The organism is Pseudomonas sp. C32, assembly GCF_030417915.1.
Classification (GTDB): Bacteria; Pseudomonadota; Gammaproteobacteria; order Pseudomonadales; family Pseudomonadaceae; genus Aquipseudomonas.
Window position 1 is genome coordinate 1 of record NZ_JAUHUK010000011.1, and the last position, 112,563, is coordinate 112,563.

The 112,563-nt window shown below is 59.1% G+C and carries 105 protein-coding genes, 2 tRNA genes, 1 other RNA gene, 1 pseudogene and 1 riboswitch (1 of these 110 only partly in view); of the genes and pseudogenes, 62 read left to right on the forward strand and 47 right to left on the reverse strand.

The genetic code is table 11. The features are described 5' to 3' along the window. The first annotated feature begins 102 nt into the window (after positions 1 to 102). Genes QYH43_RS14045 through QYH43_RS14055 form a run of 3 tightly spaced genes read left to right on the forward strand, consistent with a single transcriptional unit; the run spans position 103 to position 3,665 of the window. Entirely contained in the window at positions 103 to 762 is a 660-nt protein-coding gene (locus tag QYH43_RS14045) for a paraquat-inducible protein A (protein ID WP_095060055.1), read from the forward strand. After that, the gene (locus QYH43_RS14050; RefSeq protein ID WP_095060053.1) at positions 749 to 1,372 is read left to right on the forward strand and encodes a paraquat-inducible protein A; all 624 of its coding nucleotides are present in this window, start codon (positions 749 to 751) and stop codon (positions 1,370 to 1,372) included. The genes QYH43_RS14045 and QYH43_RS14050 overlap by 14 nt, the downstream gene beginning before the upstream one ends. Then, positions 1,365 to 3,665, forward strand: coding sequence for an MlaD family protein (locus QYH43_RS14055; RefSeq protein ID WP_301157239.1), 2,301 nt, complete (start codon positions 1,365 to 1,367; stop codon positions 3,663 to 3,665). The genes QYH43_RS14050 and QYH43_RS14055 overlap by 8 nt, the downstream gene beginning before the upstream one ends. Before the next feature lie 209 nt (positions 3,666 to 3,874). Here the strand turns inward: QYH43_RS14055 and mksF are convergent, their stop codons facing one another. The 3 genes from mksF to mksB are packed head-to-tail and all read right to left on the reverse strand — an operon-like array spanning position 3,875 to position 8,680. Beyond that, complete coding sequence (mksF, locus tag QYH43_RS14060; protein ID WP_095060049.1) at positions 3,875 to 6,715, reverse strand: Mks condensin complex protein MksF; 2,841 nt, start codon at positions 6,713 to 6,715, stop codon at positions 3,875 to 3,877. Continuing rightward, entirely contained in the window at positions 6,712 to 7,413 is a 702-nt protein-coding gene (mksE, locus tag QYH43_RS14065; RefSeq protein WP_095060047.1) for an Mks condensin complex protein MksE, read from the reverse strand. The genes mksF and mksE overlap by 4 nt, the downstream gene beginning before the upstream one ends. Next, the gene (mksB, locus tag QYH43_RS14070) at positions 7,403 to 8,680 is read right to left on the reverse strand and encodes an Mks condensin complex protein MksB (RefSeq protein WP_177408844.1); all 1,278 of its coding nucleotides are present in this window, start codon (positions 8,678 to 8,680) and stop codon (positions 7,403 to 7,405) included. The genes mksE and mksB overlap by 11 nt, the downstream gene beginning before the upstream one ends. Positions 8,681 to 8,901: 221 nt before the next feature. Between mksB and QYH43_RS14075 the strand changes: the two genes are divergently transcribed. Together QYH43_RS14075 and rimI are read left to right on the forward strand one after the other, a co-directional pair. Further along, positions 8,902 to 9,648 carry an energy transducer TonB gene (locus tag QYH43_RS14075; RefSeq protein WP_301157291.1) on the forward strand — a complete coding sequence of 249 codons (747 nt, stop codon included), beginning with the start codon at positions 8,902 to 8,904 and terminating at the stop codon, positions 9,646 to 9,648. Continuing rightward, positions 9,641 to 10,093 (forward strand): ribosomal protein S18-alanine N-acetyltransferase, encoded by a 453-nt coding sequence (gene rimI / locus QYH43_RS14080; RefSeq protein WP_095060041.1) that lies wholly within the window; start codon positions 9,641 to 9,643, stop codon positions 10,091 to 10,093. Before QYH43_RS14075 ends, rimI begins: the two co-directional genes overlap by 8 nt. Positions 10,094 to 10,217: 124 nt before the next feature. On the opposite strand, the gene QYH43_RS14085 is transcribed toward rimI, so the two are convergent. Continuing rightward, positions 10,218 to 10,622, reverse strand: coding sequence for a serine kinase/phosphatase (locus tag QYH43_RS14085; RefSeq protein ID WP_095060039.1), 405 nt, complete (start codon positions 10,620 to 10,622; stop codon positions 10,218 to 10,220). A 163-nt stretch (positions 10,623 to 10,785) separates the two neighbouring features. Between QYH43_RS14085 and can the strand changes: the two genes are divergently transcribed. Further along, the gene (gene can / locus QYH43_RS14090) at positions 10,786 to 11,430 is read left to right on the forward strand and encodes a carbonate dehydratase (protein WP_095060037.1); all 645 of its coding nucleotides are present in this window, start codon (positions 10,786 to 10,788) and stop codon (positions 11,428 to 11,430) included. Between the two features lie 81 nt (positions 11,431 to 11,511). On the opposite strand, the gene QYH43_RS14095 is transcribed toward can, so the two are convergent. Beyond that, a complete protein-coding gene (locus QYH43_RS14095) occupies positions 11,512 to 12,930 on the reverse strand; it encodes a short-chain fatty acid transporter (protein WP_095060035.1) in 1,419 nt (472 codons plus the stop codon). A 200-nt stretch (positions 12,931 to 13,130) separates the two neighbouring features. On the opposite strand from QYH43_RS14095, the gene QYH43_RS14100 reads away from it, so the two are divergent. Both QYH43_RS14100 and QYH43_RS14105 read left to right on the forward strand, forming a co-directional pair. Next, the gene (locus QYH43_RS14100; protein ID WP_301157240.1) at positions 13,131 to 14,444 is read left to right on the forward strand and encodes an MFS transporter; all 1,314 of its coding nucleotides are present in this window, start codon (positions 13,131 to 13,133) and stop codon (positions 14,442 to 14,444) included. A 129-nt stretch (positions 14,445 to 14,573) separates the two neighbouring features. Next, positions 14,574 to 15,893 (forward strand): PAS domain-containing methyl-accepting chemotaxis protein, encoded by a 1,320-nt coding sequence (locus QYH43_RS14105; protein WP_095060031.1) that lies wholly within the window; start codon positions 14,574 to 14,576, stop codon positions 15,891 to 15,893. Here QYH43_RS14105 and QYH43_RS14110 read toward each other — a convergent pair. Continuing rightward, positions 15,871 to 16,134, reverse strand: a pseudogene (locus QYH43_RS14110) (type II toxin-antitoxin system HigA family antitoxin); the annotation flags it as partial. The gene QYH43_RS14105 and the pseudogene QYH43_RS14110 sit on opposite strands and share 23 nt — an antisense overlap. Positions 16,135 to 16,215: 81 nt before the next feature. Then, positions 16,216 to 18,048 carry a gamma-glutamyltransferase gene (ggt, locus tag QYH43_RS14115; protein WP_301157241.1) on the reverse strand — a complete coding sequence of 611 codons (1,833 nt, stop codon included), beginning with the start codon at positions 18,046 to 18,048 and terminating at the stop codon, positions 16,216 to 16,218. A gap of 165 nt (positions 18,049 to 18,213) precedes the next feature. On the opposite strand from ggt, the gene QYH43_RS14120 reads away from it, so the two are divergent. After that, positions 18,214 to 19,323 carry a M14 family metallopeptidase gene (locus tag QYH43_RS14120; RefSeq protein ID WP_301157242.1) on the forward strand — a complete coding sequence of 370 codons (1,110 nt, stop codon included), beginning with the start codon at positions 18,214 to 18,216 and terminating at the stop codon, positions 19,321 to 19,323. 6 nt (positions 19,324 to 19,329) lie between these two features. Here the strand turns inward: QYH43_RS14120 and QYH43_RS14125 are convergent, their stop codons facing one another. The 3 genes from QYH43_RS14125 to QYH43_RS14135 all read right to left on the reverse strand — a co-directional run bounded on the left by QYH43_RS14125 (position 19,330) and on the right by QYH43_RS14135 (position 21,860). Next, entirely contained in the window at positions 19,330 to 19,494 is a 165-nt protein-coding gene (locus QYH43_RS14125; RefSeq protein ID WP_301157243.1) for a hypothetical protein, read from the reverse strand. 115 nt (positions 19,495 to 19,609) lie between these two features. Beyond that, positions 19,610 to 19,686 (reverse strand) — tRNA-Met (locus QYH43_RS14130). Between the two features lie 116 nt (positions 19,687 to 19,802). Then, positions 19,803 to 21,860, reverse strand: a complete 2,058-nt coding sequence (locus tag QYH43_RS14135) for a methyl-accepting chemotaxis protein (protein ID WP_301157244.1) — start codon at positions 21,858 to 21,860, stop codon at positions 19,803 to 19,805. 332 nt (positions 21,861 to 22,192) lie between these two features. Here QYH43_RS14135 and QYH43_RS14140 point away from each other — a divergent pair, with 332 nt between their 5' ends. Then, positions 22,193 to 23,410 (forward strand): MFS transporter, encoded by a 1,218-nt coding sequence (locus QYH43_RS14140; RefSeq protein ID WP_095060023.1) that lies wholly within the window; start codon positions 22,193 to 22,195, stop codon positions 23,408 to 23,410. Positions 23,411 to 23,561: 151 nt separating this feature from the next. Here the strand turns inward: QYH43_RS14140 and ychF are convergent, their stop codons facing one another. The 8 genes from ychF to QYH43_RS14180 form a co-directional block, all read right to left on the reverse strand. Further along, a complete protein-coding gene (gene ychF / locus QYH43_RS14145; protein ID WP_095060021.1) occupies positions 23,562 to 24,662 on the reverse strand; it encodes a redox-regulated ATPase YchF in 1,101 nt (366 codons plus the stop codon). A 22-nt stretch (positions 24,663 to 24,684) separates the two neighbouring features. After that, positions 24,685 to 25,269: an aminoacyl-tRNA hydrolase gene (pth, locus tag QYH43_RS14150; RefSeq protein WP_008037207.1), complete on the reverse strand. Its 585-nt coding sequence runs from the start codon at positions 25,267 to 25,269 to the stop codon at positions 24,685 to 24,687. 169 nt (positions 25,270 to 25,438) lie between these two features. After that, on the reverse strand, positions 25,439 to 26,038 hold the full coding sequence (locus QYH43_RS14155; protein ID WP_056726277.1) for a 50S ribosomal protein L25/general stress protein Ctc: 600 nt from the start codon (positions 26,036 to 26,038) through the stop codon (positions 25,439 to 25,441). 142 nt (positions 26,039 to 26,180) lie between these two features. Then, positions 26,181 to 27,122, reverse strand: a complete 942-nt coding sequence (locus tag QYH43_RS14160) for a ribose-phosphate pyrophosphokinase (protein WP_003171603.1) — start codon at positions 27,120 to 27,122, stop codon at positions 26,181 to 26,183. A gap of 45 nt (positions 27,123 to 27,167) precedes the next feature. Then, positions 27,168 to 27,242: transfer RNA gene (locus tag QYH43_RS14165), tRNA-Gln, on the reverse strand. A 36-nt stretch (positions 27,243 to 27,278) separates the two neighbouring features. After that, on the reverse strand, positions 27,279 to 28,130 hold the full coding sequence (gene ispE / locus QYH43_RS14170) for a 4-(cytidine 5'-diphospho)-2-C-methyl-D-erythritol kinase (RefSeq protein WP_301157245.1): 852 nt from the start codon (positions 28,128 to 28,130) through the stop codon (positions 27,279 to 27,281). 1 nt (position 28,131) lies between these two features. Continuing rightward, a complete protein-coding gene (gene lolB, locus QYH43_RS14175) occupies positions 28,132 to 28,749 on the reverse strand; it encodes a lipoprotein insertase outer membrane protein LolB (protein WP_301157246.1) in 618 nt (205 codons plus the stop codon). Positions 28,750 to 28,753: 4 nt separating this feature from the next. Then, positions 28,754 to 30,478, reverse strand: coding sequence for a tetratricopeptide repeat protein (locus tag QYH43_RS14180; protein ID WP_095060015.1), 1,725 nt, complete (start codon positions 30,476 to 30,478; stop codon positions 28,754 to 28,756). A gap of 323 nt (positions 30,479 to 30,801) precedes the next feature. On the opposite strand from QYH43_RS14180, the gene hemA reads away from it, so the two are divergent. The 6 genes from hemA to QYH43_RS14210 all read left to right on the forward strand — a co-directional run bounded on the left by hemA (position 30,802) and on the right by QYH43_RS14210 (position 36,176). After that, positions 30,802 to 32,091, forward strand: coding sequence for a glutamyl-tRNA reductase (hemA, locus tag QYH43_RS14185; protein WP_095060013.1), 1,290 nt, complete (start codon positions 30,802 to 30,804; stop codon positions 32,089 to 32,091). Continuing rightward, complete coding sequence (gene prfA / locus QYH43_RS14190; protein WP_095060011.1) at positions 32,088 to 33,170, forward strand: peptide chain release factor 1; 1,083 nt, start codon at positions 32,088 to 32,090, stop codon at positions 33,168 to 33,170. The genes hemA and prfA overlap by 4 nt, the downstream gene beginning before the upstream one ends. After that, on the forward strand, positions 33,171 to 34,001 hold the full coding sequence (gene prmC / locus QYH43_RS14195; RefSeq protein ID WP_095060009.1) for a peptide chain release factor N(5)-glutamine methyltransferase: 831 nt from the start codon (positions 33,171 to 33,173) through the stop codon (positions 33,999 to 34,001). Then, positions 33,995 to 34,750 (forward strand): molybdopterin-synthase adenylyltransferase MoeB, encoded by a 756-nt coding sequence (locus QYH43_RS14200; protein ID WP_095060007.1) that lies wholly within the window; start codon positions 33,995 to 33,997, stop codon positions 34,748 to 34,750. Before prmC ends, QYH43_RS14200 begins: the two co-directional genes overlap by 7 nt. Beyond that, positions 34,743 to 35,534, forward strand: coding sequence for a glutamate racemase (gene murI / locus QYH43_RS14205; RefSeq protein WP_301157247.1), 792 nt, complete (start codon positions 34,743 to 34,745; stop codon positions 35,532 to 35,534). Before QYH43_RS14200 ends, murI begins: the two co-directional genes overlap by 8 nt. A gap of 123 nt (positions 35,535 to 35,657) precedes the next feature. Then, complete coding sequence (locus tag QYH43_RS14210) at positions 35,658 to 36,176, forward strand: acyloxyacyl hydrolase (protein ID WP_095152952.1); 519 nt, start codon at positions 35,658 to 35,660, stop codon at positions 36,174 to 36,176. A 142-nt stretch (positions 36,177 to 36,318) separates the two neighbouring features. Here the strand turns inward: QYH43_RS14210 and QYH43_RS14215 are convergent, their stop codons facing one another. From QYH43_RS14215 to QYH43_RS14240, 6 genes are all read right to left on the reverse strand, one after another. Continuing rightward, positions 36,319 to 36,624 (reverse strand): YkgJ family cysteine cluster protein, encoded by a 306-nt coding sequence (locus QYH43_RS14215; RefSeq protein ID WP_056726267.1) that lies wholly within the window; start codon positions 36,622 to 36,624, stop codon positions 36,319 to 36,321. 79 nt (positions 36,625 to 36,703) lie between these two features. Continuing rightward, entirely contained in the window at positions 36,704 to 37,480 is a 777-nt protein-coding gene (locus tag QYH43_RS14220) for an SDR family oxidoreductase (RefSeq protein WP_301157248.1), read from the reverse strand. A gap of 79 nt (positions 37,481 to 37,559) precedes the next feature. After that, positions 37,560 to 39,014, reverse strand: a complete 1,455-nt coding sequence (gene phrB / locus QYH43_RS14225) for a deoxyribodipyrimidine photo-lyase (RefSeq protein ID WP_095152876.1) — start codon at positions 39,012 to 39,014, stop codon at positions 37,560 to 37,562. Positions 39,015 to 39,035: 21 nt separating this feature from the next. Then, the gene (locus QYH43_RS14230; RefSeq protein ID WP_095152874.1) at positions 39,036 to 39,977 is read right to left on the reverse strand and encodes a MerR family transcriptional regulator; all 942 of its coding nucleotides are present in this window, start codon (positions 39,975 to 39,977) and stop codon (positions 39,036 to 39,038) included. Next, positions 39,977 to 40,936: a DUF523 and DUF1722 domain-containing protein gene (locus QYH43_RS14235; protein ID WP_301157249.1), complete on the reverse strand. Its 960-nt coding sequence runs from the start codon at positions 40,934 to 40,936 to the stop codon at positions 39,977 to 39,979. Before QYH43_RS14235 ends, QYH43_RS14230 begins: the two co-directional genes overlap by 1 nt. A gap of 117 nt (positions 40,937 to 41,053) precedes the next feature. Beyond that, positions 41,054 to 42,040: an NAD(P)/FAD-dependent oxidoreductase gene (locus QYH43_RS14240; RefSeq protein WP_301157250.1), complete on the reverse strand. Its 987-nt coding sequence runs from the start codon at positions 42,038 to 42,040 to the stop codon at positions 41,054 to 41,056. Between the two features lie 196 nt (positions 42,041 to 42,236). Here QYH43_RS14240 and QYH43_RS14245 point away from each other — a divergent pair, with 196 nt between their 5' ends. Further along, a complete protein-coding gene (locus QYH43_RS14245; RefSeq protein WP_301157251.1) occupies positions 42,237 to 43,139 on the forward strand; it encodes a TIGR01777 family oxidoreductase in 903 nt (300 codons plus the stop codon). A gap of 13 nt (positions 43,140 to 43,152) precedes the next feature. Next, positions 43,153 to 44,175, forward strand: a complete 1,023-nt coding sequence (hemH, locus tag QYH43_RS14250; RefSeq protein WP_301157252.1) for a ferrochelatase — start codon at positions 43,153 to 43,155, stop codon at positions 44,173 to 44,175. A 140-nt stretch (positions 44,176 to 44,315) separates the two neighbouring features. On the opposite strand, the gene QYH43_RS14255 is transcribed toward hemH, so the two are convergent. Both QYH43_RS14255 and upp read right to left on the reverse strand, forming a co-directional pair. Beyond that, on the reverse strand, positions 44,316 to 45,590 hold the full coding sequence (locus QYH43_RS14255) for a uracil-xanthine permease family protein (RefSeq protein WP_301157253.1): 1,275 nt from the start codon (positions 45,588 to 45,590) through the stop codon (positions 44,316 to 44,318). Between the two features lie 2 nt (positions 45,591 to 45,592). Next, positions 45,593 to 46,231, reverse strand: coding sequence for a uracil phosphoribosyltransferase (gene upp, locus QYH43_RS14260; protein WP_095059988.1), 639 nt, complete (start codon positions 46,229 to 46,231; stop codon positions 45,593 to 45,595). Between the two features lie 165 nt (positions 46,232 to 46,396). On the opposite strand from upp, the gene QYH43_RS14265 reads away from it, so the two are divergent. From QYH43_RS14265 to QYH43_RS14275, 3 genes are all read left to right on the forward strand, one after another. Continuing rightward, positions 46,397 to 46,954, forward strand: coding sequence for a hypoxanthine-guanine phosphoribosyltransferase (locus QYH43_RS14265; protein ID WP_046041880.1), 558 nt, complete (start codon positions 46,397 to 46,399; stop codon positions 46,952 to 46,954). Positions 46,955 to 47,075: 121 nt separating this feature from the next. Further along, the gene (locus QYH43_RS14270; RefSeq protein WP_301157254.1) at positions 47,076 to 47,561 is read left to right on the forward strand and encodes a hypothetical protein; all 486 of its coding nucleotides are present in this window, start codon (positions 47,076 to 47,078) and stop codon (positions 47,559 to 47,561) included. A 63-nt stretch (positions 47,562 to 47,624) separates the two neighbouring features. After that, positions 47,625 to 47,912, forward strand: a complete 288-nt coding sequence (locus QYH43_RS14275) for a PA4642 family protein (RefSeq protein ID WP_095059984.1) — start codon at positions 47,625 to 47,627, stop codon at positions 47,910 to 47,912. A gap of 149 nt (positions 47,913 to 48,061) precedes the next feature. Here the strand turns inward: QYH43_RS14275 and mqo are convergent, their stop codons facing one another. Then, entirely contained in the window at positions 48,062 to 49,570 is a 1,509-nt protein-coding gene (mqo, locus tag QYH43_RS14280; protein ID WP_095059982.1) for a malate dehydrogenase (quinone), read from the reverse strand. Between the two features lie 741 nt (positions 49,571 to 50,311). Next, positions 50,312 to 50,545, reverse strand: coding sequence for a hypothetical protein (locus QYH43_RS14285; RefSeq protein WP_095059980.1), 234 nt, complete (start codon positions 50,543 to 50,545; stop codon positions 50,312 to 50,314). A 204-nt stretch (positions 50,546 to 50,749) separates the two neighbouring features. On the opposite strand from QYH43_RS14285, the gene QYH43_RS14290 reads away from it, so the two are divergent. Together QYH43_RS14290 and QYH43_RS14295 are read left to right on the forward strand one after the other, a co-directional pair. Further along, a complete protein-coding gene (locus QYH43_RS14290) occupies positions 50,750 to 51,334 on the forward strand; it encodes a YajG family lipoprotein (protein ID WP_095059978.1) in 585 nt (194 codons plus the stop codon). Positions 51,335 to 51,567: 233 nt separating this feature from the next. Further along, positions 51,568 to 51,846 carry a hypothetical protein gene (locus QYH43_RS14295; RefSeq protein WP_095059977.1) on the forward strand — a complete coding sequence of 93 codons (279 nt, stop codon included), beginning with the start codon at positions 51,568 to 51,570 and terminating at the stop codon, positions 51,844 to 51,846. A 71-nt stretch (positions 51,847 to 51,917) separates the two neighbouring features. Here the strand turns inward: QYH43_RS14295 and QYH43_RS14300 are convergent, their stop codons facing one another. Next, positions 51,918 to 53,084, reverse strand: coding sequence for a 1-acyl-sn-glycerol-3-phosphate acyltransferase (locus tag QYH43_RS14300; RefSeq protein ID WP_095059975.1), 1,167 nt, complete (start codon positions 53,082 to 53,084; stop codon positions 51,918 to 51,920). Positions 53,085 to 53,223: 139 nt separating this feature from the next. Between QYH43_RS14300 and QYH43_RS14305 the strand changes: the two genes are divergently transcribed. The 4 genes from QYH43_RS14305 (at position 53,224) to QYH43_RS14320 (ending at position 55,328) form a co-directional block, all read left to right on the forward strand. Then, complete coding sequence (locus QYH43_RS14305; protein WP_223536451.1) at positions 53,224 to 53,406, forward strand: CPXCG motif-containing cysteine-rich protein; 183 nt, start codon at positions 53,224 to 53,226, stop codon at positions 53,404 to 53,406. 9 nt (positions 53,407 to 53,415) lie between these two features. After that, on the forward strand, positions 53,416 to 53,676 hold the full coding sequence (locus tag QYH43_RS14310; protein ID WP_095059971.1) for a DUF2007 domain-containing protein: 261 nt from the start codon (positions 53,416 to 53,418) through the stop codon (positions 53,674 to 53,676). A 35-nt stretch (positions 53,677 to 53,711) separates the two neighbouring features. Further along, on the forward strand, positions 53,712 to 54,335 hold the full coding sequence (locus QYH43_RS14315) for an SOS response-associated peptidase (RefSeq protein ID WP_095059969.1): 624 nt from the start codon (positions 53,712 to 53,714) through the stop codon (positions 54,333 to 54,335). Between the two features lie 174 nt (positions 54,336 to 54,509). Continuing rightward, complete coding sequence (locus tag QYH43_RS14320) at positions 54,510 to 55,328, forward strand: M48 family metallopeptidase (RefSeq protein WP_095059967.1); 819 nt, start codon at positions 54,510 to 54,512, stop codon at positions 55,326 to 55,328. Positions 55,329 to 55,394: 66 nt separating this feature from the next. Here QYH43_RS14320 and QYH43_RS14325 read toward each other — a convergent pair whose 3' ends face one another. The 3 genes from QYH43_RS14325 to QYH43_RS14335 form a co-directional block, all read right to left on the reverse strand. Beyond that, positions 55,395 to 55,979, reverse strand: coding sequence for a TMEM165/GDT1 family protein (locus QYH43_RS14325; protein WP_095059964.1), 585 nt, complete (start codon positions 55,977 to 55,979; stop codon positions 55,395 to 55,397). A gap of 90 nt (positions 55,980 to 56,069) precedes the next feature. Beyond that, a riboswitch (yybP-ykoY riboswitch) is annotated at positions 56,070 to 56,192 on the reverse strand. Positions 56,193 to 56,232: 40 nt separating this feature from the next. Beyond that, on the reverse strand, positions 56,233 to 57,231 hold the full coding sequence (locus tag QYH43_RS14330; RefSeq protein ID WP_095059962.1) for a class I SAM-dependent methyltransferase: 999 nt from the start codon (positions 57,229 to 57,231) through the stop codon (positions 56,233 to 56,235). Positions 57,232 to 57,264: 33 nt separating this feature from the next. Next, positions 57,265 to 58,230, reverse strand: coding sequence for a 2-hydroxyacid dehydrogenase (locus tag QYH43_RS14335; RefSeq protein ID WP_301157255.1), 966 nt, complete (start codon positions 58,228 to 58,230; stop codon positions 57,265 to 57,267). A gap of 92 nt (positions 58,231 to 58,322) precedes the next feature. On the opposite strand from QYH43_RS14335, the gene QYH43_RS14340 reads away from it, so the two are divergent. The 7 genes from QYH43_RS14340 (at position 58,323) to QYH43_RS14370 (ending at position 68,931) form a co-directional block, all read left to right on the forward strand. Continuing rightward, the gene (locus tag QYH43_RS14340) at positions 58,323 to 58,952 is read left to right on the forward strand and encodes a LysE family translocator (protein ID WP_095059958.1); all 630 of its coding nucleotides are present in this window, start codon (positions 58,323 to 58,325) and stop codon (positions 58,950 to 58,952) included. Between the two features lie 160 nt (positions 58,953 to 59,112). Beyond that, positions 59,113 to 60,795 (forward strand): fatty acid--CoA ligase, encoded by a 1,683-nt coding sequence (locus QYH43_RS14345; protein WP_095059957.1) that lies wholly within the window; start codon positions 59,113 to 59,115, stop codon positions 60,793 to 60,795. A 336-nt stretch (positions 60,796 to 61,131) separates the two neighbouring features. After that, complete coding sequence (locus QYH43_RS14350; RefSeq protein ID WP_095059956.1) at positions 61,132 to 63,069, forward strand: DUF1302 domain-containing protein; 1,938 nt, start codon at positions 61,132 to 61,134, stop codon at positions 63,067 to 63,069. 28 nt (positions 63,070 to 63,097) lie between these two features. After that, complete coding sequence (locus tag QYH43_RS14355) at positions 63,098 to 64,462, forward strand: DUF1329 domain-containing protein (RefSeq protein ID WP_095059955.1); 1,365 nt, start codon at positions 63,098 to 63,100, stop codon at positions 64,460 to 64,462. A gap of 179 nt (positions 64,463 to 64,641) precedes the next feature. Further along, positions 64,642 to 67,380, forward strand: a complete 2,739-nt coding sequence (locus QYH43_RS14360) for a LuxR C-terminal-related transcriptional regulator (RefSeq protein WP_095059954.1) — start codon at positions 64,642 to 64,644, stop codon at positions 67,378 to 67,380. A gap of 86 nt (positions 67,381 to 67,466) precedes the next feature. Then, positions 67,467 to 68,108, forward strand: coding sequence for an MBL fold metallo-hydrolase (locus tag QYH43_RS14365; protein ID WP_095059953.1), 642 nt, complete (start codon positions 67,467 to 67,469; stop codon positions 68,106 to 68,108). A 112-nt stretch (positions 68,109 to 68,220) separates the two neighbouring features. Next, positions 68,221 to 68,931, forward strand: coding sequence for an OmpA family protein (locus QYH43_RS14370; protein WP_095059952.1), 711 nt, complete (start codon positions 68,221 to 68,223; stop codon positions 68,929 to 68,931). A 123-nt stretch (positions 68,932 to 69,054) separates the two neighbouring features. Here QYH43_RS14370 and ehuA read toward each other — a convergent pair whose 3' ends face one another. The 4 genes from ehuA to ehuB form a co-directional block, all read right to left on the reverse strand. Further along, a complete protein-coding gene (gene ehuA / locus QYH43_RS14375; RefSeq protein ID WP_095059951.1) occupies positions 69,055 to 69,849 on the reverse strand; it encodes an ectoine/hydroxyectoine ABC transporter ATP-binding protein EhuA in 795 nt (264 codons plus the stop codon). Between the two features lie 80 nt (positions 69,850 to 69,929). Further along, the gene (gene ehuD, locus QYH43_RS14380) at positions 69,930 to 70,586 is read right to left on the reverse strand and encodes an ectoine/hydroxyectoine ABC transporter permease subunit EhuD (RefSeq protein ID WP_095059950.1); all 657 of its coding nucleotides are present in this window, start codon (positions 70,584 to 70,586) and stop codon (positions 69,930 to 69,932) included. Next, positions 70,583 to 71,242 carry an ectoine/hydroxyectoine ABC transporter permease subunit EhuC gene (gene ehuC, locus QYH43_RS14385; RefSeq protein WP_095059949.1) on the reverse strand — a complete coding sequence of 220 codons (660 nt, stop codon included), beginning with the start codon at positions 71,240 to 71,242 and terminating at the stop codon, positions 70,583 to 70,585. Before ehuC ends, ehuD begins: the two co-directional genes overlap by 4 nt. A gap of 77 nt (positions 71,243 to 71,319) precedes the next feature. Then, positions 71,320 to 72,174: an ectoine/hydroxyectoine ABC transporter substrate-binding protein EhuB gene (ehuB, locus tag QYH43_RS14390; RefSeq protein ID WP_095059948.1), complete on the reverse strand. Its 855-nt coding sequence runs from the start codon at positions 72,172 to 72,174 to the stop codon at positions 71,320 to 71,322. A gap of 292 nt (positions 72,175 to 72,466) precedes the next feature. On the opposite strand from ehuB, the gene QYH43_RS14395 reads away from it, so the two are divergent. From QYH43_RS14395 to QYH43_RS14430, 8 genes are all read left to right on the forward strand, one after another. Then, positions 72,467 to 73,861: a PLP-dependent aminotransferase family protein gene (locus QYH43_RS14395; protein WP_095059947.1), complete on the forward strand. Its 1,395-nt coding sequence runs from the start codon at positions 72,467 to 72,469 to the stop codon at positions 73,859 to 73,861. 107 nt (positions 73,862 to 73,968) lie between these two features. Beyond that, positions 73,969 to 74,937: a hydroxyectoine utilization dehydratase EutB gene (eutB, locus tag QYH43_RS14400; protein WP_095152866.1), complete on the forward strand. Its 969-nt coding sequence runs from the start codon at positions 73,969 to 73,971 to the stop codon at positions 74,935 to 74,937. 34 nt (positions 74,938 to 74,971) lie between these two features. Continuing rightward, entirely contained in the window at positions 74,972 to 75,964 is a 993-nt protein-coding gene (eutC, locus tag QYH43_RS14405) for an ectoine utilization protein EutC (protein WP_095059945.1), read from the forward strand. Between the two features lie 42 nt (positions 75,965 to 76,006). Then, positions 76,007 to 77,197, forward strand: coding sequence for an ectoine hydrolase DoeA (gene doeA, locus QYH43_RS14410; protein ID WP_095059944.1), 1,191 nt, complete (start codon positions 76,007 to 76,009; stop codon positions 77,195 to 77,197). 3 nt (positions 77,198 to 77,200) lie between these two features. Continuing rightward, entirely contained in the window at positions 77,201 to 78,202 is a 1,002-nt protein-coding gene (gene doeB / locus QYH43_RS14415; protein ID WP_095059943.1) for a N(2)-acetyl-L-2,4-diaminobutanoate deacetylase DoeB, read from the forward strand. 134 nt (positions 78,203 to 78,336) lie between these two features. Continuing rightward, positions 78,337 to 78,816 (forward strand): Lrp/AsnC family transcriptional regulator, encoded by a 480-nt coding sequence (locus QYH43_RS14420; RefSeq protein WP_095059942.1) that lies wholly within the window; start codon positions 78,337 to 78,339, stop codon positions 78,814 to 78,816. Between the two features lie 227 nt (positions 78,817 to 79,043). Next, positions 79,044 to 80,516 carry an NAD-dependent succinate-semialdehyde dehydrogenase gene (locus tag QYH43_RS14425; protein WP_095059941.1) on the forward strand — a complete coding sequence of 491 codons (1,473 nt, stop codon included), beginning with the start codon at positions 79,044 to 79,046 and terminating at the stop codon, positions 80,514 to 80,516. Between the two features lie 11 nt (positions 80,517 to 80,527). Next, positions 80,528 to 81,913, forward strand: coding sequence for an aspartate aminotransferase family protein (locus QYH43_RS14430; protein ID WP_095059940.1), 1,386 nt, complete (start codon positions 80,528 to 80,530; stop codon positions 81,911 to 81,913). A 218-nt stretch (positions 81,914 to 82,131) separates the two neighbouring features. Here QYH43_RS14430 and QYH43_RS14435 read toward each other — a convergent pair whose 3' ends face one another. Then, positions 82,132 to 82,569, reverse strand: a complete 438-nt coding sequence (locus QYH43_RS14435) for a YhcB family protein (protein WP_095056944.1) — start codon at positions 82,567 to 82,569, stop codon at positions 82,132 to 82,134. 144 nt (positions 82,570 to 82,713) lie between these two features. Here QYH43_RS14435 and QYH43_RS14440 point away from each other — a divergent pair, with 144 nt between their 5' ends. The 3 genes from QYH43_RS14440 to zapE all read left to right on the forward strand — a co-directional run bounded on the left by QYH43_RS14440 (position 82,714) and on the right by zapE (position 85,908). Beyond that, positions 82,714 to 83,343 carry an alpha/beta hydrolase gene (locus QYH43_RS14440; protein WP_095056945.1) on the forward strand — a complete coding sequence of 210 codons (630 nt, stop codon included), beginning with the start codon at positions 82,714 to 82,716 and terminating at the stop codon, positions 83,341 to 83,343. A gap of 24 nt (positions 83,344 to 83,367) precedes the next feature. After that, entirely contained in the window at positions 83,368 to 84,723 is a 1,356-nt protein-coding gene (locus QYH43_RS14445; RefSeq protein ID WP_095056946.1) for a tryptophan--tRNA ligase, read from the forward strand. A gap of 90 nt (positions 84,724 to 84,813) precedes the next feature. Next, positions 84,814 to 85,908, forward strand: coding sequence for a cell division protein ZapE (gene zapE / locus QYH43_RS14450; protein WP_095056947.1), 1,095 nt, complete (start codon positions 84,814 to 84,816; stop codon positions 85,906 to 85,908). 68 nt (positions 85,909 to 85,976) lie between these two features. Here zapE and QYH43_RS14455 read toward each other — a convergent pair whose 3' ends face one another. From QYH43_RS14455 to QYH43_RS14475, 5 genes are all read right to left on the reverse strand, one after another. Next, complete coding sequence (locus tag QYH43_RS14455) at positions 85,977 to 86,951, reverse strand: asparaginase (RefSeq protein ID WP_095056948.1); 975 nt, start codon at positions 86,949 to 86,951, stop codon at positions 85,977 to 85,979. A gap of 76 nt (positions 86,952 to 87,027) precedes the next feature. Then, the gene (locus tag QYH43_RS14460; RefSeq protein ID WP_301157256.1) at positions 87,028 to 88,224 is read right to left on the reverse strand and encodes a hypothetical protein; all 1,197 of its coding nucleotides are present in this window, start codon (positions 88,222 to 88,224) and stop codon (positions 87,028 to 87,030) included. A 15-nt stretch (positions 88,225 to 88,239) separates the two neighbouring features. Beyond that, entirely contained in the window at positions 88,240 to 89,127 is an 888-nt protein-coding gene (locus tag QYH43_RS14465; RefSeq protein WP_301157257.1) for a nitrilase family protein, read from the reverse strand. 207 nt (positions 89,128 to 89,334) lie between these two features. Then, positions 89,335 to 91,281, reverse strand: a complete 1,947-nt coding sequence (locus QYH43_RS14470) for an FAD-dependent oxidoreductase (RefSeq protein WP_301157258.1) — start codon at positions 91,279 to 91,281, stop codon at positions 89,335 to 89,337. Positions 91,282 to 91,526: 245 nt separating this feature from the next. Continuing rightward, a complete protein-coding gene (locus tag QYH43_RS14475) occupies positions 91,527 to 92,447 on the reverse strand; it encodes a GlxA family transcriptional regulator (protein ID WP_177408778.1) in 921 nt (306 codons plus the stop codon). A 219-nt stretch (positions 92,448 to 92,666) separates the two neighbouring features. On the opposite strand from QYH43_RS14475, the gene QYH43_RS14480 reads away from it, so the two are divergent. Continuing rightward, on the forward strand, positions 92,667 to 93,803 hold the full coding sequence (locus QYH43_RS14480) for an acyl-CoA dehydrogenase family protein (RefSeq protein WP_095056953.1): 1,137 nt from the start codon (positions 92,667 to 92,669) through the stop codon (positions 93,801 to 93,803). A 100-nt stretch (positions 93,804 to 93,903) separates the two neighbouring features. Here QYH43_RS14480 and QYH43_RS14485 read toward each other — a convergent pair whose 3' ends face one another. Further along, on the reverse strand, positions 93,904 to 94,944 hold the full coding sequence (locus QYH43_RS14485; protein ID WP_301157259.1) for an NADP(H)-dependent aldo-keto reductase: 1,041 nt from the start codon (positions 94,942 to 94,944) through the stop codon (positions 93,904 to 93,906). A gap of 246 nt (positions 94,945 to 95,190) precedes the next feature. On the opposite strand from QYH43_RS14485, the gene rplM reads away from it, so the two are divergent. From rplM to QYH43_RS14520, 7 genes are all read left to right on the forward strand, one after another. Next, positions 95,191 to 95,619, forward strand: coding sequence for a 50S ribosomal protein L13 (gene rplM / locus QYH43_RS14490; protein ID WP_007917032.1), 429 nt, complete (start codon positions 95,191 to 95,193; stop codon positions 95,617 to 95,619). A 14-nt stretch (positions 95,620 to 95,633) separates the two neighbouring features. Next, positions 95,634 to 96,026, forward strand: a complete 393-nt coding sequence (gene rpsI, locus QYH43_RS14495; RefSeq protein WP_008080273.1) for a 30S ribosomal protein S9 — start codon at positions 95,634 to 95,636, stop codon at positions 96,024 to 96,026. A gap of 268 nt (positions 96,027 to 96,294) precedes the next feature. Continuing rightward, positions 96,295 to 96,888: a ubiquinol-cytochrome c reductase iron-sulfur subunit gene (gene petA, locus QYH43_RS14500; RefSeq protein WP_095056955.1), complete on the forward strand. Its 594-nt coding sequence runs from the start codon at positions 96,295 to 96,297 to the stop codon at positions 96,886 to 96,888. Next, positions 96,888 to 98,099, forward strand: coding sequence for a cytochrome bc complex cytochrome b subunit (locus QYH43_RS14505; RefSeq protein ID WP_095056956.1), 1,212 nt, complete (start codon positions 96,888 to 96,890; stop codon positions 98,097 to 98,099). The genes petA and QYH43_RS14505 overlap by 1 nt, the downstream gene beginning before the upstream one ends. Continuing rightward, complete coding sequence (locus tag QYH43_RS14510) at positions 98,099 to 98,881, forward strand: cytochrome c1 (RefSeq protein WP_095056957.1); 783 nt, start codon at positions 98,099 to 98,101, stop codon at positions 98,879 to 98,881. Before QYH43_RS14505 ends, QYH43_RS14510 begins: the two co-directional genes overlap by 1 nt. Before the next feature lie 145 nt (positions 98,882 to 99,026). After that, positions 99,027 to 99,644 (forward strand): glutathione S-transferase N-terminal domain-containing protein, encoded by a 618-nt coding sequence (locus QYH43_RS14515; RefSeq protein ID WP_007939828.1) that lies wholly within the window; start codon positions 99,027 to 99,029, stop codon positions 99,642 to 99,644. 16 nt (positions 99,645 to 99,660) lie between these two features. Beyond that, positions 99,661 to 100,074, forward strand: coding sequence for a ClpXP protease specificity-enhancing factor (locus QYH43_RS14520; RefSeq protein WP_095056958.1), 414 nt, complete (start codon positions 99,661 to 99,663; stop codon positions 100,072 to 100,074). Between the two features lie 118 nt (positions 100,075 to 100,192). Here the strand turns inward: QYH43_RS14520 and QYH43_RS14525 are convergent, their stop codons facing one another. The 4 genes from QYH43_RS14525 to QYH43_RS14540 all read right to left on the reverse strand — a co-directional run bounded on the left by QYH43_RS14525 (position 100,193) and on the right by QYH43_RS14540 (position 103,639). Beyond that, entirely contained in the window at positions 100,193 to 100,771 is a 579-nt protein-coding gene (locus QYH43_RS14525) for a BON domain-containing protein (RefSeq protein WP_095056959.1), read from the reverse strand. Further along, complete coding sequence (locus tag QYH43_RS14530) at positions 100,768 to 101,361, reverse strand: phosphoheptose isomerase (RefSeq protein WP_007904374.1); 594 nt, start codon at positions 101,359 to 101,361, stop codon at positions 100,768 to 100,770. The genes QYH43_RS14525 and QYH43_RS14530 overlap by 4 nt, the downstream gene beginning before the upstream one ends. 104 nt (positions 101,362 to 101,465) lie before the next feature. Beyond that, positions 101,466 to 101,828 carry a YraN family protein gene (locus QYH43_RS14535; protein ID WP_095056960.1) on the reverse strand — a complete coding sequence of 121 codons (363 nt, stop codon included), beginning with the start codon at positions 101,826 to 101,828 and terminating at the stop codon, positions 101,466 to 101,468. Then, positions 101,828 to 103,639: a penicillin-binding protein activator gene (locus QYH43_RS14540; RefSeq protein ID WP_095056961.1), complete on the reverse strand. Its 1,812-nt coding sequence runs from the start codon at positions 103,637 to 103,639 to the stop codon at positions 101,828 to 101,830. The genes QYH43_RS14535 and QYH43_RS14540 overlap by 1 nt, the downstream gene beginning before the upstream one ends. A 155-nt stretch (positions 103,640 to 103,794) precedes the next feature. On the opposite strand from QYH43_RS14540, the gene rsmI reads away from it, so the two are divergent. The 9 genes from rsmI to mraY form a co-directional block, all read left to right on the forward strand. Then, entirely contained in the window at positions 103,795 to 104,700 is a 906-nt protein-coding gene (rsmI, locus tag QYH43_RS14545; RefSeq protein WP_177408775.1) for a 16S rRNA (cytidine(1402)-2'-O)-methyltransferase, read from the forward strand. A 75-nt stretch (positions 104,701 to 104,775) separates the two neighbouring features. Further along, positions 104,776 to 105,129, forward strand: an RNA gene (gene rnpB, locus QYH43_RS14550) — RNase P RNA component class A. Between the two features lie 355 nt (positions 105,130 to 105,484). Further along, positions 105,485 to 105,940, forward strand: coding sequence for a division/cell wall cluster transcriptional repressor MraZ (gene mraZ / locus QYH43_RS14555; RefSeq protein ID WP_007917012.1), 456 nt, complete (start codon positions 105,485 to 105,487; stop codon positions 105,938 to 105,940). A 2-nt stretch (positions 105,941 to 105,942) separates the two neighbouring features. After that, positions 105,943 to 106,884, forward strand: coding sequence for a 16S rRNA (cytosine(1402)-N(4))-methyltransferase RsmH (gene rsmH, locus QYH43_RS14560; protein WP_095057130.1), 942 nt, complete (start codon positions 105,943 to 105,945; stop codon positions 106,882 to 106,884). Continuing rightward, positions 106,881 to 107,174, forward strand: coding sequence for a cell division protein FtsL (gene ftsL, locus QYH43_RS14565; protein ID WP_095056963.1), 294 nt, complete (start codon positions 106,881 to 106,883; stop codon positions 107,172 to 107,174). The genes rsmH and ftsL overlap by 4 nt, the downstream gene beginning before the upstream one ends. Continuing rightward, positions 107,174 to 108,913: a penicillin-binding protein 2 gene (locus QYH43_RS14570; RefSeq protein WP_177408779.1), complete on the forward strand. Its 1,740-nt coding sequence runs from the start codon at positions 107,174 to 107,176 to the stop codon at positions 108,911 to 108,913. The genes ftsL and QYH43_RS14570 overlap by 1 nt, the downstream gene beginning before the upstream one ends. Next, complete coding sequence (locus QYH43_RS14575; protein ID WP_301157260.1) at positions 108,913 to 110,376, forward strand: UDP-N-acetylmuramoyl-L-alanyl-D-glutamate--2,6-diaminopimelate ligase; 1,464 nt, start codon at positions 108,913 to 108,915, stop codon at positions 110,374 to 110,376. Before QYH43_RS14570 ends, QYH43_RS14575 begins: the two co-directional genes overlap by 1 nt. Next, the gene (gene murF / locus QYH43_RS14580; RefSeq protein ID WP_301157261.1) at positions 110,369 to 111,736 is read left to right on the forward strand and encodes a UDP-N-acetylmuramoyl-tripeptide--D-alanyl-D-alanine ligase; all 1,368 of its coding nucleotides are present in this window, start codon (positions 110,369 to 110,371) and stop codon (positions 111,734 to 111,736) included. The genes QYH43_RS14575 and murF overlap by 8 nt, the downstream gene beginning before the upstream one ends. Continuing rightward, positions 111,736 to 112,563: the 5' portion of a phospho-N-acetylmuramoyl-pentapeptide-transferase gene (gene mraY, locus QYH43_RS14585; RefSeq protein ID WP_090286123.1), read on the forward strand. The gene runs 255 nt beyond the window's last position; only the first 828 of its 1,083 coding nucleotides appear in the window; the start codon lies at positions 111,736 to 111,738; the stop codon falls past the right edge of the window. The genes murF and mraY overlap by 1 nt, the downstream gene beginning before the upstream one ends.

Below are 112,563 nucleotides of genomic sequence, written 5' to 3' on the forward strand. Positions count from 1 at the left end.
TTTGGGCGTAGAAAAAGACGAGATCAATCAAGCACAAATTGCTCAGTTATTTTCGCCCCAGAACACTAGAATAGGTCCAACTTTTTCAGAGTCAGAGCACTTATGCCGGATTCGGTTGACGCCAAAGGGCTGTCAGAATTACCACTGGAAAATCTGGTCGCCTGTCATGAGTGCGACCTGCTAATGCGTAAGCCCGATCTTGCCCATGGCGAAAAAGCCCTGTGCCCGCGCTGTGGCTACGAGCTTTACGCCCATCGGCACAACGTCGTGCAGCGTAGTCTCGCGTTGGTATTTACCGCTCTGCTGTTGTACATCCCGGCGAACTTTTTACCCATCATGCAGCTCAATCTCCTCGGGCAATCGTCGAATGACACCGTCTGGAGTGGGGTTGTTGCGCTTTTTGATACGGGGATGCAAAGCGTTTCAGTGATTGTGTTCCTGTGCAGCATGGGCATCCCGCTGCTCAAGCTGCTGTGCCAATTGGTCGTATTGTTGAGTATCCGTTTCGATATCGGACGTAGCTACGGCTTGTTGCTCTATCGCATTTATCACCACATACGCGAATGGGGGATGCTTGAGGTTTACCTCATGGGCGTATTGGTTGCGATCGTAAAACTGGCAGATATGGCAGCAATCACCATAGGCCTGGGGTTGGCGTGCTTCATAGGTTTGTTGCTGGTTCAGGTCTGGCTGGAGGTCGTCATGTCGCCTCACCAGATCTGGCAAGCGTTATCAGGAGAGGATGCCCATGCGGGCGATTGATGCAGGCATTCTGATTTGCAAAGAATGTCATGAATTGAACAGGCAGGAAGCTGATACCGATGAGCAGGTCTGTACGCGCTGCGGAGCGTTGGTGCATGCCCGCACCCCCAACAGTCTGGTGCGGACCTGGGCTTTGCTGATCACCGCCGCCATTCTTTACATACCGGCCAATCTGTTGCCGATCATGACCATCAACTCTTTGGGCAAAGGTGCTCCCAGTACGATCATGGCGGGGGTAATCGATTTGGTGCACTACGGCATGGTCCCTATTGCCGCCGTGGTGTTTATCGCCAGTATTGTGGTGCCCACGTTCAAGCTGGTGGGGATCGCGTTGCTGCTGTTTTCCGTGCAGCGCCGCCAACCACTTTCAGCGCGTCAGCGCATCTGGATGTACCGCTTTATTGAATTCATCGGCCGCTGGTCGATGCTTGATATCTTTGTGATCGCCATCCTGGTGGCGGTCGTGAATTTCGGGAGGCTTGCCAGTATCGAAGCCAATCTTGGCGCAGTCGCTTTCGCCAGTGTGGTGATTTTGACGATGCTTGCCGCGGTAACTTTTGATCCCCGACTGATTTGGGATAACACGGAGTCGGACGACGACCATGAGTGATTTGCCTGTAGCGAAAACCCGACCGGCCTCGAACTGGTCTGCCATCTGGGTATTGCCTTTGATTGCCTTGATCATTGGCGGCTGGCTCGGTTGGCGTGCCTATAACGAAACCGGCATCATGATTCAGGTGCGCTTTGAAAGTGGAGAGGGCATTCAGGCCAACAAGACTGAGGTTGTCTATAAAGGCATGTCGGTCGGTAAGGTCAAAAGTCTCAAGCTCGATGACGAGGGCAACTCGAAGGGTGTGATCGCCAGCGTCGAAATGAACAAGGATGTGGAACAGTATCTGCGTACTGGCACCCGTTTCTGGCTGATCAAACCGAGTGTGACCCTGGCCGGTATCACGGGTCTGGAAACGCTGGTTTCGGGTAACTATGTTGCGGTCAGTCCGGGAGAGGGCGAGTCGATCCGCAAGTTCAAGGCTCTGGCAGAGGAACCGCCGCTCTCTGATGCGCAGCCCGGCCTGCATCTGACCATCAAGGCTGATCGCCTGGGTTCGTTGAACCGTGGCAGCCCGGTGTTCTACAAGCAGATCAAGGTTGGGGAGATCAAGAGCTATATCCTTTCTGAAGACCAGAGCACCGTTGAGCTCAAGGTATTCATTGAGCCGACCTACGCCAAACTGGTGCGCAAACACACCCGTTTCTGGAACGCCAGTGGCGTCAGCATCGATGCCAGCCTGTCGGGCGTGAAGATACGCAGTGAATCCTTGGCCAGTATCGTCGCCGGTGGTATTGCGTTCGCAACGCCGGAGAACCGCAAGGACAGCCCGCCCACCGATCCGAGTCTGCCATTCAGACTCTTTGAAGACTTCGATGCGGCAGCGGCTGGTATTCGAATCAAGGTCAAGCTCACCGATTTCGACGGCCTGCAGGCCGGTCGTACGCCGGTGATGTACAAAGGCATCCAGGTTGGCAATCTCAAGGCACTGAAGGTTGATCCTGATCTGTCCGGGGCTACCGCCGAATTGACGATGGATCCGTTGGCCGAAGATTACCTGGTGGACGGCACGCAATTCTGGGTGGTCAAACCGTCGATTTCCCTGGCGGGGATTACCGGCCTGGAAGCACTGGTCAAAGGTAACTACATCGCTGTGCGTCCTGGTGACAAGGGCGCAGCTCCGCAACGCGAATTCGTCGCGCGGCCCAAGGCGCCGCCACTGGATCTGCGCGCACCTGGCTTGCACCTCGTGTTGTTCACCGAAAACCTCGGCTCGCTGGAAGTCGGTAGCCCGGTTCTCTACAAGCAGGTCAAGGTCGGTTCGGTCCAGAGCTACCAGTTCTCGAGAACCAAAAAGCAGCTGATTATTGGTGTGCACATCGAGAAGGAATACGAGGAACTGGTCAACGGCTCGACACGCTTCTGGAATGCCAGCGGTATTACGCTCAAGGGCGGGCTGAATGGGGTTGAGGTTAAAAGTGAGTCGCTACAGAGTCTGATGGCTGGCGGTATCGCTTTCGAGACGCCGGAAGCCAAGGCGCCATTGCAGAAACGCATTCCTCGTTTCCGTCTATTCCCCAATCATGAAGACGCCACACAGAAGGGGGAGGTCGTCACGATCAAAGTGGAACGCGCCGATGGTTTGCGTACCGGCACGCCGATTCGCTTCAAAGGCCTGGATGTCGGCAAGATTGAAGATGTCGACCTGAGTGATGATTTGCAGTCAGTGCTGCTGACCGCTCGTATCACTGAAGTGCCGGAGCGCATCGCTCGGGTTGGTAGTCAGTTCTGGGTGGTCAAGCCTGAACTGGGACTGATCAAGACGTCCAACCTAGAAACACTGGTGACTGGGCAATACATTGAAGTACAGCCTGCTGCCAAGAATCTTGGACCGCAGAAGACCTTCGTGGCACTGCCCACTCCACCTGAAACTGCCAAACAGGAAGCCGGTTTGAGCCTGGTGTTGAGCGCCCCGCGCCGTGGATCCCTCAAGGCCGGTGTGCCGGTCACCTACCGTGAAATCACTGTAGGCAAAGTGGTCGGATATGAGTTGGGCCAAACCGCTGATCGTGTGTTGATCCGTATCCTGATCGAACCGAAGTACGCGCCGTTGGTACGCACGGGTACGCGCTTCTGGAACACCAGTGGATTTGACTTCGATGTCGGCCTGTTCAGAGGCGCTACGGTGCGCACTGAATCCCTGGAAACGATCATTCAGGGCGGTGTTGCCTTTGCCACGCCAGACGGCGAGAACATGGGCAATCAGGCACTGCCCGAGCAAACGTTCGCGCTGTTTGACAAGTTCGAAGACGAATGGCTGACCTGGGCGCCGAAGATCAGCCTGGGTAAATGACAGGAAATGGATAGGGCGTCTGTAATGACGCCATCTCGAGCGAGCTCGCTCCCACAAGATCCAGTGGTGTTTGTTTCACCGCAAATCCTGTAGGAGCGAGCTTGCTCGCGATAGGGCCTTAAAGGTCACCGATACCGTTAAAAGATACCCATGAAAAAGGCCGCGATCCAAAATGGATCGCGGCCTTTTTACTGCCTTCGATTCAAGCCTCAGACTGCATCCAGCTCCGGTTCATTCGCTTGCTCATTGACCGTTGCCTTCACTTGATCGTGACGACGAATGTACTTCCAGTCTGCCTCATCGATGTAGATGCCGGCCGGGCCGCTACCGCCTTCCAGGTCGATGGCGACACTGGCACAGACTTGCGGCTTCACGCTCGCCAGGATCGGCACGAAGCCCAATTGCAGGCTGGTTTCCAGCAGGGCGGCCTGGTTCTTCTCGTCGATGTCTGCCGCCTCATCGAGGTAGTACGGCAGACGCACGCGGCCGGCGAGGTCACGGTCCATCAAGTGCAGCAACAAGTACATGTTGGTCAGCGCCTTGATGGTCATCGTGGTGCCGTTGGACGCGGCGCCGTCGATGTCGGTGTGGATCACCGGCTGACCGTTGACCTTGGTGATTTCGAACGCCAGTTCAAACAGATCCTTGAGACCGAGCTGGTTGTGATTCGCCGCCACCAGGCGCGCCAGGTATTCCTTGGCCTCTTCGTTCTTGTTGTCCTGCTCGGCGCTTTGGCTGAGGTCGAAGACGGACAGGGTTTCACCTTCTTCGTACTGACCGGCACTGTGGATGATCTGGTCGATGTGCTTGAGCGCTTCCTTGTTCGGCGCGAGGACGATGCGGAAGCTTTGCAGGTTGGACACCTGACGCTTGTTGATCTCGCGGTTGAACAGCGCCAGTTGGTGCTCAAGGCTGTCGTAGTCGCTGCGGATGTTGCGCAGGGTCCGGGCGATGTCCGTCACGGCGGCACGGCGTGCCTTGCCGAGGGTCAGGGCTTCGTCGGTGCGGTGCGCGTAAGCGTTGATCAACAGAGACAGACGGCGCTCCATGTCGTCTTCGCTGTCGAACTTGGCCACGCCCTTGAGGCGCACCTGAGCGTACAGCGCTTCGATCTGGCCGTCGGCGCGCAGCAGGCCTTGCCAGCTGTCCTGATAGTCGTTGAGCAACGGCAGCAGGTTGTCCATCGAATCGTCGATCGGGTCCATGAACGGCGTGCCGAACGGCAGGTCCGCCGGCAACAGCTGACGGCGACGCAGGGCGTCGTCGAGGGTGCGTTGCTTGGCTTCCATGTCGCCGATCTGCCGGCCGACCAATTGCAGCTTGGCCGACAGTTGCTGGACGCGTTCGGTGAAGGCGTCACTGGAACGCTTCAGTTCGTCCTGCGCGGCTTCCATTTGCGCCAGTTGTTCGAGCTTGTCACCTTCCTCGGCGCTCAGTGTTTGCGCGCGACGGAAGTCTTCCAACGCCTTCTGCGCATCCAGCACTTGCTGGTACAGCGCTTCGGTCTGGGTCTTGCTCGCAGCGCGGTCGGCGGCGACGGCTTGCTGGGTCTTGAGTTGCTTGAGTTCTTTGTCCAGACGCTCTTTCTGATCGCGCAGTGCGGCACGGTCCGCCAGGGCTTGCAAGGCTGGCGGTTCGATGTTCGAGATGTCGATGGACAGGCCCGGTACTTCGAAACGCTCACCTTTGAAGCCGTCGAGGATCAGTTCCACCGACTTCACCCAGTCGCCGTTCTCGTCGAGGGTGATGCCGTGTTCGCCCAATGGCAGGCTGAACAGCGCGCTGTTGAACAGGCGCATTAGACGCTCGACGTCTTGCTGCGAGAACTCTTCACGCAGACGGGCGTAGCTGTTGTTGTCGGCGTGATCGAGTTGCTGTTTGACCGACTTCAAGCGCTTTTCCAGGTCGCGCAGACGCTCTTCGAGGTCTTCGGCGCTGAACTGACGGGACTGCGCCAATGCACCGGCCAGTTCGTCGTGAGCGTCCTTGGCGGCCAGCAGTTGCTGTTCCAGCACCTTGACGTCATCGACCAGGGCAAAGCGATGCTTGAGCACCGACAGTTCGCCGAGCCAGCGCTGGATGCCGGTGATTTCCCGTTCCAGGCGCATCAGCTCCTGAGTGCCGCCGCGCTGATCGTTTTGCAGGGCGTCCTGCTCGTTGCGGTAGTGTTCGGACTGAATGGTCAGTTCTTCCTTGCGCGCACTGGCGTAGTCCGACCAGGTGCCGAGCAAGGAGTCGAGCAGGGGAGAGATCCGGTGCAATTTGCCGCGCAGAATGTCGCGTTGCTTGACGCCGTTGGCCAGTGCTTCGACCAATGGGCCGGCAGCAACCAGCGAGTTGTAGTCCTGCTCCATGCGTCGTACATCGCGGAAGGCTTCTTCGCACGCAGCAATGTAATCGACGCTACCGGAGCGCAGGCTGTGCTCGAAGGCATCGAGGAACAATTGCTTAAGCTTGGCCGCAGTGATTTCGCGCATGTGCAGCAGGTTGATGAACAGCGCGCGGAAAGTCTTCAGGCTTTGCTCGCTGGTGGAGCGCAGCGGAATCAGCGTCAGGTCCAGCGGGATCGACGTGTGTCCGCCGACCAGCAAACGGCGCAGTTCATCCGGCTTGAGTTCGTAGGCTTTCAGGCCTTCGCGCTCAAGGTTGGTGAACAGTTCTTTCTGACGCAGGCAGGTATCGTTCTTTTGGTAGTGAGCCAAATCGAGTTTGCCGGCGTAAGCGAAGAACTGGTGACCGAAACCACCACCCGGGCCGCGCCCGACCACGCCGATCACGTGCGGGCCGTGGGGCAGGTTCACTTCAACGAGGATGTAGCTGGTGTCCGAAGCGAAGTAGAAGCGCCGGGATTGCTCCAGGCTGTACTTGCCGAAACTCATGTCCGACATGCGCGCCAGGATCGGGAACTGCAAGGCGTTGATCGAGGCGGATTTGCCGAGGTTGTTCGCACCGTATACCGACAGCGGTTCTTCCAGCGGGAACAGACCAAGGCTGTAACCGGCGGTGTTCAGAAGGGCAAAGCGGCGGATGCCGTAACGTTCCTTGCTCATGCGTCGAGCTCCTGTTCTTCGGCGATGGCCCGGGCCAGCGCGTCTTCTTCGCTTTCACCTTCGAATTCACTGAGGTCGAGCGGATCGTCGGTCTGCAGCAGTTTTTCGTCGCTGTCTTCATCGATCAGCACTGGCACCGGCAGCGGCAATACGCTGTGCAGGCTGGCCGCCAGATCACGGTCCTGTTGAACCGACAGGCACACATCGAGGAAACGGTGCATGGGCGGCAGGAAACGGTAGATGCCGTTTTCTTCGCCCGCGAAGCCGAGTTGGGTCATGCGGCGCATGATTTTTTCTTCGAGTTCTTCGACGGTCTGCACTTCAGCCTGGATGAACAGGTCGCGATACTTATCCAGCAACGACGGCAATTCATCGCGGCCGAGGCTGCCACCGTCGAGCACTGTGATCGGGTCACGGCCCTGGTCGGCCAGGTGTTCGACGAGGATGAAGGTGAACAGGGCCAGACGCTGGGCGGTCTTGTTCACCGCAGCGGCGGCGAGGTCCGGCACGAAGTAGTAGAAACCGCGGGTATCGCAGACCAGTTCAAAGCCCAGGGCCTTGAACAGCGTGCGGTATTGGTCCTGAAAGTTCGACAACTGTGCGTACAGCTCCGGATCGCGGCGGCTGACGTGATAACCCTTGAATAGCTCGCGAAAAATCGGTGCCAGATGGGACAGTTCGGATAGATCAAGATGCATAGGGAGTGCTCGCAGAATCCTCGACGGCGGTGTCGCCAGCCGAGAGCAGGGCGAAGGAGCGCAGGCTGACCTGGTGCTCGTGTGTGAAGTAGTCGCGACGTTCCAGGCGCTCGCGCTTGAAGCGTTTTTCCCGGGACAGGCGAGAGAACCAGTACAGCAATTCGTCGGTGGCGCCGTCCGGTTCCTGCTCCAGCAGCCAGGTCATCAGGTCCGGCATCGGCAGGGCATCTTCGCAGCGTTCGAGCATTTCCCGAACCGTGCGCGGTGCGCGGGGCGCTTCGCCTTTCTGGGTCTTGTGGGCCTTTGGGAAACGCGCCGGTTTCGGTTCGAAACGGGCCAGGGCGTAAACGTAGGCTTCGACCTGACTGGCGCTGCCGAGGAAAGTGCTCTGCGGGCGCGTGAACATCGGCATGGCCGCATGCGGTACGGCGTCGATGCCTTTGCGCCGGATCATCGACAGGGCCAGTGCGGCGCCACGGGTCACGGCGTTGTGGCGACGCGCTTCTTCACGCAGCGGCAGCAGCAATTCGCGGGCATGACGCAGGGTCAACTGGGCGCTGGTCTGCATTTCGAGGATGCGCGCGTGGGTGCGCAGCAGCATGTCATCGTCGACCAGGTGGCCGAGACGTTGCTGCTCGCTGAGCATCTTCAGCAGCACGGTTTCGACCTTGCGCACGCCTTGTTCGAAGGCGCCGTCGGCGTTCACCAGATCAATCATCGGCTCGACGTATTCGTCCCAGGTCGCCAGGACTTCAGCGTAACGCTGGCGCAAGGGAATCTGCCGGTCGCTGGTTTTCGCCCTTTCGGCGACGGCCACCAGCGCCTGTTCGTCGTTATCGAGTTTTTTCAGTACATCGCGCACCCGCATGTCGAGCAGGCGCAACTGGCGCGCCAGGTCGTTGCCATCGCGAATATCGAAGGCGTCCTGGATGTAACCGGCCAGGCGTTCGAGGTGGCGCAAATAGGCTTCGATCTCCAGGCACAGGCCCAAACGGTGTTCACGGCGCAGGTAGGCGAGGAAATCGTGAATCTGCGCATTGAGCTCGAACCGGTTCGGGCTTTTCGCCACGGGAACCAGGATATCGAGGCGAATCCACACGTCCAGCAGGCTGGTGATGTCCTGCGGCGTACTGTCGAGTTGCTGGGCGGCCAACTGTGAACGCAATTCGTTGAGGCTCAGTGTGCCTTGGTCGAAGTGCTCGCACAGTGGCTCCAGAAGTGCCCAGTGTTCAGCGAGGGCGCGCAAGACGCGCTTGGGTTCGATCATCGGAATGGCCGGCTGGTTGGCGATTAAAAGCCGCGATTGTACTGCATTGGGCGCGATGCGATTCACTCTCGGGACAAGCTGTCGCTTTTTGTATCGGTAAAGTCTATCGATCAACAGCGGGCGATCTTGTGCGAACGGCGGTAGAATCAGCGCACTATTAGTTATCCACAAGTGGCCGACCTTTGCTTATCGAGTCCCGCCGTCGCGCTTATTTGAACGCCATGCAGGTGGTCAACTGGCTGCCGCGCACCGAATTGCCCTTTGCCGCGCCGTCGCGGCCCGAGCTGCTGGAGATCGCCGAGCCGCTTGTCGTCGCGTCTGTTGCGCCGGCTCCGGTGGCTGAAACGCCCGTGGCGCCTGCGGTCAAGGCGACCGAGCGGGTGAAGATCGAGGTGCCGCGGCCATCGGCGGCGAGCACGCGCACCGGGGCCAAACCGGTGGAGGAGGCTGAAGCGGCACCGGTCGTGGCCAAGGCGCCGGTCGTACCGCCACCGCGCTTCGCGCTGCAATTGCTGCGGGCCGGGCGTTGCCTGCTGCTGGTCGAGTTACCCACAGGCGAAACGTTCCAGACCCGCGATCCCGCTTATTTGCTGCTCAAAGACATGCTGCGCGCCGCCGGTCTGCCGGACAGCCCGCAGATCGTCGGCGAACCGATACGCTGGCCACTGCTGGTGCGCGGAACGATGGATCAGGGACCGGAAGCGGCCCGTGACTTTGTGCAGGGTTTTCTCTCGCTGCGGATGGAAGAGGCGCCGTGCGTCTGTTTATGGCTGATCGGCCTGCCCGCTGTACGTTTTGCCGGCGAAACCAATGCCGAGTCGTTCAACCGCGAACTCCTGGTCGAAGGCCTGGGGTCGGTCTGGGCCCTGCCGGGCCTGGAGTTATTAATGGAAGAGCCACAGCGTAAAGCTGATGTATGGCAAGCCATGCGTCGGCTGATGGCGCGCTGGAAAGAATCGAATGAGTGACGCTGTATCGTTCCGCCCGATGACCGAGGCGGACATGGAAACCGTACTGAAGATCGAATACGCGGCTTACAGCCATCCCTGGACCCGCGGGATTTTTCTCGATGGCCTGGGCAAATATCAGATCTGGTTGATGTATGAGGGCCAGCAGCAGGTGGGCCACGGTGTGGTGCAGATCATCCTTGATGAGGCGCATCTGCTGAACATCACCGTCAAACCGGAAAACCAGGGCCGTGGCCTGGGCCTGACGTTGCTGGAACATCTGATGTCGATTGCCTACAAGGCCGACGCCCGAGAGTGCTTTCTGGAAGTGCGCGACAGCAATACCGCGGCGTTCAGGCTTTATGAACGGTATGGCTTCAACGAAATCGGCCGTCGCCGGGATTACTACCCGGCGGTGGGCGGGCGCGAAGATGCGGTGGTCATGGCCTGTACTTTGGTGGATTGAATCACCATTGTGGCGAGGGAGCTTGCTCCCGCTGGGCCGCGAAGCGGTCCCCTGTGAGGTTTAGGCAATATTTCTCGCGACTGCTTCGCAGCCGAACGGGAGCAAGCTCCCTTGCCACAAAAAATCAGCGCTTGCCATCCATCGGATCGCGCCGCGCCAGCTCCGCTTCATCCAGGCCATTGCCGCCGCCGATGTCGTCCTCATCGACAATGCTCAGGTCCCAATCCGCGCGATTGTCCTCGCCAGCCTCATGGCCATCTCGCGCACCGTCTTCACGGATCAATGTTTCCGGGCTCATGTCATCGTCGGTGGGCTCATGGTCATCGGTCGAAGCACCGGTCATGCCCGCTTCACGCAAGCGCTGGCGCGGCATCAGCTGCTCGCGTTCTTTTTCGGGCAGTTCGTCACCGATTTTTGCACTGGGTTCTTCCTCATCGAAATCCAGTTCATGTACCGAGCCCATGCGGTCTTCGTTATCATCAATGGGTTGCGGTTGCGCCGCATCGTATGGACGTCGTGAATCAGTCATGGCAATTCCTCATACTGTGGGCCTTACTAGGGTGGACCTGTCGGGCTCATGAGAATTCCACCGGCATGGAGCGCCACCTCGCATCAGGGTTTCTGCAATACGCGCGTGACCTCGACGGGCGGTCGTCTGTCAAAGCAGCGCATCATTCACGAGGCTTCATTGCATGAACGAATTACAAGATCTGATTGATAACAACGAGCGTTGGGCCGCTGCGATCAAGGAGGAAGATCCTGACTTCTTCGCCAAACTGGCCCGTCAGCAGACCCCGGAATTCCTGTGGATCGGTTGTTCCGATGCCCGCGTGCCGGCGAACGAGATTGTGGGCATGCTGCCCGGTGACCTGTTCGTGCACCGCAACGTGGCGAACGTGGTGTTGCACACCGACCTGAACTGCCTGTCGGTGATCCAGTACGCGGTCGACGTGCTCAAGGTCAAACACATCCTCGTCACCGGTCACTATGGCTGCGGCGGCGTGCGTGCCTCGATGCAGGATCGTCAGTTGGGCCTGATTGACGGCTGGCTGCGCTCGATCCGCGATCTGTATTACGAAAAACGCGAAGAACTGGCCAAGTACGCGACCGAAGAGGAGCGTGTCGACCGCCTCTGCGAGCTCAACGTGATCCAGCAAGTGGCCAACGTCGGCCACACCAGCATCGTGCAGAACGCCTGGCACCGTGGGCAGAGCCTGTCGATCCACGGTTGCATCTACGGCATCAAGGACGGTCGCTGGAAAAGCCTGAACGCCACCATCAGCGGCTTCGAGCAACTGCCGCCGCAGTACCGTCTGCGTCCGGTTGATGCGCAGTAAAGCCTTTCTGTAGGCGTTAGCTGAGTCAAAACTGCTGTTACAAAAAAGGGGCCGATAGCGATATCGGCCCCTTTTTTGCTGTTAAGGCATCACCGGCGGTGTGTACGCCAGCGTTGTTCCCAGTGCCCACAAAAGAAACAGCACCAGCGGCGTGTGCACCAGCAGTTGCACGAACGAGAAACCGATCAGGTCCCGCGCCTTCAACCCCAGCACACCCAGCAGCGGCAGCATGTAGAACGGGTTGATCAGGTTCGGCAGGGCTTCGGCAGCGTTATAGATCTGCACGGCCCAGCCCAGGTGATAGTTCAGGTCGTTGGCGACTTGCATCACGTAGGGGGCTTCGATGATCCACTTGCCGCCGCCGGACGGGATGAAGAAACCGAGGATCGCCGAATACACGCCCATCAGCAGCGCATAAGTGTCGTGGGACGCGATGCTGACGAAAAAGGTCGAGATGTGATGGGCCAGGGTCTGGGCATCGGCGCCTTTGACCGTCGTCATCAACGCGGCAATCGAGCCGTACAGCGGGAACTGGATCAGCACGCCGGTGGTGGTCGGCACCGCACGGGACACCGCGTCGAGGAAGCTGCGCGGGCGCCAGTGCAGCAAGGCACCGAGCATGATGAACAGGAAGTTGTAGGTGTTCAGCCCGGAAATCGCAGTGATCGTCGGTTTGGTCGAAAATTCGTGGAACAGCCAACCGCCCGCCAGCAGCACCAGCACAATGGTCAACAACGGACTGTATTCCAGCCATTCACCGGGACGGGTGCGTGGTTGCAGAGGCGGCAGGTTGAAGCTCGGGTCGACGCCGCAGGCCTTGGCGTCCCGAGCCGTGTTCGGACCCGGTGCGGTGGCGTAGGCGATGATCAGCGAGATGACGATCAGCGCCAGCAGCATCACGCCGGATTGCCACAGGAAGATTGTTTGCGTGAAAGGAATCACCCCGGTGATCGACAGAATCGAGGGCGGCAGGCTGGCCGGGTTGGCCTGCAATTGCGCAGCGGACGACGACAGGCCCAATGCCCATACCGCGCCAAGGCCCAGATAGGCCGCGGCACCTGCGGCGCGATAGTCCATTTTCAGGTCGGTACGGCGGGCGAGGGCGCGTACCAGCAAGCCGCCGAACACCAGCGACAAACCCCAGTTCAGCAGCGATGCGACCATGGAAATCAGCGCCACCCAAGCCACGGCGGAACGGCCGTTTTTCGGGATCTTCGCCAAGCGGTCGATCAACTTCACCGCCGGTGGTGAACTGGCGACGACGTAGCCGCCAATCACCACGAAGGCCATTTGCATGGTGAACGGGATCAGGCTCCAGAAACCATCGCCGAACGCCATCGCGGCATCGGTGGGTTTGGCGCCCATGGCCAAGGTGGCGAGGGCGACAATAATCACTGCCAGCGCCGCAAACACCCAGGAATCAGGGAACCAGCGTTCGGCGAAACTTGAACAGCGCAGGGCAAAACGGGCAGAGCGGGTATCTTCGATATCAGCGGCCACGGGGGTACCTCGGATTTTTTATGTTTGTTGTGGTCATGCGGGCCGCACCGGCCCGTCCCGACAGACGGCAACATTAATTCACACCGACAATTTTTGCGGGGCTGATTTGCGGCTATGCGACTTTGGTCTAACGGGTTGTCCGTCGGCGCGTTTGCGTAGACCATGAGCGCCTTGGTTTTTGCCTGCCAGAGTTCTTTTTCATGACTGCCAACACCGATTCGCGCCCGGCGCCGTTCAGCCGCTCGGACTACAAGACCCTGGGGCTTGCGGCCCTTGGCGGGGCGCTGGAAATCTACGACTTCATCATTTTCGTGTTTTTCGCGCTGACATTGAGCCAGCTGTTCTTCCCACCGGAAATGCCCGAATGGCTGCGGTTGCTGCAGAGTTTCGGGATCTTCGTCACCGGTTACCTGGCGCGGCCGCTGGGCGGAATCCTGATGGCGCATTTCGCCGATCGACTGGGACGCAAGAAGGTCTTCAGCCTGAGCATCCTGATGATGGCGCTGCCGTGCCTGCTGATCGGGATCATGCCGACCTACGCCCAGATCGGCTATTTCGCACCGTTGCTGCTGTTGGTGCTGCGCGTGCTTCAGGGGGCGGCGGTGGGCGGCGAAGTGCCGAGTGCCTGGGTGTTTGTCGCCGAGCATGCGCCAGTGGGGCATCGCGGTTATGCCCTGGGCTTTTTGCAGGCAGGGCTGACGTTTGGTTACTTGATCGGTGCGTTGACCGCGACTTTTCTGGCGCAGGCGTTCACACCGGCGGAAATTCTCGATTACGCCTGGCGCTACCCGTTCCTGTTGGGCGGTGTGTTCGGCGTGATTGGCGTCTGGTTGCGTCGCTGGCTCAACGAAACGCCAGTGTTCATGGCCATGCAGGCGCAGCGCGAAACCGCGGTCGAGCTGCCGTTGCGCACAGTTCTGCGTGAGCATCGCCTGGCCATGCTGCCGGCGATGATCCTCACCTGTGTACTGACTTCGGCGGTGGTGGTGTTCGTGGTCATCACCCCGACCATGATGCAGAAAGCCTTTGGCATGACGGCCAGTCTTACCTTCGGCCTGAGTGCGTTGGGCATCGTTTTTCTGAACATTGGCTGCGTATTCGCCGGGTTGCTGGTCGACCGAATCGGCGCCTGGCGCACGGTGATGCTCTATAGCCTGTTGCTGCCGCTGGGGATTGGCGTGCTTTACGGTTGTCTGATCACGGGCGGTGACTGGATCGGTCTCGCCTACGTGATTGCGGGTCTTTGCTGTGGCGTGGTGGGCGCGGTGCCGTCGGTAATGGTCAACCTGTTTCCGGCGCGAGTTCGTGTGTCAGGCATTTCCTTCACCTACAACATTGCCTACGCCGCCTGGGCGAGTGTCACACCGTTGCTGCTGATCGGTCTGATGCCGTGGAGCCCATGGGTCTGTGTGATGTTCAGTGCGGTGATGGGGGCGGTGGGCGTGAGTAGCGCAGCGTATTTCGGTGCGCGCATGCCCAGCCTCGGGCGTTGCGCGGCGACCGAGGTTGCCTGAGTGGCGGGATTGCAGAAGGTGATGGATTTTATTTTTGTAGGACAAAGCTGAAGCGCTCTTCAGAAAAGATCTACAAGGCCGATGGCTAGGTTGCATGTCGCTTTCTACCCTGTCCATCGGTGCTTTCCCATGTTCAATAAACGCTTGAAGCAGGAGCTGTCGGCTCTTCGTGAAGAACTCTCCAGCCTTCAGCAAGTGAAGGAAAGTCTGGAAAGCGAAATGCTGGTGCTGACCCTCGACAGTGAGGGGCGGGTCAAGTCGGTCAATCAGAACTTCCTCGATGAGATGCATTACAAGAGCAACGACTTGATCGGCCGGCACATTGACGATCTGGTTCCCGATCATTTGAAACACGACGAATTCCAGCTGCGCTTCAAGAATGCATTGATCCGTGGCGAGCACTTTGCCGGCACCGTGCGCCTGTTGCGCGGCACTGGGAAGGAAGCCTGGCTGCGTTCGATCTTCCAGCCGGTGCGCTGCGCGAGCGGGCGGATCAAACACTTCTCGATTTATTCCAGCGACCTGACGCGCACCATCGAATCCTCCCGCGAACACGAGAACCTGATCGGTGCATTGGTTCGGTCCACCGCGGTGATCGAGTTCGACCTCAATGGCAACGTGCTGACGGCCAATGACCGTTTTCTGTCGGGCATGGGTTACAGCCTGGCGCAGATCAAAGGCAAACATCACCGCACCTTTTGCTTGCCAGAAGAGTACAACAGCCCCAATTACCAGAATTTCTGGCGTCGCCTGAACGCGGGCGAATTCGTGGCGGATCGTTTCAAACGGATCGACAGTCATGGTCGTATGGTCTGGCTGGAGGCTTCCTACAACCCAGTGGTTGATGCCAACAACAAACTGTACAAAGTAGTGAAGTTCGCCACGGTCATCACCGATCAGGTCAATCAGGAACACGCCATCGCCGAAGCCGCCAACATTGCCTACAGCACGTCCCAGCAAACCGACCAGAGTGCCCAGCGCGGCAATGCCGTGGTCACCCAGGCAGTCGATGTGATGCGTGACCTGGCCAGGCACATGCAAACCGCTGGCGATGGTATCGAGGCGTTGAACGAGCAATCGCTGGTGATCGGCACCATCGTCAAGACCATCAGCGGCATCGCTGAACAGACCAACTTGCTGGCGCTCAATGCGGCCATCGAAGCGGCCCGCGCGGGTGAACAAGGTCGGGGTTTTGCCGTGGTGGCAGATGAGGTCCGGCAATTGGCGTCACGCACCAGCCAGGCCACCGACGAAATCGTCCTCGTGGTGCGTCAGAACCAGGACATGGCGCGCAATGCCGTGGCCCTGATGACTGACGGCAAGCTTCAGGCCGAGCAGGGGCTGGCGCTGGCGGCGGAAGCGGGGACGGTGATTGTCGAGATCCAGGACGGCGCACAGAAAGTGGTCAACGCGGTGGGACAGTTTGCTAATCAGTTGGTGACCATTTGACGGGTTTGATCAGGCTTTGAGCTGGTATTCCGAACAGTTCGTGAAGCTTCCAGATCATCGGCAACGTTAATGCGCGTTTGCCATTCAGTACTTCGTAGACACGGTTTGTACGGCCGATAGCTGGCGCAAGGTCAGCAGCAGACAGGCCGGATTGCTCCATGCGGAATTTGATTGCATCAATTGGATTCGGCAAGTCGACTGGAAACTGTTTTACCTCGTAGGCCTCGATAAGCGTGATCATGCGCGAGAGTGCTCAAGTGGATCTGCTCTCCAAAAAAAGGGCCTACCAACCGGTAAGCCCTTTCTCATCCCTGCGTACGACTCAATCCCCCAGCGCCTGCCCTTCACGCCGTGGATCCGCGCCACCTGCCAGTGATGCCTTCCCTTGCGCATCCTTCACGCGAACAATCGCCTGGGTGCCGCTGGTCATGTCGATTTCATTCACCGTGTGCCCTTTGTCTTTCAACGCTTGAATCAGTGCCGGGCTGAATTGGCCGCGTTCGAGTTCGGTGGGGCCGTTGCGGCTGCCGAAGTTGGGCAGGTTGATGGCGGCTTGTGCATCGAGGTTCCAGTCGAGCAGGCCGATGGTGGATTTGGCGACGTATTCGATGATTTGCGAACCACCGGGAGAACCGACGGTGGCAAGGAATTCGCCGCTCTGGCGGTCGAAGATCAGGGTCGGGGCCATGGAGGAGCGTGGGCGTTTGCCGGGTTCGACGCGATTGGCGACTTTCTGCCCGTTCTCTTCAGGGATGAACGAGAAGTCGGTCATTTCGTTGTTGAGCAGAAAGCCCTGAACCATCACATGGGAGCCGAACGCGGACTCGATGGTGGTGGTCATGGACACGGCGCCGCCGGCGTCATCGACCGCCACCACTTGCGAGGTGGAGATGCGCAACGGCGAACGGTCTGGCGCGTAGGCAACCTGAATGCCCGGTGGCGTGCCGGGTTTGGCGGTGCCCATGCTGCGATCGCCGATCAGGGCGGCGCGGCTGGCAAGGTAAGCCGGATCGACCAGGCCTTTGACCGGGACGGGCACGAAGTCGCTATCGGCCAGGTATTGTGCGCGGTCGGCGTAGGCCAGACGCTCGGCTTCGGCGATCAGGTGCACGGCTTGCGGGGTTGGCTCGATACCGGCCGGGAAATCGGTTTTAACCGGTTTCATCGGCGCCAGGGCCAAACGTTGATCGCGAGTTTCCAGGGCTTGCAGCGTGCCCAGGATTTGCGCCACGGCAATGCCGCCCGACGACGGCGGCGGCATGCCGCAAACCTGCCAGCGTTTGTAGTCGGTACACAGCGGCGCGCGTTCCTTGGCCTGATAGCCACTGAGATCGCTCAGGGTCAGACTTCCCGGGTTGTTGTGGCCCTGAACCTTGGCCACGATCTCTTGGGCGACAGGGCCTTTGTAGAGGGCATCGGGACCTTCATGGGCAATGCGTTTGAACACCGTGGCCAGGGCCGGATTCTTCAGCAGGGCGCCAGCGGCTTTCGGGCTGCCATCGGCGTTGAGAAAGTAGGCCATCATTTCCGGTGAGCGCTGCATGGACGAGTCCGCAGCAATCAACTGATGCAAGCGTGGCGAAATCGCAAAGCCTTGCTCGGCGAGTTTTATCGCCGGTTCAAACAGCCGCGCCCAAGGCAGGCGACCGTGTTTTTGATGGGCCAGTTCCAGAGCTCGCAAGACGCCCGGCGTCCCCACGGAACGACCGCCAATCTGCGCTTGGGTAAATCCCATCGGTTTCCCGTCCGCTTGCAGGAACAGCTTCTCGGTGGCACCGGCCGGCGCGGTTTCGCGGCCGTCGTAGGTGCGCACGGATTTGCCATCCCAGAGCACGATCAATGCGCCACCACCAATGCCCGACGATTGCGGTTCGACCAGCGTCAACACGGCTTGCATCGCAATCGCCGCGTCGATGGCCGAGCCGCCCCGACGCAACATCTCGCGCCCGGCTTCAGCGGCCAGCGGGTTGGCGGCGGCCGCCATGTATTTTTCGGCATGCCGGGTGCGCAGGTCGGTGCGATAGCCCGAGGCGCTTTCGGGGGCGACGGGCAGCGTCGGTGCCGAAGCGTTGTGACACGCAGCCAGGGTTAAAGCACTGGCGACCAGCGCGAGGGCTGACAGGTGAAAGCGGTTCAAATGAAAGGCTGAGAACACGCGAAAATACTCCGTCCGTTGGATACAAGATCAATGGACTTTAAAGGCCGGCCGGGAGTGACGCAAACCGGTTCCTGTGCTGAAGTACTTTTGTCCTTCATGAGCGGTGGGATTTTCTGTAGGGTCGTTTGCACCAGGCAGCCAGAAGATCAACAAGAGGCAGACATGCAGACCGAGTTCCCAACCCAGCCCAGCTATCGCATCCAGCGCGAACAGTTTCTCGCGGCTGCGACCGATGCTGGCGCGACGCTGACCGAGTATCCCCATCCGCTCCAGGGGCCGTTCGGCGAATCCTTGAGCACCGATGTCGCGGTGCTGGGAGATCCAGCGGCCAAGCGGCTGCTCATCGCGTTGAGCGGTACCCACGGGGTCGAAGGTTTCTACGGTTCGGGCTGTCAGACCAAATGGTTGCAGGAGCTGGGCAAGCGTTCCTTACCGACGGATGTCGCCGTGGTGGTGATCCATGCGATCAACCCTTGGGGCATGGCGTGGCTGCGTCGGGTCAACGAAGACAACATCGACCTCAATCGCAATCACCTGAACTTTCAGTGCCCGCTGCCGGTCAACCAGGCCTACAGCGCGCTGCATGAAATCTACGCCTGCGCGCAATTGCACGGCCCCGAGCGTGAGCGTGTCGATGCCTTGCTTGACGAGCAAATCCAACAACATGGCTGGCCGGCGGTGATGTCGATTGTCGAGGGCGGACAGCATGCTCATCCCGATGGTCTGTTCTACGGCGGGCTGGTGCCGAGCTGGTCGAACCGCACGCTGCACCAGATCATGCAAAAGCACATGGCCCACGCTGAGGTCGCGATGTGTTTCGACTTGCACACGGGCGCGGGTGAGTACGGTCATCCGATGTTGCTGACCATCACTGAGTCCACGTATCCGGGGCTGAAGGATGCGCAGGCGATTTACGGGCCGTGGCTCTACAGCTTGCAAACCGGAGCCGACACCACGAGCGAAACCGGGGTGGCTGCAACAGCCACCGGTTACACCTCACAGGCGCTGCTCGATGCGCTGCCGCAAGTGCGGCTGATGCCGTTTGTCATCGAGTGCGGGACCTACCCGGGACCGGACGTTCACCGGCATCTGCGCGATGATCACTGGCTGCATCTGCATGGCAACCCGAGTGACACCGTGGGGCGAGCAATCAAGCTGAACCTGTTGGAGCAGTTCTATCCCGCCGACAGCGATTGGCAGGCGATGGTCTGGCTGCGGACCTGGCAGATCTGGGAGCGGGCGTTGTCGGCATTGCCGACTGTCCGTCGCTGATTCGATTCAAGGCTCGATCACTGCGGTGCCGGCTTGCCTGGCACCGCAGTTCATCACGCCGGCGGCGATGCTTGCGGTCGAATTGCAGGCTTTATCGAACGCCTTCGCGGGCAATGATGTTTCTGCTGCCACGGGGGGAGGGGACTTGCCCCTGTCTGCTTTGGCAGCCATTCGAAATCCGATGCGATAACTTCAATACGGCGGCAAAGGATTTCCTGTCGCCGCGGCGTACTTTTCTCGAGGCATAAAAAAACGGCTTACCTTTCGGTAAGCCGTTTTTAGTACTTGGTGGCTACACAGGGACTTGAACCCCGGACCCCAGCATTATGAATGCTATGCTCTAACCAACTGAGCTATGTAGCCAAGTGGCGCGCATTATTCACCGGGAACGGGGATGCGTCAAGCACAAATCTAAAATATTTCTCTACGCTTTCAACCGCTTATCCTCCTGAGCCGAAAAAACAGCTCGGAGCAGGGCATCAATTGAGCTGAAATCTCCCCGTATTGGCACTCAAGGCCTTGCTGCCATGGCTCAACGTATCCGCTGCCTGGTTCACCGCACGCGCACCTTCGAGCAGGCGTAGCGCCGCTTGATCGACTTGCTGGATGTTGCTGCTGACCTCATCGGCCGTGCTGGCTTGTTCCTCTACCGCCGTGGCGATCTGCGCCAGGGTGTCGGTGACGCTCTGCACGGCGCTGGCGATTTCCCCCAAACGCTCACCAAGGCCGGTCACCGCTTGTGCATCGGATTGTGCCTGGCCACAAGCGGCTTCCATCAGGCTGACGGCTTCGTTCACCGTGTTGCGCAGGCTATCTACGGTGCCGGCAATCTGCGCGGTCGACGATTGCGTACGTTGCGACAGGCTGCGCACTTCATCGGCCACCACCGCAAAACCGCGACCCTGTTCACCAGCGCGTGCTGCTTCGATAGCGGCGTTCAATGCCAGCAGATTGGTCTGCTCGGCGACGCCGCGAATGGTGTCGACCACCAGTTGAATCTGTTGCCCTTGCTCACTGACCCGGCCGAGCGCCGCGGCCGTTTCGTTCAGGCGTTGATTGAGCTGCTGGATGCTCGCGGTAGTGCGTTGACTGTCTCGGCTGCTGTCAGCGGCAATGCGGCGGGTATTCTGAGCGCTGCCGGAGGCCTGTTCACAACTGTGCGCCACGCCTTGAGAGGTCGCGGCCAATTGCGTTGCTGCAGCGGCAATCTGGCTGATCTGCAATTGCTGGGCTTCGACTTCACTCAAAGCATCGCTGGAATGATGATTGAGGGTTTGCACCGCGTTGCTCAATTGCAGGGTTTCGTGATCCACCCCTTGCAGACTGGTACGAAGTTGCACCACGGCGACGTTCAGGGCGGTGCTGATGGCCGCCAGTTCGTCCCGGCCCTGAACGGGCACCTGCACGCTCAGATTGCCGTCGCGCAAGGCTTCAGCGAGCACGGTGATGCCGCTGGCGCTGCGCCGGATCGACGCCTGCAAGCAGATGAACAGATACAGCGCTGCCAGCAGCAGGCAGCCTAACGTGGTCGCCACAACGATGAACTGACGGATCGCCGAGTCATGGTAAAAATCCAGGCGTTGATCCAGCGACACCAGCGACTGCTGGCGTAGCGAGGCGAGGTCAGCGAGCAACGCATCGAGACTGCGCTCGAAGTCGTCGGGCTTGAGGGTGATGCTGCCGCCGAAGACGCCGTCATCAAGAACCTTCAGGCCTGCATCAAGGTGTTTGAGACTGTCCTGATACTGCCCGCTCCAGGTTTGCAGCTCGTCAGGCAACCGCGCTTCGAGCAACCCCGCCGTTTTGACCAGCTGTTCCCGTGCGTCGCCAATGCGGCTGCGCAAGTCGCGCAATTGCAAACGACTTTGCAGGGTGAACTGCCCGGACACCACTGACGCCTGGCCCACCGCTGCCAAGCGACCGACACGCTCGATCAGGTCCGGTGCGTGCTGGGTGGAAATCTGCGTCAGCAAATACGTTTCCAGCCACGGCGCGAGCGTCAGGCGGTTGTCCATCACGATCTGTTCGCGCAATGCTTGCAGGGCGCTCAAGGCGCGGGTGAAGCGATCATAACCGTCCGGCCACCAACCCACGCTGCCGAGGCTTTTCGAGTCGAGGCCGGCGAGGGCGGTTTGCAGGGTTTGGTAGCGGGTCAGGATTTCGTTTTCGGCACCTTCTGTTTGCAAGGTGTTGCCCAGCTCCGAGGTGGCTTGAGTGACAGCGGGCTGAACGGCATCAAACGCGGCCATCGCAGCGAGTGTCGCGGGCGTTGGTTGGCGATTGGTTTCAGTCGCGCGCCAACGGGCGGCACGATCGCGTTGGGCGGAGAGCAGATTGTCCAGCGCATCGAGCGCGAGCAGCTGGCGTACCCCGGCGCGTTCGCCGCTGATCAGGTTCAGTTTGTCGCGGTAGTCCTGGCCGATCATCCACAGGCTGCCGGCCAGTGGCAGGATAAACAGTAGAAACAACAGCTGAAATTTGCGTGCGAAGCCAAACCGCCCCAGCAGCCCGATCCCCGGTGATAAAAAAGCCTGCATGCCCCATGACTCCTCTGGACACCACGCACCATTGGCGTGCGCCGTGGTCATTGCGATCCCCGGCTAGTGCCCTTTAAAAGGCCTCGAAAGTTCACCCTCGCCAGCTCTGTAGGCCGACTCTGTGGCGAAACTTCCCATTCTCGGCCCCCTTTGTAAGGAGGCCGCGTTGAAGCAGACAAGCAAGGCAAGATTCAGACCATGGCACTGCGCTACTAGCTATTGCGAAGTGAAATACAAGGTCGTTAGCAGGCTAAGGGGATGGCGTTGCTGCACTGAAAAATGGCACATTGGCGACCTGCCCGTTTGCACCCCTCTGTTGTTTGGAAACTTTCATGGCTATCAGCAATGCCCAGACCGGTTCAGTGCCGGCGTCCGCTTCTCCTCAAAGCAGCCCTTTGGTCATGCGCATCATCGGCGCGGTGGCGCTGGCGCATTTGATCAACGACTTGATTCAGTCAGTGCTGCCGTCGATCTATCCAATGCTCAAAGCCAACTACGGCCTGACGTTCACCCAGGTCGGGCTGATCACCCTGACGTTTCAACTGACCGCCTCGCTGCTGCAGCCTTGGGTGGGCTACCACACCGACCGCCATCCCAAGCCGTGGCTACTGCCGGCCGGGACCGTCTGCACTTTGGTCGGGATTGTGATGATGTCGGTGGTGGGCAGCTTCCCGATGATCCTGCTCGCGGCAGGGTTGATCGGCATCGGCTCGTCGACCTTTCACCCGGAAGCGTCCCGTGTGGCGCGACTGGCCTCGGGCGGGCGCTTCGGGTTGGCGCAATCGACTTTTCAGGTGGGCGGTAACGCGGGGTCGGCACTCGGTCCATTGCTGGCGGCGGCGATCATCATTCCTTACGGCCAGGGTCATGTGGCGTGGTTCGGGTTGTTCGCGGTGTTTGCGCTGTTCGTGCTGTACCGCATCAGTCGCTGGTACGCCGATCACTTGAACCTGTTCAAGCTAAAGCAGGGCCAGGCGGCGACTCACGGCTTGTCCAAGGGGCGCGTGACCAGTGCGCTGGTGGTGCTCGGGTTGCTGGTGTTCTCCAAGTACTTCTACATGTCCAGCCTCACCAGTTATTTCACCTTTTACCTGATCGAGAAGTTCGATCTGTCGGTGGCCAGTTCGCAATTGCATCTGTTCCTGTTTCTCGGCGCGGTGGCGGCGGGGACCTTCTTCGGTGGGCCGATCGGCGACAAGATCGGGCGTAAGGCGGTGATCTGGTTCTCGATCCTCGGCGTCGCGCCATTCACGTTGTTGCTGCCCCATGTCGACCTGTTCTGGACCAGTGTTCTGAGCGTGGTCATCGGCTTCATCCTCGCCTCGGCGTTCTCGGCGATTGTTGTGTACGCCCAGGAACTGGTGCCGGGCAATGTCGGGATGATTGCCGGGATATTCTTCGGTTTGATGTTTGGTTTTGGCGGGATTGGCGCGGCGTTGCTGGGGCATCTGGCGGATATTCACGGCATCGAGTACGTGTATTTCCTGTGTTCGTTTTTGCCGTTGCTGGGCGTGCTGGCGATTTTCCTGCCTAGAACAAAAAAAGCCTGAATCACCCTGTAGGAGCCGGCTTGCTGGCGATAGCTGCGCTGCGGTCTACCTGATACCGCGTTATCGTTCTTCGCCAGCAAGCCGGCTCCTACAGGAATTCCATGCAAGAAAAAGCCGCGTATCAAACGCGGCTTTTTCTTGGGCGTGTGGCTTACACGTTGAAACGGAAGTGCATCACGTCGCCGTCTTTAACGATGTAGTCCTTGCCTTCCAGACGCCATTTACCGGCTTCTTTGGTACCGGCTTCGCCCTTGTACTGGATGAAGTCGTTGTAGGCGATCACTTCGGCGCGGATGAAGCCTTTTTCGAAGTCGGTGTGGATCACGCCAGCGGCTTGTGGTGCGGTGGCACCGACGCGGACGGTCCAGGCGCGGACTTCTTCGACACCGGCGGTGAAGTAGGTTTGCAGGTGCAGCATTTCGTAACCGGCGCGGATCACGCGGTTCAGGCCAGGCTCTTCGAGGCCCAGGGCTTCGAGGAACATGTCTTTCTCTTCGCCGTCATCGAGCTCGGCGATTTCCGCTTCGATCTTGTTGCACACGGGTACAACCACGGCGCCTTCTTCTTCGGCGATGGCGCGAACAACGTCCAGGTGCGGGTTGTTCTCGAAACCGTCTTCAGCGACGTTGGCGATGTACATGACCGGTTTGGTGGTCAGCAGGTGGAAACCCTTGATCACCGCTTTCTCGTCGGTGCTCAGGTTCTTCATCAGGCTGCGCGCAGGCTTGCCTTCGGTGAAGTGAGCGATCAATTGCTCCAGCAGGCCTTTCTGGACCACTGCATCCTTGTCACCGCCCTTGGCATTGCGCGCGACTTTCTGCAGTTGCTTCTCGCAGCTGTCGAGGTCGGCGAAGATCAGTTCCAGGTCGATGATTTCGATGTCGCGTTTCGGATCGACGCTGTTGGAGACGTGAATCACGTTCTCGTCTTCGAAGCAGCGGACCACATGGGCGATGGCATCGGTTTCACGGATGTTGGCCAAAAACTTGTTGCCCAGGCCTTCACCTTTCGACGCGCCGGCAACCAGGCCCGCGATATCGACGAATTCCATGGTGGTCGGCAGGATGCGCTTCGGATTGACGATGGCTGCCAAGGCTTCCAGGCGCGGATCCGGCATCGGCACGATGCCGCTGTTCGGCTCGATGGTGCAGAAGGGGAAGTTCTCGGCCGCGATACCGGATTTGGTCAGGGCGTTGAACAGGGTGGACTTGCCGACGTTAGGCAGGCCGACGATGCCGCAATTGAATCCCATGGTGTTTCCCCTCGGATAAGAGTCAGGCCTTCTGGCTGTGCAGGTTTTTCATCGCGCGGTTCCATTCCCCGGCGAGGATATCCGGCAGCACGCCGAGGGCAAAGTCGATGCTGGCATCGAGTTTTTCCTGTTCGGCGCGTGGCGCACGACCCAGGACGAAATTTGAAACCATACTGGCGACGCCCGGGTGGCCGATGCCAAGCCGCAGACGGTAGAACGTATTCTGATTGCCCAGTTGCGCAATGATGTCGCGCAACCCGTTATGACCGCCATGGCCGCCGCCCTGCTTGAGCTTGGCAACGCCGGGTGGCAGGTCGAGTTCGTCATGTGCCACGAGGATTTCTTCAGGCTTGATGCGGAAGAAACCGGCGAGTGCCGCGACGGCCTGGCCGCTGCGGTTCATGTACGTGGTGGGAATCAGCAGACGAACATCCTGACCCTGGTGCGAGTAGCGCCCGGTCAGGCCAAAATATTTGCGGTCCGCCACAAGGTTTACGCCTTGTGCGTTCGCGATGCGCTCAACAAAAAGGGCCCCTGCGTTATGCCGGGTCTGTTCGTATTCAGCACCTGGATTACCCAGGCCAACGATCAGTTTGATGGCAGTCACGATAGGGGCCCTTCCTTGGAGTGGTGGATAACATCGCCGCAATTAGGGAGAGCGGCGAAAGTGGACGAAAATTGCTCATTTACCATGATGTAAACTCCGCGTTCTCGCCCGCTTTCTCGCTACGCTCTAGTCCGCGATGTTTCCGATCACTCCGGCGTACAGAGTAAAATTACTCTGCAGCGCCTTCTGCAGCTTCTGGAGCAACACGTGGAGCGTGGACGTTGGCAACAGCCTTGTCATCGCCGTGTGCCAGAGCAACAAACTCAACGCCTTTAGGGGCTTTGAGGTCCGACAGGTGAATGATCGAACCGATTTCAGCGTTAGCCAGGTCGACTTCGATGAACTCAGGCAGATCTTTCGGCAGGCAGGAAACTTCGATCTCTGCAACAACGTGCGAGATTTCGCCGCCTTTCTTGGTCGGTGCTTCTTCGTTGATGAAGTGCACTGGAACGATAGCGGTCAGTTTCTGGCCAGCGACTACGCGTACGAAGTCAGCGTGCATCACGTGGCCTTTGGCCGGGTGACGCTGCAGGGCTTTGATCACGACGTTCTGCTTGGTGCCACCAACGTTCAGCTCGATGATGTGGCTGTAAGCCGCTTCGTTTTCGAGCAGTTTGGCAACTTCTTTGGCCAGCATGCTGATGGATTCAGGGGCTTTTTCGCCACCGTAAACTACAGCTGGAACCAGGGCGGCGAGACGACGCAGGCGGCGGCTCGCACCTTTCCCCAGGTCGGAACGCACTTCAGCATTCAGGGTAAAATCGTTCATGTTGTATCTCCAAAATAACCACACTCGCCCCAGCGTTTGCGACCAGCGCTAAAGGCGATATGGGCAAAAAAGCCCCGCCCCGACAGGAATGCCGGGGCGGGGCGCTTTTCGTCAACGAGACATTTCGAGAAGGGCAGGGCCCTTAGCGGAACATCGCACTGATCGATTCTTCATTGCTGATGCGGCGGACCGCCTCGGCAACTACCGGTGCGATATCCAGTTGGCGGATACGCGCACAGGCTTGTGCTGCAGCGGACAGCGGGATGGTGTTGGTCACCACCAGCTCGTCCAGCACGGAATTTTCAATGTTTTCGATCGCCCGACCGGACAGCACAGGGTGCGTGCAGTAAGCGAAAACCTTGGCAGCGCCATGCTCTTTCAAGGCCTTTGCCGCGTGGCACAAAGTGCCGGCGGTATCGACCATGTCATCGACCAGAATACAGGTACGCCCTTCGACATCACCGATGATATGCATCACTTCAGAGTGATTGGCTTTCTCACGGCGTTTGTCGATGATCCCGAGATCTACGCCCAGGGATTTGGCAACGGCACGTGCACGCACGACGCCACCAATGTCCGGGGATACGATCATCAGGTTTTCGAAGCGCTGATCTTCAATGTCATCCACCAGAACCGGGGAGCCGTAGATGTTATCTACCGGAATATCGAAGAAACCCTGGATTTGGTCAGCATGCAGATCAACCGTGAGAACACGGTCGATGCCGACTACGGTAAGCATGTCAGCAACGACTTTCGCGCTGATAGCCACACGTGCGGAACGCGGACGGCGATCCTGACGGGCATAACCAAAGTAAGGAATAACAGCAGTGATACGAGTAGCCGAGGAGCGGCGGAAGGCATCAGCCATCACTACCAGTTCCATCAGGTTATCGTTGGTCGGAGCGCAAGTCGGCTGAATAATGAAGACGTCTTTACCGCGGACGTTTTCATTGATCTCGGCTGTGATTTCGCCGTCGGAAAACTTACCGACAGAGATGTCACCGAGAGGGATATGCAGCTGACGTACGACACGTCGAGCCAGATCGGGGTTAGCGTTCCCCGTAAAGACCATCATCTTGGACACGCGCAGTACCTAGAGGCTGAGGGTAACCTGGATGAGTATAGAAAATGGCAGGGGCGGCTGGATTCGAACCAACGCATGGCAGGATCAAAACCTGCTGCCTTACCGCTTGGCGACGCCCCTGTATCTGTTGCAACGATTACCCAGTAATCGGTTCCTTTAGAGCAGACTTTGCAGCTTGCGATGCAACATCGAAACGTTGCTTCCTTTTGCTACAAACCCTGTAAGGGTCTCTGTAAGAAGGGCCGAGACTTTATCAGCTTCAGCTTTGCTTGGGAAGCCCCCAAACACACAACTTCCAGTTCCGGTGAGTTTTGCTTCGGTAAATTTACCTAACAAATTCAAAGCGTTACGTACTTCTGGATAACGCCTTGTTACCACCGGCAAGCAGTCATTTCGACTGTTTCCCTTGGGAACGGGGCGCACTTTAATGGGAGGAGTGTTACGTGTCAACAACGGATCTGAAAAAATTTCTGCCGTACTAACAGAGACTTGCGGTACGAGCACGAGATACCACGGTTCTTCCGGGTCGACAGGGGTCAGTTTCTCGCCAACACCTTCGGCGAAAGCCGCATGGCCACGCACGAAAACCGGAACGTCGGCGCCCAGTGTCAAACCCAGTGCGGCCAGCCGGTCCTCGTCCCAGCCCAGGTGCCAGAGATGATTGAGTCCAAGCAGCGTCGTTGCCGCATTCGAACTGCCGCCACCGATGCCGCCGCCCATGGGCAGGATTTTCTCGATCCAGATGTCGACGCCCAGCGAACAACCGGATTGTTCCTGAAGTTGTCTGGCCGCTTTGACGATCAGGTTGCTGTCGTGGGGGACGCCCTCGAATTCGGTGTGCAGTTGAATGACACCGTCATCGCGCAGTGCGTAGGTGATTTCGTCACCGTAATCGAGGAACTGAAACATTGTCTGCAATTCGTGGTAGCCGTCTTCACGGCGACCGAGAATGTGCAGCATCAAATTGAGTTTGGCCGGGGAGGGCAGGGTCAGGCGGTTGGCCGGCATGTCATTGCCCCAGTTTGCGCGGTTGCCAGACCTTGACCACCAACGTGACATCAAGGTCGGCGCCGCTCAGCTTGATGCGCTCGGGCAACCAGAAACCGTTTTGTTGTGTGTACGAGGTGTATTGGACCTTCCAGCCATCCTGTTCGAGGCTGGCCAGGCGACTGTCGGCATCCAGTGTCAGGCGACTTTTGCTGTCGGGAGCGGGGAGCCCACGCACCCACCAGGCCAGGTTGGACACCGGCAATTTCCAGCCCATCTGTTCTTCAAGCAGGATTTCCGGGTTCGGCGCCTCGTATCGCCCCTGATTGGCGACTTCCAGCGACACTTTTCCCGGGCGCCCGGTCAGGCGTGCCGCGCCGCGACCCAGCGGGCCGGAGAGGCGGATGTCGTAGTAATCCTGGCGCTGCAACCAGAACAGCGTGCCGCTGCCTGAATCCTTGGGGGCGCGAATGCCGATCTTGCCGTCGATCTGCCAGCCGTCGAGGCTGGTCAGTTGCTGTTTGTGCTCGCGCCAAAGGGCCGGGTTGCCGTGACCCTCGACCGATTCGCGTGGACCGATGCCCGCGCAACCGGCGAGCAGGGCGATGAAGCTGATAACGATGAAGTGGCGCAAAAACATGATTTTAAAGAGTCTCTGATCCGGTCAGGCGCTTGATGGTACCGCGCAGGGTTGGGCTGTCGGGTTGTTCCTTGAGGAATTTGCTCCAGACCTGTTTGGCTTCGCGTTGCTTGCCATTGGCCCACAGGACTTCACCCAGGTGAGCGGCGACTTCCTGATCGGGGAAGCGCTCCAGCGCTTGGCGTAACAGGCGCTCGGCTTCGTCGTAATTGCCCAGGCGGAAATTGACCCAGCCGAGGCTGTCGAGGACCGCCGGGTCTTCGGGATTGATTTTGTGGGCTTGTTCGATCAGGGCCTTGGCTTCGGCGTAACGCGTCGTCCTGTCAGACAGGGTGTAACCGAGAGCGTTCAGCGCCATGGCGTTGTCCGGGTCGCGTTTGATGATCTGCCGCAGGTCCTTTTCCATCTGCGCCAGGTCGTTGCGTTTTTCCGCCTGCATGGCCCGGGTATAGAGCAGATTCAAATCGTCCGGGTATTTCTCCAGGGCTTGTTGCAACACGTTCCAGGCCTTGTCGCCCTGATTGTTGGCGGACAGGGTTTCAGCTTCGATCAGGTACAACTGGATCACGTAATCCGGTTGTTCGTCGCGCTCCGCTGCCAGCTTGCGTTGGGCTTCGGCGGTCCTGCCGTTGTTCATCAGGATATCGGCCTGGCGCAATTGTGCCGGCAGGTAATCGTTGCCCGGGCCGACCTGGTCGTACTCGATCAGTGCGCCTTGCGGGTCGTTGCGCTCTTCAGCGATGCGACCGAGGTTCAGGTGTGCGGAGTCGACGTGGCTGTCCCGGGCAATCAAGTCTTCCAGGTAGCCTTTGGCTTCTTCCCATGCCTTGGCTTCGAGGCAAACCAGCGCCAGCGAATAACGCAAATCGTCGTCGTCCGGGTATTGCTGAACCAGGCTGGAGAATTCGGCTTTGGCGTCGTCCATGCGGTCCTGTTCGACCAGCATGCGTGCGTAAGTCAGGCGCAAGCGTTTGTCGTCCGGGTACTTCTTGATGCTTTTTTTCAGCAGCGGCAGGGCTTCGTCGCCGCGACCCATGGTCTGCAGCAGGCGTGCGCGCAGCAGGATCGGGGCGATTTCGCCATCGTCCGGCGGGTTGTCTTCGAGCAGGGTCAATGCGCCTTTGGCGTCGCCATCTTGCTGCATCAGCAAGGCCTTGCCGAAAATCAGCTGGCTGTTGTTCGGATGACGCAGCAGCAGTCGGTCGAAGCTGTTCTTCAGACCGGTGCGGGTATCCTGATCGGTGTCGGCCGCCGCAAGCGCGAGGAAGTCGAAATGGGTATCGCCCTTGCCCAGCAGGACTTTCTCCATATAGACCATGGAGTCGTCATAACGCCCGGCGCGTGCCAGTTGTACAGCCGCAGCGCGCTGCGCCTCGAGGTCGTTCGGGGCGTTTTTGGCCCAGATCAGCGCGGTATCGAGGGCTGCCTGATCGGCGCCAAGGTACTCGGCAATACGAAATGCCCGCTCGGAAACGCCCGGATCCTGGGTTTTGATGGCCTGGGTCACATAGTTGTCCAGGGCAATGTCGAAACGATTGCGCTGGCCAGCCAGCTCCGCGCTCAGCAGGCTGAAGACGGTGTCTTCGCTGAACGAGCTGTAGACCTTGGGCTTTTCAGGGGCCGGCGCGCTGTCTTCAGCCGGCGGCGTACCGTCGGACGAAACGGGAGCCAAGGCCTGGCAGCCGCTGAGGAAGACAAGAGCGAGGAGCAACGCGGAGGATCTATTCATATAGGAAGAGGACGACTAACCTGCGGTCGGATCATCATGACACAAGCTTTCGGCCAAACATAACCGCCCCGGCATTTTCCCGATGTTACAGGTCCCGTGTAGGCGCTGCGGTAGGCTGCGATCTTTTGGCGTCTTCAAGTACGCCGAAATCAGGATCAAAAGATCGCAGCCTACGGCAGCACTACAGAAGCCCTGTCGTTCGGGTAAACGAGAACGGCTCGCAACGTCGACGTTGTCTACCAAGACGATAGAGATCGAGTAGTTGTTCTGTTTCCGTCGAAGTAGGACAATTGCCGGCTTCACGTCACCATCAGCGACTTTGAATGGCCTTCCTTGCACTCGGTATTAACCACAAGACTGCTTCAGTAGACGTCCGCGAGCGCGTGGCTTTTACCCCTGAGCAACTGGTGGAGGCCCTGCAGCAGCTCTGCCGACTCACCGACAGCCGCGAAGCTGCGATCCTCTCCACCTGCAATCGCAGTGAACTCTATATAGAACAGGATCACCTGTCGGCGGACGTCGTTCTGCGCTGGCTGGCCGATTATCATCATTTGAGCTTCGAAGAGTTGCGCCAAAGCGCTTATGTGCACGAGGACGATGCGGCAGTTCGTCACATGATGCGGGTCGCCTCCGGGCTCGATTCGCTGGTGTTGGGCGAGCCGCAGATTCTCGGTCAGATGAAGTCGGCCTATGCCGTGGCCCGTGAGGCCGGTACGGTCGGGCCGTTGCTCGGGCGATTGTTCCAGGCGACGTTCAATGCGGCCAAGCAAGTGCGCACGGACACCGCCATCGGCGAGAACCCGGTGTCCGTGGCGTTTGCTGCGGTGAGCCTGGCGAAACAGATTTTCAGCGATTTGCAACGCAGCCAGGCCTTGTTGATCGGTGCGGGCGAGACCATCACGTTGGTCGCCCGCCATCTGCATGACCTGGGTGTGAAGCGCATTGTCGTCGCCAACCGCACCCTGGAGCGCGCCAGCATCCTGGCCGAACAGTTCGGCGCTCATGCGGTGTTGCTCTCGGACATTCCGGCGGAACTGGTACGCAGCGACATCGTCATCAGTTCCACCGCCAGCCAGTTGCCGATCCTGGGTAAAGGCGCGGTGGAAAGCGCGCTGAAGCTGCGCAAGCACAAGCCGATCTTCATGGTCGACATTGCCGTACCGCGCGATATCGAGCCGGAAGTCGGCGAGTTGGACGACGTTTACCTGTATAGCGTCGACGATCTCCATGAAGTGGTCGCCGAGAACCTCAAGAGCCGTCAGGGTGCAGCCCAGGCAGCAGAAGAGATGGTCTCGGTCGGTGCCGAAGATTTCATGGTGCGCCTGCGTGAACTGGCGGCGGTGGACGTGCTCAAGGCCTATCGTCAACAGAGCGAACGCCTGCGCGACGAAGAATTGCAGAAGGCCCAGCGCTTGCTGGCCAACGGCAGCAGCGCCGAAGACGTGCTGGTGCAACTGGCGCGTGGCCTGACCAACAAACTGTTGCACGCTCCGAGCGTGCAGTTGAAAAAGCTCTCTGCCGAAGGTCGCCTGGATGCGCTGGCGATGGCCCAGGAACTCTTTGCCCTCGGTGAGGGCTCATCGGATAGCTTTTCGGATAAGAAACCGCAATGAAAGCGTCACTGCTCAATAAGCTGGACATCCTCCAGGACCGTTTCGAGGAATTGACCGCCCTGCTTGGCGATGGCGAGGTCATTTCCGATCAGAACAAATTCCGCACCTATTCCAAGGAATATGCGGAAGTCGAGCCGATCGTCGAAACCTATAAACAGCTGCTCAAAGTGCAGGGCGACCTCGAAGGGGCCCAGGCACTGCTCAAGGACAGCGACCCGGACATGCGTGAAATGGCCGTGGAAGAAGTTCGCGAAGCCAAGGAACGCCTGGTCGAACTGGAAGCCAGCCTGCAACGCATGCTGTTGCCCAAGGATCCGAACGACGGGCGCAACGTGTTCCTCGAAATCCGCGCCGGCACCGGCGGTGACGAGGCGGCGATTTTCTCCGGCGACCTGTTCCGCATGTATTCGCGTTACGCCGAGCGTCGCGGCTGGCGAGTGGAGATCCTCTCGGAAAACGAGGGTGAGCACGGTGGCTATAAAGAAGTCATCGCCCGGGTCGAAGGCGACAACGTCTACGGCAAGCTGAAGTTCGAATCCGGCGCGCACCGCGTGCAGCGGGTTCCGGCGACCGAGTCCCAAGGTCGCATTCACACCTCGGCCTGCACCGTGGCGGTACTTCCCGAACCGGACGAGCAGGAAACGATCGAGATCAACCCGGCGGACCTGCGGGTCGATACCTATCGTTCGTCCGGTGCTGGTGGTCAGCACGTCAACAAGACCGATTCGGCGATCCGTATCACGCACTTGCCGTCCGGCATCGTGGTCGAATGTCAGGAGGAGCGTTCGCAGCACAAGAACCGCGCCCGCGCGATGTCCTGGCTGTCGGCCAAGCTCAACGACCAGCAGACCAGCGCTGCGGCTAATGCAATTGCCAGCGAGCGCAAGTTGCTGGTGGGTTCCGGCGACCGCTCCGAACGCATCCGCACTTACAACTTTGCCCAGGGCCGGGTGACCGACCATCGGGTCAACCTGACGCTGTATTCGCTCGACGAAATCCTCGCCGGTGGCGTCGATGCGGTGATCGAGCCGTTGCTGGCCGAATACCAGGCCGATCAACTGGCGGCGATAGGTGAGTAAATGACAATCATCGCCAGTCTGTTGCGCGCTGCCGATTTGCCCGACTCGCCGACGGCGCGTCTGGACGCCGAATTGTTGCTGGCGGCGGCGTTGGGCAAGTCCCGAAGCTTCTTACATACCTGGCCGGAACGCATCGTGCCGAGTGAGGCGGCGCAGACGTTTGCCGAGTATCTGCAACGCCGTCGCGGCGGTGAGCCGGTGGCCTATATTCTCGGCCAGCAGGGTTTCTGGAAGCTCGATCTGGAGGTGGCGCCGCACACGCTGATTCCGCGTCCCGACACCGAGTTGCTGGTGGAAGCCGCGTTGGAACTGTTGCCTGCCACGCCCACCAAAGTACTCGATCTCGGCACTGGCAGTGGTGCAATTGCCCTGGCCCTGGCCAGTGAGCGTCCGGCATGGAAAGTCACGGCCGTGGATCGCGTGCTGGAAGCCGTGGCCCTGGCCGAACGCAATCGCCAGCGCCTGCACCTGAACAACGCCACGGTGCTCAGCAGTCACTGGTTCAGTGCGCTGGAGGGTCAGCGTTTTCAACTCATCATCAGCAATCCGCCGTACATCGCGGCGACCGATCCGCATCTGGTGGAAGGCGATGTACGCTTCGAACCGGAAAGCGCCCTGGTGGCCGGTGTCGATGGGCTCGACGATCTGCGTCTGATCGTCGCCCAGGCACCGGATCATCTGGAGGCGGGTGGCTGGCTGATGCTCGAACACGGTTATGATCAAGCCGAAGCGGTGCGCGATCTGCTACTGGCCCGCGGGTTTGAAGAAGTCCACAGCCGCACCGATCTGGGCGGTCATCAACGCATCAGTCTGGGGCGCCTGCCGTGCTGAATGATCAGGAATTGCTGCGCTATAGCCGGCAGATTCTGCTGCAACACATCGACATCGATGGCCAGTTGCGGCTCAAAGACAGCCGCCTGTTGATCATCGGCCTCGGTGGTCTCGGTGCGCCGGTGGCGTTGTACCTGGCCGCCGCGGGCATCGGTGAAATGCACCTGGCGGACTTCGACACGGTCGACCTGACCAACCTGCAACGCCAGATCATTCACGACACCGACAGTGTTGGCCTGAGCAAAGTCGATTCGGCGATCAAGCGCCTGACGGCGATCAATCCCGAGGTCCGGTTGATCGCCCATCGCACGGCGCTCGACGAAGACTCGCTGGCCGCGGCCGTGGCCGGGGTGGATCTGGTGATCGACTGTTCCGACAATTTCTCCACCCGCGAAGCGGTCAACGCCGCTTGTGTGGCCGCGGTAAAACCGCTGGTCAGCGGCGCGGCGATTCGTCTTGAAGGACAACTCTCGGTGTTCGACCCGCGCCGTCCCGAGAGTCCGTGCTACCACTGTTTATACGGGCACGGCAGCGAAGCTGAATTGACCTGTAGTGAAGCCGGCGTAGTCGGTCCTCTGGTGGGGCTGGTGGGCAGTTTGCAAGCGCTTGAAGCGCTGAAGTTGCTGGCCGGTTTTGGCGAGCCGTTGGTGGGGCGTCTGTTGCTCATTGATGCTTTGGGTACACGCTTCCGTGAGTTGCGGGTCAAGCGTGATCCGGGGTGTAGCGTCTGTGGGTCGAAACATGCGTGAAGCGCCGATTGGCGTGTTCGACTCCGGCGTTGGTGGGCTCTCGGTGCTGGCCGAGATCCAGCGCTTGCTGCCCAACGAAACGCTGATGTACGTCGCCGATTGCGGCAACGTTCCCTACGGCGAAAAAACGCCGGAATTCATCCGGCAGCGTTGCAGCATGATGGCTGAATTTTTTCAGCAACAGGGTGCCAAGGCTTTGGTGCTGGCCTGCAACACGGCAACCGTTGCCGGCGTCGCCGACTTGCGACGCGACTATCCCGAGTGGCCCATCGTCGGTATGGAACCGGCGGTCAAGCCGGCCGCCGCCGCGACCCGCAGTGGCGTGGTCGGAGTGCTGGCCACCACGGGGACGTTGCAAAGCGCAAAGTTTGCCGCGTTGCTCGACCGTTTTGCCACCGATGTTCGGGTCATTACCCAACCGTGCCCCGGGCTCGTTGAGCTGATTGAAAATGGCGACCTGCGCAGTCCGGCGCTGCGCCAGTTGCTGGCCTCATACGTCGAGCCGCTGCTCGCCGCCGGCGCTGACACGCTCATCCTTGGTTGCACCCATTACCCCTTCCTGAAACCGATGCTCAAGCAGATGATCCCCGCCGACATCAGCCTGATCGACACTGGTGCTGCGGTGGCGCGCCAGCTTCAGCGTCTGCTGGCCGAAGGCGAACTGCTTGCCGACGGGCCTGCGCGCGAGGCGCAATTCTGGACCAGTGCCGACCCGGTACATTTCAGAAATATCTTGCCGATACTGTGGAATACGTCCGGCATTGTGCGAAGCTTCGACAAGTAGGAAGTTTCCCGGGGGGGAATGCGAAAAGTCGGATGAACTTCTGATTAATCGCCGCCTTCTATAGCTTTGCAGGGTAAGGCAACAAAATAACCATACGAAATCGTTCGGAAAAGGAAGTTTCTAGTGAGGCGACTATTCTGCTTGGCCGCGATTGCGGCCGCACTGATGGGGCACAGTTTTACCGCTCAAGCGGCAGGTGTGGAGTTTGCGGTGGGGCAAACCGGCGAGTCGACCATGACCTATCGATTGGGGATGCAATTCGATTGGGACCAGAGCTGGTGGCAGAGCGACGTGGGTCGTCTGACCGGTTATTGGGACGGCGCCTACACCTATTGGGACGGTGAAGAGACATCCAGTAACCACAGCCTTTCGTTCTCGCCTGTGCTTGTTTATGAATTTTCCGGACAGAACGTCAAACCCTACATTGAGTTTGGGATTGGTGTGGCGGCGTTTGCCAGCACTGAAGTCGAAAGCAACGATCTGGGCAGCGCCTTCCAGTTTGAAGACCGCTTCGGTGTCGGCTTGCGCTTTGCGGGTGGACACGAAGTCGGGGTGCGCGCGACGCACTATTCCAACGCCGGGCTCACGACCCCGAACGATGGTGTAGAAAGTTACGCATTGCATTACACGATGCCGTTGTAGGCACCGGGCCAAAAAATGGTATGACCCCCTGTAGGAACGAGCTTGCTCGCGATGGCGATTTCAGATTCGGCATTGATGCTGACTGACGCATTGCTATCGCGAGCAAGCTCGCTCCTACAGGCGTTCTGCTGTGACTGAGCTTTCAGCGATACGCTGTGGAAATTCCTTGGCGTTCCTCAATGCATTCCGGTGCACCCATCTCGAATTCCCGGCAGATCAGCGGGCGTTTTTCGTAGATGGTGCACATCATCGTGTTGCGATCGAGCGCAGCGCACCAGCCGTCGTCCAGACGCAGCATGACTTCCCCGCCCCAGTCATCGGTATCGATGAACCGTTCAGGCACACCCGTGTCGGTGATCAGCATGACTTCGAGCTGGCAGCAGCAGGCTGCGCAGGTCGAGCAGGTGACCGCGGGTTCCGCGATTTGCGTGTGGGGGATGGTTTTCATGGCGCGCAGTGTAAGCCAGTCCCCCTGAACTGTGTGAAAGCTCTGACGGACGCCGACTTCGCAAGTGATGACCCGGCCGCTAATCCTTGATCGGCGGGTTGCTGCGCACCATGCGCTTGCCGATGTCCAGTTTCACCGTGTCAGGCAATCTGGACAGTGGCCACAGAGTCGCCATGAATGCCGCGGGAAAAGTGATTTCCAGCGGGCGATCCTTGAGCTGTTCGAGAATGTGCCGCGCGGCTTTTTCCACGGGCCAACTGAGCGGCATGGAGAAGTCACTTTTACCCGTCTGCGATGGTTCGACGAATCCGGGGTTGATCACGGTGACTTCGATGCCTTCAGGGGCGAGATCAATGCGCCGGGACTCAAAAAGGTGACGTAAACCTGCCTTCGAGGCGCCATTTGCTTCGGCTCGGGGCAGTGGCAGGTACGTCACGGCACTGGCCATCGCCACCAGATGTGGGGCGGTGCCGGCGCGCAAGAGTGGCACGGCGGTTTCGATGCAATAGCTGCTGGCAAGCAGATTGGTCCGCACCACATGCTCGACGATTGTCGCGTCGAACTGCCGGGCGTCCACATATTCGCAGGTACCGGCATTGAGGATGACTGTGTCCAGCGAGCCCCAGTCTTCGGCAATTTGCTCGCCGATCTCGCGCACGGTCTGACTGTTGGTCAGATCTGCGGCCAGCGCCAGCACTTGTCCGGGATATCGTTGCGACATGACTTTCAGCGATGTTGCAGAGCGTGAACTGAAGGCCAGGTGCGCGCCGGTTTTCAAGATTTCCTCAGCCAGTGCGGCGCCAATTCCGTTGCTGGCGCCCGTCAGCCAATATCGCCGTGGAGGTGTACGACTCATCCCAATCTCCTGTTCAGCCAGGCATCGGCCCAGTCCAATTGTTTTTTGCTCATCTCTACGGATCGCCGCGGGGAATTACTCAAGCGCGCTCCCCAAACGGTTCAGTAACCGGTGTTCGTGCTGGCAGGTTCTTGAACGCGGTCAGTGCGCGGGTGCGGGAAGTGCCCAAATCGACGATGGGTGTCGGGTAGTCGACCGCACCGAACAAACCGCCAACATTGGCAGGGTTATGCACCTCTTTTTTATTCAAATCGGCCAACGCCGGCAGCCAGTGCTTGATGAACACGCCCTGCGGATCGAATTTTTCCGACTGGCTCAGCGGGTTGAAAATCCGGAAGTAAGGCGCTGAGTCCGTACCAGTGGACGAACTCCACTGCCAGCCGCCATTGTTCGCGGCCAGGTCGCCATCGATCAGGTGACGCATGAAAAAGCGCTCGCCTTCACGCCAGTCGATCAACAGGTTTTTGCTCAGAAACATTGCCACCACCATGCGCAGTCGGTTGTGCATCCAGCCGGTTTCCAGCAGTTGGCGCATGGCGGCGTCAATAATCGGCAGACCGGTACGTGCTTCTTGCCAGGCGGCGAGGTCATCGGGGGCGTCGCGCCACGCCAGGGCTTCGGTTTCGGGGCGAAACGCCCGGTGTCGGGAAACCCGTGGATAACCCACCAGAATGTGTTTATAGAACTCGCGCCACAGCAGTTCGTTGATCCAGGTCACTGCACCGGCACTTCCGCTCTCAAACTCACCCCGATTGCTTTGCAGTGCTGCGTGCAGGCATTGGCGGGGAGAAATCACTCCGGCGGCGAGGTAGGGCGAGAGTTGGCTGGTGCCGGGTTTCGCCGGGAAGTCCCGTTCGCTTTCGTAGTGATCGATCTGCGCATCGGTAAAGATGTCGAGGCGACGGCGGGCTTCGGTCTCACCGGCGGGCCACAGGTTGTGCAGGCTGGCGCTGGGTGTGGGGAATCCTGTGATGGTTGAGGGAACAGCGTCGCTGGTGATGTCCAGCGGCGTTTGTGCATTTGGCGCGTGCACGAGATGGGGCAGCGAATGATGCAGCCGTTCATAACAGACTTTGCGGAACTGGCTGAAGACCTGAAAGTAGCTGCCGGTTTTGGTCAGTACGCTGCCGGGCTGAAACAGCAGTTGATCGAGGTAGCGGTGTACTTCGATGCCTTCGGCTTTCAGGGCGCTGGCGACCGCGGCATCCCGCCTGGTTTCATGGACGCCGTATTCGTCGTTGAGGTGCAGTGCGTCGATCTGCAACTGACGGCACAAGTCGAGTAATACCGCTGGCGCCTCATCCCAGCGCGGGGCGGTGCGGATCAGCAGGGGGATATTCAGTTGACCCAGTGCATGGCTCAACTGCGCCAGATTGCGCAGCCAGAAATCCACTTTGCAGGGGGCGTCGTCATGCTCCAGCCATTGCTGGGGACTCAGCAGATACACCGCCACACTCGGTCCGCGAGCGGCGGCGGCCGAGAGGGCGGTGTTGTCATGGAGGCGCAAGTCGCTGCGCAGCCAGATCAATTGCATCGTCTTATTCACGCTGTTCATTTAAATCAACCCACGCTGAACCAGTACCTGATGTGCCGCCAAGGGATCTTCGGCCAGGTACAAATGAGCGATATCGGTAAGTCTTGCTGACAACTCGGCGTGGTGGATGCACACCGTTGGTCCGGCAATCATTTTTGGGCAGCCGACACCTTTGAAAAGTTTCGGCAACTGCCCCAGGTTCATGGCCTTGCTGGAATACAGCAGGACGCCACGGGCTTGCAGATGGTCAACCGCCAGGGCGAGTTCACCGACCGGCAGCGGCCAGTCGAATACTTCCACCGGGCAATCGACGCTGCTGATCAACCAGGCCGTCAGCCACAGGTTCGGTTCCAGCGGCAGGTCAGACTGATTGATCAGCAGCAGCGGCGCGGTGCGCAACTGACGATTGTTATGGTAGATGCGTGCGCCGAATTTGCTGCGGAGCCAGGAACAAAAAAACGTGCGCTCCATCTGCTCACCGAACTGGCCTTGCCAGCGCTGCTCCAGAACGACCAGCAACGGCATCAGCAGTTGCTCACATAACGTGCGCGGCGGATACAGCGCCATTGCCTGATTAACAGTGTCATCAAGGGTGCGCTCGTTGAGCCGGGTGACCGCGTGCACCAGCGTCTGCAACAGCGCGTGCCAGTCGTTGTCCACGGCTTCGCTCAACGTCTGCGGCGTATCGAGCAATTGCTTGACCTGGCTGACGGCCACCCCACGGTTGAGCCAGGTAACAATGGCCTGGATACGCTGCACATGTTCGGCAGAGAACAGGCGGTGCCCCTTGGGTGTGCGTTGGGGCACGATGAGGCCGTAGCGCCGTTCCCAGGCTCGTAATGTCACGGCATTGACACCGGTCTGGCGCGACACTTCACGGATCGGCAGCCAGCCTTCATCCAGGGCTTTTTTAAAGTCGTCGCCGAGGTCTTCACGGGCGCTGGTGTCGAGCGGGGCTTTCATTAGAGGGCGTTTCGCAGGCTGAGGTTTTCGGGGTGCGGTTGCAGGTAGACCTGCTGCGCGAGGTAGGGATCGGGGTGTTGGCGCAGGTGATGTTTAAGTAGCGTCAGCGGCACCACCAAAGGCACGATGCCTTGGTGATACTGGCTGATCAGGTGTTGCATCTCTTGTTTGTCTTCGCCACTGATGGCCCGCTTCAGATAGCCGCTGAGGTGTTGCAACACGTTGGTGTGGGTGCGGCGTGTGGCACATTTTTTCAGGGCCGCCATCAGCTCGCTGAAATAGCGGGGGCCAAGTTCTTGCGGATCGGTATGGCCCATGGTGCCGAGCAGATTGCCCAAGGTTTTGTATTGCACCGGGTTGTGCGCCATCAGCAGGTATTTGTAGCGTGAGTGAAATTCCGTGAGCGCGCGCCGGGTCAGGCCTTCTTGCAACAACTGCTGCCAGGCGCTGTAAGCGAATACTCGAGTGAGAAAGTTTTCCCGCAGCACCGGGTCGTTGAGCCGGCCGTCCTCTTCCACGGGCAGGTCCGGGTGCTGCAAGCAAAACGCCTGGGCGTAAATTCCCCGGCCACCGCCATCCAGCGGCGCACCGTTGGTGTGATAGACCTTGACCCGTTCCAGACCACAGGACGGGGATTTCTGCATGAAGATGTAACCGCAGGCATCGCCCAGTTCCACCGCCATTTTCTGACCATAGTCGGCCAACGGCTGCGTGACATTGAAGGTGTGATCAATTGTGCCGACGGCTTGGGGTTGCGTCGCATCGCCAACCAGTCGGATCGGTGGGCGTGGAATGCCCAGGCCAATGGCGACTTCCGGGCAAACCGGGACAAACTCGAAATACTCCGCGAGCGTGCGGGTGCACAGCCGCGATTCCTTATGCCCGCCGTTGTAGCGCACGTCGAAACCCATCAGGCAGGCGCTGATGGCGATTTTCGGTTTGGCGGGAGTGGGCAGCATCGGAGCACCTCGAATCTAAACCTGTACAAACGCTCTGGTCTGTACAACATACCTTCATCTTAGATTCGAAGCTGTACAAGTCAAACTTTATGTACAAGTTTTTCGGTGTAATGCTCCCTACTGCAAATGTTCATGCAAACGGCGAGCGGCTTCCTGACCGCTGAGCCAGGCACCTTCGACGCGTCCGGACAGGCACCAGTCGCCACAGGCATACAGCCCCAGGTCGGCATCGGCCAGCGTGCCCCATTCGTGACTGCTGGCAGGGCGGGCGTAGAGCCAGCGGTGGGCGAGGCTGAAGCTCGGTGCGGGCATGGAGTCGTGCAGCAGTTCGGCGAATGCACCGTGCAACTGTTCGATCACTGCTTCCTTGGACAAGTCGATGTGCTGCCGGCTCCAGGCGCTGGTGGCGTGCAGGACCCACGTGTCGAGGGTGTTGTCGCGTCCGGGCTTGCTGCGGTTGCGGGCCAGCCAATCGAGTGGGCTGTCTTGTACGAAGCAGCCTTCCATCGGGGTTTCCAACGGTGTTTCAAAGGCCAGTGCGATGGCCCAGGTCGGGTCCATTTTCACCCCGGCGGCGGCACCGGCGAGTTTCGGTGCGGAGGCCAGCAGGGCGGTGGCCTGCGGCGCTGGCGTGGCAATGACGACGTGGCTGAACGGGCCGTGGGTGAAGCCTTCTGCATCTTGCAAATGCCAGTGTTCCTCGCCGCGATAAACCTCGGTGATCCGGCAGGCAAAATGCACTTCAAGGTCGCCGAGCAGGGCGCGGGTGATCGCGCTCATGCGTGGCGTGCCGACCCAGCGTGTCTGCTCGTCCGGTGACAGGTTGAGTTGACCGCCATGGTAGGTGTACAGCTGCGGCGTCCACTCGGCGACCCAGCCGTTGGATTGCCAACGCTGAACTTCCGTGACAAAGCGGCGATCACGGGCAGTGAAATACTGCGCGCCCATGTCCAGGGCACCCGCATCGCTGCGCTTGCTCGACATGCGTCCACCGCTGCCGCGGCTTTTATCGAACAGTTGAACCACGTACCCGAGGTCCGTCAGGGCCTGGGCAGCGGAGAGTCCGGCGATGCCGGTGCCGATGATTGCGATAGGTACAGTCATAGGGGCCTCGTTTACCTTTCTGTACAGACTACGCCGGGCTTTAAACCTGTACAATATTGTTTTTTGGTATAACTTTTAGCGTTCTCGTTCTGACAGCTTGGCCTATTGTTAAACATAGAGCCTGCTCGATACCAAAGATCCCTGCTTATAAAAATAGACTAATGGACAAGGTAAAACGCCACGCGAGGAAGAAGTCATGCACATATTGCTGACCGGCGGTACTGGTTTGATAGGACGTCAGCTTTGCCGGCACTGGTTGAGTCAGGGACATCGCCTGACCGTCTGGAGTCGCACGCCTGAAAAAGTCGCGACAATCTGTGGTCCTCAAGTGCGTGGAGTCGCCCGTCTGGAGGATATCGGGCCGGAACCGGTCGATGCGATTATCAACCTTGCCGGGGCACCGATTGCCGACCGGCTCTGGACCCACAAACGCAAAACCCTGTTGTGGAGTAGCCGCATCACCCTGACCGAAAGCTTGCTGGCCTGGCTGGAAAGCCGCGCGCAGAAACCGCAGATGCTGATCTCCGGTTCTGCAATCGGTTGGTATGGCGACGGCGGCGAGCGTGAGTTGACCGAAGAGTCGCCTCCGGTCATCGATGATTTCGCCAGTCAGTTATGCATCGCCTGGGAAGAAACCGCGCAGCGGGCCGAAGCGTTGGGCATTCGCGTCATCCTTATCCGGACCGGGCTGGTTCTATCGGCTGAGGGCGGCTTTTTGTCGCGGCTGATGCTGCCTTTCAAATTAGGCCTGGGAGGGCCGATTGGCAATGGTCGGCAGTGGATGCCGTGGATTCACATCAACGATCAAATCGCCTTGATTGATTTTCTTCTGCATCGCAGTGACGCTAGCGGTCCTTATAATGCGTGCGCACCCGAACCCGTGCGCAATCGCGAGTTTGCCAAAACACTGGGCAGCGCGCTGCATCGCCCGGTGTTCATGCCGATGCCGACCCTGGCCTTGAAGGTCGGCCTGGGCGAGTTGTCTTCGTTGTTGCTGGGTGGCCAGCGGGCCACCCCGGTTCGCCTGTTGGAAGCGGGTTTCACTTTTCAGTTCACGGATTTGCGTGCGGCTTTGGACGAGTTGTCCAGTCGCCTTTGAAATAGGACGTTGCATGACCGATCACGCGTTGCTTCTGGTCAATCTGGGTTCACCTGCCTCCACCTCGGTGGCGGACGTGCGTAGCTACCTCAATCAGTTTCTGATGGATCCGTACGTGATCGACCTGCCATGGCCGGTTCGACGGTTACTGGTGTCACTGATTCTGATCAAGCGTCCCGAACAGTCGGCCCATGCCTACGCATCGATCTGGTGGGACGAGGGCTCGCCGTTGGTCGTTTTCAGTCGCAGATTGCAGCAGGCGATGACCGCCAAGTGGCATCACGGCCCGGTCGAGTTGGCGATGCGCTACGGCGAACCGTCGATCGAGACGACGCTGGTGCGCATGGCAGCCGCCGGCCACAAGCGCATCACCCTGGCGCCGCTTTATCCACAGTTCGCCGACAGCACCACCACCACCGTGATTGAAGAAGCGAAGCGCGTTCTGCGGGAGCACAAGCTCGACTTGCAGCTGTCGGTGCTGCAACCGTTCTACGACCAGCCGGAATACATCGATGCGCTGGTGGCCTCGGCCAAACCTCATCTGGAACAGGATTTCGATCACTTGCTGCTGAGCTTTCACGGCTTGCCGGAGCGGCATCTGAAGAAGCTCAATCCGGGTCATTGCTTCGAGGGTGGCGGCGATTGTTGTGCGGGTGCGCCACCGGATGTGGTCGCCACCTGCTATCGCGGCCAGTGCTTGCGCACCGCAGCGGGGTTTGCCAAACGGATGGGCTTGCCGGACGGTAAGTGGTCGGTGTCGTTTCAGTCGCGACTGGGGCGGGCCAAATGGATCGAGCCCTACACCGAAGCGCGCCTTGATGAGTTGGCCAAGAGCGGCGTGAAAAAGATTCTGGTGATGTGCCCGGCGTTCGTCGCCGATTGCATCGAGACACTGGAAGAAATCGGTGATCGCGGCAAGGAACAGTTCCGCGAAGCGGGAGGCGAGGAGTTGGTGCTGGTACCGTGCCTCAATGATGACCCGCAGTGGGCGCAGGCGTTGAGCACGTTGTGCGAGCGAGCACCGTTGGTGCTGTAAAACCGCAACCTGTGGCGAGGGAGCTTGCTCCCGCTTGAGCGCGTAGCGCTCACAAAATTTGCATTGCCTGCAGAAAAATTGGGGTCGCTTCGCAACCCAGCGGGAGCAAGCTCCCTCGCCACAAATGTATCGCGTGATGTTTAGATCAGCGGCTCATCCGCCTTCTTGTGCTTCCAGCTGTCATTGCCCGGCAACAAAAGATTCAAACCAATCGCCACCACCGCACACAGCGCGATGCCTTTGAGGCCGAAGTCGTCAGGGCCGGTGCCGGTGCCGATCAGCACACCGCCGATCCCGAACACCAGGGTCACCGATACAATCACCAGATTGCGCGCCTCGCCCAGATCGATCTTGTGGCGAATCAGCGTGTTCATGCCCACCGCCGCAATCGAACCGAACAACAGGCACAGAATCCCGCCCATCACCGGCACCGGGATGCTCTGCAGCAGTGCGCCGAATTTGCCGACGAACGCCAGGCTGATGGCGAAGATCGCTGCCCAGGTCATGATTTTCGGGTTGTAGTTCTTGGTCAGCATCACCGCGCCGGTGACTTCGGCGTAGGTGGTGTTGGGTGGGCCGCCAAACAGGCCTGCCGCGGTGGTGGCAATGCCATCGCCGAGCAAGGTGCGGTGCAGGCCGGGCTTCTTCAGGTAATCGCGACCGGTCACGCTGCCCACGGCAATCACACCGCCGATGTGCTCGATGGCCGGCGCCAGGGCCACGGGCACGATGAACAGAATCGCCTGCCAGTTGAATTCCGGCGCAGTGAAATGCGGAATCGCGAACCACGGTGCCGCGGCAATCTTCGCCGTGTCGACCACGCCGAAGTAGAACGCCATGGCAAAGCCGACCAGCACACCGGAGATGATCGGCACCAGGCGGAAAATGCCTTTACCGAACACGGCGACGATCAGGGTGGTCAGCAGCGCCGGCATCGAGATCATCATCGCCGTCTGGTAATGAATCAGCTCGCTACCGTCACCGGCCTTGCCCATCGCCATGTTGGCGGCAATCGGTGCCATGGCCAGGCCGATCGAAATGATCACCGGGCCAATCACCACGGGTGGCAGCAGGCGATCGATGAAACCGGTGCCTTTGATCTTCACGGCCAGGCCGAGGAAGGTGTAGACGAAACCTGCCGCCATCACACCGCCCATCGTCGCGGCCAGGCCGAACTGGCCCTTGGCGAGAATGATCGGGGTGATGAAGGCAAAGCTCGATGCCAGGAATACTGGCACCTGGCGTCCGGTAACGATCTGGAACAGGATCGTCCCCAAACCGGCCGTGAACAGCGCCACGTTCGGGTCAAGGCCGGTAATCAGCGGCATCAACACCAAGGCGCCGAAGGCCACGAACAGCATCTGTGCACCCGACAGCACCGTGCGCCAGAGCGGATCGTTGAACTCTTGCTGCATGGTCACGCGTCCTTCTGCTTGGTGCCGAAGATCTTGTCGCCGGCATCGCCAAGTCCAGGGATGATGTAACCGTGTTCGTTGAGTTTCTGGTCGATGGACGCGGTGTAGATGATCACGTCAGGGTGAGCTTTCTCTACCGCCGCGATACCTTCTGGGGCCGCCACCAACACCATGGCGCGGATCTCGCGGCAGCCGGCTTTTTTCAGCAGATCGATGGTGGCAACCATGGAGCTGCCGGTCGCGAGCATCGGGTCGATGATCATCGCCAGGCGTTCGTCGATTTCCGGGACCAGTTTTTCCAGGTAGGTGTGGGCCTGCAGGGTCTCTTCGTTGCGGGCAACACCCACGGCGCTGACCTTGGCGCCCGGAATCAGGCTGAGCACGCCTTCAAGCATGCCGATGCCGGCACGCAAAATCGGGACTACAGTGATTTTCTTGCCGGCGATTTTCTCGACTGATACGGTGCCGCACCAGCCTTCGATATCGTAGGACTCAAGCGGCAGGTCTTTGGTGGCTTCATAGGTCAGCAGGGCGCCGACTTCCTGTGCGAGCTCACGGAAATTCTTGGTGCTGATGTCTGCGCGGCGCATCAGGCCAAGTTTATGACGGATCAGCGGGTGGCGGATCTCATGGATGGGCATGGGGAAAGGCTCCGGCGGCGGGCAAAAAAACCGGCGTAGATTAATCTATCCCGGGGTGTTGTCCTATAGACATAGAGTACGTTAGTCCACAAACGCTTGATCTGGCCTCGGTTGATGCGTACCTTTGCCCGCTTTTCCGAATCCGCCACCCCCCTGGAGAGCGCCATGTCCGCTGATCTCGAGCATATCCGTCAAATCATGCGAGAGGCTGACTGCCTGTACACCGAAGCTGAAGTCGAGGCGGCCATTGCTCGCGTCGGTGCGCAAATCAACGAACAAATGGCCGACAGCAACCCGGTGGTGTTCTGTGTGATGAACGGCGGGCTGATTTTCTCCGGCAAGCTGTTGACCTATCTGAACTTCCCGCTGGAAGCGTCCTACCTGCACGCCACCCGTTATCGCAACGAAACCAGCGGCGGCGACCTGTTCTGGAAAGCCAAGCCGGAAGTCTCGTTCATCGACCGTGACGTGCTGATCATCGACGACATCCTCGACGAAGGTCACACCCTGGGCGCGATCATCGACTTCTGCAAACACGCCGGTGCCCGCAAAGTGCACACCGCCGTGCTGATCGACAAAGACCACGACCGCAAGGCCCGTCCGGACTTGAAGGCTGATTTCGTCGGTCTGCCGTGCATTGACCGTTATATCTTCGGCTATGGCATGGACTACAAAGGCTACTGGCGTAACGCCAACGGGATCTTCGCCGTTAAAGGCATGTAAGCATCCTGCACGGCTCCATGTAGGAGCGAGCTTGCTCGCGATGTTTTGTCAGGTACATTGGCGTCGTCTGACACACCATCGCGAGCAAGCTCGCTCCTACACCCGCCCTCCGGAGCCTGTCATGAGCCTTTTGATCCGCAGCTGCGCCGCCTTGTTGCTGGCCCTCAGTTTGCCCTTGGCCGCCGCCCCGGCGCCCATGCATGCTCAGTTTCTTCCGCCTGATGACCTGAACTTGCGTGACAGCGAGCCAGAGCAGCAACAGTTGCTGCAAGTCACCGAATACTCGGTGGTGGTCGGCAGTCAGCGACAGTCCAATCAGCAACCGATTCCAGTGACTTCGCCAATCCTGATCCGCCTCAAGGGAAAATCCTTGAGCAAGGGCGCGACGATCAATCAGGTGCTGGTCAATTTCGATGGCGAAAGCAAAAGCCTGAAAAAACCGGTCTACGACGCCAAGAGCAAAACCCTGACGCTGTATTACCCGATGGCTCAGTACCGCGTGGTGATCGACTTGTTGCGTAACGATACGGTTTATTGCCAGTTCCTCAGCTATGCCAATGGCCATGTCTGGGCGGATCTGCATACCGGTAGCGTTCGTTCGCGTTGAGTGCCGGGCTCGCGCAGGGGTAAACTGCCCGCCCCGTGTAATGTCTGCGAGTTGGAGTCGGCAATGCGTAAAGATAAGAAACAAGTGATTGGTGATGAGATCGGCGATGATCAGATCAAGCTGTTCCTCGATTTCGAGCCGGTCGACGCCACTTCTCCATCGCTGCACAAACTAATCAAGGCCTACCGTGGCCTGCGCATCGACGACTTCGAGCGTTTCCTGACGTTCTTCGTCGAGGCCGGTTTTGATGTCAACGGCAAGGACGAGCACGGCAATGACTTCGTTGCCCTGATCAAGGATCAGCGCAACGCACCTGAATACATCGAACTGATCGAAAAGGCTCGCGGTTAAAGATCAAAAGATCGCAGCCTTCGGCAGCTCCTGCAAATGGGTCGCCTGGATCTGTAGGAGCTATCGAACGAAGCGAGGCTGCGATCTTTCAAAGGCATAAAAAAACGCCCCGCTCTCAATGAGAACGGGGCGTTTTTCATGCGAGCGAATCAAGCGTAGCTTTCGGTCTCGCTGCTGGCTTCAACCAGTTCCAGGGCAACGTTGTTCTGCGTGTTGATCTTGTGATACAGCGCAGCGTCGGCTTCCAGAACCTTTTCCCGGGCCGGGAAGATTTCTGCCAGTTTGGTGGCCCATTCGCCTTTGGTTTGGCTCGGGAAGCATTTTTCGATCAGTTCCAGCATGATCGACACGGTCACCGAGGCACCAGGCGAAGCACCGAGCAGGGCGGCAAGGGAACCGTCCTTGGCCGCAACGAGTTCGGTGCCGAACTGCAGGATGCCGCCTTTTTTCGGGTCTTTCTTGATGATCTGCACCCGTTGGCCGGCCACTTCCAGGCGCCAGTCTTCGGCTTTCGCCTCAGGGTAGAAGCGACGCAGGGATTCCAGGCGCTGCTCCATCGACTGCATCACTTCGCTGACCAGGTACTTGGTCAGGTCCATGTTGTTTTTCGCCACGGACAGCATCGGGCCGATGTTGCCGGCACGAACCGACATCGGCAGGTCCATGAAGGAACCGTGCTTGAGGAACTTGGTGGTGAAACCGGCGTAAGGCCCGAACAGCAGGGACTTCTTGCCTTCGACCACACGGGTGTCCAGGTGCGGCACGGACATTGGCGGCGAACCCACGGCGGCCTGGCTATAGACCTTGGCCTGGTGGTGCTTGACCACTTCCGGATTGTCGCAACGCAGCCATTGGCCGCTGATCGGGAAGCCACCGAAGCCTTTGCTCTCTTCGATACCCGACGCTTGCAGCAATGGCAGAGCCGCGCCGCCAGCACCGAGGAAGACGAACTTGGCGTCGACTTCACGGGTGTTGCCGCTGTTGACGTCCTTGATGCTGACCGTCCAGCCGCCATTGTTGCGCTTGAGGCCGGTCACGCGCTTGCAGTACTTGACCTGGGCATCGGGTGCGCTGGTCAGGTGCTTGAGCAACTGGTTGGTCAGGGCGCCGAAGTTGACGTCGGTGCCATTGATCACGCGGGTGGCGGCCAGGGTTTCGCCAGGGTCGCGACCAGGCATCATCAATGGCATCCACTCTGCCATTGTTGCCTTGTCTTCGGTGTATTCCATGTCGGTGAAGGCGTGGTGCTTGCTCAGCACCTTGAAGCGTTCCTTGAGGAAGGAAACGCCGCTGTCGCCCTGCACGAAACTCAGGTGTGGCACCGGGCTGATAAACGATTTGCACGAGCCGAACGTGCCTTTCTTGGTCAGGTACGACCAAAACTGCTTCGACACCTCGAACTGGGTGTTGATGTGCACGGCTTTCTTGATGTCGACGGCGCCATCGGCGGCCTGCGGCGTGTAATTGAGCTCACACAGCCCGGCGTGACCGGTACCGGCGTTGTTCCACGGGTTCGAACTCTCCGCAGCACCGGAATCCATCAGCTCGACGACTTCCAGCTTGATCGCGGGGTCGAGTTCTTTGAGCAGTACTGCAAGGGTGGCACTCATGATGCCGGCCCCAACCAGTACTACGTCGACTGCTTCGTTATGCGCCATTTAACGCGTCTCCAAAATCTGCAGCACCAAATTGACGGCATGGCTGCCAGGAGTGACGGGGCGTGTCAGTGATGCCCCAGGTACCCATGGCAGGATCGCCATGTCCGAATCTTCGCAATTTTTTGCAACTTCGACGGACGCTACCTGCCGGGTCTAATAAGAGTCACATGAACTCATTTCAACGGGCGGCGGGCAATTCGACTTATGGTCGATACATCCGTTTGTGCAACCAAATCCGTAGCGGACAGGCTTCAGGCTCCGGTGTTCGCGCAATACTCGGTCCTGTGTCGTTGGGCTGCTCTAGACGCTAATGGTGCATGTTCAGACGCAAAACTATTCATTTGCTCGCCACACTCTTGTGAAGTTGTGAAAACCCGTTTTTTTCACGCTCTTTTGAAGACGTGAACCTCAAAAAAGGGCTGTCCCAGCCTGGCACCGTGCCCGGATGGATCGCCGCCATGGGATACAGGGCAGGCAAAACGGGCAAACAGCTCAGTGACCGAGCGTAATGACAGCTCTGCAGATTCGCGAAAAGTGGAGGTTTTGCTCAACAAAACAGCAAGCGCGCCAGCTTCACTCGATCTGTGTGGGCGGCTCTCTGTGGGCGGTGCGGGGTGTCAATACAAGCGCATTGACGATGCTGCGAGGCCCGATCAGGAGACGTCCTTATAATCGGGGGGAGATTGTATCTAAGAAACGCAGGGAAATGGTCGTGTTTAATGACTTTTATTAGGCGTTCGGTCAGGTGGTCAGCAGATGCTGCTCCCGTGACCGCGTTTGGTGCTGAACGACGCGGGCGCTGGCAGGCAAAGGCTGATGCAGCCAGTTAAGTCGGATTTCTTCGATTTCGACCCAACCATTACCCATCGGTTGCAGGCTGCACTGCTTGAATGCCTGGCAGTGGCCGTTACGGTCGAGCAGGGCGAAACAGCGATGCAGCGGGCGTGGTGCGAACAACGAGATCAGATAGCGCATGGCGAAGTACCTTTTGGGTTTCTGAAAAAAATAATAAGCGCAAGCCGTTACGTGCAAGTTTAAGGGCGGTGACATCTGTGTGACAGGAACCGCGTTCCCAAGGTTTTGTCAGATATTTCCGCAATCACAGTGGGGCGCTGGTTCCCCGCAGTGGCGCACCGTTATACTGCCGGCCTGTTTGTGCCTGAATCTGGAGAGAAGCGCATGTTGCAACGCCTGTTGTTCGGTTTGATCACTGTGACCAGTTTGACGCTGGTCGGCTGCGCCCACAGCCCGCAACAACTGAACCCGGAGCCAAAACTGACCGCTCAATTGGCCCCTGTCGGCCATGGTCAGCCTGTCGTGGTGCGTGTGGTAGACGGTCGCCCGTCGCCGACATTGGGGACCCGCGGTGGCCTGTATCCGGAAACCAGCGCGATCACCGTGCAGGGCGCGCAGATTCTGCCGAAGTTGCAGGCTCAGGCTGAAGCGGCCGTGCGCCTGTTGGGCTTTACCCCGACGACCAATGCAGCGAATGCCCCGCAAATCACCGTGACCCTGGCTGAATTGAAGTATCAATCGCCCAAAGAAGGCATGTACGTGACCGAGGCGACCATTGGCGCGACGTTCCGCTCCGATGTACAGAACGCCAACCGCCGTTACAGCGGTCGTTATGGTGCGTCCCTGGACCAGCGTTTCGGTATGGCGCCGAACCAGGAAACCAACACCAAACTGGTCGGCGACGTGTTGAGCGATGCGTTGACCCGTCTGTTCAAGGACCCGACCGTGGGTCAGGTTCTCGGCGAGTAATGCGAGCCCCGTAGGAGCTGCCGCAGGCTGCGATCCTTTGATTTTGTTTTTAAAAAAAGATCAAAAGATCGCAGCCTTCGGCGCGCCTACGTTCAATTGCGATTGGACTGCCATTGGTCAATTGTTTCGTTATTTGTCGCAAAGTGGAGGGCAGGCGTGAGGGCTTTGGGTAGAATCCGCGCCGCCGTCGCCGGTCTGGCGCCTGCGCTATCTGTTTTCGCTTGAGGTTTGAGATGTCGCTGCATTTGATGACGCTGTTTACCGCCCATCCCGCCAAACTGATCAATCTGCTGGCCTTGCTCTTCGCCTTTCCTGGCGGCTGGTTGCTGCACGCCACCCGTCGCCGCGAACAACGCGCGATGGCGAGCCTTCAGGCGCAACGCCAAAGCAGCCCCAACGCAGAGCCGGTTCTGGATTGGGCAACCCTGCGCAAGAACCGGTTTTTCTACATCTTCGGTTTTGCCTGCATGGCGCTGGCACTTTTGGTGTCGTGGATCAGCACGCAAGTTTAAATTTTTGAAGCAAAAGATCGCAGCCTGCGGCAGCTCCTACAGAAGCTTGCGCAGGCTGCGATTTTTTTTGCTTACAGCGGCAGTCCAGCCTTGACCCGATATTGATTGCGCACCGGCGTCGCATATTGCAGCACCAGGAACGGACGATGTTCCTCGGGGCAAGCGTCCAGGCGCTGCTGCCATTCTTCCTGAGCCTTGGCCAGCTCGTCGGCGGCAAATACCTCTGCGGCTTTTGGTACCGACAACTGCGGATCGGCGTCTTTCCACATGGCGTAAGCCAGGTAGTGCACCGGGAACAGGCGATACCCACCGAGGATCTGCTTGTCCATCTCGACCGCCAATTGCTTGGTGTCATCGAACAGTTCGGTAATCGGCGCGGCAAAGTTCACATGCACCCGGCCCTTGTAGCCGGTGATGCCTTTGGCAATGCTCACATCATCCTCGCCCGGCACCTTGGTGTAGCTGCCGGTGGTGGCGCGGATGTAGAGCTCGCGGGCCTTGGCCTGATCGCACGGGTCGTATTCGTAGCTGATCGACACCGGGGTGAGGTTCAGCGAACGGATGACCTCGCCGAACGGCTCGTCCTTGCGGCTCATGTGGAACATCTTGAGGATCGCCGACTCGGTACGGTCGTCGCCGTCCTTCGCACGACCTTCAGCCTGGGCGATCCAGATCGATGCGCAATCGTTGCGGATCGAGTGGTTGATGTACGCCGACAGCAACTGATACGCCGCCATTTTCTCGCGACGACCGGTGATCGAGCGGTGCACGATGAAACTCTTGTTCAAACGCATCAAGTCGCTGACAAACGGCTTTTGCAGCAGGTTGTCGCCAATGGCGATGCGCGGCGTCGGCAGGCCGGCGTGGTACACGGCATAGTTGACGAAGGCCGGGTCCATCACGATGTCGCGGTGATTGGCGATAAACAGATAAGCGCTGCCGGACTTGAACTGCTCGACGCCGGTATACGTGACACCGTCCGTAGCGCGCTCGATGGTGTGGTCGACGTAAACCTCGACCTTGTCCTGCAGCGTGGCGACCGAATGGACCCCGGCGAACTCACGGCGCAAGCGATGAGCTATAAGAGGTTTGAGCGCCCAGCCCAAAGTGCCGGCAAAACGCGGGAAGCGAAAGTGGGTGAGGATATCTAGAAACGCCTTGTCGCCGAGCAGCCGGTCCAGCACCGCTGGGACTTCGCTGTCGTCGTAAGGTCGGATGGCATCGAATTCGCCCATCATGCTCTCTTGTTAGAAACGGCTAGGGTAAGTAAAGGTTCTGATCGAAAACCGGCGGGGTACGGTCTGAAAAGTTAGCCAGACAAAAATAGCCCTGCAAATAGACCGGCGATTATACGCACAAGTCACCTGGGAGACCGCGATGCTGGAAACTACGCAGTATGAATGTCCGTATTGTGGTGAAGAGGTCGAGACGACGCTGGACTTGTCCGGTGGCGATCAGACCTATATTGAAGACTGTCAGGTGTGTTGTAGGCCGATAACATTCGTGCTGCAGGTTCATGAAGAGGAATGGCATCTCGAAGTTTTCAGTGAAAACGAATGAGGGGCATGTATGCAGCGTATTTACGAACCGGAAAACCTGATGGAAGGCGAATTGCTGCAAGGCATGCTCGCCAGCGAGGGCGTCGAGGCGCATCTGGTGGGTCGCGATCTGGTGGGCGCCACGGGTGAACTGCCGATATTCGGCCTGTTGGGCCTCGCGGTGGATAACGATCAGGCCGAATACGCCCGGGAGCTGATCACCGCGTACAATGCCGCGCTGCCCCTGTCCGGCGATGAACCGGAGAGCTTCCCCGGCACGCTGGTCTGTTAGGCTGGCGTTCGTTTGATCAAGAGTTGTGCTGCCCCATGTGTGGACGTTATGCCCTGTTTCGCTGGAACCGCGACTTCGCGACCCTGCCAGGTTTTCCCGCCGATCAGCAGGCGCAGTGGAACATTTCCCCCAATGATTCGGTGTTGATGCTGCGCGCAGGTCTCGACGGCCAGCGTGAACTGGCCCGCGCCCGTTGGGGCCTGACACCGCCGTGGCTGACGGATCTGTCGCGCACCCCGGCTCATGCGCGTGCCGAAACCGTTGCCGAACAACCGATGTTTCGCCAGGCCTTGCGCGAGCGTCGCTGCCTGCTGCCGGCCAACGGTTTCTACGAGTGGCGCGGTACTACGCGCAAACGGCCATTCTGGTTGACGCCGGGGGAAGGTTCGTCGCTGTTTTTCGCCGCGATCTGGGAGGCGTATCCGGTGCAGGAACAAGTCTGGCTGAGCACTGCGGTGATTACGCAACCAGCGGCGAGTCAGCGCCGCCCGTTGATTCTCGACGAGGCCGGGCAGGCGGCGTGGCTTGATCCCGAGACGCCGCTGCACACATTGCAAGCCTTGTTGGCCAGCGAGCCGGCGGCGTTGCGCGAACGGGTACTGGCCAATCTGGTGAACGATCCGAAGCTCAACGGGCCGGAGTGTTTGACGCCGGGTTGAGGCGTTGCCCGCAATAAGGTCGTGACATCAGCCTGCGGCGCGCCGACCGACGGGGATTATTTTTTCTACCGCCATGAGAGATTTGCCTGAGTTACGCGTCTTACGTCCATAGTATCTGGCGTGGATACATTTCCACGCCTAGGATACGCGGCATGTTTTTCAGGGAGTTTTTCAATGAACAAAACGTTGGTTGTAAGTGCGCTGAGCGTAGCGCTGCTGCTCGTTGGCTGTCAGTCGGTCAACACCACCAGCGGCGGTGCGGTGGGCATTGAACGCAAGCAATACATGTTCAGCATGCTGTCCGCGCAAGAAGTCGACCAGATGTATGCACAGTCCTATCAGAAGACTGTGGGCGAAGCGTCGAACAAAGGTGTGCTGGACAAGACCAGCAATGAAGCCCAGCGCGTACAGCTGATTGCCGACCGACTGATTGCTCAGGCACCGACCTTCCGTCCAGATGCGGCCCAGTGGAAGTGGGAAGTCAATCTGATCAAGAGTGATGAACTCAACGCCAACTGTGGTCCTGGCGGCAAGATCATTGTTTACACCGGGTTGATCGACAAGCTGCAACTGACTGACGATGAGATCGCCGCCATCATCGGCCATGAAATCGCCCACGCCTTGCGTGAGCACGGTCGTGAAGCGATGTCCAAGGCCTATGGCATCGAAATGGCCAAGCAGGGCGCGGGCACTCTCCTGGGATTGGGACAGGACAGCCTGGCCCTGGCAGACGCCGTGGCCAACTACGGCATGACCTTGCCCAACAGTCGCGCCAATGAAAACGAAGCGGACCTGATTGGCCTCGAACTGGCAGCCCGCGCCGGTTACAACCCGAATGCCGCGATCACCCTGTGGAACAAAATGAGCAAAGTCTCGCAAGGTTCACCGCCGGAGTTCATGAGTACTCACCCGGCGTCGTCGAGTCGTATCGAGGCGTTGCAGGCGGCCATTCCGAAGGTTATGCCTTTTTATGAGCGGGCCAAAAAATTCTGACGATCAGGCGCTGAAAATGTGGTGAGGGGCAAGCCCCCTCGCCACAGATTGATTTCAGTCCCCGGGTCAAATCCACCCGCTGCTCTGCATCGCCTTGTACACCGCAACAATCGCCAGGATGAAGAACGCCGACGCCGCCAGTCGACGGATCAGCGTCAATGGCAGTTTGTCCGCGGCGAAGTTACCCGCCAGTACCACCGGCACGTTGGCGATCAGCATGCCGAGGGTGGTGCCGATGATCACCAGCCACAGTTCTGGATATTGCGCGGCCAGCATCACCGTCGCGATTTGGGTCTTGTCACCGATCTCCGCGAGGAAAAACGCGATCAGCGTGGTCAGGAATGGCCCGAACTTGCGCGCGGTGCTGGCTTCATCGTCATCCATCTTGTCCGGCACCAGGGTCCACAGCGCGGTGGCGGCGAAGCTCGCAGCGAGAATCCAGTGCAGCATCGCGTCCGAGAAGAAACTGCCAACCCAGGCGCCGACCGCACCGGCGGCCGCGTGGTTGGCCAGGGTCGCGGCGACGATGCCGGCGATGATCGGCCACGGTTTGCGGAAGCGGGCAGCGAGAATGAGCGCGAGCAGTTGCGTCTTGTCGCCGATTTCGGCCAAGGCAACGATTGCAGTGGGGACGAGTAATGAATCCAGCATCAGGGGTTTTCCTAAGGGGCGGGTCGACACGGCTATGACACGTACAGCCTTCCCGCCCCGGGTAAGGTGTGCGTGTCATAGGTCTTGTCAAACCCTGCGAACCGTCTGATGCGGTCGCTTGGGTCGCATACGCCATGGTCTGAGGACCAAGTATGTTGACGTATGCCGGACGAGCATGGCGCTCGTGGGAGACTACTCCCCTAGGACGGAGCGGATTCTGCCTACGCAAAATCCATTCGGCAAGAACAAATTTCTAGCCGCGCTTGGCTCGGTAGATTCGGAAACCCTGCCCTTCGGCCTTGATCGCACACACGCCAAGGTGCTCCTCGATCAACGGCTGGTATTTCAGGAAACTGTTCGCAACCAAGCGCAGTTCTCCACCGTTTTTCAGATGTTTGGCGGCTTTTCGCAGCAAGTTCTCGGTCGCGAAATAATCGGTGTGCACGCCGACATGGAACGGCGGGTTGCTCAGAATGGCGCTCAAACCCATGGGCGCCGCATCGATACCGTCGCCGGTAATCACGTCTGCTTCCAGACCGTTGGCAGCCAGTGTCAGGCGACTGCTGGCGGCGGCAAAGGCATCAACGTCCAGCAAAGTGACCTGATTGTGCGGGTAACGACGCTTCACGACGGCGCCCAGAACGCCCGCACCGCAACCGAAGTCCAGCAAATGGCCGCTGGGCAGTTTGTCCAAGTGTTCCAGCAACAATGCGCTACCGCGATCCAGGCGACCGTGGCTGAACACGCCCGGCAGGCTGATGACTTTCAACGGACCTTCGGCCAGTGGCAATTCATAGGTCTGGGCCAGGCTTTCCAACGGCTTGGCTGCAGGCGCGTTGGCCACAGTGACCAGCCATAGCTGGCAATGCCGCGCACTGTCGAGCTTGCGTGGCTTGCCGAACGGGTTGAGTTGCTTGGCCGCGCCTTCGATGCCGCTTTTTTTCTCGCCGACCAGGTACAGCTCACGCCCGGCCAGGCGTGAGGCGAGGGCGTTGAGGATGTAGTCGGTCAGATCCTTGGACTTGGGCAAAAACACCACGGCGCTATCAAACTCGCGTTCAGGTGCATTCACGCCAAAATGGCTGCGCTCGGCAAAGCGCGCATCCAGTCCGGCCTGATCACCGGCATGCCAGCACCAACCGTGAGCGCCTGGCAGGCGACCGAGCAAATCATCGGCGGGCAAACCGGCCAATAGCACCGAACCCTGGAATAACTCAGCCTGACGAAGCAGTACTTCACTGCGCGGATCCATAACTGCTCCTGTGGAAAAAAGTGCCGCAGTTTATCAACTGACGACCCGCAGCGCCTTACCGCTGAAGTATCCCAAGGCGTTTTCGGTGACTTGGCCCACGATTCGCTGCCGCGCTTCGCGACTGCCCCAGGCGTTGTGCGGGGTAACGATCAGGCGCGGGATGTCGTTGGCCAGCAGCGGATTGCCGTTGATGGGAGGCTCGACACTTAATACGTCTGTGGCTGCGCCGCCCAAATGACCGTTGCGCAAGGCGTCGGCCAGGGCTTGTTCGTCGATCAGGCCGCCGCGTGCGGTGTTGACCACGAAAGCGCCGGGCTTCATGGACGCCAGTTCACGGGCGCCGATGAAGTGTCGAGTGTGTTCGTTGAGCGGGCAGTGCAGGGTCAGTGCGTCAATTTGCGGCAGCAGTTCTTCCAGCGGCAAACGGTCGGGCCGGGCAGGGCGCCCCGGGATCTGGCCGAGTAGCACACGCATGCCGAACGCTTCGGCCAGTCGCGCGACTGCACCACCCAGTTCGCCGTGTCCCAGCAGGCCGAGGGTTTTGCCTTCCAGTTCGATAATCGGGAAGTCCAATAAACAGAACTGTTTTGCCTGCTGCCAGCGCCCTTCGCCGACCGCTTTTTGATAATCGGCCAGGCGCGTGGCGAGGTTGAGCAACAGCATGATCGTGTGCTGCGCCACCGACGGCGTGCCGTAGCCCTGGCAGTTGCACACGGTAATCCCATGGGCGCGGGCGGCGGCGAGGTCGACGTTATTGGTGCCGGTGGCCGTGATCAGGATCAGCTTGAGATCGGGGCTGGCGGCCATGGCGGCGGCATCGATGGCAATTTTGTTGCTGATGGCGACGGTGGCGCCCTTGAGGTGATCGATCACTTGATCCGGCAGGGTCTGGGCGAACAGCTGCAATTCGCTGAAGCACTGGCGCAACGGGCTGAGATCAAGGTCTCCGAGGTCCAGGGAGGGGTGGTCGAGGAAAACGGCGCGGCGAGTGTTCGTCATCAACTGTACCTTTTGTGCATTGAACTGAAGGCGTAATCTGCCGAGCCTACCAGATGAAATAAATAGTTACGCTTGGCCTAAAGGAGCCCCACATGTACTGGACAGAGTTCTTGACCGTTGCCCTGATTCACTTGCTGGCTGTAGCCAGCCCCGGCCCGGACTTTGCCGTGGTGGTACGTGAAAGTGTTACCCACGGTCGGCGCGCGGGTACGTGGACTGCGCTGGGTGTGGGCACAGCGATTTTCCTGCATGTGGGCTATTCGCTGCTGGGCATTGGTTTGATCGTTTCCCAGTCGATTGTGCTGTTCAATGCGCTGAAATGGGCCGCTGCCGCTTACCTGCTGTACATCGGCTACAAGGCGCTGCGCGCGAAACCGGCCACGCCTGTGGCGGACGATTTGCACAAGGAGGCTGGTGAACGCACTGCTCGTGGGGCCTTCACCTCCGGTTTTGTTACCAACGGTCTGAACCCGAAAGCCACGCTGTTTTTCCTTTCGCTGTTCACCGTGGTGATCAATCCCCACACACCGCTGGCGGTGCAGGCTGGCTACGGCGTTTATCTGGCGGTGGCGACGGCAGCCTGGTTCTGCCTGGTGGCCATGCTGTTCAGCCAACAGCGCGTGCGCGCCGGTTTCGCCCGCATGGGTCACTGGTTCGACCGCACCATGGGCGCGGTGCTGATCGCGATTGGCGTGAAGCTCGCGTTCACCGAGATGCACTGATCAATCACACATCCCCTACGATGAAAGCCCATGAATGCTGGCGCAACGCTAGCATTTGCGCGGCTCTGCAAATCATTCCTTTGGCTGATTTGGCTGGCGAACAAGCGCACTACAGTGCGTACTTTCAGCCAAGACCGTGCAGTCAGAAAAAGGGATTCTTATGTTGCAGACTCGCGTTATCCCCCCAGCCGAAGGCGCTTACCAGTATCCGCTGCTGATCAAACGGCTGCTGATGTCCGGCGCTCGTTATGAGAAAACCCGCGAGATCATCTACCGCGACCAGTTGCGGTACAGCTATCCGACCCTGATTGAACGGGTCGCCCGTCTGGCCAACGTGCTCACGGCGGCCGGTGTCAAAGCCGGGGATACCGTGGCGGTCATGGACTGGGACAGCCATCGTTATCTGGAATGCATGTTTGCCATCCCGATGATCGGCGCCGTCATCCACACCATCAACGTGCGTCTGTCGCCGGAACAGATCCTCTACACCATGAACCATGCCGAGGACCGCTTCGTGCTGGTCAACAGCGAGTTCACCGGGTTGTACAACGCGATTGCCGGTCACCTGACCACGGTCGAGAAAACCCTGCTGCTGACCGACCTGCCGGAAAAGACCGCCGACCTGCCGAACCTCATCGGCGAATACGAACAGCTTCTGGCTGCCGCGAGCCCGCAGTACGACTTCCAGGATTTCGACGAGAATTCCGTCGCGACCACGTTCTATACCACCGGCACCACGGGCAACCCCAAAGGCGTGTACTTCACCCATCGGCAACTGGTGCTGCACACCATTGGCGTGTCGACCATCATGGGTTCGATCGACAGCGTGCGTCTGTTGGGCACCAACGATGTGTACATGCCGATCACCCCGATGTTCCACGTGCACGCCTGGGGCCTGCCGTATGTGGCGACCATGCTCGGCCTCAAGCAGGTGTACCCCGGCCGCTATGACCCGGAATACCTGGTGGAGCTATGGCGCAAAGAGAAGGTCACTTTCTCCCATTGCGTCCCGACCATCCTGCAGATGCTCCTCAATGCCAAGGCTGCGCAAAACACCGATTTCGGCGGCTGGAAGATTGTCATCGGTGGCAGCGCACTGAACCGCTCGCTGTACGAAGCCGCCAAGGTCAAGGGTATCCAGCTGACCGCCGCCTATGGCATGTCGGAAACCGGACCGCTGGTGTCATGCGCGCACCTCAACGATGAATTGATGGCCGGCAGCGAAGACGAACGCACCACCTACCGGATCAAGGCTGGCGTGCCAGGGCCTTTGGTGGAAGCGGCGATTGTCGATGCCGAGGGTAACTTCCTGCCGGCCGATGGCGAGACCCAGGGCGAATTGGTGTTGCGTGCGCCGTGGCTCACCGAGGGCTATTACAACGAACCGCAAAAAGGCGCAGAGCTCTGGGCCGGGGGCTGGCTGCACACCGGTGATGTGGCGACCCTGGACAGCATGGGCGTGATCGACATACGGGACCGGATCAAGGATGTGATCAAGACCGGAGGTGAGTGGGTTTCCTCCCTGGACCTGGAAGACCTGATCAGTCGTCATCCAGCGGTACGCGAAGTAGCAGTGGTAGGCATCGCCGATCCGCAGTGGGGTGAGCGGCCGTTTGCCTTGCTCGTGCTTCGTGAAGGGCAACAAATCGGGGCCCGTGAGCTCAAGGAGCATCTCAAGCCGTTTGTGGAATTGGGGCACCTGAGCAAGTGGGCGATTCCGAGTCAGATCGCCCTTGTTACTGAAATTCCCAAGACCAGCGTCGGTAAACTCGACAAGAAGAAAATTCGCGTCGACATCACCGAATGGCAAGCCACCAACAGCACCTTTCTCTCGACGCTTTAAGCGTCTGCCGGCGTGCCCAAAAGGCACGCCAGCCCCACCAAGCAAGCGCTTGGCTTGTCAAATTCATAAATTCAGCCATCCTTGCCATGCCGACAGTGTCGGACTGGCGAAAGGACTGTTCCAGAGTGGTTGGCAGGTGCAAATCACACTTTAGAGGGATCAAGCACTACTACCTGCTGGCTATAGTCCGTTCAAGGATTTTTAGAAACGGAGCACACGCACAAACAGGGGCGATGCAACTTTGGAATGACTTTGGGATGCCATGGCTCCCGGTTATCCACAGCGTTTTTAGAAGTGCTAATGCCATAACAATAAAATGCACATGGAGAAGCGTCGATGACATCAGTAAACCAGCTCTGGCGCCGGGCGAAACTGCCTCTGGCTGTCAGTCTTGCCTCTACGCTCGCCGGGCCAGCATTCGGCGTCAGTTTCAACGTTGGTGAAATCGAAGGTCAGTTCGATTCATCCCTGTCGGTCGGTGCCAGTTGGTCTACCGAAAGTGCCAACAAGAACCTCATCGGTGTCAACAACGGCGGCCGAGGCCTGTCCCAAACCTCCGATGACGGTCACCTGAACTTCAAGAGCGGTGAAACCTTCTCGAAGATCTTCAAAGGCATTCACGACCTTGAATTGAAATACGGCGACACCGGCATCTTCGTCCGTGGCAAATACTGGTATGACTTCGAGCTGAAAGACGAAAGCCGTGAGTTCAAGGACATCAGCGACGACAACCGCAAAGAGGGCGCCAAGTCGTCCGGCGGCCAGATCCTCGACGCCTTCGTTTACCACAACTACGCCATCGCCGATCAGCCGGGCTCCGTGCGTCTTGGCAAGCAGGTGGTGAGCTGGGGTGAAAGTACCTTCATCGGCGGCGGCATCAACTCGATCAACCCGATCGATGTGTCCGCGTTCCGTCGTCCGGGTGCCGAGATCAAGGAAGGCCTGATCCCGGTCAACATGTTCTATGTGTCCCAAAGCCTGACCGAAAACCTCTCGACCGAGGCTTTCTATCAGATCGAATGGGACCAGACCGTTGCCGACAACTGCGGCACATTCTTCTCGCAACCCGACGTGATCTCCGATGGTTGCGACAACAACCTGGCAGTACTTCGGACCAAAAACGGGCTGAACAGCGCACTGGCAGGAGCTGGGTTGCCAGCGAGCCTGCGCAATGCCGCCATCAACACGCTTGCCGCACGAGGCGTGTCCTGGGGTGATCCGGACGAAGGCGTGATCGTTCGTCGCGGCCCGGATCGCGATGCCCGCGACAGCGGTCAGTTCGGCGTGTCGTTCAAGTACATGTTCGATCCGCTGGACACCGAGTTCGGTGCTTATTTCATGAACTACCACAGCCGTGCGCCGATCTTCAGCGGACATGGTGCGCCGGCAAGTGCTTACAGCCCGGCGGGTCTGGTGGGCGCGTTGAGAGGGGCAGGTATTCCGGCCAATGTCGCGGCAGGTCTGGCCCCGACGTTGCTGCCATTGCAAGTGGCGGGCAACTCCAGCTACTACGTCGAATACCCTGAAGACATTCGCCTGTATGGCCTGAGTTTCTCTACCACGTTGCCTACCGGTACCGCGTGGAGTGGCGAGCTCAGCTACCGTCCGAATGCTCCGGTTCAACTCAACACCACCGACATTCTCTTCTCCGGTCTGACTCCGCTTAACCCTAGCGTTTCCGTGCTCTCGGGTACACCAGGTCAGGATCAGCAAGGTTATCGCCGCAAGGAAGTGACCCAGCTCCAGACGACGCTTACCCACTTTTTCGATCAGGTGATGGGTGCCGAGCGACTGACCCTGGTTGGTGAGGTTGGCTGGACCCACGTCGGTGGCCTGGAAGACAGCTCCGAAGCGCGTTACGGCCGTGACCCGAGCTACGGCCCTGGCCCGTTGCCGAACAACCAGTGTGTCACGTTGAACACCGGCACCCTGGCGGGTGGGGCGCAAAACAACGTCAGTCGCTACTGCGAAAACGACGGGTTTACGACCGCTAACTCCTGGGGCTACCGCGGCCGCGCCATCTGGGAATACAACGACGTGTTCGCCGGTGTGAACCTCAAGCCGAACGTGGCCTGGTCCCATGACGTCGAAGGTTACTCCCCAGGCCCAGGTGCCAACTTCGAGGAAGGTCGCAAAGCGGTCAGCCTGGGCGTCGATGCCGAGTACCAGAACACCTACACCGCGAGCCTGGCGTACACCAACTTCTTCGATGGCAAGTACACCACTGTGGATGATCGCGACTTCGTTGCGCTCAGCCTCGGCGTGAACTTCTAAGCACTGTATTTTCAGGACGAACGCACATATGAAAATGACCAAGAGTCTGTTCCACGCCGGTGTCCTCGGGTTTTCTCTGCTCGCGACCAGCGTCATGGCGGCGGTCCCTGCGGCCGAGGCGGACAAGCTGGGCAAAAGCCTGACCCCGATGGGTGCCGAAATGTCGGGCAACGCCGACGGCTCGATCCCGGCCTGGAAACCGTTGCCGAAGAACGCCGGCACTGTCGACAGCAAGGGCTTCCTGTCCAACCCTTACGCCAGTGAAAAACCGCTGTTCACCATCACGGCGCAGAACGTCGACCAATACAAGGAAAAGCTTGCCCCGGGCCAGTACGCGATGTTCAAGCGCTACCCGGAAACCTTCAAGATGCCGGTCTACACCTCGCATCGCGGTGCCACCGTGCCGGATGACGTGTTCGCGGCGATCAAGAAGAATGCCACCAACACCAAGCTGGTGTCCGGCGGCAACGGTTTGGAAAACTTCGAAACTGCCGTTCCATTCCCGATCCCGAAAACCGGTGTTGAAGTCATCTGGAACCATATCACCCGCTATCGCGGTGGTAGCGTGACCCGTCTGGTAACCCAGGCGACGCCACAGCCGAACGGCTCGTTCAGCCTGGTGTACTTCCAGGATCAGTTCGTGTTCCGCGACAAAATGAAGGATTACGATCCGGCGAACCCGGGCAACATCCTGTTTTACTTCAAGCAGAAAGTGACTGCCCCGGCACGTCTGGCCGGTGGTGTGCTGCTGGTGCACGAGACCCTCGACCAAGTGAAGGAACCACGTTCGGCGTGGGTCTACAACGCCGGTCAGCGCCGTGTGCGTCGTGCGCCACAAGTGTCCTATGACGGCCCGGGTACCGCTGCCGACGGCCTGCGTACCTCCGATAACCTGGACATGTTCAACGGTGCACCGGATCGTTACGACTGGAAGCTCGAAGGCAAGAAAGAGATGTACATCGCCTCCGACGCCTACAAACTCGACGATCCGAAGCTCAAGTACGCCGACATCATCAAGGCCGGTCACATCAACCAGGACCTGGCTCGTTACGAGCTGCGCCGGGTCTGGCATGTGGTTGCAACCCTGAAGGAAGGTCAGCGTCACATCTACGCCAAGCGTGACTTCTACATCGACGAAGACACCTGGCAAGCAGCGGTCATCGACCATTACGACGGTCGTGGTCAACTGTGGCGCGTCGCCGAGGCTCATGCCGAGAACTACTACGACAAGCAAGTGCCGTGGTACGCCCTCGAAGCGCTGTACGACCTGCAATCGGGCCGTTACCTGGCGCTGGGCATGAAAAACGAAGAGAAGTCCGCGTATGACTTCGGCTTCACGGCGACCACCAGCGACTTCACTCCGGCCGCCTTGCGCCAGGAAGGTGTTCGCTAAGGTGAGCTGAGCAGAGGCCGCATCCTCTCTAGAGAAACGCCCCGACTGGTTCGGGGCGTTTTTTTTTGTTCGTAGACTTTTTGTAGCCATTTGTAGCAATTACCTTCATTCCCTAGCCGATTACGGCTAGTCTGCGGACATCTGCACGCCGCCACCCGCAATTCAAACAAGAGCCGGCTATGACTGATTTGTCTACACCCAAAGGTTCTGCAACTGCTGCTGTCGCGACACTGGACGGGCGATTCTTTCGTCCGCCATTGCCCGACGGTCATGTCCTGCGACCGCGTTTGTGCGAGCGACTGAGCGCCGGTCTTGAAGGACGGTTATTGCTCGTCAGTGCACCGGCGGGGTTTGGCAAAAGTTCGTTAGCGGTGGAGTTCTGTCAGGCGTTGCCGAATCACTGGCGTAGCCTCTGGTTGGGGCTGAGCCCTCGGGACAGTGATCCCGGTCGATTTCTCGAGCGTTTGCTGGAAGGTCTGCAGGACTATTTTCCGCAGCTTGGTCGGCAGTCTCTCGGACTGCTGAAAATGCGTCAGCGCCATCAGCCGTTTGCCTTCGAAGAGTGGCTGGACGGCTTGCTCGACGAGTTGGCCGAGCACCTGTCTACGGCTTCGCCGCTGCTGCTGGTGCTGGATGATTATCATCTGGCCCAAGGCCCGGTTCTGGATCGTTGCCTGCAATTTTTCCTCAATCACCTTCCCGACGGCTTACTGGTGATGGTCACCAGTCGCCAGCGCCCGGACTGGCATCTGGCGCGGCTGCGGCTGTCACGCCAACTGCTTGAGTTACATGAACAAGACTTGCGTCTGACTCGCGATGAAGCCTTGAGCCTGCTTGCTCGCCACAGCACGTCCCTGCGTGGCGAAGCGCTGGAAAGCCTGATCCAGCGCAGCGAGGGCTGGGTTGCGGGATTGCGTTTCTGGTTGCTGGCCGCGACAGAGGCGGGCACCGAGGGCGCATTGCCTCAATCGCTGCACGGTGGGGAAGGGCTGATCCGCGATTACCTGCTCGAAGAAGTCATCGATTGCCTGCCCGCCGAAGTGCAATCGTTCCTCTACGATACGGCGCCCCAGGAGCGCTTTTGCAGCGAACTGTGCGACGCCGTTCGCGATGCCCATGACAGCGCGGAGATCCTGCGCTTTCTGCTGGCCCATCAGGTGTTTTTGGTACCGCTCGACGAGCACGGGCACTGGTATCGTTATCACCATCTGTTTTCCGATCTGTTGCGCACTCGGCCCGCCGCTCAGTCGATGGTGCCGGCGGCGAGCCTGCACCTGCGTGCGTGCCGCTGGTTCAACGCCCAGGGCCTGCTCGACGAGGCGGTGGAACAGGCCTTGCGTGCCGGTCACCTGGATGTCGCGGCGAACCTGGTGCAAAACCTTTCCGAAGAGCAACTGCTGGCCGAGCAGAACGTCGGCATGTTGCTGCGCTGGAAAATGGACTTGCCCGACAGCCTGCTGATCAGCACGCCACGCTTGATCGTGCTGTACAGCTGGGCGTTGGGGATGGCTTGTCAGCTGGATGCTGCCGAGGAGCTGGCGAGTCATTTGAGTCGCTTCCTGCCGGCGCCCTCGGCCACCGCGCAGAAATCCATGCTGGCCCAGTGGCTGGCGTTGAGCGGCATCATCGCGCGTGGCCGGGGCAATCGTGAGCTCACGCTACAGTATTGCCGGGAAGCGCTGGAAAGCCTTCCGTCCAAGCGTTACGGGCAACGTCTGATGTGCCTTTCGACCTTGTCCAACCTGGCCATAGCCGATGGGGATTTGTGGCGCGCTCGAGGGCTGAACCGCGACTCGCTGGAGTTGGCGCAACGCGTCGGCAACCCTTTGTTTGAAGCATTGGCCCATTACGATCGTGCCCGGGTCCTGCAAGCACGCGGGGAGGTCTGTCGGTCACTTGAAGAAGTTCGTCAGGGGTTGCAGCGCCTGCAAGGGTTGTCCTCGCAACGACTCTATGCCGTTCGTGCCCGACTGACCTTGTACGAGGGTTTGTTACTGGCTCTGCGCCTGCAACCCCAAGCGGCGCGGGTACGATTGCAGGCTGGCTTGAGTGAAGCCCGCGCCTGCCGCGATATCAGCGTATTGATCGGTCATTGCGTGATTGCCAGGCTCGACGGCAGCAGTGGCGAATTCGCCAAAGCCTTTGCCGAGCTCGCCGAAGCCGAACGTTTGATGCACATCTGGGATGTGCCGCCGATCTACTATCTGGCAATGATCACGCTGGTCAAATGTGAGCTTTGGCTGGCGCAGGGACGTACCGACCTGGCCGAAGCCTGGCTGGCGCGACTGGGGCAGACTTACAACGGCGAACACGCCGCGGCACCGCCGGAGTTTCACCCGCAACTGCCGCTGCACATTGAATTGCAACAAGCGTTGCTCGAGTCCATTCAGGGCCAGCCGATGCTGGCCGAGGGGCGTTTGAACACGCTGATCGAGCATGGTCAGCAATCAGGGCGACAGATGCTCAGTGCCATGGCGCTGACTCAAAAAATCACGTTGTTGCTGGGGAATGGGCGCGAGCCGGAAGCACGCAAGGCACTGGTGCAAGCACTGGACGCTGCCGGTGGCGGTGTTTTGCAATCGTTCGAAGGCTTGTTGGCCGAGCATCCGGACTGGTTGCGCGCGCAGCTTCAACTCAACCCGTCGACGCCCGTTTCACAGAGCCTTATCGAAAAGTTGCCGGCCTCGGTGGCTCGCTCCGATCTGGAGCCCTGTGCGGCGGCGGAACAACTCAGTGCACGGGAACTGGCCGTCCTGCGATTGATCGCCCAAGGCTGTTCGAACCAGGAAATCAGCGACCAGTTGTTCATTTCCCTGCACACGGTCAAGACGCATGCCAGCCATATCAACAGCAAACTCGGGGTTGAGCGACGTACACAAGCGGTGGCGCGGGCCAAGGCGTTGGGGATGCTGGGTTAAGAAGTTTTCACGTTACACATCCGGGTAAATGCTTCGATCCACAATTGTGCGAAAATCCCCCGTCCCCGTTTATCGAGCAGGCTCCGATGTCACAGCACCCCACCTTGATCCGCGAAACCTTCCCCGTCGGCCCGTTGCAGTGCAACTGCACGATCATCGGTGATCCGGTAACGAAAAAGGCGATAGTTGTCGATCCGGGTGGCAATCATGAGCTGATCCTGGCGCGGCTCGACGCCCTGGGTCTGAAAGTGGTCAGTATCATCCACACCCATGCGCACCTGGACCATTTCCTGGCTTCCGGCCAGTTGAAAGAAAAAACCGGCGCGACGCTGCATTTGCACAAAGAAGACCAGTTCCTTTGGGACAATCTTGAAATGCAGTGCCAGATGTTCGGTGTGCCTTACACTCCGGTGCCATCGCCGGATCGCTGGCTGGCCGATGATGAAGCGTTGGACTGCGGCTGCGGTGTCGCACTGCACACGCCGGGTCATACGCCGGGGTCCATGAGTTTCTGGTTTGCAGACGCCAAGCTGCTGATTGCCGGTGACACGCTGTTTCGTCGCGGTGTCGGGCGCACGGATTTATGGGGGGGCGATCAGGCGACCATTGTGCGTTCGATCAAGCAGCGGCTGTACACACTCGATGAAGACGCAACGGTGGTAACCGGGCATGGTCCGGATACCCGACTGGGCGATGAAATGCGCGAAAATCCTTTTGTGCGAGCCTGATTTGCCGTTGTGAAAGCAAGGCGGAATTTTTATCCACATTAATGATCCAACGCCCGCAAAGGCCGATGCCTTGGCCCGTTGCGCCACAGAATGCAAAACGTAGGAGCTTTACATGTTCACCACTCGTCGTTTGATGATTGTCGCTACTGCCGTGGCCGTACTGTCCGGCTGTGCTTCGCCCAACCCTTATGACGGTCAGCCGCAGGGCCAGACGGATACCGGCTCCCAAGGCATGAGCAAAACCGCCAAATACGGTGGTCTCGGTGCGTTGGCCGGTGCTCTGGCCGGTGCCGCCATCAACCACGATAACCGTGGCAAGGGCGCGTTGATCGGTGCCGCAGTTGTCGGTGCTTCCGCTGCCGGTTATGGCTACTACGCCGATCAGCAAGAGAAAAAACTGCGCGCCAGCATGGCCAACACCGGTGTTGAAGTGCAGCGCCAGGGCGACCAGATCAAACTGATCATGCCGGGCAACATTACGTTCGCCACCGACTCGGCGAACATCGCACCAAGCTTCTATCAGCCACTGAACAACCTGGCTGGCTCCCTCAAAGAGTTCAACCAGAACCAGATCGAAATCGTTGGCTACACCGACAGCACCGGCAGCCGCCAGCACAACATGGACCTGTCCCAGCGTCGCGCCCAGAGCGTAGCGACCTACCTGACGTCGCAAGGTGTCAGCGGTACCAACCTGAGCGCCCGTGGCGCCGGCCCGGATAATCCGGTAGCCAGCAACGGTGACACCAACGGCCGTGCACAGAACCGCCGTGTCGAGGTCAACCTCAAGGCGATTCCTGGTCAGCAGTATGGTGCTCAGCAGTAAGCACTTTTCAGGCTTAACGCAGTAAACCTGTGGGCGAGCCTGCTCGCGAAGCGGTATGTCAGTCAGCAACACAGTCGACTGGTACAACCTCTTCGCGAGCAGGTTCGCTCCCACATTGCGTTTCTAGTTGGCTTCTTTTACCGCACTGAGAAACGCGCGGGTACGTTCCTGCTGTGGATGTTCGAAGATCTGCGCCGGTGATCCCTGCTCGTGAATCTGCCCCTTGTAGAAGAAACACACGCGATCGGCGAACTCCCGGGCAAATCCCATCTGGTGCGTGACCATCAGCATGGTCAGGTTATGTTCGGCACCTAGCTTGCGGATAACGTTGAGCACTTCGCCGCACAGCTCCGGATCGAGTGCCGAGGTCACTTCGTCAAAAAGCATGACTTTGGGACGCATGGCCAACGCGCGGGCTATGGCCACCCGTTGTTGCTGTCCACCGGACAGCTGCGAAGGGTAGTGCCCCAGTTTGTTGCCCAGGCCCACCAGCTCCAGCAAATCCGCTGCTCGTTCGCGTGCTTCGGCGGGTTTCATGCCCAGCACCTGCACTGGCGCTTCAATGACGTTTTGTAAGGCCGTCATGTGCGGAAACAGGTTGAAGCTCTGGAACACCATGCCGATCTTGCCGCGAACGCGACGGATATGCCGGTCGTTTGCAGGCACCAGCACGCCGTTGCGATTGGGCATATGGGTCAACAAGTCGTCCTCGATGCGGATCAATCCGTCATCAATCCCCTCAAGCGTCATCAACACCCGCAACAGCGTGGATTTTCCCGAGCCGCTTGGGCCGATGATCGCTACTTTTTCTCCCGACGTGACATCCAGGTTCAAGTGGTCGAGCACCGTGAAATTGCCGTAGCTCTTAGTGACGTCCTGGAAGCTGACAATCGGCTTGACCGGTTTCGATTCAGGCATGGCACAGGCCTCTTGCGGGTGCAGTGATGTCAGGGTGCCGTGTCGGGAAAGGTCGTCGGAGGTCGAGATAGGAGAAGTCATTAGCGTAGCTCCAGGCGCAGTTCAAGGCGCCGTACCAGATAAGCCAAAGCGATGCTCAGGGCGAGGAAAAACAGACCGACCATGGTGATCGGCTCCAGGTAGCGGAAGTTCTCGGAACCAATGTTCTTGGCTTGCTGCATGATCTCGACCACGGTAATGGCCGACAGCACCGGCGTGTCCTTGAGCATGGCCACCAGGTAATTGCCCAGCGGCGGCAGGATCGGCCGAAGGGCCTGGGGGAGGATGATGTTGCGGTACGCGCTATAAGGCGCGATGTTCAACGCCGTAACGGCCTCCCACTGCGCCCGCGGCACGGCGTCGAGGCCACCGCGATACACCTCGGCGATGTAGCAGGCGTAATGCACACCAATGCCGATCACCCCCACCTGCATGGCTGTCATGCTCACGCCGTAATTGGGCAGCACGTAATAGAGGAAATACACCTGGATCAACAACGGCGTGCTGCGGATGAATTCGATCACCCCGGCGGTTGGCCACGATAACCAGAACAGGCGACTGCGTCGGCCGATGGCCAGAAACAACCCCAGTACAATGGCGATCAGGAAACCGAGCAGGGTAATGCCCACGGTGTTCAGCGATGCCCGCAGCAAATCGGGCAGGATCTGCCAGGCATATGTCCAGTCGAACAGGGTCATGACAGACCTCCACGCATCCGGCCGCGAGCCAAACGTCGCTCAACGCTGCGCATGCCGAGGTTGATCGCTTGAGCCAGAACGAAGTACATCACCAGAGCCAGGCTGAAGATTTCCAGGGTCTGGAAAGTGGCCTGGTCCAGTTGTCGGGCCCGGAAGCTGAGGTCCGACAGGGTGATCAGCGAGACCAGCGACGTATTTTTCAGCAACTCGATCAGCAGGTTGGTGCCCGGTGGAATGGCCGCCAGCAACGCCTGGGGCAAAATGATTCGCCGAAGGCGCTTGTAGCCGCTGAAGTTCAATGCAGTCGCCGCTTCGTACTGACCTTTGGCAACGGAGCTGATCGCACCGCGCATCACCTCCGCGCCGTAAGCACCGATGTGTAAGCCAAGGCCGACAATGGCCACGCTGTAGGGGCTCAGTTCGAGATTGAACGGTGGCAGCGGCAACACGAAAAACAACCAGAACAATTGCACCAGCAACGACGTGCCGCGGAACACTTCAATGTAGGCGACCGAGAACCAGCTCAGCGGCCGCCACGGCGACATGCGCCCCAGCGCCGCCAGAATGGCCGCGACAATCGCCAGGATCGAGCCCAAGAAGGTCACCTGGAGCGTGACCCAGGCGCCTTGTATCAAAAGCGGAAGTAACTCACCCATTGTTCACACCTGCGTGGTTCAACATCCGGAGTCAGCAGGGAAATAGGCATCGCGCCAGGGCGCCATGCCCGTTTCGACTATTGAGCGCAGAGCTCGGCAGCCGTTTTGCTTGTCACGTTGGATTTGTCGAAGCCGAAAGGGGCAACCGTCTTGAGATGTTCTTCGGAACCCAGCCACTTTTTCAGTTCGGCGTTGACCGCATCACGCAGGTCCTTGTCTTCCGGGCGGAAGGCGAGGGCGCCATAACCTGTGTGCGAGGGGTCATCCTTGAACTCGGTGACCGCTTCGACCTTGTCGCCGCCTTTGCTGGCCAGGCCTTTCATGGTCAGCTGGGTGCCGACGGCCGCATCGGCACGCCCGGCGCGCACGGCTTGCAACTGCGCGGTGGTGTCCGGTACCTGGAGGATCTGCGCGTCCTTCACGCCAGAATCCCGCGCGTATTTCAGGTTGACCGTGCCGGCCATGATCGCCAGTTTCACATCCGGGTTTTTGGCGATGTCTTCATAGCTGTGCAGATTTTTCGGGTTGCCTTTGGCTGTCAGGAGTGCGTCGGGCAACTGGTATTGCGGATCGGTGAAGATGACCTGCTTGCAGCGCTCGGGCGTGATGTACATGCCTGCGGCAATCACGTCGAAACGTCCGGCGCGCAGGCCGGGGATCAACGAGCCCCATTCGGTCAGTACGCCGTCGACTGTCTTGATGCCCATTTTTTCAAAGATGACCTTGGCGATTTCCGGTGATTCACCGGTGACTCTGCCGTCGGTTTCAGTGAAGGCGAACGGGGTTTCGTTTGCATAACCAATGCGGATGCTGCTGTTCTTCGTGATGGTTTCCAGCGTCGTGGCGTAGGCGCTGGTGGCCAGGCCGAATATCGCGCAAGCGACGAACAGGTGGCGCAAGACATGGGGAGTGCGGGGAATGGAATTGCTCATCGATAAAATCTCCTGTTTCTTGTGGATCCGTCTTTGACGGTTCTGTGGTAGGAGGCAGTGTGACAAGAGCAAAGCGTACGAGGGCTGGTCCACCTGTTGAGCCGAAGCGTGGGGAGACAGTTCCGGTACAGATCGATTGGTTGTTGTTGGTGGCTGGTTCGGCAGCCTGGGCATCGACCTTGTACCGAGCATACAAAAGCACTGTGCAGGATTGCATTGCACTAGGACAATTGCTTTGCGTGGATTCTCGCGGGATGCTGTGGCCACTGGCATGCACGCGGGTCGAACGCCGATGGACAAGTGGAAAGCAGCACTGGAAATCGCCCGTAGTGGCGAGTCGAAATACAAGATCCTCGTTCAGTCGATTGCCGACGATATCGAGCAGGGCGTGCTGGCCAATGATCAGCGGCTGCCGCCGCAACGTAATGTCGCCGATGCCATGGGCATCAGTGTGCAAACCGTCACTAATGCCTACAAGGAACTCGAGCGCCAGGGCCTGGTGAGGTGCGAGGTGGGGCGCGGCAGTTTTGTCTCGCGGCGCATGAGCGACCGGGTTGCCACGTATATTCTCGACAGCCCCGAACGAGCGCTGGTGGATTTTTCCATCACGCGGATCATGCACACCCGTGAGCATGACCAGTTCTGGCGCGAAACCTGTCGCGAACTCAGCACCGAAGAGGATCAGCCCTGGATTCACGCGTTTCGCCCGATTGCCGGTTTCGAGTCGCACCGTGAAGCGGCGATGCACTGGATCGCGCGGCAAGGCCTGCGGGTCGAGCGCGACGACATTCTGATCACCAACGGCGCTGCCCACGCCATTTTTCTGGCCTTGGCATCCCTTGCCGGCCCGGATGATGTAGTGCTTTGCGAAGGGTTGACCGACCACGGTGTGATCGGCAATTCCCAGGTGCTCGGGTTTACCCTCAAGGGTCTGGAGATGGACCGACATGGCATCGACCCCGAGCATTTCGAGGACATGTGCAGCAACGAGCGCATCACCGCTCTGGTCTGTACGCCAAACCTGAACAACCCGACCACCAGCCTGATGCCGGACAGCCGTCGACGGGAAATTGCCGAGATCGCTCGGCGGTTTGGCGTGCACATTATCGAAGACGATGTATATGGCCCTCTGCTGGACGAGCGCCGGGCACCACCGATCAGCCACTATTTGCCGGAACTGTCGTTTTATTGCACCAGCATGACCAAGTCGGTGCTCACGGGTTTGCGCGTCGGATATCTGGTGATGCCAAAGCGGCTGGCATTGCGCACCGAAAGTATTTTGCGGGTCAATAGCTGGATGGCAACGCCTATGGTCGCGGAGATCGCCACGCGCTGGATTCGCGACGGGCGCGCCGACACCCTGGTGGACCTGCAACGCAAACTCCTGTCCGGTCGGCAAGCAATGGTCAGCGAGTACCTGGACGAGTACCTGCTTGGCCAGCATCCCTATGCATTGAATGCCTGGATCGGCATTCCCCCTCATTGGGAAGTCGACAGCCTGGTGCGGGCGCTGCGCCACAAGCACATTGCGGTCACTTCGCCCGACCCGTTCACGGTGCGTGGCACGCCCAGGCCCCGGGCAGTCCGGGTGTGTGTCGGTGCCGAATGCAGCGACGACGAAATGCGCGATGCGCTGATGGGCATGCGCGAAATCTTCGGTCAGTACCCGCAGATCCATGATTTTTGAGCGGGCAACCGGTGCCAAAAAGTTTGTCGACTAAATTGCCCTAGTACATTCATCACGACAATCCAGCCCTCTTAGACTGCGCCCAACACCTCACTTGGGACGCGGTCATGTCAGTGCTGCTAAACGATATCTACCTCGCCCGCCAACGTATTCAATCGCTGGTCCGGTGCACGCCCATGGAACATTCGCCCAGCCTGTCCCGGCGGTTGGGCGTGCCGGTGTACCTCAAGCTCGAATCCCAGCAAATCACCGGCAGCTTCAAGTTGCGTGGCGCGAGCAATGCCGTGGCCCAACTCAATGCCGAGCAAAAGGCGTGTGGCGTGGTCGCCGCGTCGACGGGCAATCATGGGCGGGCACTGGCCTATGCCGCATCGCAGCAAGGTGTGAAGGCGACGATTTGTCTATCGCATCTGGTGCCGGGAAATAAAGTTCAGGCCATTCGTGATCTCGGTGCGCAAGTGCGCATCGTCGGCCAGTCCCAGGACGATGCCCAGTGCGAAGCCGAGCGTATTGCCCGCGAGCAGGGCGCCACTCTGCTACCTCCATTCGATCACCCTGCCGTCATCGCCGGCCAGGGCACACTGGGGCTGGAGATCCTTGAACAACTGCCGGATGTCGCTCAAGTACTGGTGCCGTTGTCCGGCGGTGGTCTGTTTGCCGGCGTGGCACTGGCCCTCAAAAGCGCCAACCCGCAGATCGTTACGCATGGCATCAGCATGCAGCGCGGCGCGGCCATGCACGCCAGCCTGTCCGCCGGACATCCCGTGGAAGTCGAGGAACTGCCGACCCTCGCCGACTCCCTCGGCGGCGGCATCGGCCTGGACAACCGTTACACCTTCAACATGACCCGCGACACCTGCGACCACCTGCATCTGCTCAGCGAAGCTTCCATCGCCCATGCCTTGCGCCATGCCTATCGCGAAGAGCGCCTGGTACTCGAAGGCGCGGCGGCGGTGGGAATTGGCGCTGTGCTTGATGGTTTGATCGAACCGCGTGGGCCGATCGTGGTGGTGGTCAGCGGTCGCAATGTCGACGTCGACCAGCATCTGCGTGTGCTGGCCGGCGCGGATGCGTGAACTCAATCAAAAATCAGACTGGAGTGCAGCGTTGATGAGTGAAATCACCCTGTTGAGCGAAGCGGATCTGCGAGCCTGCGTGGCCCTTGATCTGCCGAGTATCGAAGCCATCGAGCAAGCCTTCCTGCTGCTGGCCACCGCCGCCGTGGACATGCCGCCGATCCTGCGCCTGGACATCCCCGAGCATAACGGCGAAGTGGACGTGAAGACGGCGTATCTACCCGGACTGGAGCGCTTCGCAATCAAGGTCAGTCCGGGATTTTTCGACAACCCGAAACTCGGTCTGCCGAGCCTCAACGGCATGATGATGCTGCTGTCAGCACGCACCGGTTTGCTCGATGCCTTGTTGCTGGATAACGGCTACCTGACAGCCGTGCGCACGGCGGCGGCGGGCGCCGTGGCCGCACGTGCATTGTCGCGGTCCGACAGTCGCAGCGTGGCGCTGATCGGGGCCGGCGAGCAGGCGGCGTTGCAACTTCAGGCTTTGCGGCTGGTACGGCCGATCGAGAGCGTGCGGGTTTGGGCTCGCGACTACGCCAAGGCCGAAGCCTTCAGTGTCGATCTGGCGCGTGACAGCGGGCTGGCGGTCAGGCTGTGCGCAAGTATCGACGAGGCCATGGATGGCGTGGACATCGCCATCACTTGCACGCCGAGCCGCGAGCCCTTGATTGACGTGCGGCATTTGCAGCCTGGCCTGCACATCACGGCCATGGGTTCAGATGCCGAGCACAAAAACGAAATTGCCCCCAAAGCCCTGGCTCAGGTCGATTGCTACGTGGCGGATCGCTTGAGCCAGACCCGCATTCTCGGCGAGTTGCATCACGCCCTGGAAGCTGGCGTCCTCAGCGACGAGTCCGACTTCGCAGAGTTGGGGCAGGTGCTGGCCGGGCAGTGTCCCGGTCGCACAAATGAAACACAAATCACTTTGTGCGACCTCACCGGCACCGGTGCTCAGGACACGGCCATGGCCAACCTGGCATTCGAGCGCGCGCGTTCGGCAGGCAAGGGATTCCAGTTCGGCAGTTAACCGGTTTTTTCATCCGCGTGTCATTTATCAGAGGGCAGGTGCATGTCTCAGATAGTCGTCAATCTCCCGTTCGAACGGGGGGAATATGCCCAGCGTCTGGCCAAGGTTCGAGCGGCCATGCAGGCGCAGGGCATCGAGTTGTTGCTGGTCACCGATCCGTCGAACATGGCCTGGCTGACCGGCTACGACGGTTGGTCGTTTTATGTCCATCAGTGCGTGCTGCTGGCGCTCGACGGCGAGCCCGTGTGGTTCGGTCGCGGGCAGGATGCCAATGGCGCCAGGCGCACGGTGTTCATGCGGCAGGAGAACATCGTTGGTTATCCGGACATCTACGTGCAGTCCCGGGAACGTCACCCGATGGATTACCTGTCGCGGGAAGTCATCAGCGCCCGTGGTTGGGACGCGCTGACCATCGGTGTGGAGATGGACAACTATTACTTCAGCGCTGCGGCTTACCTGTCGCTGAAAAAACACTTGCCGAGTGCCACGTTGGTGGATGCGGTCGGCCTGGTGAACTGGCAACGGGCGATCAAGTCGCCGCAGGAAATCGCCTACATGCGCATCGCCGCTCGCATCGTTGAAAACATGCACGGGCGGATCCTCGAACGGATCGAGCCGGGCATGCGCAAGAATGAATTGGTGGCCGAGATCTACAGCAGCGGCATCCTCGGCGCCGACGGCCATGGCGGTGATTACCCGGCCATCGTGCCTCTGTTGCCGACCGGTGCCGATGCCAGCGCGCCGCACCTGACCTGGGACGATACGCCGTTCGAAAAGGGCGCCGGCACCTTCTTTGAAATCGCCGGTTGCTACAAGCGTTACCATTGCCCGTTGTCGCGCACCATTTACCTGGGCAAGCCGCCGCAGCATTTTCTCGACGGTGAAAAAGCCGTGGTCGAAGGCATCGCCGCCGGGCTTGAAGCGGCCAAACCGGGCAACACCACCGGCGACATCGCGACGGCGTTTTTCAAGGTGCTGGAGAAATTCGGCATCCACAAGGACAGCCGTTGCGGCTACCCGATCGGCATCAGTTATCCACCGGATTGGGGCGAGCGCACCATGAGCCTGCGTCCCGGCGACACCAGCGTGTTGCAACCGGGCATGACCTTCCACTTCATGCCGGGCCTGTGGATGGACGACTGGGGGCTGGAGATCACCGAGAGCATTCTGATCACTGAAACCGGCGTCGAAACCTTGTGCAACGTGCCACGCCAACTGTTCGTGAAGGATTGAATCATGAGCGAATTGCCGGACAACCCAATCAGCGCCACGGTGGATTTCGCCCGTGAAGGCGTGCAGCACGGTTTTCTCAAACTGCCGTATTCCCGGGACGACTCGGCCTGGGGGGCGGTGATGATTCCGGTCACGGTGATTCAACGCGGTGAGGGGCGGACCGCGCTGCTCACCGGTGGCAACCATGGCGACGAATACGAAGGGCCGGTAGCACTGAGCAAACTGGCGCAAAGCCTGTCGGCCAAAGACGTGAGCGGGCGATTGATTATCGTGCCGTTCATGAACACCCCGGCGTTCCATGCCGGGCGACGTACGTCACCGATCGACAAGGGCAATCTCAACCGCAGTTTTCCCGGCAAGCCGGACGGTACGGTGACCGAGAAAATCGCCGACTACTTCACGCGTACCTTGCTGCCATTGGCCGATATCGTGCTGGACATTCACTCCGGCGGACGCACCCTGGATTTCCTGCCGTTCGCCGCTTGTCATGTGCTGCCGGATAAACAGCAGCAGGCGCAATGCGAGGCCGGGATGCGTGCCTTCAATGCACCGTACAGCATGCGCATGCTGGAACTCGATGCCGGGGCGATGTACGACACCGCCGCCGAACGCCAGGGCAAAGTCTTCGTCACCACCGAACTGGGCGGCGGCGGCTCTTCCACGGCGCGCAGCGTGGCGATTGCCGAACGCGGTGTGCGCAATTTGCTGGTGCATGCCGGGATCCTTGACGGCGAGGTGCAGCTCGCACCGTCGATCATGCTCGACATGCCCGACGGCGATTGCTTCATCGCCAGCGAGCACGACGGTCTGCTGGAAATGTGCCGTGATCTGGGGGACAACGTGGAGCAAGGTGAAGTGATTGCCCGGGTGTACGACGCTACCCGAAGCGGCGCGGCGTCGGTTGAATATCGTGCGGCGCGCAGCGGTCTGCTGGCGGCGCGGCATTTTCCGGGACTGGTGCGCTGTGGCGATACCATTGCGGTAATCGCGGATGTATTGAACTAACCCAAAACCCCATGTGGGAGCGAGCCTGCTCGCGATAGCGCCAGCTCATCCAATAAAGACGTGACTGACATGCCGCCATCGCGAGCAAGCTCGCTCCTACAGGGTTTCTCATCCATTCAGGAGATTCTCGGCCCATGCACAAACTCGATCGCTATGACCTGAAAATCCTGCGAATCCTCGCTGAAGACGGGCGTATCACCAAATCGAGCCTGGCTGAGGCGATCAACCTGTCGGTAACGCCTGCGTGGGAGCGGGTGCGCAAACTCGAAAGCCTGGGCTTGATCAAGGGCTACCGGGCGCAGATCGACTGGAACGCGGTGTTCAAAAGCCAACAGGTGCTGGTGGAAATCACCTTGGCTCGACACACCGCGCAGGACATGCGGCGTTTCGAACAGCGCATGAACGAGGCTGCGGAAGTGGCGTTCTGTTACGCCACCGGTGGTGGCGTCGATTACATGGCGATGATCCAGGCACCGGACATTGACCATTACCAGCGCTTCATCGACCAGTTGTTGCTCGACGACCTGGGCATCGAACGCTACTTCACCTACATCGTCACCAAGACCATCAAGACCGGCGGCGCGTTGCCGGCCGAAGTGGCGCAGGAGCTTTGAAAACACGCTATTCCCTGTGGGAGCGAGCCTGCTCGCGATAGCGCCCTTACATTCAACCCTGCATTGACGGGTGTCCCGCCATCGTGAGCAGTATTCACACCGCAAAAATCCCCGATTTACCCCCGCTCAATCAGAAAAAACCACCTGCCGCACCCCGTTCAAACGCCAAATCCCCGAGGTCTTGCTGCCCTAGCATGGTTCTACGCACACGGATTGGAGTGAACGCCATGACCTATAAACATCCACTGCTGTTCAAGGCCCTTTGCTACGTTGACGGCCATTGGGTCCACAGCGACAGCGGTCACAGTATCGCCGTGCATAACCCGGCCGATCAAAAACTCATCGGCCATGTGCCGATGCTCGATCAGCCGCAAATTGTCGCGGCCATCGACGCGGCCCACCGTGCGTTTACCGGCTGGCGCGAACAAAGCCTGGAGGCACGCGGGTTGATTCTGCGACGCTGGGCGGCACTGATTCTTGAGCATCAGGAAGACCTCGCGCGGATTCTCAGCCTGGAGCAGGGCAAGTCCCTGGCCGAGTCCCGCGGTGAAATCGCCTATGCGGTCAGCTTCATTCCCTGGTTCGCCGAGGAGGCGCGGCGCCTTTATGGGCAGAACATTCCCAGCCACATACCCGGTGCGCACCTGGGCACGCTCAAGGAACCGGTCGGTGTCTGTGCGCTGCTGACCCCGTGGAATTTTCCCTCGGCCATGATCACCCGCAAAGCGGCGGCCGCCTTGGCAGCCGGTTGTACCGTGGTGATCAAGCCCGCCCATGAAACACCGTACTCCGCGTTTGCCCTGGCGCAACTGGCGGAGGAAGCGGGTTTCCCGGCCGGTGTGTTCAACGTGGTGCTGGGCGAACCGCAAATGGCCATGCAAACCCTGGTGCAGGACCGTCGCGTGCGCTCGGTGAGTTTCACCGGCTCGACCCGTGTGGGTAAGTTGGTGCTGCAAGCGGCGGCTGCGGATGTAAAGAAGGTATCGCTGGAACTGGGCGGTAACGCACCGTTCATTGTCTGCGCCGATGCCGATCTCGGGCTGGCAGTAAAAGTCGCGGTCGTCGCCAAGTTCCAGACCTCCGGCCAGGATTGCTGTGCGGCCAACCGCATCATGGTCGATCGCTCGATCTACCCGGAATTTCTCAAGGGTTTTGCCTCGGCGGTGCGTGAACTGCGGGTCGGCCCGGCGATGCTCGGCGATCGGGAGCAGAGCGTCGATATCGGCCCGTTGATGCATCAGGCCGCCTTTGATGTCACCGCCGAGCGTGTGGCCGATGCCTTGCAACAGGGGGCGCACCGACTGGTGGGTGGCGAAGCGCATGCGCTTGGTGGCCTGTTCTATCAGCCCACAGTGTTGGCAGACGTCACACCGCAAATGCGCATTTACCGCGAAGAGAACTTTGCGCCGATTGCCGGAGTGATGCCGTTCGACAGCCTTGATCATGCCATTGAGATGGCCAACGACACCGAATACGGTCTGGCCGCCTACATTTGCTCCAATCGCCTGGACCTGATCTACCCGCTGATTCGTCGTCTCGACCACGCCATGGTCGCGGTCAACGGCGTCAAGTTCACCGGCCATCCGATTCCGTTCGGGGGCATGAAAGCCTCGGGGCTGGGCCGTGAAGGCGGCACCGAGGGCTTTGAAGCCTTTGTCGAAACCAAATACTTCTGCCTGCACCATCAAGGCCAGTTCTGAGGAGATCTACCATGAGCCAAGAATTCGATACCCTGTTCGAGCAAGACCGTGCGCATTTCATGCACCCTTCGACCCATGCCCATGACCACGCCAGCGGAGCACTCAAGGGACGCATCATCAAGAGCGCATCAGGCATCCGCATTCGCGACCACGAAGGCCGCGAATTCATCGACGCCTTCGCTGGCCTGTATTGCGTGAACATCGGCTATGGTCGCACCGAAGTCGCCGAGGCCATCTACAAGCAGGCCAAGGAACTGGCCTATTACCATACCTACGTGGGGCATTCGACCGAAGCGATCATCGAACTGTCGAACCGCATAATCGACTGGGCACCGCAAGGCATGAAGAAGGTCTACTACGGCCTCTCAGGTTCCGACGCCAACGAAACCCAGATCAAGCTGGTGCGCTACTACAACAACGTACTGGGTCGTCCACAGAAAAAGAAAATCATCTCCCGAGACCGCGGTTATCACGGCTCGGGCATCATGACCGGCAGCCTGACCGGCCTGCCAACCTTCCATCAACATTTCGACCTGCCGGCCGAAGGCATCAAGCACACCGTGTGCCCCCACTGGTACCGCAAGGCGCCGACTGGCATGGATGAGGCCGCGTTCGTACATTACTGCGCCGACGAACTGGAGAAAATGATCCTTGCCGAAGGCCCCGACACCGTGGCGGCGTTTATCGGCGAGCCGTTGATGGGGACGGGCGGCATCATCGTGCCGCCAGCGGGTTACTGGGCTGCAATTCAAGCCGTGCTGAATAAATACGATGTGTTGCTGATCGCCGACGAAGTGGTCTGCGCTTTTGGTCGCCTCGGCTCGAAGATGGGCAGCCAACGATACGGCATGCGTCCGGACCTGATAACCACTGCCAAAGGCCTGACCAGCGCCTATGCACCATTGTCGGCAGTGATCGTCGGTGAAAAGGTTTGGGATGTCATCGAAAAGGCCTCCGAATCCCAAGGTGCCATGGGCCATGGCTGGACCTATTCCGGACACCCGATCTGTGCCGCAGCGGCGCTGGCCAACCTCGATATTCTGGAGCGGGAAAACCTCACGGCCAATGCCGAGAAGGTTGGCGGCTATCTCAATCGTCGACTGCGTGAAACCCTGGAAGGGCATCCGCTGGTGGGCGAGGTGCGCGGCGACGGCATGCTCGCAGCGGTTGAGTTCATGGCTGATCGCGAACAACGCACACCGTTCGATGCAGCACTGAAAGTCGGCCCGAAAGTCTCGGCGGCTTGTCTTGAGCGCGGCATGATTGCCCGGGCGATGCCCCATGGCGACATTCTTGGCTTCGCGCCGCCGTTGGTCTTGACCGAGGCAGAGGCGGACCTGATTGTTGGCATCACCAAGGACGCAATTGATCAGGTGGCGGGGGAGGTTTTGGGTTAAGTCATTCGGCCGGAGTTCTTTGTGTCGTCCGTTCCGGGCCCATTGCGAGCAAGCTCTGACAGTGATCGATGTCGTACACAACATCTGTGTTCAACAAATAACCCTGTGGGAGCGGGCTTGCCCGCGAAGAGGCCCTGACAGACACCGAAAATACTGGATCAGAAATAAAAAAGCCCCCGGACAAGTGATTGTCCGGGGGCTTTTGCTTTCCTGAAACCCTATGACTTCTTCAGGCCGTAATGCTCATCGAGCATGCCCGGAGAGTTCGGGGCTTTTGGAGCGTAGTCGCGCGGTGGCTCCTGATCGCGCGGCGGCGTCAGGCGTTCACGTGGCGCTTGTGCCGCATCGGCGTGCAGGGAGGCCAGCAAGCGTTGGCGGGTCTGCTCGTCCAGGGCCAGGCGGTTGGCGCCCTCGGCGAGATGATCCTGCACTTCCTGATAGCTCTGAGTCAGTTTCTTGACCAGTGTGGCCGTGCTGTTGAAGTGGGTCACCACCTCGTTCTGATAACTGTCGAAACGTTCCTGAATATCGTCCAGCTGACGCTGCGTGCGGTTAGGCGCGGCGTTCGGCGCGAGGCGAGCGATCAGGAACCCAATGGCGACACCCACAACCAGGGCAAGAGTCGGTAACAACCAAACTAAGAGCGAGTGTTCCACGAGTCCTTCCTCTATAAACGGCTTTGCTTTACGTTAACGGCTCCAACCTGCGCTGTATACCGCGATTCACTCGCAATAGATTGGCACAGACAATTTGCTAGACGAGTCGACCTGATTCGAGGTCACGGAGTTCCTTCCTTGCTTATGCGTGAAACCCCTGTAGTGATTGATGGCCCGGTGGGGCAACTGGAAGCACTTTACCTGGATAACGAGCAGCCACGCGGCCTCGCGCTCATCTGCCATCCGAACCCGGTGCAGGGCGGCACCATGCTCAACAAAGTGGTCTCGACCCTGCAGCGCACCGCGCGCGATGCGGGTTTGATCACCTTGCGTTTCAACTACCGTGGCGTCGGCGCCAGCGAAGGCTCCCACGACATGGGCACTGGCGAAGTCGATGATGCCCAGGCGGTGGCCGATTGGTTCCGGGCCAAACATCCGGAATTGCCACTGACCCTGTTCGGTTTCTCCTTTGGCGGATTTGTTGCAGCAAGTCTCGGCGGACGTCTGGAAGCGAAGGGTGAACAGATCAAGCATCTGTTCATGGTCGCTCCGGCCGTCATGCGCCTGGGTGCTCAGGATCAACTGCCGCAGCAGGGCGAGGTGACGCTGATCCAGCCGGAAACCGACGAAGTGATCGATCCGCAGCTGGTTTACGAATGGTCCGACACGCTCGAACGCCCCCATGAGCTGCTGAAAGTGGCAGAATGCGGACACTTTTTTCATGGCAAGCTGACCGATCTCAAGGATCTGATCCTGCCGCGCCTTTCGAATTGATTGCAGTCTGACAAGCGATTACCCATGACGACCCGTACCCGCATCCTCACCGGCATCACCACCACCGGCACGCCGCACCTGGGCAACTACGCCGGCGCCATCCGCCCGGCCATCATCGCCAGCCGCGACAGTAATGCTGATTCGTTCTACTTCCTGGCCGACTACCACGCCCTGATCAAGTGCGATGACCCGCTGCGCATCCAGCGCTCGCGTCTGGAAATCGCCGCGACCTGGCTGGCCGGTGGCCTGGATGTGGATCGCGTGACGTTCTATCGCCAGTCCGACATCCCGGAAATCCCGGAGCTGACCTGGCTGCTGACGTGCGTCGCCGCCAAGGGCCTGCTTAACCGCGCCCACGCCTACAAGGCGTCGGTGGACAAAAACGTCGAGACCGGCGAAGACCCGGATGCCGGCATCACCATGGGCTTGTACAGCTACCCGGTGCTGATGGCGGCGGACATCCTGATGTTCAACGCGCACAAGGTGCCGGTCGGTCGCGACCAGATCCAGCACGTGGAAATGGCCCGCGACATCGGCCAGCGTTTCAACCATCTGTTTGGCCAGGGCAAAGAATTCTTCACCATGCCCGAGGCGTTGATCGAAGAGAGCGTCGCCACATTGCCGGGCCTGGACGGTCGCAAGATGTCGAAGAGCTACGACAACACCATTCCGTTGTTCAGCAGCGCCAAAGAGATGAAGGACGCGATTTCGCGGATCGTCACCGACTCCCGCGCCCCGGGCGAAGCCAAAGATCCGGACAATTCGCACCTGTTCACCCTGTTCCAGGCGTTTGCCTCTGCGGCGCAAGCCGACGAGTTCCGCAGCGAACTGTTACAGGGCCTGGGTTGGGGCGAGGCGAAGAGTCGCCTGTTCCAGTTGCTGGACAGCGACCTAGGCGAGTCCCGCGAGCGTTATCACCAGTTGATCGAGCGTCCGGCAGATCTGGAAGACATCCTGCAACACGGCGCGAAAAAGGCCCGTGCGGTAGCGACGCCGTTCCTCAACGAACTGCGTGAAGCGGTCGGCCTGCGCTCCTTCGTTGCCCAGACCCAAGTGGCGGCGACTACCAAAAAGAAAGCCGCGAAAACTGCACGTTTTGTCAGCTTCCGCGAAGACGACGGCAGTTTCCGTTTCCGTCTGCTGTCGGCGGATGGCGAGCAACTGCTGCTGTCGCGAAACTTTGCTGATGGTAAAACCGCGGGTCAGGTGACCAAGCAGCTGCAAGCTGGCCAGGTTCTGGACGTGCGCAGTGAAGACCTGAGCTTCAGTGTCTGGCTGGAAGGCGAGTGCGTTGCCGACAGCCCGAGCTTCGCCGACGGCACCGCTCGCGACGCAGCGATCGAAGCCTTGCGCATTGCCCTGACCCCGGTTCAGGAATAAACAACGGTTCGGCCCGACCAAGGGCTGATTGCCATTCCTCGGGGCCGTCGCTACAGTGACGGCCCGTTTTTGTTGCCTTGCTAACGAATTATGACGCCCCTAGAACGATATCAAGCTGATCTGAAACGCCCGGAATTCTTCCATGACGCCGCACAGGAAACTGCCGTGCGTCATTTGCAGCGCCTGTACGACGACCTGGTCGCGGCCGAGCAAAACAAGCCGGGCTTGCTGGGCAAGTTGTTTGGCAAGAAGGATCAAACCCCGGTCAAGGGCCTGTATTTCTGGGGCGGCGTAGGTCGCGGCAAGACTTACCTGGTGGACACCTTCTTCGAAGCGTTGCCCTTCAAGGAAAAGTCCCGGACGCACTTCCACCGCTTCATGAAGCGCGTGCACGAAGAGATGAAGACCCTCGGCGGCGAGAAAAACCCGCTGACCATCATCGCCAAGCGTTTCGCCACCGAAGCCCGGGTCATCTGCTTCGATGAATTCTTCGTCTCCGACATCACCGACGCCATGATCCTTGGCACCCTGATGGAAGAACTGTTCAAGAACGGCGTGACCCTCGTCGCGACCTCGAACATCGTGCCGGACGGCCTGTACAAGGACGGCCTGCAACGTGCGCGCTTCCTGCCGGCCATTGCGCTGATCAAGATCAATACCGAGATCGTCAACGTCGACAGCGGCGTCGACTATCGTCTGCGTCACCTGGAACAAGCCGAGCTGTTCCACTATCCACTCGACGAAGCCGCCAACGAAAGCCTGCGCAAGAGCTTCCGTGCGCTGACACCGGAATGCACGGCGGCGGTCGAAAATGACGTGCTGATGATCGAAAATCGTGAAATTCGTGCCGTGCGCACCTGCGATGACGTGGCCTGGTTCAACTTCCGTGAGCTGTGCGACGGCCCGCGCAGCCAGAACGACTACATCGAGCTGGGCAAGATCTTCCACGCCGTACTGCTCAGCGATGTCGAACAGATGAGCGTCACCACCGACGACATCGCCCGACGCTTCATCAACATGGTCGACGAGTTCTACGACCGCAACGTGAAGCTGATCATTTCCGCCGAGGTCGAGCTTAAAGACCTCTACACCGGCGGTCGCTTGAATTTCGAATTCCAGCGTACCCTCAGCCGACTGCTGGAAATGCAATCCCACGAATTCCTGGCGCGGGCGCACAAGCCGTAACAAGGTGCGGAAAGTAAAAAAGGCCTGCATATGCAGGCCTTTTTTGTGCGATCAAGTTCCCTGTGTGGTCATTCGAGATAACTGGTCACCTCATCCTGCCGCTGACAACCGATGAGCAGCCAGAGCAGGATCCTGGCTTTGCGCGGACACAGAAAGCCGGCCATATGCGCCCCCTTGCGGATCAAGTCCATCTCGCTGCCAACAAACCCATAGGATGCTTGCGCGGTGGAACCGGAGCCGGTGCGAGTCGCAATGATCACGGGGATTTTTCCGGCGATGGTCTCGATCACCGTCGTCCACTTCTCGGAAACATGACCGGCGCCAAACCCGGCGATTACCAAGCCGTCATAACCGAGCTTAAGGATGTTTTCCACAATCAGCGTGTCAGCGGACAGTGACGCTTCAAGCATGGCCACCTTGTGCAGGGTCTGTTGCGGCAAAGGCAAGACATTACGCAGAACCGGTGAGCGCAGATAGTGAACGTGACCCTCCACCAGCAGGGCTGCAGGTCCAAAGATCGGGGAGGAGAAAGCGTGTACCGCCAGCGAATCGGTTTTTCGCACGCTGCTTGCGTGATGCACCTGTCCGTTCATCACGACCTGGACGCCTCGCTGCCGGCTATTTGGGTTCAGCGCGACTCGACAAGCGTCCAGCAAATTGGCCGGTCCGTCAGCGCCAGCCTGTTGGGCTGAACGCATGGCGCCGGTCAGAATCAGGGGGACATCGTGGTCCCACAGGTAGTCGAAAAACGAAGCTGTCTCTTCGAGTGTGTCAGTGCCCTGAGTGATGACAACACCCTCGGCACCTTGCGCCACTTGATATTTCGCCCATGAAAGGACGCTCAGCAAACACTCGAAATCCAATGATGCGCTGGGCAACAGACAAAGGGTTTCCACCGTCACCTGAGCCAGTGATTTCAGTTCGGGAACCGAGGCCAGCAGGGTTTCTCCGCTGACCGTTGGAATCACCCCTTCACCGGCACTCCTGGGCTGCATGCTCACCGTCCCGCCGAGTGCCGCGATGGCCAGCTTGGGCAAGTTCATCTCATACCTCGCTTACATGGGTTTAGAAATGGCTGTACCCGGTTTTGAGCCGTAATACAGCCAGGCCGCAAAGTGCTCAGTCTGCGATCAGTGTGCCGATCAACGGGACGATCAGCAGTGTACTGATGGCCATGGAGAGAACATTGCCGATGTAACCGTGGAAATCGGCTGGCAATCGTTTAGCGATGGCGCACGCCAGAGGGGGAGCAATGATCGCCCCCAGCAGTGCACTGGAAGCGATGACTTGCCAGCTGCCGCCATAAGCCAAAATCGCTGCTGGCACCACGGAAACCATCGGGACGTACGTCGGATACCAGCCGAGCAACCGCCATTGCCGACGCCAGATCAATACCCCGATGGCTGACGTTAAAGCTTGTGCACCCATCAGATGGAGCAATAAGCCGGAACCGTAGGCCGGACTCAGTGCGTTCAGGGCATACGCCAGCAACGCGCCAAGGAGCAAGCCGAGGCTGGCCAGTTCATTGCCAAAGAACGGGGCTTCTGAAAAGTCAGCCAGGACTCGGCGCAAACTCCACACCAGTCCATAATCGGGTGCTTTGGTGATGGCCGGCTCCGGGGTAGACGCTGTGGTCAGTGGGGTTGCGGATTTCACCAGCCTCGGACAGCAGCGACAGAGCAGAAAAGCCGCGACGCTGGCGATTGCCATACCCAGCACATTGCCGATTACTGCCGGTAGCTCCAACGGGTTGCACACGTAGTTAACGATTAGCAGGCACATCGGCGTAACCAGTAATGCGCCCATGATCGCGCCGTTGATCGTGACCTTCCAGCCACCTCCGAACATAAGCACCATTGCTGCAGGCAGTGAGACAAAAGCAGCAAAGGTGGGTTGCCAGCTGTTGGCGGTGACCGTCCAGCCCCACAGCAGGTTACTCAACAGCAAGCCCAGCAATGAACTGGTCACCAGCCATGGCCATAATCCGCTGCCGTAAGAGATGGCAAAGCCTTGCCAACGCTTACCGGTTCGATTGGCCCAATAAGCCAGGTAGGCACCGGCCAATAACCCGATTGAAGCGAACTCATGTTTGTAGAAGGCCACTTCGCTGATATCACCCAGTATCCAGCGTAGCCAGGCGCCGGGGTCGGGAAGCGCTGACACCATGTCGTTGTAGCTCGGCCAATGAGCCGCCCACGCCGTTCTAAACGTGAACGACAGCCAGATAATCAGCAACGTTGTGCCAAGCATCAATACGAGGATCGGCTTGTCGAACGGTGATCCGGTCAGTCGCTGTTTTTCGTTTGAGGTTTCCATCGGCAACACCCCCAGTCAGCGCGGCAGGCAAGAGTGTTGGGTGTAACCGAGCATCTGATCATAAAGATCAGCTCGACGATCACGATGTAGATCGTTCAAGTTGTTCCAGATCGGTGCGCTGCGCGATGAGGTCAGGTCAACGTCGGCAAACAGGATTTCTTGCGCGTCAGCTGACGCCACGGAGCCAATCGGCCAGCCATTGGTGCCTGCGATCAACGAGCAGCCCAGATAGCGAGCACCTCGCTCCTCGCCGATACGGCTTGCCGCCGCAATAAACACATTGTTTACGTGTGCTGCCGTCATCGTCAGGTATGACGCCATGCACTTGCCGGCATCATCGAACAGCGGAGGTGGCGTCCACACCCAGTTGTTCAAGCTGCAAATGATGTCCGCACCTTGTTGGCTGAGGATTCGAGGTACTTCCGGAAACCAGATGTCCCAACAGATCAACAAACCAATACGGCCGATGGGCGTCTCAAACACCGGAAAACCCAGATCTCCGGGGGTAAACCAGAGTTTCTCCAGGTTCCACAAATGGGCTTTTCGGTACTTGCCGATAAACCCCTCCGGTCCCACCAGCACAGCTGTGTTGAAGAGTCGCATACCCTCGCGTTCAGCCAGGCCGGCTACGAGGTAAACCTTGTGCTCACGGGCAAAACTCATCCAGTTCTGTACGCTTGGACCGTCAGGTACCCGCTCCGCATGGTTGTAGGCATCCTGCCGTCCACTGAAGAAATAACCGGTGTTGGCGAGCTCGGGCAGCACAATGAGATTCGCTCCACCGTTTACCGCCTCGAGCGCCAACGTCAGGCTGCGACACCGATTGTCTTCACAATTCTCTGTGCCCACTTGCGGGTCAAATTGCACGACTGCGACACGAACAGGGCTTGCTGGCTGATTCATTTCCGATAACCTCTTTTTATTGTTATTCACGCTGTTTAATTGCGTGTTTATAAGAGTTGAATCGGCGAGTGGGCGTAAGTCAGCCGCTTCCGGTAAGGCTGTAGTCCTTATCCCAAGATGGGTGAGCAAGGGCTTGATTTGGTTTGATGGTGAAGCGGGGAGGGCGAGCCATCACATCGCGTGCATGGCTCTGGAGCGGGTATTTGGTCAGGGTTTGAGTTTGTAGTGCGGATAATCACTCATCGAGAAGCCGCCATTGAACGCGGCACTCGTTTTGTTGCAGATATGAATGACCGCATCGATGGCACCTCGAAAGCAAGGCTCCGTCCAGCCTGCATCGACCGAGAATGATTCTCCGGATAAATACAGGCCCGAAATGTGCGCGAAGTCCCTGTTGTACTTCATCAGGCTGACGGCATCGTAGTAGGTGCCGGGCCGATAAAGCTTTGCGCAACCCATTGCGTTTTTATCGGTTATCCAGCGTTGAACCACCGCTTGATCAAGGCCGATATAGGGCGAGATTTTTTCCTGGATGTTGGCGGAGTTCATCAGGATGCGGTCCAGCTCTTTGGCGCATTTGTTCACCAGTTCTTTATCCGTGAAGGAGGCCAGTTTGGTGGCGTCATCCTCCCATGTGTAACTCAGGAGGATGCAGTCATAGGTATAGTTTTCGTTGTAGCGATAGGTGTAGACATCATGGACAAAGCTATCCGTGACGAGCACTTGCGGGATTTTTTTGTTGTTCGAGAGGAATGATTTTTTCAGCGGAGCATAGACCTTGCAGCTGGTTTCCCAGTGGGCGGTTTTCCAGGCATTAATCGTCTCGAAGGGCAGCATCTCTTGCTTGAAGTTTTCGAGTTTGATTCGTGTCTCGATCACCCAGGACGGAAGGGTAACAATGACCGAATCAAAGTCGTCGAAGTGTTCCTGGGCTTGCTCGGGTTGGCTGTGCTTCCAGTTGTAGTAAACGCGTAGTTGCTGGTTGGTGAGCTTTTTGAGTTTGGTGACAGAGGCGTCGGTCAGCAGTCCATTGCTTCGTTCCAGGCTATGTCCGTAGACGGATTTTCCGGTTTCCTCGGTTTTCATGAATAAAAGGCATTCATCCAGCGCTGCGAGTCCGATGTACCTTGGTCTGTCGAAACCCAGCCCGGTCGAGTCGAAAACGACTTCACTGTGCAGATTGGGTGATGCCAGCGGCTCGCCATTGGCATCCACCCGACCATGGATCAATTGCAGCTGGCTGCTGAATCCGAAAATGGCAGTACGCAAGGGATAAAGGGCGCAAACATCGTAGAAGGCGCCCCAACTGCCGTCACCGATGCCGATGGCGTAGAAAATGGCCGACTCCTCGGCAGACATCCCCATTCCACCAAAGTCCCCGGGCGAACGTTCACTCCAGGCATGCAGAGTCGGCATGCTGACCAGATCGCGAAATGAAACCCCTTGGTATTTCTCAACAATGGCAGCCCACATGGCTTCCCACTTCTCGCTGGCGTACACCTCTGCGATGTGTCGAGTCATGCGATCGGCAAATGCTCTCCACTTGGCATAGACCTTTTGTAGCGCCTCCCCGGGAGGGGGAGTCAGGCCATCGGTGTTTTTCCAGATCAACATTTGCGGAGTTGGACCGTCACCCACGCGGCCCTCTCGGAGATAGATCCCGGTAGAACTGACCCATTGGCTCCCGGGGTTGGGAAAGTCTGAAAGCGCCAGGTCAAACGCCTTGGCGTAGTAGGCCATCAGCGATCTGCCCTCTGTAGGCGCTTCGCCCTCCCGGTTGAAAAAGGGCATGCGCATGGCTCCCATTTCAAAGGGGGTATGGCTCTGGGAGGAGCTAGGGCTGCCGGCGACGGTCAGGTGTCTGCCGCCAATGCGTCTGGATTGTTCGATGAGCGTAATGTTGGTGAAGCCGCAACGGTACAGCTCCCGGGCAGCCGTCAGCCCGGTGACGCCTGCGCCAATAATGCAAATTCTGTGTTGCGTATCGGTTGCCCTGGCGATGCCGTTCTCTTGTTCAACCAGTTGCCGATAATCGAAGCATAAGTCTGGCGGGTTGGGAAAACGTGCTGCCCATTTACCTTTGGTTGAGCGCTTGGTTCGAGTGACTTCCTTGGAAATCGATGAGGGGTAGTTGTAGCTTGAACCGATAGTCACTGTTGACCTTCCTTGTCAGCGCTGAGGGTGATTGCAAGGAAGAAGGTTGTACTGTTGTCGGTTCAACATCTATGAGTCGAAGCGTGTACGACTGCATTCCGTTTTCAGCTTTTTGCGTAGGAAAAAATCACAAAAAGACCTGCGATTGCAGGCCTTTTTGTGCGCCGAAGATCAACAGATCTCAGGCTTCGTCAGCGCCTGCGGGTACACACCATTCTGCAGGCGCTGCCGTAGGCTGCGATCTTTTAGGCCGCTTGCTGAAACTGTTGCCGATACTGGTTTGGTGACAGCTCCGTGTGCTGGCGGAACAGGCGCGCAAAGAAGCTCGCATCGTCGTAGCCGACTTCGTAGCTGATGGTCTTGATGCTTTTGCGGCTGGCGGACAGCAAGCCCTTGGCGGTCTCGATGCGCAGGCGTTGCAGGTAATGCAGCGGCTTGTCGCCGGTGGCGGTCTGGAAGCGGCGCATGAAGTTGCGGATGCTCATGCCGTGTTCGCGGGCGACGTCTTCGAAGCGGAATTTGTCGGCGAAGTGTTCTTCGAGCCAGTGCTGGATCTGCAGGATGATCACGTCCTGGTGCAGCTTCTGCCCACCGAACCCGATGCGTCCCGGCGAATAGCTGCGCTGGACTTCATAGAGAATGTCGCGGGCCACGGCCTGGGATACGTTGGCGCCGCAGAAACGCTCGATCAGATAAATGTACAGGTCGCATGCCGAGGTGGTGCCGCCCGCGCAATAAAGATTGTCGGCGTCGGTCAGGTGCTTGTCCTGATTGAGTTGAACCTTGGGGAACCGTTCGGCGAAGGCATCGAAGAAGCGCCAGTAGGTGGTCGCTTCCTTGCCATTGAGCAGGCCGGCCTCGGCGAGCCAGAACACACCGGTGGCTTCGCCACACAGCACCGCACCGCGCGCATGCTGCTGACGCAACCAGGGCAGGACCTGTGGATAACGTTTGCACAGCGAATCGAAGTCGTCCCAGAACGCGGGGAGGACGATGATATCGGCGTTTTCCAGCGCGCCGTCCACCGGCATCATCACATCGCTGAAGCTGTTCACCGGTTTACCGTCGGGGCTGACCAGTCGGGTTTCGAACGCTGGAGTCAGGCCATGACCCAGCTGCTTGCCGTAGCGCAGGCTGGCGAGATGGAAGAAATCTTTGGCTTGCATGAGGGTGGTAGCGAAAACCCGGTCGGTTGCCAGGATGCTGACGCGCCGCAGGGGCGTGGAGGCTTGGTTAGACATAATTCAACTTTATTCTTATAGGGGAAAGTGGTCACCAGACGGCTGGATCGTCTTATTTTTTGTCGGATGTGTCCAGTGTCCTGTATCGAGAGCGGGGCTTAGTCTCTGAGGTCTGTTTCTTCTAAAAATAAAGAAAGGTGCCGCATGATCCCTAGAACCCTGTTCAGTTCCGAGCACGAACTTTTTCGCGACAGCGTGCGCACATTCCTCGAAAAAGAAGCGGTGCCGTTCCATGGGCAATGGGAAAAACAGGGCTATATCGACCGTAAGCTCTGGAACAAGGCAGGGGAGGCGGGGATGTTGTGCTCGCATTTGCCGGAAGAGTACGGCGGGCTGGGGGCGGACTTTCTATACAGCGCAGTGGTGATTGAAGAGGTCGGTCGACTGGGTTTGACCGGCATCGGATTCTCGCTGCATTCGGACATCGTTGCTCCTTACATCCTGCATTACGGCAGCGAGGCGCTGAAACACAAATACCTGCCGAAGCTGGTATCTGGCGAGATGGTCACCGCGATTGCCATGACCGAGCCGGGTGCCGGCTCCGACCTGCAAGGGGTGAAAACCACCGCCGTGCTCGACGGCGATGAATATGTCATCAACGGCTCGAAGACCTTTATCACCAACGGTTATCTGGCGGATCTGGTGATTGTCGTTGCCAAGACCGATCCCAAGGCGGGCGCGAAAGGCACCAGCCTGTTTCTGGTCGAGGCCAACACGCCGGGCTTCGAAAAGGGCAAGCGCCTGGAAAAGGTCGGCATGAAAGCCCAGGACACCTCGGAATTGTTCTTTCAGGATGTCCGGGTGCCGAAGGAAAACCTGCTCGGCCAGGCCGGAATGGGCTTTGCCTATCTGATGCAGGAGTTGCCGCAGGAGCGGTTGACCGTGGCCATCGGCGGGCTGGCGTCAGCCGAGGCCGGTTTGCAATGGACGCTGGATTACACCCGCGACCGCAAAGCGTTCGGCAAGTCGATCGCGGACTTCCAGAACACCCGTTTCAAGCTGGCTGAGATGGCGACGGAAATCCAGATCGGCCGGGTCTTCGTCGACCGCTGTCTTGAACTGCATCTGCAAGGCAAGCTCGATGTGCCAACGGCGGCGATGGCCAAATACTGGGGCACCGATCTGCAATGCAAGGTGCTCGACGAGTGCGTGCAACTGCATGGCGGCTACGGCTTCATGTGGGAATACCCGATTGCCCGGGCGTGGGCGGATGCGCGGGTGCAACGGATTTATGCCGGGACCAATGAAATCATGAAGGAGATTATTGCGCGGTCGCTTTGATGGCCCGGTGACTGTAGGAGCCGGCTTGCTGGCGAACCTGGCGACGCGATGCGTCAGGCAAGTCGCCCTCGCTGGCAAGCCAGCTCCTACAAATGCGGGATTATGGAGCAGGGTTCGGATGATCCTTGTGGATCGCCTCGATCCCTTCCAGCACCTCTTCCGACAGCTTCAGGTCAAAACTGGCGATGTTGCTGTCCAGTTGCTCAAGCGTGGTCGCGCCAATGATGTTGCTGGTCACGAACGGCTGCTGAGTGACGAAGGCCAACGCCATTTGCGCTGGGTCCAGGCCGTGCTTGCGGGCCAATGCCACATAGCGGCTGCACGCCGCTTCCGACTGCGGGTTGAAGTAGCGACTGAAGCGGCTATAGAGGCTCAGGCGGCCCTTCGGCGGGCGCGCGCCACCTTCGTACTTGCCCGACAGAAAGCCAAACGCCAACGGCGAATAAGCCAGCAGGCCGCACTGTTCGCGGATGGCGATTTCCGCCAGGCCGACTTCGAAGCTGCGATTGAGCAGGTTGTACGGGTTCTGGATCGACACGGCGCGTGGCCAGCCACGGGCTTCGGCCAGGGCGAGGAAGCGCATGGTGCCCCATGGCGTTTCGTTGGACAGGCCGATGTGGCGAATCTTGCCGGCCTTGACCTGCTCGTCCAGCGCTTCGAGGGTGTCCTCCAGTGGCGTCAGGTTCGCTTCGGTGACGTGTTTGTAACCCAGCTGGCCGAAGAAGTTGGTGCTGCGCTCTGGCCAGTGCAGTTGATACAGGTCGATGTAATCGGTTTGCAGGCGCTTGAGGCTGCCATCGACGGCCTCCGTGATGTGCTGTCGATTGTGTCGAAGATGCTTGTCGCGAATGTAGTCGATGGTGTTGCCGGGGCCGGCGATCTTGCTGGCCAGGATCCAGTCGGCACGATCGCCGCGGCTTTTGAAGTAATTGCCGATGTAGCGTTCGGTGTTGGCGTAGGTTTCGGCCTTGGGTGGCACCGGGTACATCTCGGCGGTATCGATGAAGTTGATCCCGGCGCTCTTGGCCCGTTCAATCTGGGCGAAGGCGTCTGCTTCGCTGTTTTGCTCGCCCCAGGTCATGGTTCCGAGGCAGAGGGCACTCACGTTCAGATTGGTTCGGCCTAGCTGGCGATATTCCATCGGGGTGCTCCTTGGGCAAAACAATCATAAAAGCAGGTTGAATTATTTTTCGCAATCTGCATAATTGCGCACCTCTTTCTGCAGTGGAAGTGATGCGCCGCCGCCGAAGAATCTTGCCGTTGAACGGACGCGCCGACCCGAGCCCCCGAAAGCGTCTGTATCCGGCTGCCTTTGACTTGTCAAAGTACGCACTATTCAGTAAGATCCGCCGTCTAATTTACAGGGCGGCCCCTGAGGCTATAAAGAATGAAAACTTTTACTGCTAAACCGGAAACAGTAAAGCGCGACTGGTTTGTCGTCGACGCTGCTGGTCAGACCCTGGGTCGTCTGGCCACCGAAATCGCGAGCCGTCTGCGTGGCAAGCACAAGCCTGAGTACACTCCTCACGTTGACACCGGCGACTACATCGTCGTTATCAATGCTGAGCAGATTCGTGTTACCGGTGCTAAAACCACTGACAAAATGTACTACTCCCACTCCGGTTTCCCGGGCGGCATCAAGTCGATCAACTTTGAAAAGCTGATCGCTAAAGCCCCTGAGCGCGTGATCGAGACCGCGGTTAAAGGCATGCTGCCTAAAAACCCACTGGGTCGCGACATGTATCGTAAGCTGAAAGTCTATGCGGGCGCTGCTCACCCTCATACTGCTCAGCAGCCCCAAGAACTGAAGTTTTAACGGAATAGTTCATTATGTCGGCGACTCAAAATTACGGCACTGGCCGTCGCAAGACCGCAACCGCACGCGTTTTCCTGCGTCCGGGTACTGGTAACATCTCCATCAACAACCGTTCGCTGGAAAATTTCTTCGGCCGTGAAACTGCCCGCATGGTAGTTCGTCAGCCGCTGGAATTGACTGAGACTGTCGAGAAGTTCGACATCTACGTCACCGTGATCGGCGGTGGTGTAAGTGGTCAAGCTGGCGCAATCCGCCACGGTATCACTCGCGCTCTGATGGATTACGACGAGACTCTGCGCGGTGCTCTGCGTAAAGCTGGCTTCGTAACCCGCGATGCTCGTGAAGTTGAACGTAAGAAAGTCGGTCTGCGTAAAGCGCGTAAGCGTCCGCAGTACTCGAAGCGTTAATTCGCTTTCACGTTCAAAAAAGAACGCCCAGTTTCCTCGCGGAGCTGGGCGTTTTTTTATGTGTGCGATTTATCAAAGAATTGCGCTGTGACAACTTGCCACATCCGCAGACGCCCTATACTACAAGGCTTGGGGGTGATGGGCTCCGGTAATTACCTTGTCAGAATTGGGGCTTTTCATTACCATTCGGCAAAATTTTTATAAGTACATAGTTTTACTTAGTAGATGCCTGATTTAACAGGCCACAAAGCTGATGGGAGAGGACTGAATGAGCAATGACGGCGTGAATACAGGCCGGCGTCGCTTCTTGGTAGCAGCCACATCCGTGGTGGGTGCTGCAGGAGCGGTGGGGGCTGCGGTCCCGTTCGTGGGGTCATGGTTTCCCAGTGCCAAGGCGAAAGCCGCAGGTGCACCGGTGAAAGTGAATGTCAGCAAAATCGAGCCAGGCCAGCAGATGATTGCTGAGTGGCGCGGTCAGCCGGTGTTCATCGTCCGCCGTACTGAGGAAATCCTGGGGAATCTGAAAAAGATCGAGGGCCAGTTGTCTGACCCGACCTCCAAGAACTCGACACAACCTACCTATGTTGATCCGGAAACACGTTCGATCAAGCCCGAGGTTCTGCTGCTGATTGGTATCTGCACGCACCTGGGTTGTTCGCCGACATTCCGTCCTGAAGTGGCACCTGCTGATCTGGGCAAAGACTGGGTGGGCGGTTATTTCTGTCCTTGCCACGGTTCCCATTACGATCTGGCTGGCCGCGTCTACAAGTCGCAACCTGCGCCTTTGAACCTGCCAGTTCCCCCGCATTCCTATGAGACCGATGACATCATTGTCGTTGGCGTCGATACGGAGAAAGCGTGATGAGCAAGTTCATGGATTGGGTTGATGCGCGCTTTCCCGCCACCAAGATGTGGGAAGACCATCTCAGCAAGTATTACGCTCCGAAGAACTTCAACTTCTTCTACTTCTTTGGCTCCCTGGCGCTGCTCGTTCTGGTCAACCAGATCGTTACCGGTGTCTGGCTGACCATGAGCTACACCCCGTCGGCGGAAGAAGCCTTTGCTTCCGTCGAATACATCATGCGCGACGTCGAGTACGGCTCGATCCTGCGTCTGCTGCACTCCACCGGCGCTTCGGCGTTCTTCATCGTGGTTTATCTGCACATGTTCCGTGGCTTGCTCTACGGCTCGTACCAGAAGCCGCGTGAGCTGGTGTGGGTCTTCGGCATGCTGATCTACCTGGCGCTGATGGCTGAAGCGTTCATGGGCTACCTGCTGCCGTGGGGTCAGATGTCCTACTGGGGTGCCCAGGTGATCATCTCGCTGTTCGGTGCGATCCCGGTCATCGGCGACGACCTGACCCAGTGGATCCGTGGTGACTACCTGATTTCCGGTATCACCCTGAACCGCTTCTTCGCCTTGCATGTGGTTGCCTTGCCGATCGTGATTCTCGGTCTGGTGGTATTGCACATCCTGGCGCTGCACGAAGTCGGTTCGAACAACCCCGACGGCGTGGACATCAAGAAACACAAAGACGAAAACGGTATCCCGCTGGACGGCATCGCCTTCCATCCGTACTACACCGTGAAAGATATCGTCGGCGTGGTGGTGTTCCTGTTCATCTTCTGTTCGATCGTGTTCTTCTTCCCCGAGATGGGCGGCTACTTCCTCGAGAAGCCGAACTTTGAAGTGGCGAACGCCTTCAAGACCCCAGAGCACATTGCTCCGGTCTGGTACTTCACGCCGTTCTACGCGATTCTGCGGGCGGTTCCGGACAAGCTCCTGGGTGTTATCGCCATGGGCGCGGCCATCGCGGTGCTGTTCGTCCTGCCGTGGCTCGATCGTAGCCCCGTCAAGTCGATGCGCTACAAGGGCTGGATGAGCAAGATCTGGCTGTGGGTGTTCTGCATCTCGTTCGTGATCCTGGGTGTGCTGGGTGTTCTGGCGCCAACTCCGGGCCGTACGTTGCTGTCGCAGGTATGTACTTTCCTGTACTTCGCCTACTTCATTCTGATGCCGTTCTACACCAGGCTTGAGAAGACCAAACCGGTTCCGGAAAGGGTGACTGGCTGATGAAAAAGCTATTTGCTGTATTGATGCTTGCTGCGCTGCCAGTGTTCGCTTTCGCTGCTGAACACGGTGGCCCTGCGCTGGAAAAAGTCGACATCGACGTTTCCGATAAAGCGGCCATGCAAGATGGCGCGCGTACGTTCGCCAACTACTGCATGGGCTGCCATAGCGCCAAATTCCAGCGTTACGAGCGTGTTGCCGACGACTTGGGCATTCCCCATGAATTGATGTTGGAGAAGCTGGTCTTCACCGGCGCCAAGATTGGCGATCACATGAACATCGGCATGCAGCCGGCGGACGCCAAGGCCTGGTTTGGCGCGGCGCCACCGGACTTGACGCTGGTCGCACGTGTTCGTGGCACTGACTGGCTCTACGGTTACCTGAAGTCGTTCTACGAAGACCCGTCGCGCCCTTGGGGTGTGAACAACAAGGTCTTCCCGAACGTGGGCATGCCTAACGTCCTGGTCGGCCTGCAAGGTCGTCAGGTTGTCGGTTGCAAACAGGTTCAGATCGTTGAAGACGGCAAGAAGCAATATGATCCGTTGACGGGTACGCCGCTGACTCATGAAGCGTGCGATCAACTGACCATCGTGCCGAAAAGCGGTGCTTTGACCGAAGAGCAGTTCGATGAGAAGGTCAAGAATCTGGTAACCTTCCTGGCTTACTCGGCTAACCCGGTTAAGCTGCAGCATCAGCGCATTGGTACATATGTATTGCTGTACCTGGCGTTCTTCTTCGTATTCGCTTATCTGCTCAAGCGCGAATACTGGAAAGACGTGCACTGATAACGTTTCAAGCAATTGCTGTTAATCGCGCGCGCCCAAGGGCGCCTTCGAGTAGCGAACTGGTGATCCAGACGTTACGGGAGGCGCCCTCTGGGCGCGCTCGTTTTTCCGCTTCCGATAATTTCTACAAGCGAGGAGGACCGCCATGGGCGTGACCAATCGGTTGGCCTGTTACTCCGACCCCGCCGACCACTATTCCCACCGAGTGCGCATCGTACTGGCAGAGAAGGGTGTCAGCGCAGAGATCATTTATGTGGAGGCCGGCCGCCAACCACCTAAACTGATCGAAGTGAACCCCTACGGCAGCTTGCCCACCCTGGTCGATCGTGACTTGGCGTTGTGGGAATCGACCGTGGTGATGGAATATCTGGATGAGCGTTACCCGCACCCGCCGCTTCTGCCGGTTTATCCTGTGGCGCGTGCCAATAGCCGTCTGCTGATTCATCGCATTCAGCGTGACTGGTGTGGTCTGGTGGATCTGATTCTGGATTCGCGGACCAAGGAAGCGGCCCGTGTCGTGGCTCGTAAAGAGTTGCGCGAAAGCCTGACGGGCGTGTCGCCGTTGTTCGCCGACAAACCGTTTTTCCTCAGTGAGGAACAAAGTCTGGTGGATTGCTGCCTATTGCCCATACTCTGGCGTTTGCCGATTCTGGGTATTGAACTGCCGCGGCCGGCCAAGCCGCTGCTTGATTACATGGAGCGCCAGTTTGCGCGTGAGGCTTTCCAGGCGAGTCTGTCTGGTGTCGAACGCGACATGCGCTAAGGCTTAAGGAGCCGCTATGAACTCCAGTCGACCTTATCTGGTCCGTGCGCTCTACGAGTGGATTGTGGATAACGATTGCACCCCGCACATGCTGGTCAATTCCGAGTACCCGTCGGTGCAGGTGCCGCAGGGTTTTGCCAGTGACGGGCAGATCGTCCTGAACGTATCGCCACAAGCTGTGCGCCATTTGCATATGGACAACGAGGCCGTGAGCTTCGAAGGTCGTTTCGGTGGCGTGCCGCACACCTTGTTTGTGCCTATAGCTTCGATCCTGGGCATTTATGCTCGGGAGAATGGCCAGGGTATGGTGTTCGATCTGGAATCGCCTATGGGGGAGGACGACGACATTGAGCCGGATGACGACATTCCACCTCCTGACAGCGAGCCGCCGCGTCCCAGCGGTCGTCCTAGTTTGAAGGTGGTGAAGTAATAAAAAAGGCGATCCGAATGGATCGCCTTTTTTATTGCTTGTAGGAGCTGCCGAAGGCTGCGATTTTTTTCAGGATCAAAAGATCGCAGCCTGTGGCAGCTCCTATATAGCGTGCGGGTCAGTCGATGTATTCGAACAGCTTCACGATCTTCTGCACGCCGGAAACGCCTTGAACCAGATTGGTTGCCTGTGTGGCCTCCTGTTTGGTCAGCAGGCCCAGCAGGTAGACAATGCCGTTTTCAGTCACGACCTTGATGCGTGATCCGGGGATGTTCGGATCGGTGAGCATCTGCGCTTTGATCTTGGTGGTCAGCCAGGTGTCATTCTGGCGTGCCAGCAGTGAAGAGGGCGCCAGTACTTGTAGTTCGTTGTGAACCTTCTTTACGCGCTGAACCGCTGCTGCAGCCTGTTCGGCCTTGGCCTTGAGGTCTTCTCGCGGCGTTTGCCCGGCGAGCAGTACGACGCCGTTAAAGCTGGTGACAACGATGTGCGAGTCTTTATCCAGGGCTGGATCAACCTTGGCAATGTTTACGCCGACCTTGGTGTCGATCAGGGAATCGTCGATCTTGCTGCCCAGTGTGCGAGTGCCACGGTCATCTTCAATCGGCGCTTCACGGCTGGCTGTCACCACCGAGGTGCAGCCGCTGATGCCGAGGCACAGGGTCAAGGCCAGTAGGCCAAGGCGATTAGGGGTCATTCTTCACTCCCGAACAATTGGCTGTCGATCAAGTCGCATAGGCAGTGGATCGCCAGCAGGTGGACTTCCTGGATACGAGCGGTGACGTTGGCCGGTACGCGAATCTCTACGTCCTCGGGCAACAGCAGTGACGCCATGCCGCCACCGTCACGACCCGTCAAAGCTACGACAATCATTTCGCGATCATGTGCGGCCTGGATCGCTTGAATTATGTTTGCCGAGTTGCCGCTGGTGGAAATCGCCAGCAATACGTCACCCGGTTGGCCGAGTGCGCGGATCTGCTTGGAGAAGATTTCGTTGTAGCTGTAGTCGTTGGCGATCGAAGTGATTGTCGAGCTGTCGGTCGTCAGGGCGATGGCTGGCAGGCTCGGGCGCTCACGCTCAAAGCGATTGAGCAGCTCGGACGAGAAATGCTGGGCATCGCCGGCAGAGCCGCCGTTGCCGCAGGAAAGCATTTTGCCTTCGTTGAGCAGGGCATTGACCATGACCTGGCTGGCTTGCTCGATGTGCGGTGCAAGTACGTCCATCGCCTGTTGCTTGGTGTCGATACTGGCCTGGAAAAGCTGGCGAATTCGGGATTGCATGTCCATCTGTGTGACCTTAATTAGCGCGGCTGTTCGGCACGTGAATGTGCAGCCCGCAAAGCAAAGAGCAAAAGTGTCGGGTGAAGGTGTCCGGTCTGGAGTGCATGCGATCAGCCATCGAAGGCGTTCTGCAGCCAGTTCAACTGATCGAGGTTGCTGTCTATGGCAACCACGTCAAAGCGGCAGGGGGAATTGGCCCAGCGCGACTCGCGCTGAAGAAAATACTGTGCGGCGAAGATCAGTTTCTGCTGTTTGCGCCCATCGATACTGTCGAGCGCGCCACCCCATTGAGTGTTTTTTCTGTAGCGGACCTCAACGAATACTACTGTATCGCCATCTAGCATGACCAGATCAAGCTCGCCGCGTTTACACAACCAGTTCTGCGCCAACAGGCGCAGACCTTGTTGTTGAAGATGCTCGAGCGCATGGCGCTCGGCATCTTTTCCGCTTTGCTGGCGTGATCTGTCGGGCATCAGCGAGGGGTGTCCGGCAGGCGTTGAACCTGACCGTTGACGAACTCGGCCCATGGCAGCTGGCGTACGACACGCTGGCTCTGTGTCATGCCCAGGCTACCCGACTGGCCTTCGATGCGGCTGTCCGGCAGGGCCTTCAGTTGACCCAGGCGTGGCGCCAGGCGATAGGCATCAACGCCCATGGCGTAGAGGCGGCCGAGGCTGCCACCCGCTTGCGGCCATTGAGCCGTGACCTGGCGGCGCAGTGGATCATTGGCATCGAGCAACCATGGGGTCTCGCAGAAGCGGATGCCGTTCATGTCGTTGTACTGGTTCACATCGCCGCTGGCGCTGAAGACGTGGGAGGTGGCGTAAACCGGAACGTCACCTGCGTACTGGAAGTTCAGGGTCGGCTTGATCTGTTGAGCCTGTTGCGGCGTGGCCGCCAGGAAGATGAACTCGATGTCCTGACGGCGCGACGGCTGGGCGGCAACCTGCGATCCAACGGTACTTTGCAGGCTCTTGGCGCGGCCTTCGCTCTGGCGTAGCTGGAACATGTCGGCGATCTGTTGGGCCAATTGCACGGGCTGGTCGACGCGCTCGATGGCGACGATGCTGCCGCCATTGGCTTGCCAGTCCTGGCTGAATGCCTTCAATACGCGATCGCCCCACTCACCTTTCGGCACCATGATGGCGGCGCGATGCAGGCCGTCGGCGCGTGCGCGGCGCGACACTTCGCGGGCTTCATCTTCAGCGGCAAGACCAAACTGGAACAACTGCGCCGGACCTTGATCGCCCTCGCTGTAATTCAGCGCCAGGGTAGTGATCGGCAATTGCGGGCGGGTGCTGAGTTGTTTGACCAGCGGCTTCTCCAGTGGGCCAACGATCAGTTGCACGCCATCGGCCTGGGCCTTGCGGTAGAGCTCGTCCATGGAGGTCAGGTGCGAGCTGTCATAAAACTCGATGGCTGGCGGCTTCTGTCCGGCCTGTTGAGCCTGGTAGTGAGCGGCCATGAAGCCGTCACGCAAGGCCTTGCCGACCGAAGCCAGCGGGCCGTCCTGTGGCAGCAACAGGGCGATTTTGCTCAGAGGCTGGCTGGCCAGTTCCTTGAGCTTGGTCAGGGCGACTGGCAACTGAACAGCGGCCGGGTGTTTCGGGTTCTGGGCGCGCCAGTTGTCGATAGCGGCTTGCTGTTGTTCCAGAGTGCCGGCGGTTTTCACGGCCAGGGCCAGGGCCATCCAGCCACCGAGGTCGTCGGTGCTGTTGGGCTGCAACTGGTCGGTTGGCAGCGAAGCGATCAACGTCCAGATGGCTTCATGGTTTTTTGCGGCCGCTTCATCGCTCAGCATCGGAGCGATAGCAATGCGTTCCCGTGCGGCGGCGAGGGTCTGTCCATCGGCTTCAAGCGCGCGGGCACGAACGGTGCCGGTGCGCACTTGTTGCTCCTCCGGCAGTTCGCCCAGGCGTTGCAGGCTCGGATGGCTCAAGGCCGTCAGCGCGGCTTTCGGCTGGTTGCGGGTCATGGCCAGTTCGGCTGCCAGTGTGTTGGCGAAAACCTGTGGGCCGGGTTTGAGCGATTCGACGGGAACCTGTTGCAGGATTTGCGCGGACTGGCCGGCATTGCCCTGGCGATAAGCCAGGTCCGCTGCGCTCAGCCGCAACAGGGCAGCGTCTTCAGGCGATTTACTTTGGGCGGCCTTCTCAAGCAGTTGCTCGATACTGGCGTCCGGGGTCCGTGGAAGTTCGCCAAGGCTGGAGGAGGGCGAGCTGGCGCAAGCCGCCAGCAAGGCAGCGAGGCAGAGGGCAGATAACAGCCGCAGGCAAGCGATCATGTAAGTGTTCCTGATACTCGATCAAATTAGCGTGGAATTGTACCCAAGCACTGGCCGGGGCGCGATGTTACTGGCGTGAATCAATCAATTTAGCTGCTGTAAATGTAGCGGCAGTGCACAAACGGTCGCAAAAGCCATGGTCGCTACGCGCTACAATGGCGACTTTTACCGATCATGAGGTGTGCGCTTTGACTGCTCCAGGTGCTTTGAATTCCGCTGCTGGCTCGCTTTACGTGGTGGCGACGCCCATCGGCAACCTGGATGACATCAGTGCGCGGGCGCTGAAAATCCTGCGCGAGGTGGCATTGATTGCCGCCGAAGACACCCGTCACTCTCAGCGCCTGATGCAACATTTCGGTATCTCGACGCCGCTGGCGGCCTGTCATGAGCATAACGAACGAGAAGAAGGTAGTCGCTTTATTACCCGTCTGCTCGCCGGCGATAATGTGGCATTGATTTCCGATGCCGGGACGCCGCTGATTTCCGACCCCGGCTACCACTTGGTACGCCAGGCGCGTGCGGCGGGCATCAATGTAGTGCCGGTGCCGGGGGCCTGCGCCTTGATTGCCGCGTTGTCGGCGGCGGGGCTGCCATCCGATCGCTTCATCTTCGAGGGTTTCCTGCCGGCCAAGGCGGTGGGTCGACGGGCGCGACTGGAGCTCGTCAAGGAAGAGCCGCGCACGCTGATCTTCTATGAAGCGCCACATCGCATTCTCGAGTGCTTGCAGGACATGGAGCTGGTATTCGGTGCTGAGCGCCCGGCATTGCTGGGGCGTGAACTGACCAAGACCTTCGAAACCCTCAAGGGCTTGCCGTTGGGCGAGTTGCGTGAGTTCGTCGAGTCGGACAGCAATCAGCAGCGGGGTGAATGTGTGGTGTTGGTGGCGGGCTGGACGGCGCCCGAGTCGGAAGACTCGGTGAGCAGTGAAGCGATGCGCATCCTCAATCTGTTGCTCGAAGAAATGCCGCTCAAGCGCGCGGCGGCTTTGGCAGCGCAAATTACCGGCGAGCGCAAGAATGTTCTGTATCAAGTCGCGCTGGATAAGCAGAAGGGTGAGTAAAACCCGACGCACAGGCGTGGTTAAAGGTGTTTAGCGCTTGTTCTTCGGGCGCTCTGCCGTTAACCTTCGCGGCGGAGAGTCGATCGGACAGTCGCTGCCCTCTATGAAAATTAGGGGGGGGAGGAAAGTCCGGGCTCCATAGGGCGAAGTGCCAGGTAATGCCTGGGAGGCGTGAGCCTACGGAAAGTGCCACAGAAAATAACCGCCTAAGCGCTTCGGCGCCGGTAAGGGTGAAAAGGTGCGGTAAGAGCGCACCGCACGACTGGCAACAGTTCGTGGCTAGGTAAACCCCACTTGGAGCAAGACCAAATAGGGTCCCAAGGCGTGGCCCGCGCTGGGACCGGGTAGGTTGCTAAAGATGTCCAGTGATGGCCATCGTAGACGAATGACTGTTCAAGACAGAACCCGGCTTACAGATCGACTCTCCACCTTTTTTCTCCCTCTGCTTAAATCAATGAGCAGAGTGTCGGTGATGGCAATTCCCCTCCTTTCACAATCGTCCGCAGAACCTCATTCGTAATACCAAAAAAATCTTACTCTTAATAAATTACTTTAACTTCCGAACGCAGCCTCCTGTGCTGATTCAAGTTATTGGGCCAATTCATCTGCCAGATTTTCGTTACCCCTCCTTTTATGCTCCTAAATCTCAGTTCTGTAAGGCTTTTCCTTTGATCCGCGCCTTGACGGTGTGGTGGGCGCATTCCTATAGTGTGCGCAAGTGGCGGAAAGTGGCATGAAGTGGGTTTTTTGAACTCAAAACGCTAGAATTTGGAGAAACGCTGACGTGTTTCGTGGAGCCAACGCTATCAGTCTCGATGCAAAGGGCCGTCTCGCTATGCCGAGCCGGTACCGTGACGAGCTCGATTCGCGTAGTTCCGGTCAGTTGATCGTCACGATTGATGCCGTTGATCCATGTTTGTGTGTTTACCCACTCGACGAGTGGGAAATTATTGAAACCAAACTGCGCGCACTGCCTTCGCTTCGCGAAGAGAACCGCCGCCTGCAACGCTTACTGATTGGTAATGCCGTCGACCTCGAGCTCGATGGCAGTGGTCGTTTTCTGGTTCCGCCGCGTCTTCGTGAATATGCCAAGTTGGATAAGCGCGCGATGTTGGTAGGCCAACTGAACAAGTTCCAATTGTGGGACGAGGATGCCTGGAATGCGGTTTCTGCTGCTGACCTGGCTGCTATTCAACAACCGGGCGCTATGCCTGATGAACTGCGTGATTTGATCCTGTGACTATTGATAGCGGCTTTAACCACATCACCGTACTGCTTGACGAAGCCGTCGAGGCTCTCGCCGTACGCCCTGATGGCTGCTATCTGGATGGCACGTTCGGGCGCGGCGGGCACAGTCGGTTGATCCTCAGCCAGCTCGGCGCCGAGGGTCGGTTGCTCGGATTCGATAAAGATCCTCAAGCGATTGCCACCGGGCAGACGCTAGCGGCCGAAGACGGCCGCTTTGTCGTTGTACAGCGCAGTTTTGCCGAGCTCGGTGCCGAAGTCGCTGCGCGTGGGTTGCATGGCAAGGTCAGCGGTATTCTGCTCGACCTCGGCGTGTCTTCCCCGCAACTCGACGATCCTGAACGCGGCTTCAGTTTCCTGAATGACGGCCCGCTGGACATGCGCATGGACCCGTCCCGCGGGATCAGCGCCGCCGAATTCGTCAACACCGCACCGGCGGAAGAAATTGCCCGGGTGTTCAAGGAGTACGGCGAAGAGCGTTTCTCCGGTCGCATGGCTCGAGCCGTGGCCGAGCGTCGCGACATCAAACCGTTCGAGCGCACCGCTGATCTGGCGGAAGTCCTGAAAGTCGCCAACCCGGCATGGGAAAAAGGCAAGAACCCGGCCACCCGCGCCTTCCAGGGTTTGCGTATTCACGTCAACAACGAACTGGGTGATCTGGAAACCGGCCTCGAAGCCGCGCTGGATTGCCTGGAAGTGGGCGGGCGCCTGGTGGTCATCAGCTTCCACTCGCTGGAAGACCGCATCGTCAAACTGTTCATGCGCAAACTGGTGAAAGGCGAAGCCGACAACCTGCCGCGCAACCTGCCGGTTCGACACGTAGCGTTCGAACCCAAAATCAAAGTCCATGGCAAAGCGCAGACGGCCTCCGACGCCGAACTCAAAGCCAACCCACGTTCCCGTAGCGCTGTCATGCGTGTGGCGGAGAAGCTGCGGTGAGTAAGCTTTTCGCCAAGCCACTGCCCGGCGGAAGCTTTTTCATGCTGCTGCTGTTTATCGGCGTGCTCGTGTCGGCCATCGGTGTGTCTTACAGCGCTCACTGGAATCGCCAGTTGCTGAACTCGCTGTACGGCGAGTTGAGCGTGCGTGACAAGGCGCAGGCCGAATGGGGCCGGTTGATTCTTGAGCAGAGCACCTGGACGGCCCACAGTCGTATCGAAGTGCTGGCCACCGAACAACTGAAAATGCGCATTCCTGGCGCCGCCGAAGTGCAGATGGTGGCGCCATGATGAAACTCGAAGGCGCGCTCTTCCCGTGGCGGTTCCGTCTGGTACTGGGCTTGCTCGGCGTCATGGTGGCGGCGATTGCCTGGCGCATTATCGATTTGCAAGTGGTCGACCGTGCCTTCCTTAAAGGTCAGGGCGATGCGCGAAGTGTTCGTCATATTCCCATTCCGGCTCACCGTGGTCTGATCACCGACCGTAACGGCGAGCCTTTGGCCGTGAGTACACCGGTCACCACCCTGTGGGCCAATGCCAAGGAAATGCAGACGGCCAAAGAGAAGTGGCCGGCACTGGCATCTGCCTTGGGGCAGGACCCGAAAGCCCTGGCCGAACGTCTTGAAGCCCAGGCCAACAAAGAATTCATTTATCTGGTGCGCGGGCTGACGCCTGAGCAGGGTCAGGCTGTGCTTGATCTGAAAGTGCCGGGCGTTTATGGCATCGAAGAGTTCCGCCGTTTCTACCCGGCCGGTGAAGTCACCGCCCATATGGTCGGATTCACCGACATTGACGATCACGGTCGTGAAGGGGTCGAACTGGCCTATGAAGAATGGCTGGCCGGGGTCCCCGGCAAACGTCAGGTCATCAAGGACCGGCGCGGCCGGTTGATCAAGGATGTCCAGGTCACCAAAAACGCCAAGGCCGGTAAGCCCTTGGCGTTGTCCATTGACCTGCGTCTGCAATACCTGGCCAACCGCGAACTGCGCAACGCGATCATCGAGAACGGTGCCAAGGCCGGCAGCCTGGTGATCATGGACGTCAAGACCGGCGAGATCCTCGCCATGGTCAACCAGCCGACTTACAACCCCAACAACCGCCGCAACCTGCAACCGGCGATGATGCGCAACCGCGCGATGATCGACGTGTTCGAGCCGGGTTCGACCATGAAGGCGATCTCCATGAGCGCCGCGATCGAAAGCGGGCGCTGGAAGCCGACCGATACGGTTGAAGTTTATCCGGGCACTTTGCAGTTGGGTAAATACACCATTCGCGACGTATCGAAGACCGAAGGTCCGGTGCTCGACCTGACCGGCATTCTGATCAACTCCAGTAACGTCGGCATGAGTAAGATCGCCTTCGACATTGGCGGCGAAACCATTTACCGCCTGGCGCAGAAAGTCGGCCTCGGCCAGGACACCGGCCTGGGCTTCCCGGGTGAGCGCGTCGGCAACCTGCCGAACTACCGTGAGTGGCGCAAGGCGGAGACCGCCACGCTGTCTTATGGCTACGGTATTTCCGTGACGGCGATCCAGTTGGTCCATGCCTTCTCGGCCTTGGCCAACAACGGCCGTCTCGCACCACTGACACTGATCAAGACCGACAAAGCCCCGCAAACCACTCAGGTACTGCCGGAACACGTCGCGAAAACCATGCAGACCATGCTGCAACAAGTGATCGAAGCACCGCGTGGTGTATTCCGTGCGCAAGTGCCGGCCTATCACGTGGGCGGCAAGTCCGGTACGGCGCGTAAAACGTCGGTCGGCACCAAAGGCTACGCCGAGAATTCCTATCGCTCGCTGTTCGCCGGTTTCGGCCCGATGAGCGATCCGCGTTACGCCATCGTGGTGGTGATCGATGAACCGACCAAGGCCGGTTACTACGGTGGTCTGGTATCGGCGCCGGTGTTCAGCCGTGTGATGTCCGGCACCCTGCGCCTGATGAACGTCACGCCGGACAACCTGCCACCGACTCAACAAGCGAACGCAACGCCGGTCGTTCCACCGAAAGCCAATGGAGGGCGCGGCTGATGTCTTTAAGTCTGAACAAGATTTTCCCCCACGCCGGTCACGATCTGTTGATCCGTGAATTGGCGCTGGACAGCCGCAACGTACGCGCAGGGGACCTGTTCCTCGCGGTGCCGGGCGGCAAATTCGATGGTCGTGCACACATCGCCGATGCGCTTGCGCGCGGTGCGGCTGCGGTGGCTTATGAAGTGGAAGGCGCCACGGTGCTGCCGATCACTGAGGTGCCGCTGATTCCGGTCAAAGGTCTGGCGGCTCAGCTGTCGGACATCGCCGGGCGATTCTATGGTGAGCCAAGCCATCACCTGAACATGGTTGGCGTGACCGGCACCAACGGCAAGACCAGCGTCACTAACTTGGTCGCCCAGGCGCTGGACCTGCTCGGCCAGCACTGCGGCCTCGTCGGCACGCTGGGCTCCGGTTTTTACGGTGCCTTGGAAAGCGGTCTGCACACCACGCCGAATCCGATTGCCGTGCAAGCGACCCTGGCTGACCTGAAAAAGGCCGGCGCCAAAGCCGTCGCCATGGAAGTCTCCTCCCATGGTCTGGACCAGGGGCGCGTGACTGCCCTGGCGTTCGACGTGGCCGTGATGACCAACCTGTCTCGCGATCACCTGGATTACCACGGCACCATGCAGGCCTACGGCGAAGCCAAGGCCAAGCTGTTTACCTGGAACGATTTGAAATGCCGGGTGGTTAACCTGGATGACGAATTCGGTCGGCAACTCGCCGCTGACAAGCGTGAGTCGCGGTTGATCACCTATAGCCTCGAAGACTCCAGCGCCTACCTCTATTGCCGGACAGCGCAGTTTGACGACGAAGGCGTGCGTGCCACGCTGGTCACGCCTCAAGGTGAGCATCTGTTGCGCAGCGCCTTGCTGGGTCGCTTCAACCTGAGCAATGTGCTCGCGGCGGTTGGCGCGTTGCTCGGCCTGGATTACGCGCTGGACGAAATTCTCAAGGTGTTGCCGAAACTCGAAGGCCCGGCCGGGCGCATGCAGCGCCTGGGCGGCGGTTCGCAGCCGTTGGTGGTGGTCGATTACGCCCACACGCCGGATGCGCTGGAGAAAGTGTTGCTGGCCCTGCGCCCTCATGCCAAGGGCCGGCTGCTGTGCCTGTTCGGTTGCGGCGGCGACCGTGATCGCGGCAAGCGTCCGCTGATGGCCGAAGTGGTCGAGCGTCTGGCCGATGGCGTACTCGTCACCGATGACAATCCGCGTACTGAAGACCCTGCAGTGATTTTCGACGACATCCGTGCCGGTTTCACCGCTGTGGATAAAGTGACGTTCGTGGCTGGTCGTGGCCAGGCAATTGCGCAGTTGATCGCTGGCGCTTCGGCGGATGACGTGATCGTGCTGGCCGGCAAAGGTCACGAGGACTATCAGGAAATCAACGGCGAGCGTCACGCTTTCTCCGATCTGGTCGAGGCCGATCATGCCCTGAGCGCGTGGGAGGTGGCCCATGCTTAAGGCCCTGAAATTGAGCGAGCTGACCGGCGCGCTGAATGCTCGCCTGGTCGGTAGCGATGCCAGCTTCGACGGCGTCAGCATCGACAGCCGTGCGATCAAGCCGGGTCAGCTGTTCATCGCGCTGACCGGCCCTCGCTTCGACGGTCATGACTATCTGAATGATGTCGCGGCCAAAGGCGCCGTGGCGGCATTGGTCGAGCGCGAAGTCGCCGACAGCACGCTGCCACAATTGCTGGTCGGGGACACCCGTGAGGCTTTGGGGCATCTCGGTGCGTTGAACCGCGCCGCGTTCACCCAGCCCGTCGCCGCCGTGACCGGTTCCAGCGGCAAGACCACGGTCAAGGAAATGCTGGCCAGCATCCTGCGTACGCGCGGTGCGGTACTGGCGACCCGTGGCAATCTGAACAACGACCTCGGCGTTCCGCTGACCCTGCTCGAGCTGGCGCCGGAGCACACCGCTGCCGTGATCGAACTGGGCGCTTCGCGCCTGGGCGAAATTGCCTACACCGTCGGCATGACCAAGCCGCACGTGGCCATTCTCAACAACGCCGGCACTGCCCATGTTGGCGAGTTCGGCGGTCCGGAAAAAATCGTCGAAGCCAAGGGCGAGATTATTGAAGGGCTGGATGCCGATGGCGTCGCCGTTCTCAATCTCGACGACAAGGCGTTTGGTATCTGGAAGGCGCGCGCCGGTGATCGCAAAGTGCTGACATTCGCGTTGAGCAATGTCAGCGCCGATTTCTACGCCAGTGATCTGGCCACGGATGCTCGCGGTTGCCCGTCATTCAACCTGCACAGCCCAGAAGGTGTGGAGCGTGTTCAACTGAACCTGCTCGGCACCCATAACGTCGCCAACGCCATGGCCGCCGCCGCCGCTGCCCATGCGTTGGGTGTATCGCTGTTCGGCATCGCCACCGGCCTTGGCGCGGTGCAACCGGTCAAGGGGCGAACCGTCGCGCAACTGGCCACCAATGGCATGCGCGTGATCGATGACACTTACAACGCGAACCCCACCTCGATGTGCGCCGCCGTTGATATACTCGCCGGCTTTTCCGGCCGCACCGTTCTGGTGCTCGGGGATATCGGCGAGTTGGGCGACTGGGCGGAGCAGGGGCACCGCGACGTGGGCGAGTACGCCCGTGGCAAGGTTTCTGCGCTGTACGCGGTCGGACCAATGATGGTTCACGCCGTCAACGCTTTCGGTCCACAGGCTTTTCACTTCAGCACTCAGGCTGAACTGATCAAGGCCCTGGGCGCCGAGCAAGATACAAACACCACCATTTTGATCAAGGGCTCGCGCAGCGCCGCGATGGAAAACATCGTTGCCGCTTTGTGCGGGACCAGCCTGGAGAAACATTAATGCTGCTGCTGCTAGCGGAGTATCTGCAACAGTTCTACAAAGGCTTCGCGGTCTTTCAGTACCTGACCCTGCGCGGGATTCTCGGTGTACTGACCGCGCTGGTTTTGTCGCTGTGCTATGGCCCGTGGATGATCCGCACTTTGCAGAACCGTCAGATCGGCCAGTCCGTTCGTAACGATGGCCCGCAATCGCACCTGTCGAAGTCGGGCACCCCGACCATGGGTGGCGCGCTGATCCTGTCGTCCATCGGTGTCAGCACCCTGCTGTGGGCAGACCTGAGCAACCGCTACGTCTGGGTTGTGTTGCTGGTGACCTTGCTGTTCGGCGCCATCGGCTGGGTCGATGACTATCGCAAGGTGATCGAGAAGAATTCCCGCGGCCTTCCGAGCCGCTGGAAGTATTTCTGGCAATCGGTGTTCGGCCTGGGCGCTGCGATCTTCCTTTATATGACCGCCTCCACGCCGGTTGAAACCACCCTGATCCTGCCGATGCTCAAGGACTACAGCATTCCGTTGGGTGCCGGTTTTATCGTCCTGACCTATTTCGTGATTGTCGGCTCGAGCAACGCGGTCAACCTGACCGACGGCCTCGACGGTCTGGCGATCATGCCGACCGTGATGGTCGGCGGTGGCCTGGGTATTTTCTGCTACCTGTCGGGTAACGTGAAATTCGCCGAATACCTGTTGATTCCTTATGTGCCGGGCGCGGGCGAGCTGATCGTGTTCTGCGGCGCACTGATTGGTGCGGGCCTGGGTTTCCTCTGGTTCAACACCTACCCGGCGCAAGTCTTCATGGGTGACGTTGGCGCACTGGCGCTGGGCGCGGCC

What these genes read in the sequence shown, in the direction of transcription:
- QYH43_RS14045 (WP_095060055.1), top strand. Translation starts at nt 103, where the DNA reads ATGCCGGATTCGGTTGACGCCAAAGGGCTGTCAGAATTACCACTGGAA.
- QYH43_RS14050 (WP_095060053.1), top strand. Translation starts at nt 749, where the DNA reads ATGCGGGCGATTGATGCAGGCATTCTGATTTGCAAAGAATGTCATGAA.
- QYH43_RS14055 (WP_301157239.1), top strand. Translation starts at nt 1,365, where the DNA reads ATGAGTGATTTGCCTGTAGCGAAAACCCGACCGGCCTCGAACTGGTCT.
- mksF (WP_095060049.1), bottom strand. Translation starts at nt 6,715, where the DNA reads ATGAGCAAGGAACGTTACGGCATCCGCCGCTTTGCCCTTCTGAACACC.
- mksE (WP_095060047.1), bottom strand. Translation starts at nt 7,413, where the DNA reads ATGCATCTTGATCTATCCGAACTGTCCCATCTGGCACCGATTTTTCGC.
- mksB (WP_177408844.1), bottom strand. Translation starts at nt 8,680, where the DNA reads ATGATCGAACCCAAGCGCGTCTTGCGCGCCCTCGCTGAACACTGGGCA.
- QYH43_RS14075 (WP_301157291.1), top strand. Translation starts at nt 8,902, where the DNA reads ATGCAGGTGGTCAACTGGCTGCCGCGCACCGAATTGCCCTTTGCCGCG.
- rimI (WP_095060041.1), top strand. Translation starts at nt 9,641, where the DNA reads ATGAGTGACGCTGTATCGTTCCGCCCGATGACCGAGGCGGACATGGAA.
- QYH43_RS14085 (WP_095060039.1), bottom strand. Translation starts at nt 10,622, where the DNA reads ATGACTGATTCACGACGTCCATACGATGCGGCGCAACCGCAACCCATT.
- can (WP_095060037.1), top strand. Translation starts at nt 10,786, where the DNA reads ATGAACGAATTACAAGATCTGATTGATAACAACGAGCGTTGGGCCGCT.
- QYH43_RS14100 (WP_301157240.1), top strand. Translation starts at nt 13,131, where the DNA reads ATGACTGCCAACACCGATTCGCGCCCGGCGCCGTTCAGCCGCTCGGAC.
- QYH43_RS14105 (WP_095060031.1), top strand. Translation starts at nt 14,574, where the DNA reads ATGTTCAATAAACGCTTGAAGCAGGAGCTGTCGGCTCTTCGTGAAGAA.
- QYH43_RS14120 (WP_301157242.1), top strand. Translation starts at nt 18,214, where the DNA reads ATGCAGACCGAGTTCCCAACCCAGCCCAGCTATCGCATCCAGCGCGAA.
- QYH43_RS14125 (WP_301157243.1), bottom strand. Translation starts at nt 19,494, where the DNA reads ATGGCTGCCAAAGCAGACAGGGGCAAGTCCCCTCCCCCCGTGGCAGCA.
- QYH43_RS14135 (WP_301157244.1), bottom strand. Translation starts at nt 21,860, where the DNA reads ATGCAGGCTTTTTTATCACCGGGGATCGGGCTGCTGGGGCGGTTTGGC.
- QYH43_RS14140 (WP_095060023.1), top strand. Translation starts at nt 22,193, where the DNA reads ATGGCTATCAGCAATGCCCAGACCGGTTCAGTGCCGGCGTCCGCTTCT.
- ychF (WP_095060021.1), bottom strand. Translation starts at nt 24,662, where the DNA reads ATGGGATTCAATTGCGGCATCGTCGGCCTGCCTAACGTCGGCAAGTCC.
- QYH43_RS14155 (WP_056726277.1), bottom strand. Translation starts at nt 26,038, where the DNA reads ATGAACGATTTTACCCTGAATGCTGAAGTGCGTTCCGACCTGGGGAAA.
- ispE (WP_301157245.1), bottom strand. Translation starts at nt 28,130, where the DNA reads ATGCCGGCCAACCGCCTGACCCTGCCCTCCCCGGCCAAACTCAATTTG.
- lolB (WP_301157246.1), bottom strand. Translation starts at nt 28,749, where the DNA reads ATGTTTTTGCGCCACTTCATCGTTATCAGCTTCATCGCCCTGCTCGCC.
- QYH43_RS14180 (WP_095060015.1), bottom strand. Translation starts at nt 30,478, where the DNA reads ATGAATAGATCCTCCGCGTTGCTCCTCGCTCTTGTCTTCCTCAGCGGC.
- hemA (WP_095060013.1), top strand. Translation starts at nt 30,802, where the DNA reads ATGGCCTTCCTTGCACTCGGTATTAACCACAAGACTGCTTCAGTAGAC.
- prfA (WP_095060011.1), top strand. Translation starts at nt 32,088, where the DNA reads ATGAAAGCGTCACTGCTCAATAAGCTGGACATCCTCCAGGACCGTTTC.
- prmC (WP_095060009.1), top strand. Translation starts at nt 33,171, where the DNA reads ATGACAATCATCGCCAGTCTGTTGCGCGCTGCCGATTTGCCCGACTCG.
- murI (WP_301157247.1), top strand. Translation starts at nt 34,743, where the DNA reads ATGCGTGAAGCGCCGATTGGCGTGTTCGACTCCGGCGTTGGTGGGCTC.
- QYH43_RS14215 (WP_056726267.1), bottom strand. Translation starts at nt 36,624, where the DNA reads ATGAAAACCATCCCCCACACGCAAATCGCGGAACCCGCGGTCACCTGC.
- QYH43_RS14220 (WP_301157248.1), bottom strand. Translation starts at nt 37,480, where the DNA reads ATGAGTCGTACACCTCCACGGCGATATTGGCTGACGGGCGCCAGCAAC.
- phrB (WP_095152876.1), bottom strand. Translation starts at nt 39,014, where the DNA reads ATGCAATTGATCTGGCTGCGCAGCGACTTGCGCCTCCATGACAACACC.
- QYH43_RS14230 (WP_095152874.1), bottom strand. Translation starts at nt 39,977, where the DNA reads ATGAAAGCCCCGCTCGACACCAGCGCCCGTGAAGACCTCGGCGACGAC.
- QYH43_RS14235 (WP_301157249.1), bottom strand. Translation starts at nt 40,936, where the DNA reads ATGCTGCCCACTCCCGCCAAACCGAAAATCGCCATCAGCGCCTGCCTG.
- QYH43_RS14240 (WP_301157250.1), bottom strand. Translation starts at nt 42,040, where the DNA reads ATGACTGTACCTATCGCAATCATCGGCACCGGCATCGCCGGACTCTCC.
- QYH43_RS14245 (WP_301157251.1), top strand. Translation starts at nt 42,237, where the DNA reads ATGCACATATTGCTGACCGGCGGTACTGGTTTGATAGGACGTCAGCTT.
- hemH (WP_301157252.1), top strand. Translation starts at nt 43,153, where the DNA reads ATGACCGATCACGCGTTGCTTCTGGTCAATCTGGGTTCACCTGCCTCC.
- QYH43_RS14255 (WP_301157253.1), bottom strand. Translation starts at nt 45,590, where the DNA reads ATGCAGCAAGAGTTCAACGATCCGCTCTGGCGCACGGTGCTGTCGGGT.
- upp (WP_095059988.1), bottom strand. Translation starts at nt 46,231, where the DNA reads ATGCCCATCCATGAGATCCGCCACCCGCTGATCCGTCATAAACTTGGC.
- QYH43_RS14265 (WP_046041880.1), top strand. Translation starts at nt 46,397, where the DNA reads ATGTCCGCTGATCTCGAGCATATCCGTCAAATCATGCGAGAGGCTGAC.
- QYH43_RS14270 (WP_301157254.1), top strand. Translation starts at nt 47,076, where the DNA reads ATGAGCCTTTTGATCCGCAGCTGCGCCGCCTTGTTGCTGGCCCTCAGT.
- QYH43_RS14275 (WP_095059984.1), top strand. Translation starts at nt 47,625, where the DNA reads ATGCGTAAAGATAAGAAACAAGTGATTGGTGATGAGATCGGCGATGAT.
- mqo (WP_095059982.1), bottom strand. Translation starts at nt 49,570, where the DNA reads ATGGCGCATAACGAAGCAGTCGACGTAGTACTGGTTGGGGCCGGCATC.
- QYH43_RS14285 (WP_095059980.1), bottom strand. Translation starts at nt 50,545, where the DNA reads ATGCGCTATCTGATCTCGTTGTTCGCACCACGCCCGCTGCATCGCTGT.
- QYH43_RS14290 (WP_095059978.1), top strand. Translation starts at nt 50,750, where the DNA reads ATGTTGCAACGCCTGTTGTTCGGTTTGATCACTGTGACCAGTTTGACG.
- QYH43_RS14295 (WP_095059977.1), top strand. Translation starts at nt 51,568, where the DNA reads ATGTCGCTGCATTTGATGACGCTGTTTACCGCCCATCCCGCCAAACTG.
- QYH43_RS14300 (WP_095059975.1), bottom strand. Translation starts at nt 53,084, where the DNA reads ATGATGGGCGAATTCGATGCCATCCGACCTTACGACGACAGCGAAGTC.
- QYH43_RS14305 (WP_223536451.1), top strand. Translation starts at nt 53,224, where the DNA reads ATGCTGGAAACTACGCAGTATGAATGTCCGTATTGTGGTGAAGAGGTC.
- QYH43_RS14310 (WP_095059971.1), top strand. Translation starts at nt 53,416, where the DNA reads ATGCAGCGTATTTACGAACCGGAAAACCTGATGGAAGGCGAATTGCTG.
- QYH43_RS14315 (WP_095059969.1), top strand. Translation starts at nt 53,712, where the DNA reads ATGTGTGGACGTTATGCCCTGTTTCGCTGGAACCGCGACTTCGCGACC.
- QYH43_RS14320 (WP_095059967.1), top strand. Translation starts at nt 54,510, where the DNA reads ATGAACAAAACGTTGGTTGTAAGTGCGCTGAGCGTAGCGCTGCTGCTC.
- QYH43_RS14325 (WP_095059964.1), bottom strand. Translation starts at nt 55,979, where the DNA reads ATGCTGGATTCATTACTCGTCCCCACTGCAATCGTTGCCTTGGCCGAA.
- QYH43_RS14330 (WP_095059962.1), bottom strand. Translation starts at nt 57,231, where the DNA reads ATGGATCCGCGCAGTGAAGTACTGCTTCGTCAGGCTGAGTTATTCCAG.
- QYH43_RS14335 (WP_301157255.1), bottom strand. Translation starts at nt 58,230, where the DNA reads ATGACGAACACTCGCCGCGCCGTTTTCCTCGACCACCCCTCCCTGGAC.
- QYH43_RS14340 (WP_095059958.1), top strand. Translation starts at nt 58,323, where the DNA reads ATGTACTGGACAGAGTTCTTGACCGTTGCCCTGATTCACTTGCTGGCT.
- QYH43_RS14345 (WP_095059957.1), top strand. Translation starts at nt 59,113, where the DNA reads ATGTTGCAGACTCGCGTTATCCCCCCAGCCGAAGGCGCTTACCAGTAT.
- QYH43_RS14350 (WP_095059956.1), top strand. Translation starts at nt 61,132, where the DNA reads ATGACATCAGTAAACCAGCTCTGGCGCCGGGCGAAACTGCCTCTGGCT.
- QYH43_RS14355 (WP_095059955.1), top strand. Translation starts at nt 63,098, where the DNA reads ATGAAAATGACCAAGAGTCTGTTCCACGCCGGTGTCCTCGGGTTTTCT.
- QYH43_RS14360 (WP_095059954.1), top strand. Translation starts at nt 64,642, where the DNA reads ATGACTGATTTGTCTACACCCAAAGGTTCTGCAACTGCTGCTGTCGCG.
- QYH43_RS14365 (WP_095059953.1), top strand. Translation starts at nt 67,467, where the DNA reads ATGTCACAGCACCCCACCTTGATCCGCGAAACCTTCCCCGTCGGCCCG.
- QYH43_RS14370 (WP_095059952.1), top strand. Translation starts at nt 68,221, where the DNA reads ATGTTCACCACTCGTCGTTTGATGATTGTCGCTACTGCCGTGGCCGTA.
- ehuA (WP_095059951.1), bottom strand. Translation starts at nt 69,849, where the DNA reads ATGCCTGAATCGAAACCGGTCAAGCCGATTGTCAGCTTCCAGGACGTC.
- ehuD (WP_095059950.1), bottom strand. Translation starts at nt 70,586, where the DNA reads ATGACCCTGTTCGACTGGACATATGCCTGGCAGATCCTGCCCGATTTG.
- ehuC (WP_095059949.1), bottom strand. Translation starts at nt 71,242, where the DNA reads ATGGGTGAGTTACTTCCGCTTTTGATACAAGGCGCCTGGGTCACGCTC.
- ehuB (WP_095059948.1), bottom strand. Translation starts at nt 72,174, where the DNA reads ATGAGCAATTCCATTCCCCGCACTCCCCATGTCTTGCGCCACCTGTTC.
- QYH43_RS14395 (WP_095059947.1), top strand. Translation starts at nt 72,467, where the DNA reads ATGGACAAGTGGAAAGCAGCACTGGAAATCGCCCGTAGTGGCGAGTCG.
- eutB (WP_095152866.1), top strand. Translation starts at nt 73,969, where the DNA reads ATGTCAGTGCTGCTAAACGATATCTACCTCGCCCGCCAACGTATTCAA.
- eutC (WP_095059945.1), top strand. Translation starts at nt 74,972, where the DNA reads ATGAGTGAAATCACCCTGTTGAGCGAAGCGGATCTGCGAGCCTGCGTG.
- doeA (WP_095059944.1), top strand. Translation starts at nt 76,007, where the DNA reads ATGTCTCAGATAGTCGTCAATCTCCCGTTCGAACGGGGGGAATATGCC.
- doeB (WP_095059943.1), top strand. Translation starts at nt 77,201, where the DNA reads ATGAGCGAATTGCCGGACAACCCAATCAGCGCCACGGTGGATTTCGCC.
- QYH43_RS14420 (WP_095059942.1), top strand. Translation starts at nt 78,337, where the DNA reads ATGCACAAACTCGATCGCTATGACCTGAAAATCCTGCGAATCCTCGCT.
- QYH43_RS14425 (WP_095059941.1), top strand. Translation starts at nt 79,044, where the DNA reads ATGACCTATAAACATCCACTGCTGTTCAAGGCCCTTTGCTACGTTGAC.
- QYH43_RS14430 (WP_095059940.1), top strand. Translation starts at nt 80,528, where the DNA reads ATGAGCCAAGAATTCGATACCCTGTTCGAGCAAGACCGTGCGCATTTC.
- QYH43_RS14440 (WP_095056945.1), top strand. Translation starts at nt 82,714, where the DNA reads ATGCGTGAAACCCCTGTAGTGATTGATGGCCCGGTGGGGCAACTGGAA.
- QYH43_RS14445 (WP_095056946.1), top strand. Translation starts at nt 83,368, where the DNA reads ATGACGACCCGTACCCGCATCCTCACCGGCATCACCACCACCGGCACG.
- zapE (WP_095056947.1), top strand. Translation starts at nt 84,814, where the DNA reads ATGACGCCCCTAGAACGATATCAAGCTGATCTGAAACGCCCGGAATTC.
- QYH43_RS14455 (WP_095056948.1), bottom strand. Translation starts at nt 86,951, where the DNA reads ATGAACTTGCCCAAGCTGGCCATCGCGGCACTCGGCGGGACGGTGAGC.
- QYH43_RS14460 (WP_301157256.1), bottom strand. Translation starts at nt 88,224, where the DNA reads ATGGAAACCTCAAACGAAAAACAGCGACTGACCGGATCACCGTTCGAC.
- QYH43_RS14465 (WP_301157257.1), bottom strand. Translation starts at nt 89,127, where the DNA reads ATGAATCAGCCAGCAAGCCCTGTTCGTGTCGCAGTCGTGCAATTTGAC.
- QYH43_RS14475 (WP_177408778.1), bottom strand. Translation starts at nt 92,447, where the DNA reads ATGCAAGCCAAAGATTTCTTCCATCTCGCCAGCCTGCGCTACGGCAAG.
- QYH43_RS14480 (WP_095056953.1), top strand. Translation starts at nt 92,667, where the DNA reads ATGATCCCTAGAACCCTGTTCAGTTCCGAGCACGAACTTTTTCGCGAC.
- QYH43_RS14485 (WP_301157259.1), bottom strand. Translation starts at nt 94,944, where the DNA reads ATGGAATATCGCCAGCTAGGCCGAACCAATCTGAACGTGAGTGCCCTC.
- rplM (WP_007917032.1), top strand. Translation starts at nt 95,191, where the DNA reads ATGAAAACTTTTACTGCTAAACCGGAAACAGTAAAGCGCGACTGGTTT.
- rpsI (WP_008080273.1), top strand. Translation starts at nt 95,634, where the DNA reads ATGTCGGCGACTCAAAATTACGGCACTGGCCGTCGCAAGACCGCAACC.
- petA (WP_095056955.1), top strand. Translation starts at nt 96,295, where the DNA reads ATGAGCAATGACGGCGTGAATACAGGCCGGCGTCGCTTCTTGGTAGCA.
- QYH43_RS14505 (WP_095056956.1), top strand. Translation starts at nt 96,888, where the DNA reads ATGAGCAAGTTCATGGATTGGGTTGATGCGCGCTTTCCCGCCACCAAG.
- QYH43_RS14510 (WP_095056957.1), top strand. Translation starts at nt 98,099, where the DNA reads ATGAAAAAGCTATTTGCTGTATTGATGCTTGCTGCGCTGCCAGTGTTC.
- QYH43_RS14515 (WP_007939828.1), top strand. Translation starts at nt 99,027, where the DNA reads ATGGGCGTGACCAATCGGTTGGCCTGTTACTCCGACCCCGCCGACCAC.
- QYH43_RS14520 (WP_095056958.1), top strand. Translation starts at nt 99,661, where the DNA reads ATGAACTCCAGTCGACCTTATCTGGTCCGTGCGCTCTACGAGTGGATT.
- QYH43_RS14525 (WP_095056959.1), bottom strand. Translation starts at nt 100,771, where the DNA reads ATGACCCCTAATCGCCTTGGCCTACTGGCCTTGACCCTGTGCCTCGGC.
- QYH43_RS14530 (WP_007904374.1), bottom strand. Translation starts at nt 101,361, where the DNA reads ATGGACATGCAATCCCGAATTCGCCAGCTTTTCCAGGCCAGTATCGAC.
- QYH43_RS14535 (WP_095056960.1), bottom strand. Translation starts at nt 101,828, where the DNA reads ATGCCCGACAGATCACGCCAGCAAAGCGGAAAAGATGCCGAGCGCCAT.
- QYH43_RS14540 (WP_095056961.1), bottom strand. Translation starts at nt 103,639, where the DNA reads ATGATCGCTTGCCTGCGGCTGTTATCTGCCCTCTGCCTCGCTGCCTTG.
- rsmI (WP_177408775.1), top strand. Translation starts at nt 103,795, where the DNA reads ATGGCGACTTTTACCGATCATGAGGTGTGCGCTTTGACTGCTCCAGGT.
- QYH43_RS14570 (WP_177408779.1), top strand. Translation starts at nt 107,174, where the DNA reads ATGAAACTCGAAGGCGCGCTCTTCCCGTGGCGGTTCCGTCTGGTACTG.
- QYH43_RS14575 (WP_301157260.1), top strand. Translation starts at nt 108,913, where the DNA reads ATGTCTTTAAGTCTGAACAAGATTTTCCCCCACGCCGGTCACGATCTG.
- murF (WP_301157261.1), top strand. Translation starts at nt 110,369, where the DNA reads ATGCTTAAGGCCCTGAAATTGAGCGAGCTGACCGGCGCGCTGAATGCT.